This is a genomic window from Flexivirga sp. B27, from assembly GCF_052905685.1.
In genome coordinates this window covers 1-98,096 of sequence record NZ_JBPYUM010000006.1, presented here as the reverse complement: position 1 = coordinate 98,096, position 98,096 = coordinate 1, and the positions used below count along the sequence as shown (strand labels likewise).

Below are 98,096 nucleotides of genomic sequence, written 5' to 3'. Positions count from 1 at the left end.
TCGATACGGCTCGGCTAGCGCCTCGCCTACTCGACCAGCTTGCGCGCGCCTCGCCTACTCGACCAGCTTGCGCGCGCCCCGCCTACTCGACCAGCTTGTGCGCGCCTCGCCTATTCGACCAGGTTGGGTGCCTCGACCGGGGTGACGTCGGGGCGCTTGGCTGCCCGGTTGTCGCCGGAGCTCTCGTGCTTGAGACGCCGCTCAACCCACGGGGCGAGATGCGTGCGCGCCCACGCAGCGTGCCCTTGCGCAGCTTCCAGCCGGGTGAGGGATGGCGCCGGAGGTAGCGGAACCGCCCAATCCCGTTGTCCCTCACGCAGACCCAGCGTCCACGCTGCCTGCTCCGCAACGCGTTGGTGGCCGAGAGTCGACAGGTGCAACCGGTCCGGTCCCCACATGCGCACGTCGCGCAGCGAACGCAACGTCCACGTGTCGAGGACGAACGCACCCTGCCGTTGGGCGATGCCCCACACGTTCAGACTGTGTATGGCGACCCGCCGACCCACCACCTTCAGGAACGGCGCCCAAGTCGGGTCGCAGCTCGTGGCCATCAGGACGTCGGCACCGGTGGCCCGGATGCGGGCGACCGCCGACTCGAGCTCGTCGGCCAACGTGTCGAGGTCCGCATGCGGGCGCAGGCAGTCGTTGCCACCGGCGACGATGCTCACCAGGTCGGGCTCGAGCTCGAGCGCAGCGTCGGTCTGCCGATCCGTCACATCAGTGAGCAGCTTGCCGCGGATTGCCAGGTTCGCGTAGCCGAACGGTAAGTCGGCAGAAGCGTTTTCGGCGGCCAGCGCAGCTGCGAGTCGGTCGGCCCACCCGACATACGCATCGGGTTCGGTGGGCGACTCGTCGACCATGCCCTCGGTGAACGAGTCGCCGATGGCGACGTAGCGCTGCCAGCGGCGCGGCTGCGGACTCACGGGAGACTCCAATCGATCGGCTCGGCCCCTTGCTCGGTGAGCAGGGTGTTCGCCTGGCTGAACGGTCGCGAGCCGAAGAAGCCGCGATAGGCCGACAGCGGTGAGGGGTGCGCGCTGGTGACGTATGGCACGGAGCCGAGGTGCTTGCTGAGTGCGCGTGCCTTCCCGCCCCAGAGGATCGCGACCAGCGGTCCGCCGCGCTGCACCAGCCCGCTGATCGCTGCTGCCGTCACGTGCTCCCAGCCGATGTCGTGGTGACTGTCGCTGTCACCGGGCCGGACCGTGAGCACTCTGTTCAGGAGCAGCACACCTTGGCCGACCCACGGCGACAAGTCACCGTTGCTCGGCGGCGGGCAGCCGATGTCGTTCGTCAGCTCCTGGTAGATGTTGCGCAGGCTCGCAGGGACCGGTCGGTCGGGCGACACCGAGAACGACAAACCGACGGCGTCACCCGGCGTGGGATAGGGGTCCTGACCGACGATGAGCACTCGCACGTCGTCCAGCGGCAGCTCGAACGCGCGCAACACCTTGTCCCCGTCGGGGAGGTAGCCGCGCCCGGCGGCGAGCTCCGCACGAAGGAACTCACCGCACGCAGCCACCTTGTCGGCGACGGGTTCCAGCACCGGCAGCCACGACTCGTGGACGAGTTCATCGAGGGGTCGCACCGTCATACCGACAACCTAACGAGGCGGGTGGCAGCGGCGGCGGTGGGGGAGACGTAGCTCGTCGCCGCTCCCTACACTCGGCGGGTGCACCGTTTCACCGAAGACACCGCAGACCTGGGCCGCGCGATCCTGAGGTATGCCGCCGAGCGGCTCTCCCTCGACCCCGTGCCGCTGGACAACACCAGGACCGTCGAGGAGCTGGATGCCGTTGCGGGCGGGGCGATTTCGCCGGACGGCATCGGCGGACAGGCTGCATTGAAACTCTTCGAGGACGAGCTTGCGCTGGCCTGTCTGTCGATCGACCACCCGCGCTACTTGTCGTTCATCCCGTGCGCGCCCACCCGTGAGGCCGCGATGTTCGACCTCGTCGTCGGTGCGTCGTCGATCTACGCCGGCTCGTGGCTGGAGGGTGCGGGCGCGGTGTATGCCGAGAACCAGGCGCTGCGCTGGATCGCCGATCTCGCCGGGCTGCCGGAGGGTGCGGGCGGTGGCTTCGTGCAGGGCGGCACGATCGGCAACCTGTCTGCGCTGGTCGCGGCACGGGTGACCGCGCGGGCGAACGCAGCTCGCAGCCGGGACGACGCCCGGCCGTTCCGCGTGGCCGCGACCGCCGGGTCGCACTCCTCGATCGCCTCGGCCTGTGAGGTGATGGACGCCGAGCTCGTGCCGGTGCCCGCCGACGACACGCTGCGGCTGACCGGTGACGCGCTGCGGGAAGCCTTGCTGCGTGAGGGACCCGAGACGTTCTTCGCAGTGGTCGCCACGGCCGGCACGACCAACCTGGGTGTCATCGACGACCTGGAGTCGGTGGCTGCGGTGTGCCAGGAGTTCGGCATCTGGTTCCACGTCGACGGTGCGTATGGCGGGGCCGGTCTCGCTGCGCCCAGTGTCCGCAAGCGCTACAAGGGTGTTGAGCTGTGCGACTCCTTCATCGTCGACCCGCACAAGTGGCTCTTCGCGCCGTTCGACTGCTGCGCCCTGCTCTACCGTGACCCGGCGCTCGCGCGAGCGGCGCACACGCAGCACGCGTCATACCTCGACGTGCTCAACGAAGCGCCCGACTGGAATCCCACCGATTACTCGGTCGGGCTGACCCGCCGTGCCCGCGGCCTGCCGTTCTGGTTCTCGCTGGTCGCCAACGGCACCGACGCCTACACCGAGGCGATCGAGCGCACCCTGGACGTCGCGCGGTTCGCCGCTCGGCAGATCAACGAGCGCCCCGAGTTCGAGTTGGTGCGGGAGCCGGACCTGTCGGTCGTGGCGTTCCGCCGGGTCGGTTGGGACGCGCAGGACTATCAGGAGTGGTCGGACGGGTTGCTGCAGCGGCAGGAGGCGTTCGTGGTGCCGAGTGCTCATGACGGCGAGACGATCGCGCGATTCGCGATCGTCAACCCCAACACCACCGAGAACGACATCGTCGCGATCCTGGATTCGATGGTCTGACCGGGTCCGCAGCGCTCAGCCGTCACATGAGTCACATCTGTCACGACATGCCGACAGCGGTGCTTGCCGGAATGACATCGATGTGATTCTGCGCCTATCATCGGTGGCGGACACCCGCTCACGAGATGAAGGGACTATCGCATGAGCGCCGCGGAGCAGCAGATCATGCCGTCGGACAACTCCGAACTCAGTGAGCGTGATGCCGCGATCCTGTCGTTCGAGCGCAACTGGTGGAAGCTCCAGGGTGCCAAGGAGCAGGCGATCCGCGAGACCTTCAACATGAGCTCCACGCGTTATTACCAGGTGCTCAATGCCGTCATCGACACGCCTGCCGCGCTGAAGTACGACCCGATGCTGGTCAAGCGGCTGCAGCGGCTGCGCGCCGGCCGGATGCGGCAGCGCACCGCCCGTCGGCTGGGCTTCGAGCTCGACTAGTTTCTGGCTTCGGCCTGACGACGCAGCTCACGGCGGGCCAGCGAGTTCTTGTGCACCTCGTCCGGGCCGTCGGCGAAACGCAGCGTGCGGATGCCGGCGAACGCCTTCGCGAGCGGGAAATCCTGCGAGAGGCCGCCTGCGCCATACACCTGGATGGCCTTGTCCAGGATCCACTGCACGGTGTCCGGGGTCGCGATCTTGATCGCCTGGATCTCGGTGTGCGCGCCTTTGTTGCCGACGGTGTCCATCAGCCAGGCGGTCTTCAGCACCAGCAGTCGCAGCTGCTCCACGCGCACCCGTGACTCGGCGATCCAATCGCGTATGACGCCCTGCTCCGACAGCGGTCTGCCGAAGGGGGTCCGGGAGTCGGCGCGTGCGCACATCAGCTCGATCGCCTTCTCCGCCAGGCCGATCGACCGCATGCAGTGGTGGATGCGGCCCGGCCCGAGGCGGGCCTGCGCGATCGCGAACCCGAGGCCCTCACCGGCGATCAGGTTGCTGGCCGGCACCCGCACGTCGTGGAACGCCAGCTCCGCGTGGCCGCCGTGGTCGTGGTCGTCATACCCGAAGACCTCCATGCCGCGGACGATCTCCAGCCCGGGGGTGTCCCGCGGGACGAGGATCTGTGACTGCTGGCGGTGACGCTCGGCGGTCGGGTCGGTCTTGCCCATCACGATGAAGATCTTGGCGTCGGGGTTCATCGCGCCGGTGATCCACCACTTCCGCCCGTTGATGAAGTATTCGTCGCCGTCGCGGACGATCGAGGTGCCGATGTTGGTCGCGTCCGACGACGCGACGTCCGGCTCGGTCATTGCGAAGGATGAGCGAATCTCCCCGCGTAGCAACGGTTTCAGCCACCGCTCCTGCTGCTCCGGGCTGCCGAATTCGTTCAGCACCTCCATGTTGCCGGTGTCGGGCGCGGCGCAGTTGAAGACGGCCGGCGCGAGGAACGACCGACCGGTGATCTCGGCGACCGGGGCGTATTGCAGGTTGGTCAGCCCGGCGCCGTTGTCGCCGGGGAGGAAGAGGTTCCACAGCCCGGCCGACTTCGCCTTGTCCTGCAGCTCGGTCAGGATCGGCCGCGAGCTCCACGCCCACCGGTCGTCGGCGGCGGCGAGTTGCTCCTCGAAGACCGGCTCAGCGGGGGTGATCTCGGTGTCGAGGAATTCACGCACTCGCGCGCGCAGATCCTCGGTCTTCGCGTCGAACTCGAAATCCATTGCAGTTATTCGCCTTTCGAAGCGTTGTGATAGTCGCGTATGACGGCAAGGCCCGCCGCGAGCAGCGGCTCCGTCGACTTGCCGATGTCTTCGAAGCCGGCACCGACGGTCTGGCCGTGCTGGTGCCGGAAGTAGATGCCCTCCAGGATCGCGGCGAGCTTGTAGTAGGCGAGTGCTTCGTGGAAGGCCAGGTGGCTGACGTCCCGACCGGATCGCTCGCTGTAACGCTGCACGATCTCGTCACGCGTCGGGTGACCGTCCGCGTGCGAGACCGTCGAGACCGAGCCCGGCGCGACGTCGGCGAGTGCCTGATAGACGAGCATCAGCGCGACGTCGGCCAGCGGATCGCCCAATGTCGCCATTTCCCAGTCGAGTACGGCGCTCACCCGGTCGTGCTCGTCGATGAGCGTGTTGTCCATCCGGAAGTCGCCGTGCACGATCGTCGCTTCGCTCGACTCGGGTATGGCGGAGGCGAGTCGCTGGTGCAGCTCCTCCTCGCCGGCGAGGTCACGCGACCGGGAGCCCTCCATCTGGCGGCGCCAGCGATGCACCTGTCGCTCGAGGTAGCCCTCCGGCCTGCCGAAGTCCGCCAGGCCGACAGCATCCGGTTGCACAGCATGTAGGTCGACGAGCGTGTCGGTGACCGCATCAGCGATCCGTCGAACACGTTCCATGCCAAGGGGGTTCAGCTCTCTGGCGGTGCGGTAAGGCGTGCCGGCGACGCGCTCCATCACGTAGAAGGGCGCCCCCATCACGTCGACATCGGTGCATGCGGCATACATCTCCGGGACGGGCACCGGAGTGTCGGCGAGCGCATCCATCACCCGGTGCTCGCGAGTCATGTCGTGTGCCGTCGCCAGCACGTGCCCCAGCGGTGGCCGCCGCACGACGACCTCGCGGGCCCCGTCCGACACGATGTAGGTCAGGTTGGACTTGCCTCCGACGATCAGCTCCGCGGTGAGCGGACCGTCGAGCAACCCGGGCGAAGCATCGGCCAAAAAGTGTTGCAGCGCTTGCAGATCCAGCCCGGGCAGATCTGCCATCAGATGCCACCACCGAGCAGCACGCCGCCGTCGACGGTCAGCGTCTGACCGGTCATCCAGCCGGCGTCCTCGGACAACAGGAACGCCACGACGCTGCCGATGTCGTCGGGCACTCCGAGGCGTTTCAGGGCGTATGTCGAAGCGACCTTCTCCTCGCGCCCTTCATAGAGCGCCTTGGCGAAGTCGGTCTTCACGATCGCCGGAGCGACCGCGTTGACGCGGGTGTCCGGGCCGAGCTCCCATGCCAACTCCTCGGTCAGATGGATCAGTGCCGCCTTGCTGACGCCATACATCCCGATGCCGGGGGCGGGCCGCAAGCCGGCGATCGACGCGAGGTTGACGACGGCGCCACCGTGCTCGTGCTGCCATGCGGAGTGGATCGCCTTGACCCACGACAGACTGGCAATCACGTTGACTTCCATGATCTTTCGCGCGGCGCCGGTGTCAATGTCCATCAACGGCCCGTAGGCCGGGTTGATACCGGTGTTGTTGACCAGGAAGTCGGCACTGCCGAACGCATCGATGGCTTTGGCCACGGTCTCCTGCTGATGCTCGGTGTCGTCCGCGTGGCCGGCGACATACGTCGCGTGCTCGCCGAGCCGACCTGCGGCAGACGCGAGGGCTTCCTGCTTGCGTGCGGTGATCACGACGTTGGCGCCCTCGTCGACGAGGCGCTGTGCGATGGCCAGTCCGATGCCGCGGCTGGAGCCCGTGACGATCGCTGTCTTTCCGGTGAGGCCGTTCATCTGCTGGTGACTCCTCGGTGTCGGCGGTATGCGGCCCACACTAAGCGCTTGCTTAGTGATTCGTCACGTATTGGGTCCAACCGAGCAGCGGCTCGAAGCCGGCCATCACTCGGGGCGGGACTGGTGGTGCTCGAAGTAGGCACGCACGGCCGGCTCGAGCTCCGGCACATGCACTGGCCGGCTGCCCGACCGGATCGACTCGGCGCCGGCAATGCCCGCAGCGACGGCATCACGGGCCGACAGCGGTGACGTGTCGGTCGGGGTCCCGTTGCGCACGAATCCGACGAACTCGCCGACGGTCAGCACGTCCGCGTCGCCATGGCCGTTGGCGTCACCGACGATCGGATATTGCACGTGGCCCTTCTCGCAGAAGCCGGAGCGCTTGTTCCACACGCGCACCTCGCCGCCCTCGCCGTCACCGAAATTCTCCAGTCGTCCTTCGGTGCCGATAACGGTGTAGTTGCGCCAGTAGTCGGGCGTGAAATGGCACTGCTGGTAGCTGACGAATGCGCCGGAGTCGAGCCGCGCCAGCATCATCGAGATGTCCTCGACATCGACGACCGGGTTGAGCTCGGTCTGCGTCAGCGGCGGCCAGTTGTCGCGGGAGAACCAGTCGCGCATCCGCCGGTCACTGTTGTCCCGGCGGTCGGTGATCCCGCCATACACCATCAGATCGCCCATGCCGGTGACCTCGCGGCTGGCCGATCCAGCGAGCCACTGCATGACGTCGAGATCGTGAGCACCCTTCTGCAGCAACAGACTTCCGCTGCGGGATCGGTCGGCGTGCCAGTCCTTGAAATAGAAGTCGCCGCCGGTCCCGACGAAGTGCCGGCACCAGATCGCCTTGACCTCGCCGATCTCACCGCGATCGATGATCTCCTTCATCAGCCGCACGACGTGCATGTGTCGCATGTTGTGGCCGACATACAGCTTGGTGCCGGTGCGGTGCGCGCTCGCCAGGACTCGGTCGCAGTCCTCGGTCGTGATCGCCAGTGGCTTCTCCAGGTAGACGGGCACAGCCGCCTCGAGCAGCTGTATGGCGATCGCGGCGTGCGTGTCGTCCGGGCTCGTCACGATCGCGCAGTCCAGCTCGGGGAAGTCGCGCAACAACGTGGTGACGTCCGGGAGCAGCGGGATGCCGCCGAAGAGGTCAGCGGTGGCGCTCGCGGTCCGCGGGTCGGGGTCGACCGCGGCCACGACCTCGCCGCCGAACTCACGAACGTTGTTGGCCAGGTGTGCGCGGGCGCCGACGCCGATGACGGCGGTGGCAAAAGAAGTGGAAGTCATCGACACCATCCAACCCGACCGCATGCTGAGCGAGTGCCGGGGAGCNAACGTTGTTGGCCAGGTGTGCGCGGGCGCCGACGCCGATGACGGCGGTGGCAAAAGAAGTGGAAGTCATCGACACCATCCAACCCGACCGCATGCTGAGCGAGTGCCGGGGAGCGGGCGGGGTCCCCGCGAAGTATTCGGAGGAGCGGAGCGGAGGAGAAACTTTGTGGGGTGCCGGAGCGGAGGAGGTGTATCGAGATCGACGGACATGTCGGCGCTCCGCTATACACATCGCGCGGTGGAGCGCGCGATGTGTAGAGCCGGAAGCGACGCAATCCGGGCTGCTTCGGGAGGGACTGGCTTCGCCGAGTGACGGTTCTCTCGCCCGCCGACGGTGAGATTTCACCGTCGCTCGGCGAGGAAGCCGTCACTGGCGGAAATCGGGGAACGACGGGTTGCGCGGATCCGTTTGCACTCTCCTTGCGAGAGTGCCAATAATGGGCCTTAGCACTCTCCCAGTTAGAGTGATAGTTCGGATGTATGGCGAGGGCCGGACCTCGCGGGACTCAGACAGCCCCGGCAGGACCCGGCTCGTCCGTCGCGGGCGCCATACGACTGACTCCGCAACAACACGTGAGGATTGGACTGCACATGGCCAAGACCATTGCATTCGACGAGGAGGCCCGGCGCGGGCTCGAGCGGGGCATGAACACCCTCGCCGACGCCGTCAAGGTCACCCTCGGCCCCAAGGGCCGCAATGTCGTGCTGGAGAAGAAGTGGGGCGCGCCCACGATCACCAACGACGGTGTGAGCATCGCCAAGGAGATCGAGCTCGACGAGCCCTACGAGAAGATCGGCGCCGAGCTCGTCAAGGAAGTCGCCAAGAAGACCGACGACGTGGCCGGTGACGGCACCACCACGGCGACCGTGCTCGCACAGGCGATGGTGAAGGAAGGCCTGCGCAACGTTGCCGCGGGCGCCAACCCGATGGCCCTCAAGCGCGGCATCGAGGCCGCCGTGGCCGCCGTGTCCGAGGAGCTGACCAAGGCGTCCAAGGAGATCGACACCAAGGAGCAGATCGCCGCGGTTGCCGCGATCTCCGCCGGTGGCGACGCATCGGTCGGTGAGCTCATCGCCGAGTCGATGGACAAGGTCGGCAAGGAAGGCGTCATCACGGTCGAGGAGAGCAACACCTTCGGCCTGGAGCTCGAGCTCACCGAGGGCATGCGCTTCGACAAGGGTTACATCTCCGGCTACTTCGTGACCGACACCGAGCGGATGGAGACGGTCCTGGAGGACCCCTACGTCCTGATCGTCAACTCGAAGATCTCGAACATCAAGGACCTGCTCCCGCTGCTGGAGAAGGTCATGCAGTCGGGCAAGCCGCTCGCGATCATCGCGGAAGACGTTGAGGGAGAGGCACTTTCGACCCTCATCGTCAACAAGATCCGTGGCACCTTCAAGTCCGTTGCGCTGAAGGCTCCGGGCTTCGGTGACCGTCGCAAGGCCATGCTCGGCGACATCGCGATCCTGACCGGTGGTCAAGTCATCTCCGAGGAGGTGGGCCTCAAGCTCGAGACCGCGGAGCTGGACCTGCTCGGCACCGCGCGCAAGGTCGTCGTCACCAAGGACGAGACCACCATCGTCGAGGGTGCGGGCGACGCCGACCAGATCGCCGGTCGCGTCAGCCAGATCCGTGCCGAGATCGACAACTCGGACTCCGACTACGACCGCGAGAAGCTGCAGGAGCGCCTGGCCAAGCTGGCCGGCGGTGTTGCGGTCATCAAGGTCGGCGCGGCCACCGAGGTCGAGCTGAAGGAGCGCAAGCACCGCATCGAGGACGCCGTTCGCGCGGCCAAGGCCTCGGTCGAGGAGGGCATCGTCGCCGGTGGTGGCGTTGCGCTGCTGCAGGCCGGCAAGGGTGCCTTCGCCTCCCTCAAGCTCGAGGGTGACGAGGCAACCGGTGCGAGCATCGTCGAGGTTGCAGCCGGTGCACCGCTGAAGCAGATCGCTGCCAACGCGGGCCTGGAGCCGGGCGTCGTCGCCGCCAAGGTGGCCACGCTGCCCACCGGTGAAGGCCTCAACGCCGCGACCGGTGAGTATGTCGACATGCTCGAAGCCGGCATCCCGGACCCGACCAAGGTGACGCGGTCGGCGCTGCAGAACGCCGGCTCCATCGCCGCGCTGTTCCTCACCACCGAGGCCGTCATCGCCGACCTGCCGGAGAAGGCGCCGGCCGAGCCGGCCGACCCGACCGGTGGCATGGGCGGTATGGGATTCTGAGCCACTCGGCGAAGGAACCTCGGAGGTCCTAGCGACTTCCGACCGACACGGCCGCTCACCCTTTCCAGGGTGGGCGGTCGTTTCGTATGTCGCACAACCTCGTATGTCGCACGACGAACCGATGCTCCGGATCCCGGCTCAGGGTCGCCCCCATCTTCACTACTCGCTGGTAACATCGGCCGAAATCCACGCATGAAGGGCGGCACACCCGTGGCATTCGACCGACTGCTCGCACCCATCGAAATAGATGGGGTTCCCCTGGCCAACCGGGTTGTGATGGGCTCGATGCACACCGGATTCGAGGATCGCAGCAAGGACTTCGGCAGGCTCGCGGCATACCTCGCAGAGCGCGCGAAGGGTGGCACCGGGCTGATCGTCACGGGTGGTTTCGCGCCCAACATCGAAGGCTGGCTGCTGCCGGCCGGCTCGTTGATGATGTCGAAGCGTGCGGCCGGGAAGCATCGTCAGGTGACCGATGCCGTGCATGCCGAGGACGGCCGAATCCTGTTGCAGATCCTGCACTCCGGACGCTACGGCTACCACCCGCTGATCCGCTCCGCCAGCGGCAAGAAGTCACCCATCACGCCGTTCAAACCGCGCGCCTTGTCGACCAAGGGTGTCGAGCGCACCGCCGACTCCTTCGTCCGGGCGGCACGGCTCGCCAAGCTCGCGGGCTATGACGGCGTGGAGATCATGGGATCCGAGGGCTACCTGATCAATCAGTTCCTCGCTGCGCACACCAACGACCGCACCGACGCCTGGGGCGGCACTGCGGAGAAGCGGATGCGCTTCCCGGTCGAGATCGTCCGCCGCGTCCGTGAGGCCGTGGGCGCGAATTTCATTGTCAATTACCGCATTTCGCTGCTCGACCTGGTCGAGGACGGCCAGACCTGGGACGAGGTCGTCACTCTCGCCGGCAAGCTGCAGGACGCGGGTGCGTCGATGTTCGGCACCGGCATCGGCTGGCACGAGGCGCGAGTGCCCACGATCGTCACCTCGGTCCCGCGCGCTGCATTCGCCAGTTGGACGGCACGGCTGAAGAAGGCGGTCGACATACCCGTCATCGCCTCCAACCGGATCAACACACCCGAGGTCGCCGAAGACATCCTGGAGCACGAGCAGGCCGACCTGGTGCAGATGGCCCGTCCGCTGCTCGCGGACCCCGACTTCGTGCGCAAGGCCCGCGAGGACCGCGCCGACGAGATCAACACCTGCATCGCCTGCAACCAGGCGTGCCTGGACCACACCTTCGCCAACAAGAAGGCCAGCTGCCTGGTCAACCCGCGCGCCGGCCGCGAGAAGTCACTCGTGCTGCTGCCGGTGCCGACGCAGCGGCAGCGACGCATCGCCGTCGTCGGTGCCGGTCCCGCCGGGCTCGCTGCCGCGGTCTCGAGTGCCGAACGCGGGCACCAGGTCACGCTTTTCGAGCGTGACCAGCAGATCGGCGGGCAATTCCGGCTGGCGATGCGGATCCCCGGCAAGGAGGAGTTCGCCGAGACGCTGCGTTACTACCAGCGACGGCTCGAAGTGCTCGGCGTCGACGTGCGTCTGGGCACTGTCGTCTCCGAAGAGCAGTTGAGCGGATTCGACGACGTCGTCGTCGCCACCGGAGTGAGGCCACGAGTGCCGCAGATCAAGGGCATCGACCACCCCAGTGTCGTCATGTATGACGCGCTGCTGCGCGGCGAGGTCGAGGCCGGTCGTCGCGTTGCGGTCATCGGCGCCGGCGGCATCGGGTATGACGTCAGCGAGTTCCTGCTCGAGGACCAACACAAGAAGCTGCCGGACTGGCAGGCCCAGTGGGGCGTGACCGACGACCCGACGGTGCCGGGCGGACTGACCGACAAGCAACCGGCCGACCCCCGCCGGCAGGTCTATCTGCTGCAGCGCAAGCCGGCGCCACTCGGGAAGGGCCTGGGCAAGACCACCGGCTGGGTGCATCGTGCCGCGCTGAAGCAGGCAAAGGTGGAGCTGATCGGCAGTGCGTCATACGACCGGATCGACGACGCCGGGCTGCACATCACGGTGCGGCACAAGGACGCCGAGCCCGAGTCGCGCGTGCTCGAGGTCGACACGGTCGTGATCTGCGCCGGCCAGGAGTCGGTGCGCGACCTCGTCAAGGAAACTGACGCTGCCCGCCACGTCATTGGCGGCGCCGATCTGGCCGCCGAACTCGACGCCAAGCGGGCCATCGCGCAGGCGACCGAACTCGCGGCGAGCGTCTGATCGCGACCGAATAGCTGCATGGCCTGACCCACTGAACGACGTGACCGGCCGCGCAACCGCCCTCGGGGTGAGGCAGTTGCGCGGCCGGAAGTCGCGCGTCAGGCGCCGACGCTGAAGGCCTTGACCACGTCGGTCTCGACCTGGGCGTAGGCGGTGCTGGCGCTGCCGACGGTGTTGCCGATGTCGCCCAGCGCGGTGCGGACCTTGGACTGCGCCTTGCCCCACTCGTGGTGCAGCGAGGCGTATTGGTTGGCACCCTGTCCCTTCCAGGTCGCCTGCAGCGTCGCGAGCTTGGCGTTCATCAGCTGCATCAAGTGATCGATCTCTTCGCCGATCTGGCCGATGTCCAGGCTGTGCTTGCTGAGGTCAGCGGCGTTGACGGCGTAGCCATCGGTAGGTGTGTGCATGTCTGCCTCCCACGTAGAAGTCGTCCACCCGGTGCGGACGTGATGGGCATGACGCTAGGCAATCGGGCGCCGAGCCCGCAGAAGTTATCCACAGCCGCGCACTCTGTTCGCCGAGTGACGGTCCGCCCGTCGAGTGACGGTGAGATTGCGCCGTCACTCGCCGAGGGAGCCGTCACTCGCCAAAGGGGCCGGCCCCGGGGCAGGGGGAGGTTGGGGCAGCGCTCAGGCGGGGGCGCGCAGTTGGTCCGGCAGCGGCCGGGCGTGTATGACGCGCAGGGACGACACTGCCCGGGTCAGCACGACGTAGAGCCGGCGCAGACCGGTGCGCAGGTCGGGCTCGGCGTCGGCGATGTCGCTGGGCTCCAGGACGACGACGTGGTCGAACTCCAGCCCCTTGGCGACCGTGGCAGGGACCAGCTGGACGCGGTGGTCCTCCTCGTCGACCGTCTCATCTCCGAGGCGGCCATGCTCGATCCCGTTGTCCTGCAACGCTTTCGAGACGGCTGAGACGTCAGCGTCCGGCACGATCACACCCACCGACCCGAGGTCGGCCAGCGCGGCGCGCACCGCATCGACGGTCGTCGGCAGCCGGTCGGCCGAGCTGGTCGCCGTCAGCGACAGGTCTCCGGAGTTGTGCCGCACGCTGACCGGTGCCCCGAGACCGGGCGCCATGCTGGGCAGCAACCGCGCGGCGAAGTCGATCACCGCTGCGGGCACCCGGAATCCGCGGTCGAGCACCTCCAGGTGATGCGCCGGCTTGCCGAGATGACCCATCGCCGCGTCCCAGCTGTCGGTCGCCCACGGGGTGGTGCCCTGCGCGATGTCACCCAGGACGGTGACCGACCCGGTCGAACACCGCCGCCCGACCGCGCGCAGCTGCATGGGGGACAGGTCCTGCGCCTCATCCAGCACCACGTGCCCGAGGCTCGGAGTGCGGTGCAGCAAGTCGTGCAATTCGTCCAGCAGGGTGAGGTCGGCAACCGACCACTTCGCGCTGCCCTTGCTGCGAGCCGGCTTGTCCCACAACAGGATTCGTTGCTCATCGGAACTCAGGTCGTCCTCGGCCGCAGCCGCCAACTGTTCAGGGTCCGACCAGAGGTCGAAGAGCACCTGTGCCGGGTCGACGGCCGGCCAGAGCGTGGCGGCATACTTCTTCACCGGCCCGCTGCGTGCCACCGACTCCTGCACCCTGTCGTCGGGCGAGTCACCGGCGCGCTCCATGCGCAACAGCACGGCGTGCGCGAGCCGCCGGGGGAGCATGTCCCGGGCGGCGTCGAACCGCACGCCGCGCGTGCGGAGTTCGTCGACGATCTCCTGGACCTCGTATGCCGGGATCCGCCACTTGCGCGATCCGCGCGGCACGACCAACGCCTCGTCCGGCCGTCGGACGCGTGACCACAGTGCCCGACGAAGGACCTTCGCCATACGCGGATCGCCTTTGATCACAGCGACTTCGGTGCTGTCGACCGAGCGCAGCCGAGCGTGATTGACCAGGTCGGCTGCCGTCGAGTGCTCCACCCGGATCTCACCGAGCGCGGGCAGCACCGCGCTGATGTGGTCCAGGAACGCGCGGTTGGGCCCGACCACCAGCACGCCGGATCGCTCCAGCCGGTCGCGGTGGGTGTAGAGCAGCCAGGCGGCGCGGTGCAGCCCGACCGCGGTCTTGCCGGTGCCCGGCGCACCCTGCACACAGACCGACACATCGATGCCGGAGCGCACGATGACGTCCTGTTCCGGCTGGATGGTCGCCACGATGTCGCGCATCGGTCCCGTGCGCGGCCGTTCGATCTCCTGGGAGAGAATCTCGCTCGACCCGGTGGATTCAGTTGTGTCCAGGAGGTTTTCGTCCTCGATGGCGGAGATCTGACCGTGGTCGATGCCGAACCTGCGGCGTCGCTGCACGCCCATCGGCTCGGTCCGCGACGCCTGGTAGAAGGCTGTCGAGACCGGCGCCCGCCAGTCCAGCACCATCGGGTCGCCGTCGGCATTGCTCACGTGACGGCGCCCGATATACCTCACGCCAGTCCCGGACTGCGGCTTGTCAGCAAGATCGAGACGCCCGAAGAAGAGCGTGGTGTGCGGGTCGTCCTGCAACGAGGCGACCCGACGGGCGAGCGTCACGGCGAGTTCGTATGCCGAGTCGCCGTCGCTGGCGCGAGTGGGGTCGAGGGATTCGGCGCGTTCGCGCATCCGAGCCAGATCGGCGCGTGCTGCCGCCAGGTAGGCACGTTCGAGTTCGAGTTCGACGTCGGGGGTGGCTGAGGACCGGGTGTTTTCGGGCATGCCAGGCTGTTGCCTCTTTCGGCCGGTGGAGGAGTAGGGGGAAGAGGCAGTCTAGCCGTGCTGGCGGAGACGCCGCCCGCCATTTTTCGTGCGCCCCGGAGCTCCGCCTGTCGCCGAGCGATGCCGGGCCGACGCCGGAACGCCGTCGGAGCGGTGCCGAGTGACGGTGAGATCGTCGAGTGACGGTGAGATTTCGGGGTCACTCGGCGAGGGAGCCGTCACTGGCGACATGAGAGAGGGGCGCCTCCCAGATGGGAGGCGCCCCTCGCGTGATCCGGCCCCGTCACAAGCCGGATCCACCCCGTCAGGACCTACCGGGCAGCGGAGGAAGGGAGAGTCGCCCGGGGTCCTTGGTCACGGTCTTCCTATGACGATGCCTCGCCCAGGGTCACCGTGACGTCTTGCTGCTTCCCACCGCGCACGATGGTCAGCGTGATCTTGTCCCCGACGTTGTGCGCACGCACGTAGCCGATGAGCGAGTCGGACGGGGGCGACCCGATCTGCTTGCCGTTGACCTTGGTCACCATGTCGCCTTCCTTCAGGCCGGCCTTGTCGCCCGGGGAACCGGAGTTGACCTTGACGATCTTGGCCGCCTGCACCGTCGCGTCGCCGAGCTTGACCGTCCCGGCGACCCGGGCGACCTGCACGCCGATCTGCGGGTGACGGACCTTGCCGTCCTTCATCAACTGCGAGGTGATGTTCTTGACGACGGACACAGGGATAGCAAACCCGATCCCGATGTTCCCCGACTGGGAGGAACCTGAGGATTGCCCGAGAGTCGCGATGGAGGAGTTGACTCCGATGAGCTTGCCGGAGCCGCTCACCAGTGCTCCACCGGAGTTGCCCGGGTTGATCGCGGCGCTGGTCTGGATCGCGTTGGTCGTCGAGCTGTTGTCCTCGCTCTGATCCGACCCGCCGAACGGGTTGTCGTCGCCGCCCTGGCTCTGCTGCCGGGTGGTGATCGGCCGGTTGAGGGCGCTCACGATGCCGGTGGTGGCGGTGCCGGCCAGCCCGAGTGGGTTGCCGACCGCCATGACCGGTTGCCCGACGACCAGCTTGCTGTCATCGCCCATCTCGATCGGGGTCAGGTCGTCCGGCGGGTTCTCCAGCTTGATGACCGCCAGGTCCGTGCTGGAGTCCTTGCCGACCACCTTCGCCTTGTAGGTCTGGTTGTTGCTCAGCGTCACCGTGACCGTGGCATCGGATCCGGCACCGCTCACGACGTGGTTGTTGGTGACGATGTTGCCGTCCTTGTCGAGGACGACCCCGGACCCCTGGTCGCCCGAGTTACCGGAGCGGACCGTGATCGCAACGACGCTCGGCGAGACCTTGCTGGCCGTCGCGGACCAGTCCACCGTGCCCGCGTTGGCGAAGTCGGCCGGGTCGGCCTTCACGACCGTCTTGTTCGTCGTGCCGCCGCCCGACGCGTCGTCCTTGGTCAGCGCCCACGTGCCGCCGCTGGCCAGTGCTGCGGCCAGGATCGCCACGACCGGGATCGCCAGCCAGCGCTTGCTGCGCTTCGGGCCGCCGTTCGTGTTTCCATTGCCGTTGCCGGGGTTGTAGGGGCCGCCGGGGAAGGAACCCTGCTGGCCGCCGGCGTATGACGGTGCCGCGTAGGGCCCCTGCGCCGCAGGCGCAGCGGCATACGCGGGCTGCTGGTGACCCTGCTGTTGTGCATGTGGTCCGGGCTGCTGCGTCGGCTGCGGAGCTTGCTGACCGCCGTAAGGCGCGCCGAAGGGTGACTGCTGACCCGGCTGCGGTGCCTGCTGTCCGGGGTGGGGCTGCGGCGCTTCTGGCCGGTGCGCCGGCAGGTGCGCGGTCTGGTCGCCGGTGGTGTAGATGCGGCCGGTGGCGTCTGCGCTGCTGGAGCTGCTCCCGGGCCTGCTTCCGGCGCCGTCGCCGGAGGTGCTCGCGGTGTTGCCCCGATCGTCATCAGCAGGATGCTGCTCGAACGACATCTTTGATAACCCCTTGTGGTCGATGCTCCGCCGGTCGGTGGCTTTCACTGATTGCTAGTCAACGTCGCGCTGCTGTTCCGGCGCTTCGTCGAACCTGTGTGCCTCCTGTGGCTCCCTCTCCGGTGGCGGTGCGGTGGTCTGACTGACGGTGTCCTCTGTGAGGTCCTCCGGGAGCGAGGGTATTTTCGCGACGAAGGTGGCCCCACCACCGGGGGTGTCCCGAACTTCGACCGTACCCTTGTGCGCCTCGACGAGCGCGGTGACGATCGCCAGCCCGAGACCACTGCCGCCGCGCTCGCTGTTGCGCGAGGCATCGGTGCGGTAGAAGCGCTCGAAGATGCGGTCCCGCAGTGCGGCCGGGACTCCGGCGCCGTGGTCGATCACCTGCAGCTGTGCGAAGCCGTCGATCGTGCCGACCGCGACCTCGATGGGTGAACCGGCGGGGGTGTAGCGGATCGCGTTGGCCATCAGATTGGCCAGCACCTGGCGCAGCGCGGCGTCACCGCCGAGCACCATCGTGGGTCGCACCGGGCCGTCCAGGCCGTGCAGCCGCACGATCCGGTCGTGATCGATCGCTGTCGCGTCCTGCACCGCGTCGGCGGCCAGCACGGTCAGGTCGACGGGGGAGAGCGGCCGCTCCGGCTCGGTGTCGTCCTTGTGGCGCCGCTCGAGGCGGGTCAGCAGCAGCAGGTCGTCGACCATCACCGCCATCCGGGTCGCCTCGTCCTCGATGCGGCGCATCGCCGAGCGCACGTCCTCGGTCTCCGAGACAGCCCCTTGGCGATAGAGCTCGGCATACCCGCGGACGGTGGCCAGCGGAGTCCGCAACTCGTGTGACGCGTCGGCGACGAACTGCCGCATGCGGTCCTCGGACGCACGGCGCACCGCGAAGGAGTCCTCGATGCGGGCCAGCATGACGTTCAGCGACTTGCTCAGGCTGCCGACCTCGTCCTGCGCTTCGGGGGTGGGCACGCGCTGCGTCAGGTCGCCGCGGGCGATGCTGCGGGCGGTGTCTTCGATCTCGCGCAGAGGTCGCAGCGCGCGGCGTACGGCGAACCAGCCCAGCCCCGCACACGCCAGCAACGCGAGCAGGCCGACCAGCACGATGACCAGCTCGAGGTGGACGATGACCTCGTCGGTGTGGTCCATCGACACGGCGACGGCGTAGACATAGGTCTCCCCGTCGCTGCGGACCGTGCCCGCCACGACGTGCCACCTGGTGTCGCCGTCCTTGGAGCCGACACTGAAGACGTGCCCGCTTCGCACCCGCGGGTCGGAGCTGGTCAGCTTCGGGATCGCCGGCAGCGGACCGCCGGTCGAGGAGTTGCCCGGGTCCGTCGTCAGGCTGGTGAGCCGACCGTCCGCCGTGCGCAACTCGATCGCGTAGGTGTTGGTCGGCACGTAGGCGAAGGCTTGCTTCTCGCTGCTGCTGTTCTTGACCGCTCCGTCGACCAGATGCGCACTCGCAGCACGCAATTCGGCATCCTGGCGGCCCGTCATGAAGCTGCGGACCTGGGTCGTCACGGTCAGTCCGGTGGCCAGCAACGCGACCGCGAGCAGGGCCATCAGCAGCACGCTCAGGCGCAACCGGAGTGGCATGGCCGACAACTCGCGTCGGACACGGTGGCGCACGGTCCTGCGGGGTGCGGTCACTCGCGCGGGGGACGGAGCACGTAGCCGACGCCACGCTTGGTGTGGATCAGTGCCGGCACGTCGCCGACGTCGATCTTGCGGCGCAGATAGGAGATGTAGCTCTCGACGATGCCGGCCTCGCCGCGGAAGTCGTAGTCCCAGACGTGGTCCAGGATCTGCGCCTTCGACAGCACCCGGCCCTGATTGAGCATCAGGTAGCGCAGCAACTTGAACTCGGTCGGGGAGACCTCGATCACCTGCCCGGCACGGCGGACCTCGTGGGAGTCCTCGTCCAGCTCGAGGTCGGCGACCTGCACCATCGACCGGGCGTCGTTCTCGGCGCGGGTGCGGCGCAGCACCGCGCGGATCCGGGCGACAACCTCCTCCAGGCTGAACGGCTTGGTGACGTAGTCGTCCCCGCCGACCGTCAGACCCTTGACCTTGTCCTCGACCGCGTCGCGGGCGGTCAGGAAGACGATGGGGAGCTCGACGCCGTTGGCGCGCAGCTTGCGAGTGACCGTGAAACCGTCCATGTCCGGCAACATGACGTCCAGCACCGTGAGGTCGAGGGCGTGCTGACCGGCGAGCGTGATCGCCTCGTTGCCGGTCGCCGCGGTGTGCACCTCGAATCCGGCGTATTTGAGGCTGGTTGCAAGCAATTCGCGGATGTTCGTTTCGTCCTCGACCACCAGGAGGCGGGCTTCGGGAGAGCTCATGGCAGACACTGTGAACCCCTTTGCTGGGAATCGTCTGACCGTCCCATGATATCGCCCGGCGCCCCAGCTGGGCGGCCGACGGCGTTGTGACGGGGCGGTGGCACGCCGACGAGATTTTGTTAGCTCGACTAATGAGCTAAACTAACTAAGCGTGACTCCAGCCGAACGCAGACGACTTGCCGTCGACCTCCGGTCGGTCTGCATGCGCATCAGTCGCCGAGTCCGCTTCTCTGGCGCTGACCGAAGTGTCCTGCCGCCGCACCAGGTCTCGGTGCTCGGCAAGCTCGAGAAGCAGATCCGCACTCCACGCGAACTCGCCGAGATCGAGTGCGTCAGTGCGCCATCGATGACCCGCACGGTCAACGCACTGGTGGAGCACGGCTACGTACGACGCGACGCCGACCCCGACGACGGTCGCCAGGTGCACCTGCAACTCACCCCGGAAGGGCGCAAGACGCTCACCGCTATACGCCGCTCGCGCGATGAATGGGTCTACTCCCGCATGAACGACCTCACCGAGGAGGAGTGCGCTGTGCTGCGCGAGGCAGCCGACATCCTCGATCGTGTGGTGACTGCTCGATGAGCGGGGAGCCCGCATGAAGAGTCGGACCTTCGCGTCCCTGTCCGTCTACAACTACCGCGTCTACTTCGCCGGGGCGCTGGTCTCCAACATCGGCACCTGGATGGGCCGGACCGCCCAGGACTGGCTCGTCCTGACCCAGCTGACCGACAACGACTCCACCGCCCTCGGCATCGTCACGGCCCTGCAGTTCGCGCCGGTCGTGCTCCTCGCCCCGTGGGCGGGCGCGCTCACCGACCGCTTCCCGAAGCGACGCGTGCTCTTCGGCACCCAGAGCACCCTGGCCATCACAGCGGCACTGCTCGCCGGCCTGGTGTTGCTCGACGTCGTCCAGCTGTGGCAGGTCTACCTGCTGGCTGCGCTGCAAGGTGTGGCCACAGCCCTGGACAACCCGAGCAGGCAGGCGTTCGTCTCCGAGATGGTCGGGCCCGACCTGCTGTCCAATGCCGTCGGCCTCAACTCCACGTCGTTCAACTCCGCCCGGCTGATCGGCCCTGGCATCGCCGGCCTGTGCATCGGCCTGATCGGCACCGGCCAGACACTGGTCTTCAACACGTTCTCGTTCATCGCGGTGCTGATCGCGCTCAAGGCGATGCATCCGGCCGACCTGATGCCGTCTCCGCAGGTGCGCGGCAAGGGCAAGGTCCGCGAGGGTCTGGCCTACGTCAGGCACCGCCCGGACATCATGCTGATCATGTTCATGGTCTTCATGATCGGCACCTTCGGGATGAACTTCCAGATCACCATCGCGCTGATGGCGACGGCGGTCTTTCACCAGGGCGCGGCCGAATACGGGCTGCTGGGCTCGATCATGGCGATCGGCTCGCTGGTCGGGGCGTTGATGGCCGCGCGGCGGCAGCGGCCACGACTGCGCATCGTGCTCGGCGCGATGATCGGCTTCACCGTGACCTCGGCGCTCGCGGCGCTGGCGCCGACCTATCTGCTCTTCGCCGTATTTCTGGTCCCGACCGGGCTGTTCGCGATCACCACCCTCAACACGGCCAACGCGACCGTGCAGCTGAGCGTGACGCCGGTGATGAGGGGGCGGGTCATGGCGCTCTACATGGCGATCTTCATGGGCGGCACCCCAGTCGGCGCACCGGTCATCGGCTGGATCGGCTCGGCGTGGGGGCCGCGGTGGACCATCCTGGTCGGCAGCATCGCGACGGCCGTTACGGTGGGTGTCGTCATGACCTATCTGATGCGCGGTAAGGACCTGCGGGTCCGCCTCGAAGGACGCCCGATCCCGCACCTGGAGGTGCGCCAACGCGACGGCGTCGACCTCCCGGGAGAGCGGGTCGCATGATGTCGCCCCGGTCCCAGCGCCTCGTGGTGGTCATCGCGCTGGTCGCACTGGTCGGAGTCGCCGTGCTGGGCGCCGTCCTCTAGTCCGTCGTTCGGTCGGTCAGCCGACCTGCTGAGCTCGCAGCTGTCGTCGTAGGCCGTCCAACTGCTCGATGATGATGCGCCGCAACGCCGTCGGAGCCTGCGGGTGCGACTCGAGCCACTGATCCGCAGCCGTCACGACCGGATTGGCGTCGCCCTCGCCGGTGCCCTCGGTGACGGACGTCCGCGGGAAGAGTGCGGTCACCAGGCGCGCCGCCATCGTCATCGTCTTGCGGTCCCACCACTGCTCGAGCTGCTCGAAGTAGGCCGTCCGGAACTCCCGGATGAGCTCGACGTCGCTGCCGGCGAATCCGGCCAGCAGCGCCCGCTGCCCATCGTTGGTGAGACTGTCGTCGGTGGTCAGCTCGCGCCATACGCGCCGCTTGTGATCGGCTGACGGGAGCGAAGCGAGTGCGCGATCGCGAGCGATCGCGCCGCTCATCGTCGGGTCGGCCGCGTAGGCCTGCTGCAACTCCGCCTCGTCGACCGCTGCCTGCTCGGCGAGTGCCACCAGCAGGTCCCAGCGCAACGACGGAGTGAGCTCGAGCCCGTCGACGCCGCCCCTGAGCGTATGACGCACCGGGTCGACACCGTCCGGGGACAGACCGCCGCACGCGGCCAGGGAGTTGGCCCAGGCACGTTGCAGGTCCGAGCCTGGCTCCGCAGCGCGCAGGCCGTCGGCGATCACCGCGACGAGATTGCTTGCGGCAGTGGGGCGTTCGGCCGGCGCGAGGAAGTCGGTGATGGCGGCGTGCGACTGGGCGCAGACCATGGCCAGCAGGCCGGCGTCGGTCTCGGCCGGGGCATTGGCCGCCACCGCCCGCAGGTAGGTCGCTGCAGGCAGTCGCGCATCGCGGACGGCGTTCCACAGGGCCGACCACGCGACGGCACGGGTGAGCGTCGGTTGCAGCGCGGACAGCTTGCGGGTCAGCACCTCGGTGGTGGTGTCGTCCAGGTGCAGCACCGCGTAGGTCAGGTCGTCGTCGTTGGCGATGACCGCGTCGGCGCGGGTGCCCTCGGGCAGCGGGACGTCGACCGACGGACCGTCGACCAGGACGGGCACGGATGCCGTCCGCTCCAGGCCGTCGGCAGTCTCGGCGAAGACCGACACATGGACCTGGTGGCTGCGAGCAACCTGCTCGCCCGTCAGTCGATCCACCGAATCGTTTGTGATCGTGAGCTTTTCGCCATCACGCGCGACGCCGAGGGTGGACGGTCCGGTGGTGTGCAGCCAGGACGGCACCCAGTCGGACAGGTCGGCGGGGCTGCTCTCCCGGAGCGCGTCGATGAGGTCCAGCAACCCGGTCGCGGCAAACGCGTGTCGCTGGAAGTAGAGCTGCGCCGCGGCGAAGAACGAGTCGCGCCCGGCATACGCCATGAGCTGCTTGAGGACCGAGGCGCCTTTGGCGTAGGTGATGCCGTCGAAATTCAGTCGGGCCGCTTCGAGGTCGGGGATGTCGGCAACGATCGGGTGCGTCGTGGGCAGTTGGTCCTGCGTGTAGGCCCACTGCTTGCGCTTGAGCGCGAAAGTCACCCAGGAGCCGTCGAAGCCGGCCGCCTCGGTCGCCGCGAGATAACCCATCAGGTCGGCGAACGACTCCTTCAGCCAGGTGTCGTCCCACCAGCGTGGCGTCGCCAGGTCGCCGAACCACATGTGCGCCATCTCGTGCATGATCACCTCGGCGCGTGACTCCCGCTGCGCTCGGCTGGGGGTGCCCCGGAAGATGTAGCTGTTCTCGCTGAACGTCACCAGCCCCGGGTGCTCCATCGCACCGATGTTGTATTCGGGCAGGAAGATCTCGTCGTATTTGCCCCAGGGGTAAGGGAACTGGAAGACCTCGTCGAAGAACGTCAGGCCCTGCTTGGTGATTGTGAAGATCTCCTCGGCGTCGAGGTGCTCGGCCATCGACTTGCGGCAGATGACACCGAGCGGCACTTCCAGGGAGCTGCCGTCGGGGCGGTCGGCGCGCCATACGTCCGTGACCGCGTGGAACGGGCCGGCCGCGATCTCGGTCAGGTAGGTCGACACGGGCAACGTCGGTGCGAACGTCACGGTGTGCAGGCCGCCGTCGGCCTCGTCACTGACCGGTGACTGGTTGCTGAACACCGCGGAGGTGGTCGGCGCGGTGACCGAGAGGGTGAACCGGATCTTCAGGTCGGGCTGCTCGAAGCAGGCGAACGCACGACGGGCGTCCGTCGGCTCGAAATGCGTGTAGACGTAGGTGTTTCCGTCGGCCGGGTCGGTGAAGCGATGCAGCCCCTCGCCGGTGCGGCTGTAGCGGCACAGTGCTTCGACTACGACCTCGTTGGGTCCGTCCGTGCGCAGGCCGTCGAGCTGGAGACGTGCGCCGTCATACGAGTCGAAAGCCTGGGGTGCGCCGTTGACGGTCAGGGACCTGATCTCGTCCGCCACCACGTCCAGCCAGGTCGTGCTGCCGGTGCTGGAGAAGCGGACGGTCGAGCGTGACGCGAACGTCGTCGCGTCACTGTTGTTCACGTCGCTCAGGTCCAGGTCCACCCGGTGCGTGTCGACGGTGAGCTGACGGCCGCGTGCAGCGCAGTCGTCACGGGTGAGGTTCAGGTCCGCATTCGTCACGCCCGCCATGGTCGCTGATCGGGGGCGGCGCACCCGGACCGGGGGGTGTCCAATGTCTCACTCGCCGAGAGGGGTCGGGCTAGGAGTTTTCCACTATGTAGTCGATGCAGGCGGTCAACGCGGCGACGTCGTCGGGGTCGACCGCGGGATACATCCCGATGCGCAACTGGTTGCGGCCGAGCTTGCGGTAGGGCTCGGTGTCGACGATCCCGTTGGCGCGCAACGTCTTTGCGACCGCAGCCGCGTCGACGCCGTCGAAATCGATCGTGCCGACGACGGGGGAGCGGTCGGCCGGGTCCACCACGAAAGGCGTTGTGTATGACGTGCGCTCGGCCCAGTCGTAGAGAGTGCGGCTCGAAGCGGCGCTGCGCTCTGCCGCCCAGGCGAGGCCGCCCTCGGCGAGCAGCCACTCGACCTGCGATGCCATCAGGGAGAGCGTCGCGACGGACGGTGTGTTGTAGGTCTGCTCGAGACGCGAATTGTCAACGCACACCTGCAGATCCAGTGTTGCCGGAGTCCAGCGTTGCTCGCTGAGCTTCGCGATCCGCTCCAGAGCGGACGGCGACATGGCGGCGAACCACAGGCCGCCGTCGGACGCGAAGACCTTCTGCGGTGCGAAGTAGTAGGCGTCGGTCTCGGCCAGGTCGACCTCGATCGCGCCCGCGATCGACGTCGCGTCGACCAGCATCAGCTCGTCCCCTTGCCCGGGGACGCGGCGCACCGGGGTCACGACACCGGTCGAGGTCTCGTTGTGCGCCCACGCATAGGTGTCGACACCGCGGCTCGTCATCAGCTGCACTGACCGACCCGGCTCGACCTCCGCCACGATCGGGTCGGCGAGGAACGGTGCCTTGCGTGCGACGGTCGCGAACTTCGAGCTGAACTCGCCGCACACCGCGAAGGCGCCGCGGTCGTGGATCAGGCCGAAGGCGGCGGCGTCCCAGAACGCGTTGGTGCCACCCATGCCCAGGACGATCTCGTAACCGTCCGGTGCAGCGAAGAGCTCGGCGAGCCCGGTTCGGATCCGACGGACCAGGTCCTTGACCGGGGCCTGCCGGTGAGAGGTGCCGAGGACATTGCGGCCCTGCGCGAGGAGCGCGTTGAGTTGCTCGGGTCGCACCTTGCTGGGTCCGGAGCCGAACCGGCCGTCGGCGGGTTTCAGGGAATCAGGGAGGGTCAGCTGGTCGGTCACGCTTTCCAGTCTGCCAGCGGTAGCGTCGTAGCCATGCAGCCGATCGAACGATGGGACTACGCGGGCGAGGGCCTGGACGAGCACGATCTGCCGGCGGCGCCGCTGCCGTTGATCGAGCAATGGGTGCAGGATGCCGTCGATCGCCAGGCCGCCAAGGGCGATGTGCCGGAGCCCGATGCCATCTCGGTGGCGACGGTCGACGCGGCCGGTCGTCCGCACGTGCGGACGGTGCTGATGCGCCATCTGGGAGCCGACGGCCCGGGTTTCTACACCAACTACGCCAGCCGCAAGGGCCGCGACCTGGAGATCAACCCCGAGATCGCGGCCGCGCTCACCTGGCCGCCGATGTTCCGCGCCATCCGGTTCGTCGGCGTCGCGCACAAGATGTCGGCCGAGCGGTCCGCGGCATACTTCCGCAGCCGGCCCTACGGGTCGCGCATCGGAGCGTGGGCGTCGCGTCAGTCCGAGCCGGTCGGCGGACGGGCCGAGCTGGAGGAGGCCGTGGCGTCATACGAGCGCAAGTGGCCGGACACCGGCAGCCCTGACGATGTGCCGCTGCCGGATTTCTGGGGCGGGTATGTCGTGAGTTGTGACGAGGTGGAGTTCTGGGCCGGCCGCAGCAGCCGACTGCACGACCGGCTGGTCTTCGTGCGCACGAGTGACGGAGATCTCACCGATGCTGCGAGTTGGCGGGTCGAGCGCCGCCAGCCCTGAGGCGCTTGGTCTCGATAAGCCCTCCGCGAGCGCTCCGGGCTACTCGACCAGCTTGAGTGGGCCACTGCCCGCGAGTTGGCGGGTCGAGCGCCGCCAGCCCTGAGGCGCTTGGTCTCGATACGCCCTCCGCTAGCGCTCCGGGCTACTCGACCAGCTTGATTGGGCCACTGCCCGCGAGTTGGCGGGTCGAGCGCCGCCAGCCCTGAGGCGCTTGGTCTCGATAAGCCCTCCGCGAGCGCTCCGGGCTACTCGACCAGCTGGATTGGGCCCCTGCCCGCGAGTTGGCGGGTCGAGCGCCGCCAGCCCTGAGGCGCTTGGTCTCGATACGCCCTCCGCTAGCGCTCCGGGGTACTCGACCAGCTTGTGCGGGGCAGCGGACAGCCCGTGGGCTTCCGGTCGGAACCGGTCGGCGCGATGGACGAGATCGCGCCACCCACGGGCTGCGGTGGCTGCGTTGGAGTAGCTACCGAACGTCCGTTTCGTCGGCACACCGGAGGTGGCCGGCGACGAATACGAAGGTTGCGCTAGCGCGCAACCACCTCACGCGTCCTTTGAGAATTCACTCTTGGACCACCTCCTTTCTCGTGTGGCACCACGCTAGGCCGAGGCGCTCGCGGGTGGCAACGGGTTTAACCGGCGAGTTGCCGGAGAGGTCCGCAAAACGGCCCCGAACGCAAGAACGGCTGGCGCCCAGGGGAGGTGCGCCAGCCGTCCGAGCGCCACCGTGAGGTGGGCTCACCCCGTCCGTGAACCGGACGGTTCGGGAGGCTGTGGGTCAGGGGGGAGGAGCCCCACAGCTTCCAAGAACAAGAACGTAGCGTGACCGCGAAGGATTCCCGAACTTATTGACCGAAAATCTTCTGGATGTCTTCGGGATGTTCTGCCGGCCAGCCGGTAGAAGTTGGACGGCAGATGGACGGCATGGCAACTGTCGTCGCTTAGTGGCAGGCTGGCCCTGTGAGTGAGTTGATCGACACCACCGAGATGTATTTGCGCACGATCTTCGACCTGGAGGAAGAAGGCATCGTGCCTCTGCGAGCGCGCATCGCGGAGCGACTGGGACACTCGGGTCCCACTGTGTCCCAGACAGTCGCCCGGATGGAGCGCGACGGTCTGCTGACCCTTGCCGGCGACCGGCACCTGGAGTTCACCGACCACGGCCGGACGCTGGCCACGCGAGTGATGCGCAAGCATCGGCTCGCCGAGCGACTGCTGGTCGATGTCATCGGTGTCGAGCTCGAATACGCGCACGACGAGGCGTGCCGGTGGGAGCACGTGATGAGTGAGCGGGTCGAGCGCAAGATCCTGGCCATGCTGGAGGAGCGGCACATCTCGCCATACGGCAACCCGATCCCCGGTCTGGTCGAGCTCGGCGAGGAGGAGACCCGCCTGCGGTTCCGTGACGGTGTGCGGCCGATGACCGAGGTCGTGACCGAGGAGCCGACCAACTTCGTGGTCCGCCGGGTCGGCGAGCCTGCACAGGCCGACCAGGACGCGCTCAGCGTGCTGACCGCAGGTGGCATCACCCCGGACGCGAAGGTGCAGATCCAGCTCGAGAATGACCGGGTGGTGGTCCGTGCCGAGGGCCAGGACGCGGTGTCCTTGCCGCGTGACGTGGCGATGCACGTCTTCGTGGACGCAGACTGACAACCGTGTAATAGCAACGGATTTCAGATTCTTTCGACGAATTCGTGACCTCCTTGTGACATGCGGCCCCGGGTTGTGTACCGTTTTCCCCGGCCCGCCACTCGGTGGGCTTCCGTGAGGCAACGCCGAGTCCTGCCAGCCGAACGGACGTAACGATCCGCCTGGCAGGAGCGGGGGAACCATTCCGGGCGACCCAGGTCGTCCTTGGGGCGAAGTTCGGTCCGGCACCGCAGGGTGTCGATCCGGACCGGGTATCTCCAGCCCGAGCCCGACAGCTCACCTCGTAGGCGACGGAGAGGTGCTTCGTGTCCATTCTTGGTCCGCGCGGTCGTCACCGCGCCCCGAGCAAGTTGTCGACGACTTTCAACTCGACCGCACGCGTTTCGGCCACAGTCGCCGTCGCGGGTGGTCTGGTGGCATCGATCGCCGCACCGCAGGCGGCTTCGGCCACCACCGGTGTCGCATCGATCACCGGTGCGAGCTCGGTCGACTTCGCCGCCCAGGCAGCCCGCGCACAGGCAGCTGCACACCCGCTGACCGCGACGAAGGCACAGCAGCAGCTGGGCGCCGTCGAGGCCAAGGGCCAGCTGGCGACCGCGGTCTCCGCGAAGAGCTACGAGGCTCCGAAGAAGCAGGTGCGTCCGCGCACCTCCTCGGTCTCGCGTAGCCAGACGCGGCCCGCCGCAACCACCACGGCAAACACCGCCGCTGACACCACCCCGGTGCGTCAGGCGCCGCAGTCGAACCCCACTCCGGCACCGGCCCCCAAGCCCAAGCCGAAGCCGGCTCCTGCGCCTGCCTCTGACGGCAGCATCGTGTCGATCGCCAAGCAGTACGTCGGCACGCCCTACGTCTACGGCGGCTCGAGCCCGGCAGGCTTCGACTGCTCCGGCTTCACGTCCTACGTCTACGCGCAGGTTGGCAAGTCCATCCCGCACACCGCCACCGGTCAGCTGCAGGCAGCGACCCCGGTGAGCAACCCGCAGCCGGGTGACCTGATCTTCTTCGGCGACGGCAGCTCGGCCTACCACGTCGCCATCTACGCAGGCAACGGCATGATGGTGGACTCCAACCACCCCGGTGGTTCGGTCGGCGTCCGTGCGATCTACAGTGGGGTCTCCGGCTACGGCCGCATCTGAGCCAAATCTGAGCAATACCAGCCTGATTCGAACCCGCCGCGCTTCATGGGCGCGGCGGGTTCGTGCATCTCCGGATGCGCTGCTTGAACTGTCTTGAGATGCCCGTCAGCTGTGCTTGAGTTGTTCCCCTATCTCCCGAAAGGCTTTGACCCGTATGTCGTCGCTGAGCGAAACCCTGCTTGCCACCGAACGCCGCCCGAAGGTCGTCGAGGATCTGGTCGACGTCATCAATGCCGAGGTCAAGGACAAGAAGGGCGTCAGCGGCGTCGCGATCAAGGGCGGGTATGCCGCAGTGCGCAAGTTCAACCCGACCGTTGCCTCCGATGCGACCAACCGCATGCTGCCGCAGGTCGCCGACGCGCTGCAGCCCTTCTGGGACGACTTCGCGGGGTCCGGTGACTTCGGTCAGTACCTCGCCGGCCGTGGCGACGAGGCCGCCGACGCGTTGCTGGCGGTGACCGACGCCCGTGCGGAGAAGACCGAGCGCGAGCCGCTGAAGCGTGCTTACAAGAGCTTGCGCGGCAAGGCGAAGGAGAACGTCAAGCAGGCCCTGCCGCGACTGGGCACCGCCATCCAGACCAACGCTGGCTGAGTCGTTGAGCTGATCGAGGTCGTTGAGCCGACTGAGGTCGTTGAGCCGACTGAGGTCGTTGAGCTTGTCGAAACGTGACCTCGACAGGCTCGGCCATCTCCGGGGCGGGCTCGGCCATCTCCGGGGCGGGCTCGGCCATCTCCGGGACAGGCTCGGCCGTCTGCGGGATGGGCGCGGCTGCCACGGGGTGATCACCCAGCGCCGATGCTCCGCTTCGGCGGCTTGGGCGGGCCGACCGTCTTGGTCTCGGTGACCGTGGTGGTCTCCGTCTTCGGCGGCTCGGACTTGGTCGTGGTCTTGGTCGTCGTCGCTGTCGTGGTTGCCGACTTCGTCTGCGTCTTGGTCGCCGTCTTCGTCACGGTCTTGCCCTTGCCCGGTTGCACGACCCGCACCGTGCGGGTCTCGCGGGGGAGCGTGACGGTCGAGGTCGAAACGCTGGCGCGGTCCTGGGAGCTGTCACGCGCGGCGGTCACCGTGCGGGTGGGGCCGTCCTGGGTGTAGGTGACCGTCCGCGGGCTCGGAGCAGCCTTGCTGTCACCGCCGCCGGCAAGCAGATAGACACCGATCGCGCAGAGCGCCGCCAGACCCGCACCGATCAACGCGCCGGGCAACAGACCCGGCGCCGTCCGGGGCGGCGGATCGTATTCGTAGTCGTCGTCCGGATCGGCGAATTGGTCCATGAACTCGTCGTTCGCGGATCGTTCCTCGCCGTCACCGCTCGCCTGCGTGCTGTTCGGCATGTCGCCCATGCTACGAGCAGGTCAAGCACGTATCGAGCCTCCGACGATCGGCCCGCGCGTCGATGCGGCATGCTGCAGGCATGCATTTCGTCGGTGTCGACCTCGCCTGGGGCGTCAAGAATCCCACTGGCATCGCGGTTCTGGACGACTCGGGCACGTTGTGTCACGCGAGCGCCGCACGCACCGACGACGACATAGTGGCGACGCTGCGGTCGGTGGCGCCGGGCGATTGCGTGGTCGGCATCGACGCGCCGCTGATCGTCACCAACGCGAAGGGCAGCCGCCCTGCCGAGCAGGCGCTGGGGCGGGACTTTGCGGCATACGAAGCGGGCGCGCACCCGGCAAACACCGGCAACCCGGTGTTTGCCGAGGGCACCCGCGGCGGCCGCATCGCCGAGCTGCTCGGCCTCGACATGCACCCTGCCTCGCGTGCGTCGCGACGCGCGCTGGAGGTTTACCCGCATCCGGCGACGATCGCACTGTTCCGGCTCGGGCAGAGCCTGAAATACAAGAACAAGCCGGGCCGGCCGCTCGCCCAGCTGCAAGGTGAGCTGCTGACCCTGATCCGGCTGCTGGAGTCGTTGGAACACGCCAAGCCCGCGCTGCGACTGAAGCAGAGCGAGCACTGGCAGCAGCTCGCAGACACCGTGCAGCACGCGACCCGGAAGTCCGAGTTGCGGCAGGCCGAGGATCCCATCGATGCGGTCCTGTGCGCGTATGTCGCCCTGCTGGCGCACCAGGCGCCCGAGCGGTTGACGACATACGGCGACTTCGACACCGGTTACATCGTGACGCCGACATTGCCGACCGATCTGCGCCCGTCCCGCTACACCCCCGGTGAGCAGAGTCGCGCGGACGTGGTCGGCATCGCGCGGCGTGAATACGCCGTGCAGTTCCCGCTGATCGAGGAGGCGGCCGAGGCCGCGGTTGATCTCATCGCCGGGGTGCTCGACGACGCGGGCCTGAACTACCTGACGGTGAGCGGCCGGGCGAAGTCGGTGGCGTCGTTCGCGGAGAAGGCGACTCGTGAGGTCGACGGCGTGCCCTTGTATGCCGACCCCATCCGAGACATCGGGGACACCATCGGCGTGCGCGTCATCACCTATGTCCGAGGTGACGTCGACGCGGTCGTGCAGTTGCTCGCGGCCGAGACCGAGGTCCTCGACGACCGCGACCTCGGGCTGGAGACCGCGAGCCAGGGACGTTTCGGCTATGCCAGTCGGCATCTGCAGGTGCGCATCCATCCCGAGGACTGGGCCGAGATCCCGGCGCTCGGCGACCGCCGTGTCCAGGTGCAGATCCGCACGGTGCTGCAGCACGCGTGGGCGGAGTTCGAGCACGACATCCGTTACAAGGGCACCATTCCCGACGAGCAGCGGGCCGACTTCGATCGACGGTTCACGCTCGCTGCGGGGCTGCTGGAGGTCGCGGACGCGGAGTTCACGACGATCCGCGACAAGCTGCGTCCGGGGACGGGCGGTCAGGTCTCCAGCGGCGTCGACGGCGATCACATCGCCGCGCGCGAACTGGCGGCATACCTCGCCGGTCAGTATGACGACGCGGCGTGGTCGCGTGCCGATCATTACGCGTGGATGGCGGGGCTGGTGCACGAGCTCGGGATCGAGTCGCTGGAGCAGTTGGCCGACACGTTGCGGACGGTCGATGCCGAACTCATCGACGAGCGGATGGCCTATCGCACGCCGCCGGGTGCGGTGCGCCGGCTGGACGATGCGTTGCTGCATCTCTTCGGGGAGGACTACGTCGGTCTCGACGGCAACGCGCACCGCGTTGAGCGGCTGCAATCACGCCTGGCGAAGCTGCGCGGCCAATCCGCCTGACGGCTGCATTATTCCTCGGCTCCGCCATGCCGGGTCCTAACCTTGGAACGCTCCAGGGACATGGATGTGCGGAGGTAGGTCATGCACGCGTTCCTGGGAAATCTCGGCCGCTCTTGTGCCAGACACGGCTGGGCAGTCGTCATCGCCTGGCTGATCGTCGTGGCCGGCCTTGCCGGGCTACGAGCCGGCTTCGGCGGTGACTTCTACAACAACTACACCGTGCCGGGCAGTCAGTCCTCGCAGGGCCTGAACGTCCTGCAGAAGGAGTTCCCCTCGCACGGAGGGTATGCCGGACAGATCGTCTTCCATGCGAAGAAGGGGACGATCGATGACCAGTCGAGCGCGGTCAACGAGGCGATGAAGAACGTCGCGGCATTGCCCGACATCGTCGCCGCGACCAGCCCGCTGTCGACCTCTCCGCCACAGGTGTCCAAGGATGGGACGATCGCGAACGGCAGTGTGTCCTTCAGCGTGGTGCCGGCATCCCTGGGCAGCGACTATCTCGCCAAGCTGGACAGCGCGGTCGAGCCTGCGCGATCGGCCGGGCTCCAGGTGGAGTACGGCGGGGGAGCGGGGCAGATCGGCCAGCAGACGGATGACAAGTCGTCCGAGATCATCGGGCTGAGCTGCGCGTTGTTGCTGCTGCTCTTCATGTTCATGTCGATCTGGGCTGCTGTGATCCCGCTCGTGTCGGCTCTCTTCAGCGTGCTGACCGGCCTGTCGCTCGTCGGATTGCTAGCTGCGGCAACGAATTTCCCGACGACGGCGCCCACCGTGGCGACGTTGCTCGGCCTCGGCGTGGCCATCGACTACGGGCTGTTCCTGGTGGCGCGCCACCGTGAGCACGTCGACCAGGGCATGGACCCCATCGACTCGGCCGCCGACGCGACATCCACCTCCGGCGGGGCGGTGGTCGTCGCGGGCGGCACCGTGGTCGTGGCCATCCTCGGTCTCTACGTGTCGGGCGTGCCCTTCGTCGGCGCCATGGGAGCCGCTTCGGCGATCGTCGTCGCCGTCGCCATACTTGCCGCACTCACCCTCACCCCGGCGTTCATGGGCGTTGCCGGGCAGAACGTGCGCGCGTTCAAGCGGTATCGCGCAACGCACCCGATGGACGAAGCAGCCCACGAACACAGCGCTTTCGCGCGCTGGGGAAAGATGGTCAGCAACCGGCCGTGGCCGTGGGCGGTCGGGTCGTTCCTGGTGCTCTGCGTGCTGATCGTGCCGGTGTTCTCGCTGCGTCTCGGGCAGCTCGATGCCGGCACCAACCCGACGGATCAGACGAGCCGGCGCGCATACGACCTGGTGTCCAAGGGCTTCGGCCCCGGTGCGAATGGTCCTCTGGCAGTGGTGGTTTCGTTGCCGAAGGGCTCGTCCTCGGACAGCAACAAGACGCTGCTCAGCAACCTGCAGTCGACGCTGAGCAAGACGCCGGGTGTCGCTTCGGCGAGTGCGCCCGACTTGAACAGCAGTGGCACGACGGCATCGATAACCGTCGTGCCGAAGACCTCGCCGCAGGACGCGGCGACGACCGACCTGGTCGATCACCTGCGCGACGACGTCCTTCCCTCGGTGGACGCCACGACGTATGTCGCCGGGACCACCGCCGGATATGTCGACTTCACCGAGCGGACCGCGCAACGCATGCCGTGGCTGATCCTCGCGGTGGTGGCGTTGTCGTTCGTCCTGCTCACCGTGGCATTCCGGTCGGTGGTGATCGCCACCAAGGCCGGTGTGCTCAACCTGATCTCGGTCGGAGCGGCATACGGCGTGATGGTCGCGGTCTTCCAGTGGCAGTGGGGTTCGGAGCTGATCGGGATCCACGAGAGCCTGCCGATCCCCGCATTCGTGCCGATGCTGATGTTCGCGATCGTCTTCGGGCTGTCGATGGACTACGAGGTGTTCCTGATCTCGCGCGTGCACGAGGCGTGGGTGAGGACGGGTGACTCGCACCGCAGTGTCGCGATCGGCATCGGTGGCACCGCACGTGTCATCACCACTGCTGCCGCGATCATGGTCGTTGTCTTCACCAGCTTCGTGCTCGACGACGACCCGACGGTCAAGATGCTCGCGATCGGTATGGCGGTCGCCGTGCTCATCGATGCAAGTGTCATCCGGATGATCTTCGTGCCGGCGGTGATGTCGTTGCTGGACGAACGAGCCTGGTGGATGCCGCGTTGGCTGGATCGCATCACGCCGCACATCGACATCGAAGGGACCGGCGGCACGCCCGCTGCTCTCGAGGTGATCGATGCGGATCCCGCGCCCCCGTCCGTCACCGACGAGGGAAAGATGCCGCTCTGACTCGTGTGGGTTCGGACTCAGTCGGATTCGACTGTGGCAGCTAGCCTTTCGAGCGATGCGGCCAGGTTGTCCGGCGTTGTTGCTCGGGCTCGCACCTCGCGCTTCGCGTCGTGCAACTGGGTCCAGTCGTAGGTGTGCGTGACCGTGGTGCGCGAGTCGTCGACCGGCTCCAGCTCCCAGCGCCACAGGTGGCCCGGTGGCGGTGAGTCCACCTCGGACGGCCGCCACGCGATGCGGCGACACTCCTCGAACTCCACGACATGGTTGTCCCGGATGTTGCCGTTGGCATTGGTCATCCGGAAGACGTCGCCGACCCCACGAACTCGCTGATCGGCAGCGGCCTCGCCGAGGTTGTCGTTGCCGTCCCATGCCGGCTGCCGGCTGGGATCGGCGATCAGCTCGAAGATCGTCGCGGCCGGTGCCGCGATCTCCCGGGACGCGCTGACGACCTTGGACTCTTCGGTTGCTGTCATGAGGTCATCCTGGCAGTAACCGGTCGGTCGCCGCTCGCGCAACAAGGGTGGTCCTGGTGTGCCCCCGGCATGATTCGAACATGCGACACCCGCTTTAGGAGAGCGGTGCTCTATCCCCTGAGCTACGGGGGCAAGCCGGTCACCCGGCGTCGCCAAGTGTAGGCGGACCGCTGGTGCGGTCACGTCGGCGGGCGGTCGGCTACGGGCGCGGCGTCAGTCGGAACGCGCGGGCGCCGGCGCGGAACGCCGCCTCCAGATCGTCCGGGTCCGGGCGACCCTGCTTGTCGATGCTGACCTTGTTGAAATTCGCGAACGCCCTGTTGTCGCGGCACATGGCGTCATACGCGTCGATGACGCCGTTGTGGTCGGCGTAGGTGACGACGTCGGCTCGACGGTGACTGCCCATCAGCACGATGTCGATCACGTCGCCGGTGCGCAGGTTGCGGCCCCAGCCGAACGGCGTGCCGATCAGCAGGTCGTTGCCCTGGCGCGTGTACGCGACCGGCACCTCGAACTCTCGGCCGGAGCGCCGCCCGACGATCTCCAGCAGCACCAGTCGGCGGCCGGGTAGCTTGCCCAGGACCGGCGTCCGCAGCATGGCCCGCATGACGCGGTTGACCGCGCCCTGGAAACGTAGGGTCTGGGCGCGTGGTTGCTCGGACATCGGGATCCCCTATCGAATGAAACGAATCCGTTTCGTTCCCCAACCGAGAGTAGGTCGTTTGTGGGCCGAACGATAGGGATTCGTGCCGGCGAGAATGCCGTGGGCGGCCGGCGCGCGGCGCCCGCGTCATACGCTGTATGGCGAATCGCGTTCCACCGGAAGGAAACCCGTGTCAGACCAAACCTCCGCGCGCACTGCCGCGGTCGAGCAGGCACTCGCCGACGCGGGCTACGTGGCCAAGGCTCGTACTCTGCCGGAGTCGAGCCACACTGCCGCGCAGGCGGCTGCCGCACTCGACTGTGAGGTCGGCGCGATCGCGAGCAGCCTGGTCTTCCTGGCCGGCGACGAACCTGTGCTGGTGATGACAAGCGGTGCCCACCGCGTCGACACCGAGCTGCTGTCGCAGGAGCTCGGAGTGCCGGTCGCGATGGCGCGCGCGAAGCTGGTCAAGGAAGTCACCGGCCAACCGATCGGGGGAGTGTCGCCAGTCGGTCATCCGGCGCCGTTGCGCACCGTCGTCGACGAGAGTCTCCGCGCGTATGACGTCCTCTGGGCGGCTGCGGGAACTCCGAGCAGTGTCTTCCCGATCAGCTTCGAGGAGTTGGTGCGTGTCACGGGCGGCATACCGATGCGGGTCGCCGGCTGAAGAACGCCAGCGACCCGCACCTCGAAATCAGTTGTGTCAGTTGGAAGTTCGGCGCATCCCGACGGTCTCCTCGGCACCGATCGCCTTGATGAACTCCGGTGCAGACAGCTTCTCGATCTTGCCGCCGACGAGCGGAATCTTGGCCTTGAGGTCCCCCTCCACCGCGACGGAAGTGCCGTCGCCGTCCGGGGCGAGGCTCGCCGTGCCGGTCATGCTCATCGGCTGTCCCTTGAACGAGACCTCGAGCGTGCCCTCGCGGCTGCCATCAGCCTGTCGCGCTCCCCAGGCGATAACCTGGGTGACGTCGACCTTGTCGCCGACGACTTTCTTGACCAGATCAGGGACGTCACCGGACGGCATCACGCGCTGCACCCGCACCTCGTGACCCGAGTCCGTCTCGGTCACCGTGCTCTGGTGGCTCAGCGCGCCGGCCTCCTCACAGATCTCCTCCTGATAAGCCGGGTCGACCGAGAGCGCATACACATCGTCCGGTGTTGCCGGCAGGGTCCACTTCTTCGAGATCTTCATGCGCCGAACCTACTGGCTGGTAAGGCACTTGTGAACCGGCCGTGGCGCGCGGTGGGAGAGTCAGGAACCCGCGACCCCGGTGCGCCAGTAGCCCATGAAGTTGACTGCGCTGCGTGGCACGTCGAAGTCGTTGACCAGCAGGCGTCGCAGCGACCGCACCTGCGCGGACTCGCCGGCGATCCAGGCCGACAATGCCGGCGCTTCGGCCGGTGCAGCCTCCGGGTCGGTGACCTCCCAGTAGGCGTTGACCGCGCCGTCGGCGAGCACACTCGTCGTGGCGTCGTCGGAGGCGAGCGGGCCGATCGACTCGAGCCAGTCACGCACGGTCGCCACCTGATCGTGCCCCTCGTCGGTGACGCACCACGAAACGTGGACGCCGGGCGGCGCGTCGATGCCGCCGGCGTCCTGCGCATGGGGCACCTCGATGCAGATGAACCCGGTCGCGTCGAGCGGGAGGCGCGTGGCAATGCCGTTGATCGCAGGCAGTGCGCTCATGTCACCGACCATGAGTTGTGTTGCGGCGCCGGCGTATTCGCGGCGGAACTCCAAGCCACCCGCGTCGCCGTGGAAGTCGGCATTGGGTCCGAAGATGATCGCCTCGTCGCCGGGAACCGCCTCTACGGCGAAGCGCGAACCCGGGCCGGTCACTCCGTGATCGACGAAGTCGACGTCGATCTCGCCGGCGTCGGGCCGGACCGCGACGATCGTGTAGGTGCGGATGAAGGCCCGCTCGTCGACAGGCTGGTCGCGCCATACCGTCCACCAGTCGTCGCCGGTGGGGAAGGCGCTCAGCGGCAGCCCGCCCGGCTTGGGCAGCACCAGCTTGATGCGCTGGTCGTAGCCGCGGTCGGCGAATCCGGCGAGGCTCGGGTCGCTGAAGGTCAAGCGCACCAAGGACGGTGACCTGCGTTCGCGGCGGCTCAGCCGGACCGGGAACATCCGAAACGGCGGCGCCTCGACGGTCACACTCACGCTGACTCTCCTTCGTTCGGCACAATGGTGAGCCTAACCTAACTTAGATGTGCTTGGCGAACAGGGGCCGGCCCGATTGCGGCCCCGCCTACGATCGGCAGGTGGCATTCACCGGCATCCCAGAAGCGGCATTCGATTTCTACGACGACCTCGAGATCGACAACTCCAAGACCTTCTGGACCGCACACAAGCAGACGTATGACGAGGCCGTGCGCGCCCCGATGGAGGCACTCGCGGAAGCCCTCGAGGACGACTTCGGGCCGGCGAAGCTCTTCCGGCCCAACCGCGACCTGCGCTTCGCGGCGGACAAGTCGCCATACAAGACCCACCAGGGCCTGTTCATCGCGGTCGGGACCGCCACCGGGTGGTATCTGGAAGTGTCGGCGGCCGGTGTGCGTGCCGCGGCCGGTTGCTATCACGCGGATTCGGCGGCATTGAAGGCGATCCGGACGGGCATCGACTCGCCCGCGGGTGCGCAGCTGCAGAAGGAGATCGACCAGCTGGTCGCCCGAGGGTGGGAGCTCGGCGGCGACGAGCTGAAGACCGTGCCGCGCGGCTACAGCAAGGATCATCCGCGGATCGGGTTGCTGCGCAAGCGATCGCTGGTGGTGACGCAGCCCTACAACTTCGCGGAGTTCGTGCGCACCCCACAGTTGCTGGACCGGGTCCGGTCGGACTGGGAGCGCGCCCGGCCGCTCATCGACTGGATCGTCCAGCGCTTGCCGGACTGACCGGCCCGTCGGGGCGGCAGGCCGAACAACTCACGACTGTCGCGAGTTATTCGTCGGGAACTGCGGTTCGGGGCGAGTATGTCGCGACTGTCGCGAGTTATTCGTGGGCCTCGCGGGCGTCGCGGGTGCCGCGAGCGTCGTCGGACTCCCCGGTATGCCGCAACCGCGCCAGCAGGTGCCCGTGGCGTTCGCCCCGCTCCGCGGCATACGCACCCTCGGCGGTGGCGTGAGTCAGCTCCGCCGGTGTGGCGTCACCGGTGCGCAGGTCGATCTGCTCGGACAGATAACGCCACAGCACCGCGATGGACGCCGCAACGGGGACCGCGAAGAACGCGCCGGGTATGCCGAACTCGCTGCCGCCGAACGCCACCGACAGCAGCACGATCGCCGGGTGCAGGGACATCGACCGGCTCTGCAGCAGCGGCTGCAGGACATGACCCTCGATCTGCTGCACCGCGATGATGATGATCAGCACGATGATCGCCTTGCTGATGCCGCCCGCGACCAGGGCGACCAACACGGCCACCGTGCCGGCGGCGAAGGCACCCACGATCGGGATGAATCCGCCGAAGAACGTCAGCACCACCAGCGCCAGGGCGAGCGGCACGTCGAGGATCACCAGCCCGATCCCGATGCAGATCGAGTCGACGGCGCTGACGATCGCCTGGGTGCGGATGAAACCCGACAACGTGTCCCAGGTCCGGGTCAGCGCCTCGGTCAGGTGCGCTCCGGCGCCGTGGCCCACCGACACCCTCAGCCAGGGCAGGAAGCGCGGGCCGTCCTTGAGGAAGAAGAACGTCAGGATCAGAGCGACGAGGCTGTCGATCAGGACCTGACCGGCCAGGGTGATGCCGCCCCACACCTCCGTTGCGATCCGGTCACCGCTGGACTTCAGCTTGTCGGTGACGCTCGCGGTCGCCTGGTCGATCTGGTCGGGGTGGATGTGCAGGGGGCCGTCCTGCAACTGGTCACGCAACTGGTTGACACCGGCGACCGACTGATCGACCAAGTCACCCCATTGCGAGGAAACGGTGGGCGCGACGATCGCGATGACGCCGCCGACCACGACGAATGCCAGCAGCATCCCGCCCAGCGCGGCGAGCGCCGGCGGCACGTGGTGGGCACGCATCCAGCGCACCGGCGGCCAGAGCACCGTGGTGATCAGCAGGGCAGCCGCTATCGGCAGCAGCGCGGGCCAGAACATCCCGAGGATCTTCAGCACCACCCAGGTCGCGGCGACCACGATGATGAAGCGCAGCGACCAACTCGCGGTCCACTTCAGCGCATGGCTGATCACCGCAGCACGATCGATGCCCTTGTTCGGGTTCTGCGCCTCGGCATACCGCGCATCGACCGGTCGCTCGTCGATCCCGCCGATCCGGTCGTCGCGCTCCTCCTGAGCATCGACGGCGGCGATCGGGTCGCTGGGACGGCGTTTTTTCACAGGTGGCGACTCCTCCCAGATGATGTGGTGCCGGACGGTCGACGACGAGGCCGCCCGCTGGTCGGCCCGAGGGCAACGGTATGTCACCGCAAGGCCGTAGGCGTGCAACGGCGCGACGGCAGCGGTCCTCGGGCGTGCCTGGCCGGTCGGAGAGCGTCGGCCGGTTAGCCTTGCGCGGTGAGTTCGCCCAGCCCGCAAGATGATTCAGCCAACCCCTGGCTGGCGACCGGCCGCGACGCCACGGTGCGCGATGCTGTCGGCGAATGGCAGCGGCATCTGGTCGATCTCGGCGGCCGCAACACACTGCTGTGGTTCCGGGACCTGCCGAGCGCGACTCTGGACCTGACCCGCGCTCATCCGGCCGGTATGGCGCAGCTGTTCACCAACGGATCGGCACCGCTGCAGCTGCTGCTGCGCGAGCCGGCGGCGCTGGCCGAAGGGGACCGGCGGGCCCGGGTCATCCGCTCCCGCACCCAGGCGCTCGCGCAGGAGCGCGGGATCTTCTCCTGCTACCTGGCGATCGGTATGGCGACCTGGGACCACCCGGGTGCTCCCCGCAGTCCCGCCGCGCCGGTGCTGTTGCGCCGCCTGGAGATCATCGCGACCCCCAGGGAGCCGCAGTCGCTGACGCTGCGGCTGCACCGGCAGGTCGAGTTCAACTCGGTGCTGGCCAAATATCTCGAGGTGCAGCACGGGCTCGATCTGGATCCGGTGGCGATCGCGGACTACCTGCGCGACACCGAGCGCCTCGACCCCACCGTCGTGCTGCAGCGGGTCCAGCAGGCGTGCGCGAACGTGCCCGGCTTCGAGGTCGAGCGTCGTTACGTGGCGGGCACGTTCAGCTACACCAAGCTGCCGATGGTCCGTGACCTCGGTGACCAGCTGGAGTCTCTCTCGGCGCACCCGGTCATCGCTGCGCTCGCCGGCGACGCCGATGCTCAGCAGGAGGTCGGTGCCGACGCGCCCGCGGTCATCGACCGTGACCCGGAGAGCGAGCACCTCGTGCTGGACGCGGACGCCTCGCAGCAGGATGTCGTCGAGGCGGCGCGCGCGGGCGCTCACCTGGTCGTCGAAGGGCCGCCGGGCACCGGCAAGAGCCAGACGATCGCCAACCTGATCGCGGCGATCGTCGCCGACGGACGCCGGGTGCTGTTCGTGGCCGAGAAGCGGGCGGCCATCGACGCGGTGATGAAGCGGCTGGAGCGGGTCGGTCTCGGCGAGATGGCCCTCGATATACACGACGGCCAGGGCAGCAGTGGCGAGCTGATCGCCCGCCTGGTGGCCAAGATGGACGACATCGCCGGCTCCGACCCGGAGTCGCGCACGACCGCGGCGGATCTGACCGCGCTGCGTGATGAGCTCGCTGCGCACCGCCTGGCGATGCACGAGCCGCGCAACCCGTGGGGCGTGACGGTCGACGAGGCACAGAACCGTGTGGCCGCGTTCGACGCGATGAAGCCGGCTCCCCGGTCCCACGCCGGCATCGAGCCGGCCGACCTCGAGGCGATCCCGGCGGCTCGGCGGGACGAGCTGCGGGACGAGCTGGTCCGGGTGGCGGAGTTGGGTGCCTGGCGCACCGACGACCGCCCGGATCCGTGGTATGGCGCCCGCGTCGTCGGCGTGCAGCAGGCCGCTGAGACCCAGGAGCTGGTCAGCCGGCTGGCCGACGGCGGGTTGCAGCAGCATCGCGACCGGCTGGCCGCACTGGCGGAGAAGGTCGGACTGCCGACGGCCGACACGATGCTCAGCTCCGAGCAGCAGTTGGAGCTGATGACCGAGGTGCACCGGACCCTGGAGACGTTCCGCCCCGAGGTCTTCGCCGCGCCCCTGGACCAGTTGGTCGACGCGACGGGGTCGCGCGCCTATCGCCAGGAGCACCCGAGCAAGCTCGGCGCGCTGGACCGGCGGCGGTTGCGCAAGCAGGCCAAGACACTGCTGCGACCCGGGCAGCCGCCGTCCGATTTGCACGGCGTGCTGGTGTTGGCAAGCGCGCAACGAGACAAGTGGCGGGAGATGGCGGGCAAGGGTTCCCGTCCGTCGGCGCCGGTCGAGGTCGCCAAGCATGTCGCCGCTCACGAGCGCATGCGCGAAGACCTCGAGTGGCTCGCCAAGCGGCTGGCGGGCACGGCCGAGGGCGACGAACTGCTCGACGTGGACTACGACACGCTGCAGGACCGGTTGTCGCGTCTGGCCGAGGAGTCCGACCGCCTCGCGTTGGTGCCGACGGTGATCGGCCCGCTGGACCAGTTGCGCGCCAACGGCCTCGGTGACCTGATCGACGATCTCGGCGCTCGCAAGGTGCCCGCGGAGCGGGTCGGCGCCGAGTTCGAATACGTCTGGTGGCGTGCGGTGTTGGGCCGGATCTCGGACACCGACGCGGCATACGGCGAGGTCGACGGGCCACAACTGCGCGAGCACGTCGAGGCGTATGCCGCTGCCGACTCGGCGCACGTGCACTCCGGCGCGGCCGAGGTGCGCACTGCCTGGGCGGAGCAGGTGCGCCGCGCCATGCGTGACCTGCCGGAGCAGGAGGCGCTGCTGCGCGCACAGCAGCACGCGGATCGGCCGCTGCCGGTGCGTGAGTTGTTGCCGGAGGCCCCGGAGCTGCTGACGACGGTCGCACCGTGCTGGGTGATGAGCCCGCTGCTGGTGGCGGCGATGCTGCCGCCGGGCGTGTGGTTCGACGTGGTCGTCTTCGACGAGGCCTCCCAGATCCCACCGGCGGAGGCGATCTCGGCGATCTCCCGGGCCGCGCAGGTCGTGGTGTCGGGGGACCGGCGACAACTGCCGCCCACCAGCTTCTTCCGCGGTGTCGACGAGCCCGACGAGGGCGCCGACGACACGACTCCGGTGACTGCGGAGTCCGTCCTCGATGCCCTCGCGCCACTGCTGCCGCACCGCGAACTCACCTGGCACTACAGGGCATTGGACGAACGTCTGATCGCCTTCGCCAATGCCCAGCTGTATGGCGGCCGGCTGATCACCTTCCCGGGTGTCGGCGACGACACCGTGGTGCGCCTCGACGTCGTGACCGGCCGGCAGGCCGGCGACTCGTCCGACTCCGACGGCGCCGGCACGGCCGCGGAGGTCGATCGTGTCGTGCACGTCGTGCTGGAGCAGGCGCGGCAGCGTCCGGACGAGTCCATCGGTGTCATCACGCTCGGCCAGCGGCATGCCGACCGCATCGAGAAGGCCCTGCGTGCGGCCATCGGCGCCGACCGGGCGCTGTCCTGGTTGCTGGACGAGTCCGTCGCCGAGCCGTTCTTCGTCAAGAACCTTGAGCGGGTCCAGGGTGACGAGCGGGACGCGATCGTGCTGTCGGTCGGCTACGGCCGATCCGCGGACGGCCGGGCACCGCACCGCTTCGGGCCGATCAGCGCGGAGGGCGGCGAACGCCGGCTGAACGTCGCGATCACCCGCGCCCGGCGGCGGATGGTGATGGTCTCCTCGTTCTCCGGCGACGAGCTGCACCCGGGCCACCTCCGCTCGCGGGGCGGTCTGCTGCTGCGGGACTTCCTGCTGTATGCCGGGTCCGGCGGCGCCGCCCGTCGGGTCCATTCGGACGACCGGTCCGTCGCTGAGTCGCTCAGCGCGCCCGGCACGAAGCCCGACGACAAGACCGGGAAGAAGTCCCACACCGGAGTGGTGCGCGGACCGGACGGCAGGCGCCGTCGCGCGGCCTCGTCGGGCAGCGTGCTGGACCGTCCGATGCTGCCGCCGGTGCCGCAGGCGGAGGTGCCCGTGCTGGTGCACGACCTCGCCCGCCGATTGCGTGCCGAGGGACTGGTGGTGCACCCCGGGTGGGGCACCTCGCAGCACCGGCTCGACCTGGCAGTGGAGGATCCGCGACGGCCGGGGTCACTGCTGGTCGCGATCGACACCGACGGCGCGGTCTACGGCTCCATCCCCTCCACCCGCGACCGGGAGCGGCTGCGCGTGGAGCAGTTGCGCCGGCTCGGCTGGAGCTACGAACGTGTCTGGACCCGCGATCTCTTCCGCGACCCGGCACGGGAGGTCGCGCGCCTGGTCGGGGCCGTGTATGCCGCCTCCGCCGCTGCCGACAACGAGACCCGCAAGGAGACCGCACGCGATCGAGCCCAGAACCCGTGGCTGGCCGATGACTGACGGTCCGGTGCGAGACGACTCGTCCGGCAGGTCGCAGCGCCCGCGCCGGCATCGCCGGGCCAGCAGCCCTGCCACGACGGGCCATCCGGACGCCGGCCATTGGACCAAGGACGCTCCGCGGCGGGATGCGGGCGCGGACCGCGCGGGTCGGGCCGACCAGTCCGGTCAGACCGATCAGTCGAGTCAAGCCGATGAGTCCGGGCAGCAGCCGGTGCGCCGGGTCGCCGGCAGTGACGGCAACGGTGGGCCCGAGTCGGCGCAGGACCGCTGGTGGCGCGAGCAACGGCCGCCACACTACGAGTGACTCGGTGATGGGTCTCGGCAGGGAGATCGGCCGAGGTCACGACATGCGAAAGGGGCGGGACCGATAACGGTCCCGCCCCTCCGGCGATGCAGCCAATCGCTGCAGTCAGTCGATCCGCCGAGTCAGAGCTGACCCTGGCCCTGACCGCGGCCCTGGCGCAGCTCGCCGAGGATCTCGGTCAGCACGTCGACCTCGGTGGCCTCGGCCTCCTCTTCCTTCATGTAACGCGCGTGGAAGGCCTCGTAGGGCTTCACGACGCCGAAGTAGACGACGGCGGCGATGATGATGAAGCCGACCAGCGCGGTCAGGAACGCACCGACGTGGACACCGCCCGGGATGTAGTTGCTGAAGTTGGGCTGGCCACCGACCTTGCCGATGAGGTCCATGACGATCGTCGTGAACGCCGTCACGACGGTGGCGAAAGCGGTGCCGATGATGAAGGCAACGGCCAGCTGGACCAGATTGCCCTGCATGAGGAACTTCTTGAAGCCTTCCATAGGTACATCCCTTGTGTGTTGCGAGAGGACTTGTGTCGCCGGAACTGTACCTAAGATGTAGCAGCGCACGAAGTCCGAAACACCTGCAGAGACATCACGATTGTGTTAGTCGGCGCACATGGCGCCGGCCGAAGTCACCCTTGCGCCGACTCACCGGGCATCCGCAGCGCGAGTTGTATGCCGCCGTCGAGGCCTCCCCGCGTCGCGGCCGCCGCACCGACCGCGGCTGCCTCGGCCGGGGGCACCGCCACCAGCACCCCTGGGCCGTTGGATGACGACGCGGACGCCGACGGGAGGCTCGGCGTGCCTGTGTCCGACTGCTCGGTGGGGTGCTGCACCGACACAACCCGGACCGACGAGGCGATGGTGCGTGCCTTGCCGGTGTCGATCAGATCGACCCGGTCGCCGGGTTGCAGAACCCGGACCAGCGCCCGGTCGGAGCTGGTGACGCCGATGACCACCGCCTTCTTCGGCACGGACGGCCAGGAGCGGGCGCCACGCACTCGTGCACTGGTGATCGGCTCGCCGGCGACGATCGGGGTGGTGAGGATCTTGCCGCTCGCGGCGGCTGCGGCCAGTGCGCCGGGCACCCGATCCTCGGCGGCCCACCGGACCTGCCGGAGGTCGGACGGACTCAGCCGCGCTCCGGCAGCCATATCGTGCGCGGCCACGGTCACCGCGTGGGTCGGCGGGTCTGCGGGCCGGACGGCACCGGCCACGGCCAGCACTGCGACGGCGGCGAGCAGGCCGGTCAACACTCGACGCCCGCGGGACCGTCGCCAGCGTGCCTCCCGGCTGTCGCCCTGCCACGAGTCGGGCAGCAGGCGTTGCAGGCGTGGTGTCGTCACGGCGGGCCGCTTCACCGAACGTCGCATCAGGGCAAGGTGATCGGGAGGTCCTGGCCGTCGAGCACCCGCCGGCAGGGGCAGGTGGCGACGTCGTCCGGCTCGGTCGCCGGCAAGCGCGAGATCGCTTCTCGCAGAGCGACTTTGAGCTGCTCGATGTTGGCCGCGAAGACACGCATGACCTCACTGTGAGTGACGGTTTCACCCGCCTCGACACCTGCGTCGTTGTCGGTGATCAGGCAGGCGGTGCCGAAGCACATCGCCAGCTCTCGGGCGATCGCGGCCTCCGGCATGCCGGTCATGCCGACGACTGACCAGCCGGCGGCCTGATGCCACTGCGACTCGGCGCGGGAGGAGAACCTCGGGCCGCCGATCACGACCATGGTGCCGCCGTCGACGGTGCGCTCGAAGCGCGGTGCGGCCGCCTCCAGCATCGCTGACCGGACCTGCGGGCAATAGGGGTCGGCGAAGGGCACGTGGACCACCGGACCGACTTCGTCGTAGACCGTGCCGGCCCGTCCCGACGTGCGGTCGACGACCTGGTCGGGGATCAGCAGGGTGCCGGGGGAGTGCTCGGCGCGCAACGAACCGACGGCGCACGGCGCGAGGACCTGACGCACACCGACCGAGCGCAGCGCCCACAGGTTTGCCCGGTAGTTGACCAGGTGGGGCGGGTAGCGATGGCCCTGACCGTGCCGGGCCAGGAACGCGACCCGGCGGCCGTCGATCTCGTCGATCAGCAGGTCGTCGCTCGGCGGTCCGAACGGTGTGTCCACGTGCACCCGCTCGGGGCCGTCGGATCCTGAGCGAGAGTCCCCATCAGGGGAGTCGAAGAACGAGTAGAAGCCGGAACCGCCGATGACGCCGATCTCGGCGCGCTGCGTCGAAGTCATGCTGCGAGGTTAGTCAGCGGCCTCATGCCGCGGGGGCGGCGCGGACCGCACGGTGGACGAGTCGCCCGGCCGACGGGGGATGTGGACGAGCGCCGGTGTTGTCTCGGGACTCGGTCAGGCAGCGGAGCCGTCGGAGGAGCCGGTTGAGGACTTCGAGCCCGTTGAGGACTTGGCGGAGTCACCGGACGTCGCACTCGAGGAGCTCGCCGCAGCGTCCTTGCCGGAGCCGGAATCCTTTGCTGCCGTCGAGCCGGCGGATGAAGCAGACGAAGAGGTCGACTTCCGGCCGGCTTCGCGCGAGTCGGTCTTGTAGAAGCCCGATCCCTTGAAAACGACTCCTACAGCACCGAACTGCTTGCGCAGCGTCCCGCCGCACTCGGGGCAGGTGGTCAGCGAGTCATCGGAGAAGGACTGCTGCACATCGAACGCGTGCGCGCAGTCCTTGCATACATAGGCATAGGTCGGCACGCGGATATTCTACGGCGTCCCCGGAACTGCTCCGAACGTCACTCCCGCGCTCACTCCTGGCCGGTGCGCAGCGGGGTCGTCCAGCCCGCCATACGCCCGTCGCGGGAGACCGAGCGCACCCGGCGAATCGCCTGCTCGCGCGCCTTGGCCGTGGTCACCAGCAGCAGCTGGTCTTCGCGGCGGATGACGGTGCTCGGTCCCGGCACGAAGCCCTGGTCCTCCCGGACGATCATGGTCACATTGGCGCCGCGAGGCAGTCGCAACTCCTGGATCTCCACACCGTTGAGGCGAGAGGTCTCGCCGACGTGCAACTGCAGGACGTCGGCGTGCAGCTCCTCCAGGGGAGTCGCCTCGACGTCCAGGTCGAGCACGTGCGCGGACTCGGCGACGCCGAGCTTGCGGGCGATCCACGGCATCGGCAGCGCCTGCACGAGCGTGAAGATCAGCACCAGCACGAAGACCAGATCGAAGATCCAGTCGGTGTTGGGTGTGCCGACCGTCAACGGCACGGTCGCCAGCACGACCGGGACCGCACCGCGCAGGCCCGCCCAGGACAGGAAGAGCTGCTCCTGCCAGCGGTAGTGGAACCACGCCAGGCTGGCGAAGACCGACAGCGGTCGCGCGACCAGCAGCAACACCAGCCCGACGATGATCGCGGGCACGATCTGGGCGTCCAGGCGACCGGGTGCGGCCAGCATGCCGAGCAACACGAACAAACCGATCTGCGCCAGCCAGCCGACCGACTGGATGAAACCGTGCACCGCGCGGGCGTGCGGCAGGTTGCTGTTGCCGAGGACCAGCGACGCCAGGTAGACGGCGATGAATCCACTGGTGTGCGCCAGGCTCGCGGTGGCGTAGGCCAGCACGGAGACCGCGAGGATCCCGATCGAGAACAGACCCGAGGAGCCGGGTGCGTTGCGGTGGCTCACCTTGGCGAAGGCCCAGCCGACCGCGAGTCCGATGAGTGCGCCGCCGATGAGTTCACCCGCGGCCTGGAACAACACGAACCACCACTCGTGTGAGGTGCGTCCGGGCGTCGCCGCGTCGGCCAGCGCGACCACCAACAGCACCACCGGGGCGTCGTTGAAGCCGGACTCCGCCTCCAGCACTCCGGTGATCCGACGGGGCAGGCCGACGCGTTTGAGGACGGAGAAGACCGCTGCGGCGTCGGTCGAGGTGACGATCGCGCCCAGCAACAGTGCGATGGTCCAGGACTTGCCGAGGAAGAGGACGACCAGCGCGCCCACGGTGGCGACGGACACGAGGACGCCGACCGTCGACAGCAACGCCGCAGGTGCGATGGAGGACTTGATGCTTGCCCATCTGGTGGAGATGCCGCCTTCGGCCAGGATCAGCGCCAGCGCGGTATATCCGAGGACCTGGGTGAGCTCGGGGTTCTCGAACTCGATGCCGAGTCCGCCGTTGCCGAGCACCAGGCCGATGCCCAGATAGAGGACCAGCGTCGGCATACCCGAACGGTTGGCGAAGCGCACCGCGAGCACCGACACGAGCAGGACCACCGCGCAGACGAACAACACCAGCGCAAGGTCGTGGGTGGTGAAGCTCTGAGCTGCGGAGGCGGCCACAGGGGTCTCCTTCGCGAAGTGGGCAGACCGTGGGTTGGGGTCAGTATTTCAAATGCCTTCGCCGACAGCGGACGCCGCACCGGACGGAGTGAGCACGAAGTCGACCGGGCGATCGTGAGACTCGGCCGGGACGGCGTCGACGACCTCCTCGTCGAAAAGCATTGCGATCACCGCAGATCCACTGCGCTTGCGGGCGAGCGCGCGGTCGTAGCTGCCACCGCCCTGGCCCAGCCGGAGGCCGGTGGTGCGGGCGACGGCCAGCGCCGGCACGACGATTAGCCCCGCGTCGTGGATCGCCTCGACGCCGAGGTCCTCGCCCGTGATGAGGTCCAGCCAGGACAGGTCTTTGTCGGGCAGCATCGTCGGCACGATCAATCGGACCCCGCGGTCGACCAGCGCTGCGCAGATGCCGTCGGTCGGCGGCTCGGTCGGCAGCGCCCGATAGACCGCCGCACGCTGCGGCACGCCCCTGCCGAACTGCGCGTCGAGTCGCGTGTCGAGCCAGCGGGCGAGTCCCAGGCCGAGCTGCTCGTCATACGCCTGCCACTGCTCGTCCGACGCGTCGGCGCGGCGGGCTCGCCGCGCAGCACGGACCAGGCGTCGTGCGGCGGGCTTCTCGGGCGGCAGGACCAGCGGCATACGGCTGATTCTCCCCGGTGTCTCGCCGGTATGACGCGAAGGCGTCACCTCAGTGGCCTAGCCTGACCGCATGACAGCACGCGTGCGCAAAGCGGTGATCCCTGCTGCCGGCCTCGGCACCCGGTTCCTGCCGTCCACCAAGGCCATCCCCAAGGAGATGCTGCCGGTGGTGGACAAGCCGGCGATCCAATATGTCGTCGAGGAGGCCGAGCGGGCCGGGATCCACGACATCCTGATGGTGACCGGGCGCAACAAGGCGGCGCTGGAGGACCACTTCGACCGGCACTGGGAGCTGGAGCAGGCGCTGGAGCGCAAGGGCGACCACATGCGGCTGCGCCGGGTGCAGAAGTCGGCGAACCTCGGCAACGTCCACTTCATCCGGCAGGGCGAGCCGCGCGGCCTGGGGCACGCGGTGCTGTGCGCGAAGACCCACGTCGGCGACGCGCCCTTCGCGGTGCTGCTGGGTGACGACCTCATCGACCAGCGGGATCCGTTGCTGGACAGCATGATCGAGACCCAGGAGCGGTATGGCGGCTCGGTCGTGGCGCTGATGGAGGTGCCCGAGGACCAGATCCACCTCTACGGCTGTGCTGCCGTCTCCTCGATCGACGGTGCCGACGAGCAGATCGTGCGCGTCGACTCGCTGGTCGAGAAGCCGGCGATCGGCGAGGCACCGAGCAACCTGGCGATCATCGGCCGCTACGTGCTGGCGCCGGAGATCTTCGAGGTCCTGCAACACACCGGCCCCGGCCGCGGCGGCGAGATCCAGCTGACCGACGCCCTGCTGGAGATGGCTGCCGACCCGCAGCGGCCCGGCGGCGGCGTGACCGGGGTGATTTTCGGCGGTCGTCGTTACGACACCGGTGACCGGCTCGACTACCTCAAGGCGATGGTCCGCCTCGGGGTGCGGCACGGTGACTTCGGTGCGGACTTCCGGGCCTGGTTGACCTCCTGGATCGACTCCGACGAGGGCCGTGGCCGCCTGGTCGACGCCGACCGTGCGGGGGAGCCCGAACAACACGGCGGCTGAGCTCCGCGGGGCGAGATTAGGCTGCGGGGGTGCTCACTTTCGACGAATACCAGCAGCGCGTGGTCGCCGCGATGCGTCAGTTGCCGCCGCGGGCCGTCGACCTGTCCGGTGCGGCCGCCGGTGAGGCGGACCTGCTCGGGCTGATGACGGCGCAGCCGGTGCGCACCGCCGTCGCGCTTCCGGGCTTCACCAACTCCGCGATGGACGGGTATGCCGTGCTCGCCGCCGACGTCGCGTCAGCACGCGAGGACGCGCCGGTGTCGCTGCCCGTCGTCGGGGAGATCCCGGCCGGGGACACTCGCTCCCTGAAACTGGCGCCCGGCAGCTGCTGGCGGATCATGACCGGCGCTCCGCTGCCCGAGGGTGCGGACGCCGTGGTGCAGGTCGAGCTGACCGACGGCGGGCTGCAGCAGGTGCAGATCCGCGAAGCGGTCGAGACCGGTCGCGCCATACGACATCGGGGTGAGGACGTGCAGCCCGGCGACGAGGTCGTGCCCGCCGGGGTGCGGCTGCGGCCGCGACACCTGCCGGCGCTGATCTCGGCGGGTGTCGACGAGGTCACGGTCGTCCCGCGGCCCCGCGTTGCGGTCGTCAGCACCGGCGACGAGCTGGTCGAGCCCGGCCGGCGGCCAGGGCACGGTCAGGTGGTGGACTCCAACGCGCCCATGCTGGCGGCGCTCGCGACCGAGTGCGGCTTCGAGGTCACGGCAGTTCGTCGGGCCGGGGACACCGCGGACGCGGTGCGCTCGGTGCTGTCCGAGGTTGCCGCCGAGGCGGACCTGATCGTGACCAGCGGCGGGGTGAGCGCCGGCGCCTTCGAGCCGATGAAGCTGGCTTTCGAGGGCAGCGATCACTTCGACTTCGTGAAGGTGGCGATGCAGCCGGGCAAGCCCCAAGGTTTCGGAACACTCGACGGCACACCGGTTTTCGCACTGCCGGGCAACCCGGTCAGCTCCCTGGTGTCGTTCTTGGTCTTCGTCGCGCCGGCCGGTCGGGTGCTCGCCGGACGCGATCCGCAGCTGCCGACCGTCGAGGCGGCCGTCGCCGAGCGGTGGACGTCACCGCCCGGACGCCAGCAATTCGCCCGGGTCGTCTTCGACGAGGACGGCCGCGTGGTGCGTCCGATCGGCGGACAGGGGTCTCACGTGCTGGGCGGGTTGGCCGGCTCGCAGGCGCTCGCGATCGTCCCTGCCGACACGACCGAGGTCGCGGTCGGGGAGACGTTGCGCGTCATACCGCTGGAGGGGATCGCCTGATCATGGCCGAGAAACTCACGCACGTCCGCGAGGACGGCACCGCCCACATGGTCGATGTCAGCGCGAAGGCCGTCACCGCCCGCGTCGCCGAGGCCCGCGGCCGAGTCCTGTTGTCCGCCAAGGCGATCGACGCGCTGCGTGCAGGCAACGTCCCGAAGGGCGACGCCCTGGCAGTCGCGCGCATCGCCGGCATCCAGGCCGCCAAGCGCACGCCCGACCTGGTGCCACTGGCACACCCCATCGCCGTGCACGCGGTCGCAGTCGAGCTGACGGTCCAGGACGACGGCGTCGACATCACCGCCGAGGTGCGCACCGCCGACCGCACCGGCATCGAGATGGAGGCGCTGACCTGCGTCAGCGTCGCCGCCCTGGCGCTGATCGACATGGTCAAGGCCGTGGACAAGCACGCCCGGATCACTGATGTCCGCGTCACCGCGAAGTCCGGCGGTCGCTCCGGCGACTGGCGGGAGGACGCTCGGTGAGCGCCGCGGTCTGGGTCATCACCTGCTCCAACCGCGCGTCGGCCGGCACCTATGACGACCGCTCGGGGAAGATCCTCGAAACGGCGCTGCAGGACTGGGGATTCGATGTCACCCGCAAGGTCGTCCCGGACGGCCCGCCGGTCGGTGCGGCGCTGCGCGAGGGACTCGACGCGGGCGCTCGGGCGATCCTCACAACGGGCGGGACGGGGATCAACCCGACCGACCGCACCCCGCAGGAGACAGCTGCGGTCATCGACTTCGAGGTGCCGGGCATTGCCGAGGCGCTGCGTGCGCAGGGCGTGGCGGGCGGCATACCGACCGCGGTGCTGTCCCGCGGCCTGGCAGGTGTGGCGGGGCGCACGCTGATCGTCAACCTGCCCGGATCGTCCGGGGGCGTTCGCGACGCCCTCGAGCTGCTGAAAACCGTGCTGCCGCACGCCGTTTCGCAACTCGACGGTGGCGACCATTAGGTCTCAGTGGTGGCCGACCGCGATCGCCGGCGACTGGCGCGGCTCCCGGATCCTGCTGCGCCCGTTGCGGGCGCGTGCCGACAAGCGTGAGTTCCTGGATCTGCGGTTGGCGAACGCCGCGTGGACCCGGCCGTGGGACTCGACCTCGCCGGTGGCCGGCGGCGTGTCGATGAACTTCGCGCAACTGGTGCGTTTCCAGGACCGGGAAGCGCACGACGGCAGGCTGCTGCCCTTCGCGATCGACGTGGACGGCGCGCTGGCCGGGCAGATGCACCTGTTCGGAATCTCCCGCGGAGCGCTCCTGTCCGGGTCGGCCGGTTATTGGATCGGCGAACGGTATGCCGGAAGGTCGATCACGCCATACGCGCTGGCCATGCTGATCGATCACGCCTTCGGTGCTGTCCGCCTGCACCGCGTCGAGGTGAACATCCGGCCCGACAACGAGCCCAGCCTGCGCGTGGTGGAGAAGCTCGGGCTGCGTGAGGAGGGCCTGCGCAAGCGCTACCTGCACATCAACGGTGCCTGGCACGACCACCTCACGTTCGCGGTGACCAGCGAGGAGCTGCCGAGCGAGACGATGGTGGCCCGCTTCCGCCGGTTGATGGGCGAGTCCGAATAGCGGGCGGGCCGCGAGGAGTCGAGTCGGACAACTCACGAGACGACGACCGGTTCGCACTCGCCGCGATGCGAGCTTGCGAGCGTGCGTCGGGGGCGGGCCGCGAGGAGTCGAGTCGGACAACTCAGCTGTGCAAGTAGCGACACACCCTGTACCTCCGCCGATTGCAACGGTTCGGGCTCTAACGTCTTGTCTTGTGCAGCAGCCGAGCAGCCTGATCTTCCTGGCCATAGTCGTCATTTGGGCTGCCTACCTCCTGCAACACTGGATCCGGCGTCGCGAAGCCCTGGCCACGGCGCGCTCCGTCGATCAGTTCAGCGATGCGATGCGGGTGCTCGAACGACGCGAGCACCGTGTCGAAGGCGTCGTCGAGCAGGCATCCGATGCACCGCACGCCAGCCGAACCTCGGCACCGCAGGTCCGAGAGAGCGGACCGCGGCCGTCACTGCGAGCAGGGACCGTCATGACTGGAGAAACTCAGCAGCCCCTCACGGGATCCACCGCCGAGCAGCAGGATGAAACACCAGCCTCGGCCGTTCAGAAGCTCAGCTCGGCCGGCACCTCGTCGGCCGCCGCGATGCAGCGCTTCGGCACGTTCGCCGCACATGCCGGCTCGCCGAAGCTGCGCGCCGTCGCACTCATCGGCAGCCTCGCGCTGCTGATCATCACCGTCGTCTGCGCGCCGTTCGGTGCCCTGCCCTGGTGGTCGCCCATCCTGATGCTCGCCGTCACCGGCGGCGTCTTCTGGTGGTGCCGCGCGTCGGCGATGGCCGCCCGCGCCCAGCGACCGGCCCGTCAGCAGGTGCAGCACCGCCCCCAGGCAGCAGCGCCGCGCACAGCCCGCGCAGGCGGGGTCAAGCTGCCTGAGCGCAAGTCCGGCGACTCGCGCGCCGCACGCACTTCGGATGCCGCAGGCTCCAAGCCCGCCGCCACCCCGGCGCCGCTCACCAAGGCCACGATGCCTGACCCGGTGGTCGAGCACGCCCCGGCTCAGGCAGGCCCGCCGGCGGAGCAGGTCTTCGACGTCACCGCATCGGCTGCAGCACCGGCGCCGCAGCCGCAGGCCACCGAGCCTGCGGCACCGCCGGTCGAGCAGACCCCGGTTGCCGAGGCACCGCACGAGCAGGCACCCGAGGACGCTGACGACAGCTGGCAGCCGGTCGCGGTGCCGCGCCCGACATACACGATGAAGGAGCGGGCGCCCGAGCGTCCGCAGCAGGCGCCGGCCGCGACCACCGACCGGCGCTCGTATGACGATGTCGCCAACGAGGATCTGCCGTTCGACGGGCTCGCCCTCGACCAGGACCTGGACGACCTGCCCTCGGTGTTCCGGGCAGGCTGAGCGTCCACCGAGCGGGCAGCCGCACACCGGCACGGAAGCATCGGCCCCGATTTAGCCGATCGCGTTCTCGGTGTTAAAGTTGCACTCGCTCTTGGGGCATTGGCGCAGTTGGTAGCGCGTCTCGTTCGCAATGAGAAGGTCAGGGGTTCGAATCCCCTATGCTCCACCAAATTGTTAGAGGGGCCAGGCGTTTTGCCTGGCCCCTCTAACGTTTTGTAACCGGCGGGTTCGACTACTGCTTGGCGCGCGGGCGCACGACCCGCAGGCGCAACCCGGTGCGCAGGTCGATCCCGGCCACGTGGACCAGGCGGCGACTGACCAGCGCGGCGACCGCGCCGATCACCACGGCGCCGGTGACCAGCCCGAGCGGTGCGCCGCCGACCTGGTCGAGGAAGCCGACGACCGGTCCGCCGACGGCCGCCATACCGAGCGTGACCAGCATGTAGACGCCGAGCACCCGACCGCGCATCGAATCGCCGGACGCGAGCTGGATCAGGGTGTTGGTGGCGATGAGGAACGGCATACCGATGGCGCCGATGACGACGAAGGCGGCGCCGACGGTCAGCATGCCCGGCATCGCGGCAGCAACCAGCTGCCCGACGGCGAGGCCGCCGGCCAATGCCGCGATGTGCCGTAGCCGCGAACCCGGCCACCGCGCCGAGATCAACGCCCCGACCAGCGAGCCGAGAGCCAACGAGATCGTCAGGAATCCGTAGCCGCGGGCGTCGAGGTGGAAGTCCTTGGCGAACGCCGTCAACGTGACGGCGAAGTTGGTGGTGAAGAAGGCACATACGCCGGCCAGCACGATCGGCCACAGCAGGACGGGACGGCGGGCGATTTCGCGCAGCGCCATCCGCTGTTGCCCCTTGGCCCGGTGCAGCCGTGGCGCGACGCGCAGCTGAGACGTTCGGATGGCCAGGAATGCGCCGAACACCACGACATACCAGCCGCCGGTCGCGATGAAGGCCCAGCCGGTACCCACTGCGGTGATCAGCCCGCTGGACACGGCCGGACCGGCCAGCGCGCCCAGCTGGAAGATCGCCGAGTTGAGGCTGACGGCATTGCGCAGCTTCTCCGGTCCGACGATCTGGTGGATGAATGCCGACCGCGTCGGGTTGTCGAAGCAGGCCGCCGTGCCGGTGAGGAAGGCAATCACCAGCACGTGCCACAACTGCACGGTGTCCGTGACGCACAGGACGCCCAGCACAGCAGCACACAGGCCGAGCGTCGAGACCGTGCACATCAGGACGTGCCGCTTGTCGAAGCGATCGGCGACCAGGCCGGCCGACATACCGAAGAGCAACGTCGGCACGAACTGCGTGGCCGTGGCGACGCCGACGAGGAACGCGTTGTGGGTCAGCGTCAGGACCAGCCAGTCCTGGGCGACGCGCTGCGTCCACAGCCCGGAGGTTGAGGCCGCCTGCCCGAAGACGAACCAGCGGAAGTTGCGGTTGTGCAGTGATGCGAACAACCCGTCCCGGCGTGGTGGCTCCGGCGGTGCACCGTGGTGTGTTGCGGCGCGGGACCGGTCGCAGCCGGTCGGCTGGGATGCAGTGGTCGTCACGGTGCTTCCGGGTGGGAGTGGGGCGGACGTGCTCGATCGAGGTCCGCAACGCCCATTATCGACCGGCGCCCGCACCGGTCGTCCGCGGGGCCGTCGGCAGTAGTCCATTGTCGACAATGCAGTGGTCGACTACTGAGGCGCACCCGGTCGGTGCCTCCTACTGTTGCAGTTGTCGGACCGGCCTCGGCGCTGCGGATCGACTCGGCGGTGCTGGTGGAGATCCAGGGGCTGCACCGGCACCGCCGCCATACGTTGGGCAGTTAGATCAGGGGCAGTTAGATCAGGGGCAGTTAGATCAGGGGCAGTTAGATCAGGGGCAGTTAGATCAGGGGGAGTCAGGTCACGGGCTGCTGAGCAGCTCGCCAAGTTCGGTTCGCTCGGCCACACCGAGCTTGGCGAAGACACGATAGAGATGCGACTCCACCGTGCGGACCGACAACGACAACCGCTCGGCGATGTCGGCGTTGCTCAGCCCACGAGCAGCGAGTATGGCGACCTCGCGCTCGCGTCGGCTCAGCCCGGCAGCAGGTTGTGGGCGTGTCATCGCCGGGGTTCGCGCACCCTCGCACCGTGCCGCCAGCACCGCAGCACGCGCGTCGAGACGTCGCGCACTCGAGGGCAGCCCGGCCGCGCGATGCGCACGCGCGGCGTCCGCAGCTGCCTCCGCCGCGAGCAGCACGGCACCGGCCTGCGCGAAATCGGCACTGACGGCGGTCAGCGCCTCCCCGTCCTGGGCAGCAAGAGCCGCGACATGCTGGGCCTGTCGAGCGACCTGCGGGGCCTCGACCTGGTCCGCCAGTGGCCACAACTGGGCCGCGATGGGACCAGGTGGAGCCCCGAGCCGGGCAGCCAGGTGCAACAGATCGGCCCGCTGGACCGCCGATTCCCCTGCCCCGGGGCTGCCCGCGAGCGCGATGTCCGCTGCGCCGGTGACGTCACCCTCGACCATCCGGGTGAGTGCCTTCGCCGCGACGTGGTCGGCGATGATGCGCCCGACCGGCCGGTCCGGACGGAGGTCGGTCGCCTGCGCGAGATGCCGGCGGGCGGCCTCGGTGTCGCCCAGCAGCGCGTCGGCCTGGGCGAGCAGCGCGTAGATCCAGCTGATGTGCCCGCTGATGTCGGTCTGCCGGAAGCCGGTCGTGGCCTCGAGCAACGCGTCCCGTGCCGACGCGGGGCGGCCGGTGCGCAGCACACTGGCGCCGACGAGGAAGCAGGACAACGCCCAGACCAGCGGATCGGGATCGGAGACGGCCTGCTCGTGCAGCGTGCCGGCAAGCGCGGCGCCGGCCCCGGCGTGCCCGTCCAGCAGCAGGCACATCACCTCCTGCCCCACGGCGGTGGCACTGCCGCGACGCATCTCCGGCGCGCCCGTCTGCGCCAGCGTTGTCATGATCGCCTGCAGCCTGCGGGCATGGTCGGTCATGCCTTGATAGGCCAGCGCTTCGCCGGATGCCTCAGCGGACATCAGTCGGGCGACCGGGTTGATGTGATCCTCCAGCAACGGCGCGGCGGTGGCCACGGTGTCGGCCAGCCGTCCGTCCTCGAGGTAGATTGCAGCCCGTTGTGCCTGTGCCAATTGCCTTGCGGCACAATCGTGTTCGCTGGCGCGAGAGTGTGCCGCCTCAAATCTCTCGATCATGACGAGGGCATCCGCGACCCGGCCGAGGCCTTGTTGCAGGGCTCGGGTGCGCGTCGACAGATAGCGCAGGCACAGGTCGTGGTGGTCGGTGCTGATCGCCTGCTCCGCCTGTGCCAGCAGATGCTCGGCCGCGGCGAAGCTGCTGCCTCCCGTCGCGGCGATCGCCGCCGCGAGTTGTGCCGGCGGACCGCCTCCACGGTGTATGGCGGCGTCGGCCAGCCGGGCCGCAAGGTCGTGGTCGAAATTGCGGTTGGCGATGACGGCGGCTTCGGTGAGCAACTCCGGCTTGGCCTCCTGGCCCAGCTGCAGCCGTCCGGATGCGACCAGGACGACATCTGCGTCGGTGCGCAGACCCTCCGCCGCGACCGCGTCGATGAGTTGCTGCAGCAGCCTGCGCCGTGCGGTGCTGCTGAGTGAGTCGAGCGCGACCTCGCCATACAGCGGGTGGGCGACGCGGCATTCGGCCGGCCCGTCGCTCACGGTCACCAGGCCGCGAAGCTCGAGCGTGGCGAGCACCCCGTCCGGCAGGACGATCTCGGCGGCGGACAGCGGCAGCGGCTCTGCCATCGAAACGGTTGACAGTGCTTCGAGTTCGGTCGGGGTGAGGTCTGCCAGTCGTGCTCCCACGGCGTCGATCAGTCGGGGCGCGAGCACGACCGTGCCGTCCCATTGCCACAAGCCGTCGCCTTCGCGGAGCGCACCCGCCTCCATGGCACCGCGGACCAACTCACGGGCGAAGAGCGCGTTGCCGCCGCTGACCTCGGCAATGCGCCGCTTGGCACGCTCGGCGACGGCGCCCGGCACGAGAGTGTCGACCAGTTCGCCGATCTGGGAGCGCGACAGCGGCTCCAGATCCATCCGTCGGGCCAGCCCGTCCTTCCACATGGCGGTGATCGGGTCCGGGATCTGCTCACCCCGCCGGACGGTCAGCAGCAGGGTGGCCGACTTCGTCAACGCCAGGTGCAGCAGCAGCGCCGCACTGCCCGGGTCGAGCAGGTGCGCGTCGTCCACGCCGACCACCGGTGGGCCCCCGGGTGTCGCACGCAGGGTGCGAGCCACCTCGGCATACCAGGACGACGCGCTGGCGTGCTCGTCCGCAGGTGCCTCCGGAGCCAGTTGCGCGAGCGCTGCGTATGGCGTGCCCGCCGCCGCACGTGTGGCGATCGCGAACACCGACGGGCGACCGGCGGTCTCGGCGCGGCCGAGCACCTCACGCAACAGGCGGGTCTTGCCGACGCCGGCGGACGCGACGATGACCGCGCTGCCGTCGAGGCCGTCTCGTGCGGAGCCGTCCGGTGCGGGCTCGAGGAAGTCGACCAGGGCACGCAACTCTTCGACCCGACCGACGAATGGCGGGTCGGGACGCATCCGCTGGTCGGCGCGCACGGAGGCGATCGCAGCCCCCTTTCGGCCCTGGCGATCCTTGGCTGGCGATCAGGGTTTTCACTGTAGTGCTGCGGGTCCCGGCGTGTTGCGGGTTCCGGAGCGGCCGTGACCGCGTTGTGTCCTGTTGATGGTGCGGCCCGGCGCACTCTGCGCAGGGCGGAGCGTCAGTGACCGTGCTACCGGTGGATCAGCTCGGCGGGGCTGCCAGGTGGGTCCGCATCATGGCGATGAACTCCTCGATGGCCGCGTCGGAAGCGGCTCTGTCGCCGTCGACGAGCATGTCGAACATCAACCCCTGCCCGACGGCGAGCGTCAACCGGGCCAGGCGACGGGCGGTGGCGGCATCGGTGAGTTCTCGGTATGCCGCCTCGAACGCCTCCTGGGTGCGGGTGACGAACGCGTGCCCGAGGTCACGGGCGTAGGGCCGGCCGTACATCGCGTGCGACGACAGCTCGAAGTAGAGCGCGCCGAAGGTCTGCGCGTGCTGGGCGGTGACGCGCCAGTTCTCCCGGCCGGCCTCGAACGGGTCGGGAGAGTTCGCGAAGAGATCGGTCAGCATCGCCGCGTCGGCCTCGATCACGGACTCGATGACCGCGCTGAGGAGGTCTTCGCGGGAGCCGAAGTGGTAGTGCAGCATGCGCTGGCTGGTGCCGATCGCGGTCGCGAGCGTGCGCATGCTGGTGTCGCGCACGCCGTGCTCGCTGAAGTAGCCGATCGCCTTCTGCAGCAACGCTTCCCGAGGACCGGGCACGCCTCAGTCCTGCTCGGCCAGGCGTGCCAGGTGCTCACCTTCGGAGCGCATCATCCGGCGTGCCCGCGAGCTCATCACCGGCCGCAGCACTCGGGCGAGCGGACCGGACCAGGCGAGGCCGAGCTCGATCCGGTTGCCGTCACTCGCCGGCTCGATGTCGTGTCTGGCGGTGGTCGTCATCCCGGCAACTCGGCCGACCCAGGTGAAGCCGTGGCCGGGCTCCCAGCGGGTGATCTCGTAGACAGCTTTGGCCAGTCCCGGCTGGCGCACCTCGAAGCGACTGCCTACGCCGGTCGGTGCCGGCCCACCGACACGTCGCACCGAGGTGAAGGTCGGCAGGCGGTCGCCCCACTGCTCGACGTCGCCGACGTACTTCCACAGTCGGTCCGCGCTCGCCGGTGAGGATTCGTCGATCTTGATCTCGCTCATGTATCAAATGATACATCGGGACAGGGTTTTGCTCTTGACTGTGACGTCACGTCACAGTCGATGATCGAGACATGCGAGTCAAAGAGCTGGCAGATCTGACCGACACCACCGTGCGGACGATCCGCTACTACCACCAGATCGGCCTGTTGCCCGTGCCTGAACAGTGCGGCCGAGTGCGCAACTACGGCATGTCGCACCTGGCGCGACTGTTGCGCATCCGCTGGCTCGTCGACTCGGGTGTGCCGCTGGCATCGGTACGCGCCATGCTCGAGGAGCAGGCTGACCAGCCGGACGAGTTGGAGGTCATTCGCACCGACCTGGCGATCACTCTCGCCGGGGTCGACGAGCGGATCGAGCACCTCAAGCACCAGCGGGATCAACTGGTCCGACTGCTGCGCACGACTGCCGAGGGAGGCCCCGTCTCTCCGCTGCCCCGCGCCGTGCACCGGATGTATGAGCGGATGATCGCGCGGGCGCCCGACGAGGGTGTTGCGAGGATGATCGCTGCTGAGCGGCAAGTGGTTGAATTCGCCTGCTACAGCGGTGAATTGCCACCGTTGGTCCTGGATCTGGCCGAACGGCTGACCGAGGAGCAGCTCGAGCTGATCATGCCGCTCTTCGTCGAGTTCCGTGACCTCGACCAGGAGATGGATTCGCTGTCCGCGGCCGAGCTCGACCGGAGGGTGGACGAGATGGCCGCACACTCGGTCGAGTTCGTCGCGTCGCTCGGCCTGTCGGTCGAGGAGGCGATGTCGCTGCTGGAGCAGGCGTCGCTCGGCTCGAGTGAATACGTCGGTTATGCGACGACCGAGCTCTTCCCCAAGGCATTGCAAGAACGTTTCCAGCGAGCGATGGAGTCAGGCGTCCGCCGACAGGAGCCGGTGCCTGCGGACACGGACGGAGGTCTGTGATGAGCCGCTTGATGAGCGGGTTGACGACGAGCGCAGCGACCGGGCAGGCCGAAGGCACACAGCCCGACGACGTGATCGCCGTGCAGGGGCTGACCAAGACGTTCGAGCGGTTCCGGGCGGTGGATGACCTCGACCTGCGGGTGTCGCGAGGCGCGGTGCACGGCTTCCTCGGGCCGAACGGCGCCGGCAAAACCACGACGATCCGGGTGCTGCTGGGTCTCTACCGCCGCGACGCGGGCAGCGTGCACGTCCTGGGCGAGGACCCGGCCACGGCGAGTGCGCGGATCAACCGCGATATCTCGTATGTCGCCGGCGAGGTCGCGCTCTGGCCGACCCTGACCGGGAGGCAGGCGCTCGACGTCCTCGCGGGGCTGCGTCGATCGGCCGGCGGTGCGTATGACGACGAACGCGAACGAGAGTTGATCGACGCGTTCGCGCTCGACCCGACCAAGCGGATCCGCAAGTATTCCAAGGGAAATCGGCAGAAGGTCATGCTCGTCGCAGCATTCGCCGCCCAGAGCGACCTGCTGATCCTTGACGAGCCCACCTCCGGACTCGACCCGTTGATGGAACAGGTCTTCGGCGAGTGCGTGGAGCGCGCCGTGGCCGACGGCCGCACCGTGCTGTTGTCCAGCCACATCCTCGGTGAGGTCGAGCAGCTGTGTGACTCCGTCACGATCATCAAGGACGGACGCCTGGTCGAGACCGGACGGCTGTCCCAGATGCGGCACCTCGCTGCGTCGACGATCAGTGCAGTGGTGTCGGGGGACGCCGCCGATCGCGTCGCGAGTGAGCTGGCTGAGAAGCTCGGGCCCGACCAGCAGCTGGATCGAAAGCAGTTCGGGGACAACGAGATCCGACTGGAAGCGAGTGTGTCGCACGATCGCGTGGACGCGGTGCTGGCCACGTTGTTGACGGCCGGTCCGACCGACCTGCGCTGCACTCCGGCGAGTCTGGAGGACCTCTTCCTGCGCCACTATCGGGTCGGTGCCCGATGAGCCGGGAGCTCGGCCCGCTCCGGGTCACCCTGCGCACCCATCGGCGCAAGATCCTGGTGTGGGCGGTGCCGTTGCTGGGGTTGCTCGCCGTCGTGTCGCCGTCCTACTCGTCGACCTATCCACGGCTCGACCAACGGCAGCACCTGATCGACAGCCTCGGCAGCAACGCCGCCACCCGGATGCTCTACGGCCCGATCCCGCGACCGGGCACCATCGGGCAACTCGCCGCATGGGAGATGGGCACTTACCTGATCATCGTGGTCAGCATCCTCGGATTGCTGCTCGGCTCGAGTTTCGTTCGGGGCGCGGAGGATTCGGGCATAGCGGAGCTGGTGCAGGCAACCGGCCACGGGGACCGTGATCGGTTGCGTGGCGCAATGGGAGCGGCGCTCGTGCTGGCCGTCGGACTCGGCGCGGCCGTGTTCGCGATCCTCGGCGTGGAGACCTTCGCGGTCGAGGAGCTGACCTGGCAGGGCGCCGCCGGGCTCGGCCTGGTGACCTTCGGGTGCATGCTGTTCTTCACCCTCACCGGACTGCTCTTCGGTGAGCTCGCCGACAGCGCCGGTTTGGCGAAGTCGCTCGGATTTGCAGTGCTGGCAGTGGCATTCGCGCTACGAGCCGTCGCCAACGTACACGGCGTCGATGCGCTGCACTGGATCAGTCCGCTGGGCTGGCTGGACGCCGAGTCGCCATACACCGAAGACCGCTGGTGGGCGGGTGCAGTCTTCGTCGTGGTGTGTGCGGCGCTCGGTGCGCTGGTATGGCGTGTCGGGCGCGGCCGTGACTACCTCGCGGCCCCGCTGCACGAACGGGCCGCCAGCGACGACCGGCTCCAGGTCGGCACGGTGACGCAACTCGTGTGGCATCTCGAGCGCGGGCGCTGGGCGATCTGGACGACGATCGTGACGGGGGTCGCGGCGTTGTTCGGCGGGATGAGCGGCAGCCTGCTCGATGTCCTCGCCGGCGATGACTCGACCGCGAAGCTGATGCGTGACGTGACCGGTGAGGCCGACCTCGCGGCGGCCTTCTTCTCCTTCGCCGGCGTGCTGATCGGGATGCTCGTCTCCTGCTATGCGGTGTCGACGGTGCTGGCCGACGGGGCCGCCGAGGCGGACGGTTCTGTCGACGATTTGCTGGCCTGCGGCACGTCGCGACGCACCCCGTTACTCGCGCGACTCGTCGTGGCGTTGGGCGGGGCGCTGGCCATGGCGGCCGTCGCCGCCGTGGTGGGCGCGCTGATCACCTGGAGCCAGTCGTCCCAAGGCGCCGACCGCTACCTGGCCTATGTCGCCGGGCAGGTGCCGGCGGTGCTGGCCCTGGCCGGGATCGCCGCACTCGTCGTCGGCGTGCACCGCCGGTGGGGACCGGTGGTCTGGTTGCCGGTGGCCGGGTCCGCCGTGCTGGTCTTCCTGGGCTCGGTCCTGCATGCACCCGATTGGCTGCAGCAGGCCGGAGTCTTCGCGCACGTGCCGGATTACGTCGGTGGCGCGTCGCCGAGCGTCGGTGTCGGCGTGCTGGTGGCGTGCTTCGTCGTGAGCGCGGCCGCGGGAGTCGTATGGCGCTCGCGGCGCGACCTCGTGGTCGGTTGATTGCGCGCGCCCGGCACCACCGATTGACCGGCATACCCAATGATTGAGCGGCATACGGACCCGGGTCGGATCCGTACGCCGCTCAATGCGGAGGTATGCCGGTCAATCAGTGTCTGATCAGAAGGCAGTGGGCAATGGCTTTGCCATGCTTTGACCAGTTTCCTGGTTGCTCTCAGATCCGCGTCCGGGATGCCTCTCGTCGCTCACCGATGGCTGAGCGATGGACGAAGAGACTGGAGGTCTTCGGCCGGACCGGCTTGCGGGTCTGGGACCACAGCCGACCGAGTCTTGGCGGGTGGCTGACCGAAGCCGGGGAGGTCGCCGGAGCCGCCGGGTGCGTCACGAGCATGCGGTCGTCGATGTCAGAGTCGGCGTCGGTGTCGATGCGGGCGTCGATTGGCTCCGCAGGCTCGAGTTGCGGATGCGGCTCGTCCGGCGTGATCGGCTCGTCCGGCGGGTCCGGCAGCTCCGGCTCCGCATCGATCACACGTGGTGTGACCGGTGTCGTCTGCGGCATCGGGGGCGTCGGGTCAGGGTCGTGCGCGACCTGCCGGCGCGTGACGTGCTGGTGCGCGACCTGCCGGCGCGAGGCCGGGTGGGTGACGGGTGCCCACCCGTCGTCCACGATGACCACCGCGAGTCCGGCGAGCAGACCGACGAGTCGTACGGTGCCGGCGCCGACAACCTGACTGGAGGTCACCAGTGCCAGAGCGACCGCGGACCAACCGACCGCGAGTCCGGTGAGGATCGGGCGCCGGTCCCGGCGGGTGAGGTCGGCGATCGCGGCGGCGACTGCGAGCCCGGCCGCGTAGTAGAGGTAGGTCTGCGGATCGAGCAACAGGCGGACGGACAGCACCGCGAAGGGCACACACATCCACCGGCCGCGGCGGACCAGCCAGCCGGCCACCAGGGCGCCGAGCACGAACTGTGCCGGCCGATCCCAGACCGGCGTCGCGAACGACAGCGATCCGATCTGTCGCAGGACCGAGTCATCGGCGACAGTGATGCCGAAGCGGCCGAGCTGCACGGTGCGAGAATCGGCCAGTACGAAGGGAATCCACGGCCCGGCGACTCCGATGATGAGGATCGCGATGCTCTTGAAGCGCGCCGGTCGGGGAGCCGCCAGCAGCAGCACGGCCATCGGCAGCACCCACGGTTTGGCGCCGGTCGCGGCAGCGAGCAGGAGGCCGGCGACGAGCCAGCGATCCCGCTTGCCGGCGGCCACCGCTGCCGTCAGCAGGAAGATCGCGAGTGCGTCGTCGAGGTGCCCGTAGCGGACGGCGAGCACCAGCCACAGCGGCGCGAGCAGTGCGGCGTAGATCATGGCCGCGCGGCGGGTGACCCGCACGCCGTGGTGGCTGCGGTTCAGGTCGGCCAGGCCGGCGGCGGTCCCGATGCCCAGGCCCAGCATCAGCACGCATGCGACGACGGCGCTGTGGCCCGCGGGCACGAGCTCGAGCAGCGCACAGACCCCCATCGTCAGCGGGCCGAACTGCAGCTCGGGGTGTGCGCCATACACCTGCAGGCCGTCCGGGGTGAGGAGCGTCTGCCCAGCAGTGGCGAAGTAGTGCCAGGAAAACATCGGATGGCGCCCAACGACGAGCGCGCACAGCGCAATCCAGGCGATCAGGCCGACGACGGCCAGCCGCGGCGGCGGCACATCGACGGTGCGGGCCAGATGAGCCGGAGCGTCGACGTCGGGCGCTCGAGGCGCGCGACGCTGCAAGGTCGGCTGGTTGGTCATCAACATCAAAAGGTGCCACAAAGTCGGCACGAAGGACTGCGAAAGCGCGAAAACCCTTGTGCGACTGCACGTCCGGTGGCGACGACCCGGGTGCAGTGCAGGGTCAGGAGGAGCGCGCGCCGCCGATGAATCCGGCGAGCACCGTTGCCTGACTGATGTCGTCGCGTTTGGCCGCCGTGAGCAACGTCAAGGTGCCGGCCGCGGCGTCCGCACGCAGGCCGTCCAGTGCCTCGGACCGCTCCGGATCGTCCAGCTCCGCGCGGTAGCGCTTCTCGAACTCCTCGAACTTGTCGGGATCGTGGCCGTACCACTTGCGCAGCTCGGTCGACGGTGCCACCTGCTTGCACCAGTCGTCGAGTTTCGCCTTCTCCTTGCTGAGCCCCCGTGGCCAGACCCGGTCAACGAGTACGCGCTTGCCGTCGGAGGACTCGGGTGCGTCATACACCCTGCGGACCTGGACCTTGTGGGAGCTCATGTTTCTCATGATGGGACGGAAGCGGTTGCGGCGCAATGGGGTTGGGGTCCCGATACGCGGCTCGTGCCTCACCGCTACTCGACCCGCTTGCGTGGGTATGGCGAACCCCTCCGGCCACAGGGAGGGGGACTGGCCGGAGGGGTTCGCCTTCCGCTCACGCGGCCCCGAGGCGCGCGGCGGGTAGAGCAGGTCAGCTGCTGACGCTGACCGCCGTCCAAGCCGCTGCCACGGCCTTGGACTCGGTGCTGTCCGCGCCGTAGAGCGCGTCAGCCGACTTGATCATCCCGGCCCGCAGATCGGCGTAGGACATGTCGGCGGTGCCGTAGTCCTTGATCGCGTTGTACCAGATGGCAGCGGCCTTGTCCTTGCCGATGCCGGTGACCGTGGAGTTGTCACAGGTCGGGCTGTTGCCCCACTCGGACTCACCGCTGCCGTTGGCCAGCAGGAAGAAGGCGTGGTTGCCGACACCCGAGGTGTAGTGCGGGTCCTCGTTCTGGGTGTCCGAGCTCCAGCAGTCCAGCGACATGCCGTCCTTGCTCGGCTCGTCCATGTAGCGCAGCGGCGTGCCGTCGCCGTTGATGTCGATCGTCTCGCCGATCAGGAAGTCGGGCTTGTCGACCGAGCTGTTGGCCTCGAACTCGACCATCGTGCCGAAGACGTCGCTGTTGGCCTCGTTGATGCCGCCGACGTCACCGGAGTAGCCGAGGTCGGCCAGTGCCTCCGAGACACCGTGCGACATCTCGTGGCCGGCCACATCGATCGCGACGAGGGGCGCGTTGTCGCCCGAGCCGTCGCCATACGTCATCTGCTGGCCGTCCCAGAAGGCATTGACGTAACCGGTGCCATAGTGCACGCGGGAGGGCACACCCTGCCCGTCGTCGAAGATGCCGTTCCGCTCGAATGCCTTGTTGTAGTAGTCCCAGGTCATCGCGGCGCCGAAGTAGACGTCCGTGGCGGCGGTCGCACGGTCGCTGTTGGTGCCGTCACCCCAGGCGTTGTCGTCGTCGGTGAACAACTCACAGTTGCCCGCCTCGGAGTTGTTCATGTCGCACGCCGAGTTGCCGCCGTGGTTGGGGTCGGTCATCTCGAAACCGTTGCTGCCCTCGGTGGTCGCGAACGTCACGTCGCCGAGCGTCAGGGACTTGCCGGTGCCGTCAGCGGCGGCACCCTTGTTCTGGCCCTTGTGCTTGCCGTTGTTGTCGCCCGGGCCGTGACCGTTGCCCAGTGCCTGCTGGCCCACCGCGGACCAGGTGACGGTCGGCACCTTCGCCGGCATGTGCGTGGTCAGCGTCGCCTTGTGCTGTATGCCGCGCTTCGCCATCGCATCCTTGGAGGTCTTCGCGGACATCAGCGACTTGACCATCTCCGAGGACCGGATCGTCTTGCCGGTCTGTGCGTTGACGAGCACCGCCTTGTGGCTGGGGGTGATGCCGTCGGCCTGGACACCGGTGACGACGGTCATCCAGGCGAGCACCGGCTTGGCGCCGGAGGCGTCGACGACGAGCTTGGAGCTGGTCGCACCCGTGGCGTTGTAGACCTTGGCGCCGGCGACGGCGGTGCTGCGGGATGCCGTGGCGGCAACCTTCGGGGTGGTCGAGACCGAGATCGCGTTGCGCTGGTCGCCGGACTGCCCGACGACCTTGCCGCTCTTGGCGTGCACCACGAAGTCGCCGCCGACGACCGGCAGGCCCTTGTAGGTGCGCTGGTAGCGGAAGTGTGAGGTGCCGTCAGCGCTCGTGGTCGTCCCCACCAGCTGGTAGTCGTCGCTCGCGGCGGAGGCGATCGACTGTGGGTTCGATCCGAGGAAGGCATCCACTGCCTGGTGGTTGCTCACGCCGGTGGCGCCGTGGCTGGTCGACGGTCCCGAAGCCGCGTGCGCTGCGGTGCCGCCGACGGCGATTCCCGTTGACATCGCGGCGATTCCGAAGAGCATTGCTGTCTTTTTGACTCGCATACACATCCATTTCGATTGCGTTGTCACGTCGCGGACGTGACGACGCGAGCCCGGGGTTGGACTCGCGTTCAGAACTATGCGGTGCTCGACGGCCAAGCGGTGGGCCACTGACGAAGATTTTGGAAACATTGAACGTTCGCTTACGGGCTTCTAGGCAGACACATACCCGTCGATTGAGGACGCCTTGCCAACGCGAGAAGTCACTGGCGCCAGTGACATGAGAAGGTCTGGAGATGGACCTGCGCCCGCCCAACGAGCTCGTGTCTCCCCGCGCACGCACGATGTGGGCGGTGCAAGGGATCGTGTTGACCGTGGTGCTGCTTGTGGCGGGCGGGGTCACGTGGTTCCTGGCCGAACCGGCGACGATCTGGAAGTTCCTCGGAATCGCTGTGATCGCAGTGCTTTTCGTCGTGACGGTGCTTGTCGGTCCGGCCCTGCGCTACCGCATTCACCGGTGGGAGGTCACCGAAGACGCGGTCTACACCCAGCGCGGATTGCTGACGATCGAGCAGCGCATCGCGCCGATCTCCCGCGTGCAGACCGTCGACACCGAGCGTGGTGTGCTCGAGCGGCTCTTCGGGCTCAGCTCGGTCACCGTCACGACAGCCTCGGCGAAGGGGGAGTTGCGAGTCGAAGGGCTCGACGCGGACGTCGCCGACCGGATCGTGCGCGACCTGACCGTCGTCACCGCCGCCAGCGAGGGCGACGCGACATGAGTCACCCCGGTGACCCGGAGGTGAGTCTCCCCAGCGCGGACGGGCAATGGCGCCGGCTCAGCCCGCGGATGTTGTTGATCCACCCGATCAAGGAGATCGGTCGCTACCTGCCGGCACTGATCGCCGTCGTGGTGGCCGGGTCGGCCGGTGGGCAGAACTGGTGGGGTCTGGCGGCAGCAGGCGTTGCCATCGTGCTGGGCGTGCTGCGCTGGTTCAGCACGCGCTATCGCTTCACCTCCGAGCAGGTGCAACTGCGACGCGGGCTGCTCAGCACCACCACCGTGTCCGCGCCGATCGACCGGGTGCGGTCGGTGGACGTGACGGCGTCGGTGATGCACCGCGCGCTCGGTCTCGCCGAGGTCCGGATCGGCACCGGAGCCGGTGAGAAGGCGCTCAAACTGGACGGATTGACCGGCTCGGAGGCGGCTGCGCTGCGCGGTGATCTGCTGCACCGGGCGGAGCGGGTGGCTCCGGAGAGGACGCCCGCGGAGACCGCTGCTCCTTCCGGCGACGCTGCTGATGACGCGCGCGCTGCGGCGGCATACAAGCCGGAAGTGGTTGTCTACCAACTGAATCCGGCGTGGATCCGCTATGCCCCGTTCGGCCCGGCGGGGTTGATCGCGGCGCTGGCGATCCTCGGTGTCGGCTCACAGGTCCTCAACGAGTCCGGCATCGGCTGGGGCGAGGACGGCCTGGTGCGCGGCACCGTCGACCGGCTGGCCGCACTCGGGGTGATGACTGCGGTGCTGGCCGTGCTCGTAGCGGTGCTGCTGCTGATCACCGTGCTGTCGCTGCTGGGCTATCTGCTGTCGTTCCACGGCTTCCGGCTCAGCCGCGACGACCGTGGCGGCACCTACCACGTGTCGCGTGGGTTGCTCACGACACGTGCGACCTCGCTGGAGATCCGCCGACTGCGGGGAGCGGAGATCCATCGCCCCGTGCCGCTGCGCTGGGTCGGCGGCGCGACTCTGTCGGCGATCACGACCGGGGTCAAGGACGACGGCCGTGGGATGAGCACCACCCTCACTCCGCCGTCACCGGAGCCGGTCGTGGCTCGGACGGCGGGCACCGTGCTGGGGGAGGACGTGTCCGGCGTCGAGCTCCGACCGCACGGGGCGGCAGCGACCCGGCGTCGCTACACGCGGGCGATCCTCGGCGGGTGTGTGCCCGCTGGTGCGCTGGTGATCGCAGCGATCGTGTGGGACGCGCCGGTGCTCGGCGTGTGTGCGGTGCTGCCCGTGCTGGTCGGTGTGTTGCTCGGCTGGAGTCGTGCGCACTGGCTCGGGCACGCGGTGACCGACCGTTTCCTGGTCACGCGTTCCGGCTCGATCGGCTTGTCCACCAACGTCATCGAGCGTCGTGGAGCGGTGGGTGTCACCGTGCGGCGGTCGTTCTTCCAGCGCCGTGCGGGCGTGGCGACGGTGAGCCTGGCGACGGCGGCGGGCAACAAGGACTACCCGGTGCTCGACCTGCCCGAGGACCAGGTGGGAAAGCTCGCGACGCAGATAGTGCCCGGGCACGTGGAGCAGTTCCTGCGCTGACGTAGAGCGATAGGAAAGAGTGAAGCGAGACGCCAGAGTGGCCGGCCCTTGCCCGACCGTGTGACCCATGGCCATCCGCATGTGGAACGTCCACCGGCACGGCCTGACGGGTGGGCTTGGCCCGCTCGCGCAGAAGCTGTGCGCCACGGGGGGTGTGCCACCACGGGTCAGTTGGTCCAGTGTTTCCAGGTGACGTCCATGAGGGTTCGTTCGACGTATGACGTGGTGGGCGGTGGCATCCCTGGTGGTGCGGGCGGCCGACTGGTAGCGGTGAGGCTGCCGACGCTGGTGGTGGTTGCGCTGGCGTCGCCGGTGATGTGGTGGTCGGGGTGTTCCTTGACGTAGTTGCACCGTTCGCAGAGGCCGTCGCCGTTGCGTTCACTCGTGGTCCCGCCGTCAGCGTGGGACACGATGTGGTCGGTCTGCCGGATCGGCGCCGAGCAGAACGGCGTGCGGCAGGTCTGATCGCGCAACTTGATGAAGGACGCCAACAGCTCTGGATAGGCGCGAGCTCGGGAGTCCATCCCGATCAGGTCGCCGCTGTCGGGGAAGGCGAAGATGCGCCGTACCTGAACCTTCAGGTCGGGGTCGGTCAGCCATTCGCGGGCCAGGTCGGCCGGGATCGGGCCGTACCCGGGAAGGTAGGCCGGCACGTCGCCGGTCAGGGTGTCGACCGGCATCAGCAGGTTGACCCGCACCTGAGGTTTCGGCGAGCCCTTGGGGCTCCGCGCGGGCTGTGGGCTGTCAGCCGCGGTTGCCGCAGTGGGCTCGGCAGCAGCGGACGAACCTTCTTTACCCACAGTTGTTTTCGCGACCATCGGGCCGCATCCTGTGACGCGATCGACCAGGGTGTCGGCCATTACCTGCCCGCGTGGATGCTTCGGGGTCGCGGCGGCATCGGCGGCGCTCGACAGCGCTGCGAAGCACGCGACGCCGTCCTTGACGGGTAGCAGCGCGCTCAACCGGGTCATGCAGTCCGGCGCCGGGCGCAGACTGACCCTGCGTTCGGACTCGGCCCGCGCTCGGCGTGCGGCGACCGCTGCGGGGTCGGCCTGGTAGGCGTACTTCCTCGCCTCGGCCTCAAGGCGCTGGTGACTGACCTTGCCGAGTTGATCGGCGACGGCCTTATCCACGGTGGCCCGACCCTCACGCTCCATACACGCGGTCTCCCGGCACAACACGGTCGCGTCCCATTCGGTGATCACACCGGCGGCCAGTGCCTGCTGCGTGTGCGGCATCTCCTCGACCACGGCGTGAGCGAGCCCGAGCAAGCGGGATCCGAGGTGCGGGGCGCATCGCCGGGCGAGCGCCACCTGCGAGCCGACCTGTCGGGCGGTGTCGGCCTTGGCGATGCCGCGCGGCACATCGCGTGCTGACTGATCATCGTGCACGGCCACGGCCAGACGGGCCTGCCGCGCGGCCAGCGCGTTCTTCAGTTCCTCGCACGCCCGCAACTCCGCCAGCAGGTCACCATCGGTGACCGGTCCGTCGAGTCTGTCGTGGAAAGCACGCACCGCAGGAGCGTCGAGGGCGTCGACGGTGCCCTCTTTCGCGTCTCGCGGTATCTCGTTCATACATTCGAGTATGCCACGAATCGTACTGACAATCAACGGTTTTCGAGCGCAACTGTTGTCCACATCCCCTCGTATTGTCCCCGTCGTCCACAGGGCCGTCAGGTGCACTGGACCGCTAGGTTGGGCAGCTCTGCGCTGCAGCGGTCACACGAGTGGCAGGACATCGCCTGGAGTCCGTTCCGACACGTTGAACCCGAAACGACCACGTGAACCGACAGGTCTCATTGACGATCGGCCATCGGCACCATTTGCGGTGCTGAGCGCCGTCCGCCAGTACGGTGAGGCGATGGAGGTCATAGGGGTCGATCCGCGGGATCAGACATGGGAAGTTGATCCGCCGAAGTATCGCGTGTACTTCCATAGCGACAGCGGTGTGTCGGACGAGTATGAACTTGCAGGCGTCGACATCGACGCTGTGATGGCGTGGGCGCACATCAATCGAGCAGACCGTACTTTCGTGGTTTATGCGTGTGTCCCGGACGGCGAGAGCAACGTAGGGCTCGTCCGCTTGGCCGGCTACGACCCCAATGATCCCGACGCCAAAGACCGCACACCCGATCCCTTCCCGCTACCGACGGTGCTAGCGGTTGATGAGGAGCGGTTTACCGCTGTCGCTGATCCCGACCAGCCCGGGGCATGGCACCTGACCTGGGACACCGGTCCGAACCCTGGCTACGGATACACCACACGCCGGTCGGATCATCAATGGGCCAACACCACGGACCTGATCAGTGGCGCACGCAGCTTCCTCGCCGAAATCGACCCTCAAACCGGGTACCTCGCGGACTGACCTCGGGCAGGATCATCGTCCGATAAGCGATCCCTCGGTGGGATACGCGCGGATCGCGGAGTGAGCGGTCAGACTTGGCCAGTTGTCATCAGGTGATCGAGGAACTCCTTGACCGACCGCTTCGACGTGAGCACATGGACAGCGAGCTGCTCACCATGCTCGGCAATGATCTGTCTTTCGGACTCGGGTGCTGAATGGCGGTTGCGCCAAATGAGCACGGCGAGCCTGGATTCATCTCGTAGCCGCTGCCACCGCGTGTACGTGCTGCCTTCTGGCAACTCGTCTGGCATTCGGAAGCCTCGGAGGAGAGACCGTCCAGCGCAAAGCCACCACGGCATGTCAAGAACTACGAGCGTGTCGGCGCCCTTCAGACGAAGCGCGAGCGTTTCGCTGTAGTTACCGTCGGCAATCCAGGCGTCCCCGGCGAGCACATGCTGCTGAACAGCGCGCCATTCGTCCTCTGAAGGCTCAACCCATCCTGGCTTCCAGAAGTGAAGATCCAGGTGGATGACGGGCAAGCCGGTCTTTCGGGCGAGGGCGACAGCAAACGTGCTCTTGCCCGACCCAGCAATACCAGTGACGACGACCCGGCGCCCTACTGGCATCGCCAGTCCTTGTGCATGAGGGGCTGTCATGCCACAACCTTTTCAGCACGACCACTCGTCGGTGTGCCCGGACGTTCCCGAAGCCGTTCCACAAACGGTGAACCCGCACGTCACGATGCGGGCTTGCCACAGGAAGTCGACGCCCGTCCCGTAAGATCCGTCCCGACGCGGTCACCGGGACGGGGGCGTCGTGCGGTGCAGCGCTGTGCGCCGCGGTCGGGCACCGGGCGATTTGTCAGAGGTCCACGAAGATCGTTCCGACCTCGATGTGATGACCGTCGATGCCCCGCAACGGCCGACGGCGCTGATCAGCCGTTCCGGTGGGTGCGGTAGCTGAGCAGCCCCTCGACGCCGCGCAGGAACGTGTCGCAGACCGGCTCCGGATCGGTGAGACATCCGGCCGCCATCGCGCCGTCGCGCAGCATGACGAAGTGCCGTGCCGCGGGCTCCGGATCGATCTCCTCGGCGTCCGCGAAGAGCTCGGCGACGGTCGCCAGGAACCAGTCCCGGTGCGTGCGCACCGCGCGGTGAACCGGATGGTCCGGATCGGGATACTCGGCCGCCGCGTTGAGGAACGCGCAGCCCCGGAAGCCGTCGCTGCGGATGGCGTCGGTGATGGTTCGGGCGACGTCCCGCACGATGTCGTCCGGCGTCGGTCCGGCGGTGCGTACGGCGTCCACCTGCGCGCGGATCGCTTCGTCGGCCCGGGTCAGATAGGCGACCACCAGGTCGTCCTTGCTCGGGAAGTGCCGGTAGAACGTGGCGCGGGTGACCGGTGCGGCGCTGATGATCCGATCCACTCCCACCGAATGTAGTCCCTCGGCGTAGAAGAGCTCGCTGGCCGTGCCGAGCAGTCGTGTGCGCGCTTCCGACATACCTTCTGCCTCCATTCTTCCGGCGCTCAGGTTAGCAGACAGAACGATCGGTCTTGACAGTGGCGGGCTGAGTCCTCCACACTCTGGGAGACCGATCGTTCTATTTAGGAGCGCTCGCCGCCCCGGCTCGGTCGATACGCATCCAGTGAAAGAAGAGAATCCGATGTCCAGCTTTGTCAGCAGTCGGCCGAACCACACCGGGATCGATGTTCCCGGGCCCGGCACCATCGCATTGCGCAACCTCTACTTCGTCCGCTTCGGCTTCGCGGTCCTCTGGGCCGGGCTGTTCGCAGCGACGGCCACGACTCTCAACTCGGCCGGCGTCGCCCTGCTGCTGGTCTACCCGTTGTTCGACGTGGGCGCCGCCATCGTCGACCACCGGTCCTCGGGTGCCGCGCAGCGTAGTGGTCCCCTGCGGCTCAACATGGCGCTGAGTGCCGCCGCCACGGCCGGGCTGGCGATCGCGGCCGGCTCGGGGGTCTCTGCGGTCCTGCGCGTCTGGGGTGCATGGGCGATCACGGCCGGCGCGGTGCAACTGGTGGTCGCCGTCAGCCGGCGCCGGATGGGTGGTCAGCTGGCGATGATGCTCAGTGGTGGCATCTCGGTGCTCGCAGGCGCGAGCTTCGCCATACAGGCGGGTGCGTCCGATCCTTCGATGTCGAGCCTCGCGGGATACGCGGCACTCGGCGGGATCTTCTTCCTGCTATCGGCGATCCGGTTGCGCCGCAGCGGGCAGAGCGGGCAGTGATCAGACCCAGCGATCAGACCCAGCTCGGCAGCCACATGCGCCACTGCCAGTGGCTGTAGGGGATGACCTGCCCGGTCCAGATCGGCCAGAAGAAGATGAAGAGGCCGACGGTCAGGATGGTGAACCCGCCGACCACCGCCTTGCCGATCATCACCCGTTGCTCGCCGGCGCCGGGTCTGGCGAGCACGAGGCCGAGGACGAAGACGCACGCCAGCACGATGTATGGCGCGAAGGCGACCGAGTAGAACGTGAAGATCGTGCGGTCCTGGTATTGGAACCACGGCAGCCAACCGGCCGCGACACCGACCAGGATCGCGCCGGCGCGCCAGTCACGACGCAGCAGCCAGTAGAAGATCAGCACCGCGAGAGCGATCGTGCCCAGCCACCAGATGCTGACGGTGCCCAGCGAGCTGATCGCCTTGCTGCACTGCTCCACATGACAGCCGGGGTCGCCGTTCTTCGGGCTCTCGTAGAAGAACGACGTCGGCCGGGTCTGCAGCGACCACGACCACGGGTTCGACATGTAGGGGTGCGGTGAGGTGATGTCCAGCGCCGAGTTGAACATCTGGGTGTTGTATTCCCAGAGCGACCGCAACCAGTCCGGCATCCACGAGAAGAGCGAGCTGTCGGGGGAGAAGCCGGAGTCCTGGTCTGCGGCGTTGGTGGTCGCCCACTGGCGGTCGTAGGCGTCGTCGCTGGCGTACCAGCCGAACCAACTTGCCAGGTAGACCCCGAGCGAGAGCAGCAGCACGCTGACGCAGGCCGGCAGGGCGTCCTTGACGAACGTCGCCGACCAGTAGCGGCGGACGCCGACCGCGCGCCGGGCGCCGAGGTCCCAGAAGCAGGTCATCAGGCCGAACGCGGCCAGGAAGTAGAGGCCGGACCACTTGGTGCCGATGTCGATGCCGATGCACAGGCCGGCCACCCAGCGCCACGGTCGCCAGCCCAGCCAGGGGCCGGACAGCGATCTCTTGTCCCAGGTGCCGGCCACCTGCATCGCGGCGACCTTGTCGGCCAGGATGCGCCGGGTCCGGGTGCGGTCGGCCAGCAGCGCGGTGAACGCCGCCAGCGCCCAGAACATCACCATGATGTCGAGGATCGACGTCCGGGACATCACGAACTCGGTGCCTTCGAAACACAGCAGGATCGAGGCGAGCGTCGCCAGCACGGGCGACCGGAAGAGGTGCCAGGCCGCGCGGCCCACCAGGTAGATGCCCAGCGTCCCGAACAGCGCCACCGCCACGCGCCACCCGAAGGAGGACTCGATCCCGAAGATCTTCTCGCCGATGCCGATGAACCATTTGCCCAGCGGTGGGTGGACGACGAAGTCGGCCTGCGTGCCGAACACATGGGGGTTGCCCATGGTGAACAGGCCGTCGGGGTTGTTGGTGATGCCGGTCGACTTGTCCTGCTTGCGCTCGAAGCCGTAGAGGAACATCGACCAGCCTTCTTTGACGTAATACGTCTCGTCGAAGACCAGTTGGTGCGGGCGGCCGACATTCCAGAAGCGCAGGATGCCGCCGATGACCGTGACGCTCGCGGGCCCGAGGAACGCCCACAGCTTCGCCTGGGCGCTGCGCGGGGCACCGAGCAGTCGTCGGCGCAGCACGGCGCGGCGGTCGGCCAGGGGATCGCCGGCAGTGCTGTCGTCGGTCGGCCGTGCCAACGTGACCGTCACGCGGTGTCCCCCTTTCCGTCGATCGAAGTCTTGAGCCCAGGTGAGGTTAACCGAGGAAGCTACGCGCGGGGGTGTGCAGGCCGCGTTTCGACAGGCTCAACGATCTTTGGTGGCGGCGTGCAAGACTGCCCAGCATGTCTGACGGTGTGCTGGTGCTGGCTGCGACGCCCATCGGGGACCCGCAGGATGCCGCGCCACGGCTGGCGAGCGAGCTGGCCGGGGCGGACGTCGTGGCCGCGGAGGACACCCGCCGATTGCGGCGGCTGCTGGATGAGCTCGAGGTGACACCGTGCGGCAGCGTGCTCAGCTACCACGAGCACAACGAACGCTCCCGCACGCCGGAGCTGCTCGACCGTCTGCGCTCCGGTGCACGAGTCGTCCTGGTCACCGACGCCGGTATGCCGTCCGTCTCAGACCCGGGTTACCGGCTGACCAACGCGTGTGTCGAGGCCGGAGTGCGGGTCACCTGTGTGCCGGGACCGTCCGCGGTGCTGATGGCGCTCGCGGTGTCCGGACTGCCGACCGACCGCTTCTGTTTCGAGGGCTTCCTGCCGCGAAAGGCCGGCGAGCGGGCCCGACGGCTGGCCGGACTGGCCACCGAGCAGCGCACGATGGTCTTCTTCGAGGCGCCGCACCGGCTGGCCGAGATGCTGGACGCGATGGCGGAGGCTTTCGGCGGAGACCGGATCGCCGCCGTGTGCCGGGAGCTGACCAAGACCTACGAGGAGGTCCGCCGTGAGGACCTCACGTCGCTGGCGCAGTGGGCCCTCGACGGCGCACGCGGCGAGATCACCGTCGTGGTCGGCGGTGCACCGGCCGTCATCGCCTCGGTCGAGGACGTGCTGCCCGACATACAGGCACGGGTGGCGGCGGGGGAGCGGCTGAAGACCGTGTGCGCCGAGGTCGCCGAGCAGACCGGCCTGTCCAAGAAGGCCTTGTATGACGCCGCCGTCGCCGACCGCTGATCTGCTGATGCCCGAAACCCGGCGCCCTGCATGGCTGTTCGGCGGTGTGTCGGCAGTCGTGGCCGCCGTCTTCTTCGCCGTGCTCGCGCTCGGCCGCTGGAACGCCGGCAACGGCGCGGACTACGACCTCGGGATCTTCGCGCAGGGTGCCGACGCCTGGTCCAAGGGGCACTGGCCGGTCTCGCACATCCGCGACCTGTCGTTGCTCGGTGACCACTTCAGCCCGCTGCTGGCAACCTGGGGCGTCGTCTGGCGCATCTGGCCGACGCCACCGGCACTGCTGATCACCCAGTCGGTCCTGCTCGGTGCAGCGCTCGGGGTGATCGTCGGTTACGCGCGGCGTCGGGCCGGCTGGAAGGTCGCGGTGCTGGTTGCCGTTGTCGGCATCTTCTCCCGGGCCGTGCTGACCACCGCGATGTTCGACGTGCACGAGGTCGCGTATGCCGCAATCGGCCTGGCAGTGCTCGGTATTGCGCTGCTGCAGCACCGCTTCGGGTGGGCAGTGGCGGCATCGGTCTGGCTGCTGCTGACCAAGGAGGACATGGGTCTGACGGTCTTCGCCGCGGGCGCGTGCTGGTGGTGGATGTATCGCGCCGACGGCTGGCGTCGTCCGTTGACCCTCGCCGGCCTCGGAGTGGTTGGCGTCATCGTCGCGATGGTGGTGCTCGCGGCCTTCGAGCCCGGCAGCGGCAGCGGCTACCTGGCCTACTTCGGCATCGGCAGCAGTAACAAGCTGCCCGTCCCCGAGGACCACAGCCTCAGCCCACAGCGCCTGCTGCCGGTGCTGATGTATGTCGTGCTCGCCCTCGTGATCGGCGTGCGGTCCAAGCTGACCGTGCTCGTCATACCGACGCTGCTGTGGCGCGCGGTGTCGTCCAACATCCACTACTGGGCGCTCGACTTCCACTACGACATCATTCTCTGGCCGATCGGCCTGCTCGCCTTCATCGATCAAGTTGGTCGAGTGCCGGAGGAGCGCAGCGGCGGAGGTGTATCGAGACCGGGTGGTCTCGATACACCCTCGCCTAGCGGCTCGGCCTACTCGACCACCTTGACCGGCTCGGGCTACTCGACCACCTTGACCGGCTCGACGAGATCGCTGCGCACCTGGGAGAAGGCCGCCGTCGGCGTCGCGATCGTAGCCGGATTCGCGCTCGCGGTCTCCGAGATGGCCGACCGGGCAGTGGCGCCTTCGTCGATGTTCCGCACCGCACCGGTCGTGCACGACATCCGCTCGCTGGCCGCGGACCATTTGCCGAAGGACGCGCGGGTCGCCACGCAGGCCGATGTCGGTGCCTATCTGGTGCCGACGTACGACGCCTATTCGCTGCGCCCGGACCAACATCCGTCGGTCGACTACGTGATGTTCACCAGCAAGCCGAAGTGGCTCTATCAGGTGCCGCAGTGCGCGCGCGACAAGCTGGTCGAGGACGCCGATCAGGTATGGCGCCGCGGCACCGTCACCCTGGTGCGGCTGCCGCACCGGCAACAGGTGACACCAAGCTGTTGACCGGAAGCTGCTGACCGGGAACTGCTGACGATCACGATTGCGCCGTAACGGTTGCCGGGGGCCACGGCGTCCATCACTGTGAACGACAGGCAGAACGATCGGACGACTGCAGGGGGACCTCGTGCGCACCACACCCACCGTCACGGCTGCCGTGGTGGCGTCGCTGTGCCTGCTGACCGGTTGCACGGGTGGCGGCAGCCCCGCACCGGCATCCCCATCGGCATCCTCTTCTGCATCGACTTCGAGGCAGCCTGCGCCTACCGGATCGACGGCAACGCCGACGCCGGTTGCGGCGAAATACAAAGCCGCTGTCTCGCACCCGGTGAAGGACAGCTACTACCCGCAGCACGGTGTCCCCTACCTCGACACCCTGCACTACGGCCTGCAGCTCGACTGGCAGCCGAAGAGCAAGCAGCTGACCGGCATCGCGACGATCACCCTGCGGGTCACCACGGCACGCGACACCATCCGCTTCGACCTCGGTGCACCGTTGCAGGTCAGCGCAGCGACCGTCGACGGCGCGAAAGCCGCCAGCAATCAGTCGGGCAATCACCTGACGCTCAAAACTGCTGGCCTGCAACCGAATTCACAACACACCGTGGTGATCCACTACTCCGGCACGCCGGCGCCCGTGCCGGCACCCTCGATGCGCGGGGATCTGCAACGGCTCGGCTTCCAGACGACGTCGAAGGGGGCGGCGTACACCTTCCAGGAGCCGTTCGGGGCGTTCACCTGGTATCCCGTGAACGACCAGCCGGCCGACAAGGCGTTCTACGACGCGACGCTGACCGCACATGACGGTCAGCAAGGTGTGTTCAACGGTCAAGTCGTCTCGTCGAAAACGAAGGGGACGAACACCACGACGCGGTTCCACCTGGCCAGGCCGGCAGCGTCATACCTCACGACGATGGCGTTCGGGGACTACAAGCACGAGACCGCGAAGGGCCCGCACGGCCTGCCGCTGAACTACTGGTATCAACCGTCCGCGGCAACGCCGATGCCGATCGTCCGGCAGACCCCGAAGATGATCGCGTGGGCCGAGAAGCAGCTCGGGCGCTACCCGTTCGCGAGTGCGGGTGTTGTGCTGGTGTCGGGCCATTCCGGGATGGAGACGCAGTCGCTGGTGACGATGACCGACAACGTGCTGGCTTTCCGAAGCGGTGGGATCTACCAGTCGGAGTATGCACACGAGCTCTTCCACTCCTGGTTCGGTGATGCGGTGACACCGACCGATTGGAAGGACCTGTGGCTCAGCGAGAGCCTGACCTTCTTCATGCAATACCGCTACATCGCGCACATCCACCAGCCGCAGTCCTGGGGCACGTATGCCGACATCCAGAAGTACCAGGACCAGCTGATGCGGGACTCCGACGGCCCGCCCGGCGCCTATGACAAGAAGAACTTCGGCGGCAACACCGTCTACCTGTCCGGTGCGCTGATGCTGCACAACCTCGAAAAGGCGTATGGCGCAAAGCGATTCAACGCCGCGTTGAAAGGCTGGCCCGCGGCGCACAAATACGGCAACGCCGACCGGGCCGACTTCATCAGCTACCTGGACAAGGCGCTCGGACCGAAGGCGGGACCTTACGTCAAGCACTGGCTGACGGCGAAGAAGACACCGGCACCACTGGCGAAGCAGCCCTGACCGGGTTCCGGTGGATCACTGCTGTCCGCAGAGCGGGTCCCACGGCAATCGGATGGCGGCATCGGTCGCGTCGCCCGGCTTGTAGCAGACCCACGCGACCTTGCCCTGGGCTCGAAACGCCTGGGCGTCAACGGGTTCGGTGAGTTTGTGGGTCTTGCCGTCGATGCGGTAGCGCACCGTCAGGTCGGCCTCGCCGTCCTGCACCGGACCTTCCGTGACGACGGCCGCGGGCGCCATACGGGGGCGTTCGGGGCCGGTTTGCTGGTCGCCCTGCCACCACTGCAGCAGGAGCAGCCCGGCAGCGATGAGCACGATCACCGCGATGACCTTCTCCCACCACGAGGCGAGGAACGTCGAACGGTCAGGCGGGGTGCTCGGCATCTCGCCTCCTTCGCGCGAAGGAGCGCATCCGCCGCGACCACTTCCACAGCGCCCAGCCGAGCACGATCAGCGCGACGATCACGAGGAGCGGCACGAAGACCGCGATCAGGGACAACCCCAACGAGGAGACGTCCTCGGCGGTCGACACGATCGGGGCGCCGAAGCCGGCGGTGCCCAGGTTGACCGCGGGTCGCGCGCTCGCCTTGCCGGCGTGCACGACTCCGGCGACGACCAGCCCGCCGACGAATGCGATCCACTCGTGGTCCTGCAGGAACGAGGAGTGGTCCAGTGCGCTCGCGGACTGTGTCGCCGCCGCCACTAGTCCGCCGGTCGCGGGGCGGACGATCGAGCCCATCATGTCGTTGATGCTGTCCACGGCGGGGATCTTGTCGAGCACCAGCTCGCTGATCAGCAGCAGCGCGGCCAGGCCGATGGCCCACCAGGACTCGATCCACTGCCAGCCGCCGGGCAGGTTGATCACGTCGGTGAAGCGGGCGAGCAGTCCGACGATGAGGAACGGGATGTAGGCGTTCAGCCCTGCGGCCGCCGACAACCCGGCGCCGGTGAGCACAGCGAACATCCCACACCTCCACATCGTCGTGACCGGGCAGACGGCTGCTGTTCGATCTGCGCAGGATCGTGTCAGCGCCGGGGCCGGTGCGCAAACGGCCTGCGCGTGGACTGCACGGGGACTGCGGAGGAACTCAGTCGAGACCGGCAGCGCCCGCCACATAGGATGGCGCATCATGAAGGTTTTGTCCGCGCTCGCCTGGCCCTACACCAACGGGCCCCGTCACATTGGTCACGTCGCCGGATTCGGCGTCCCCGCAGATGTTTTCAGTCGCTACATGCGTATGGCGGGCCACGACGTGCTGATGGTCAGCGGCACCGACGAGCACGGCACCCCGATCCTGGTCCTGGCCGAGCAGGAAGGCGTGACGGTCGAGGAGATCGTCGACAAGTACAACGCGGTCATCACCCAGGACCTGCTCGACCTGGGGTTGTCCTACGACCTGTTCACCCGCACGACCACGCGCAACCACTACCAGGTCGTGCAGAACCTCTTCACCCAGATCCGCGCCAACGGCTACATGATCGAGCAGACCACGACGACGGCGATCAGCCCGTCGACCGGCCGCACGCTGCCCGACCGCTACCTCGAAGGCACCTGTCCCATCTGCGGATTCAAGGAGGCGCGTGGCGACCAGTGCGACAACTGCGGCAACCAGCTGGACCCGGCCGACCTGATCGACCCGCGGTCCAAGGTCAACGGCGAGGTGCCGGAGTTCGTCGAGACCCAGCACTTCTTCCTGGACCTGCCGGCGCTCGCCGATGCGCTGCAGCGCTGGCTGGACGAGGTCGACACGGCCGGCACCTGGCGCCCGGGCGTCATCAACTTCGCCAAGGGCCTGGCCAAGGACATGCACCCGCGCGCGATGACCCGCGACATCGACTGGGGCATCCCGATCCCGGTCGAGGGCTGGGACAGCAAGCGCTTCTACGTGTGGTTCGACGCGGTGATCGGCTACCTGTCGGCGTCGATCGAGTGGGCGCGACGGCTCGGTGAGCCGGAGCGCTGGCGTGACTGGTGGAACGACCCGGCCGCGAAAACCTATTACTTCCAGGGCAAGGACAACATCACCTTCCACGCCCAGATCTGGCCGGCCGAGTTGCTCGGCTACGCAGGACGTGGAGACAAGGGCGGTGAGCCGGGGCAGTACGGCGAGCTCAACCTGCCGACCGAGGTCGTGGCGTCCGGCTTCCTCAACTACGCGGGCGGGCAGTTCTCCACCTCACGCGGCAACGTCATCTACGTGCAGGACATGATCGCGCGGTATGGCGCGGACGCGCTGCGCTACTTCATCTGTGCCTCCGGGCCGGAGACGCAGGACAGCGACTTCACCTGGCCGGAGTTCGTCACCCGCAACAACAACGAGTTGGTCGCCGGCTGGGGCAACCTGGTCAACCGTACGGCGTCGATGATCGCCAAGAACTTCGGCGAGGTGCCGGCCCCGGCCGCGCTCGAGCCGGTCGACGAGGAGCTGCTCGCGGCGGTGCGTGGCGGCTTCGACACCGTCGGTGGGCTGCTGGAGGCGCAGCGGCAGAAGGCCGCGATCGCCGAGGTGATGCGCCTGGTGCGGATGGCGAACAAATACGTCACCGACACCGAGCCGTTCCGGCTCAAGGGCGAGGACCAGCGCGAGCGGCTCGAGACCGTGCTGCACACGCTGGCCCAGTCGATCACCGACCTCAACACGATGATGTCGCCGTTCCTGCCGCACAGCTCCAACACGATCGCCCGAACCTTCGGTGCGACAGGCGAATTCATGCCGATGCCGCGTCTGGAGCAGGTGCGCGACCTCGACGACGACAGCCGTAGTTACCCGATCATCACCGGTGACTACTCTCAGACCCCGCGCTGGGAGTCGCGCCCGGTGCAGGTCGGTGCGCCGGTGGCCAAGCCGACGCCGATCTTCGCCAAGCTGGACGAGATCGACCCGGACGACCCCTTCGGCGGGACACACTGACCGACTACACGTCGTCGAGTGCCGTGATGCACGCTGGTCGAGTGCCGGAGGAGCGCAGCGGGGGAGGTGTATCGAGACCGAGTGGCTCGCGTGGTCTCGATACGGGCTCGCCTAGCGGCTCGCCCTACTCGACCGACGTGGGGATGCCCTACTCGACCGACGCGAAAGACGAAGGACTGTGATGAGCAAGGGCCATCAGAGCGGCCGCAGCGACGGCCCGCCGTCGGCGCCGCAGCCGTTGCCGATCCCGGTGGTGGACAACCACACCCACCTGGACATCAGCCGCGGTGACGAGCCGCCGCCCGACGTGACCGAGGCGCTGTCGAAGGCGACCGCGGTGGGTGTCGACCGGTTCGTGCAGATCGGGTGCGACCTCGAGGGCGCGCGGTTCACCGTGCGGCAGGTCGAGCAGCATTCCCAGATGCTGGGCGGGGTCGCCATACACCCCAACGAGGCGGCGGTGCTCGCTGACGCCGGCGGGCTGCGCGCGGCGTGGGACGAGATCGAGCAGCTGGCCGATCACCCCCGCATCCGGGTGATCGGGGAGACGGGCCTCGACTACTTCCGCACCGGGCCGGAAGGCGTTGCAGCGCAACAGGATTCGTTCCGCTGGCACATCGACCTGGCCAAGCGTACCGGCAAGGCGCTGCAGATCCACGACCGTGATGCGCACGACGATGTCATGCGCATCCTCGAGCAGGAAGGCGCGCCCGAACGCACCGTCATGCACTGCTTCTCGGGCGACATCAACCTTGCCCGCGCATGCGTGGACAAGGGCTACTTCCTGTCGTTCTCCGGCACGGTCACCTTCAAGAACGCCCGCGGCCTGCGCGACGCACTCGCGGTGGTGCCGTTGGAGCGGCTGTTGGTCGAGACCGACGCGCCGTTCCTGACGCCGTCGCCGCACCGGGGAGCGACCAATTCGCCATACCTCGTCCCGCTCACGGTGCGGGCCATGGCGGACGTTCTCGCGGTCGACGTGCCGACGCTGTGTCAGGCCCTGTCGGACAACAGTGAGCGGGTCTACGGCGCCTGGTCGGTATGACGAAACGCGATCCGCGTCACACGCAAGTGTGATCGGGCTATCGTTATCAAAATTTGACCTTTGCGGGTTCTGTGCGTCACGGTATTGGACGTTCACCCCGAGAGCAGGCACTCCCGAACGGCTGCGCACGACGTAGCCGGCGAGCCAGAACACATGGCTCGTCCGCATGGATCCCAGCCCATTCCGCTGCCGGATGTCGTGCGCCTTCGCCGCTCGCCGGGACACCCCCGACATCGGAGACACGTTGAATTACCGCCTGACCAAGACCGCTGCCATCGCCGCGACCACCGTGGTTGCCGCGCTCGGACTGAGCGCCTGCAACGACGGTGCGTCCACCGGCGCGCAGAGCGCCGCGCTGACCTCGCAGAGTAGCTCCGCATCGAGCTCGGCGAGCGCCTCGCACAGCACGAAGGCCACACCCTCCTCGAGCAGCTCGAGCGCGACCCACAGCAGCAAGGCAACCCACCGCGCGACTGCCAAGAAGGTCTCGCGTGACGAGGCCCGCCCGACGCTGACCACCCGGATGGTGACGAGCTCGGAGAACGTCGGCTTCGAGACCGTGCGCAAGTACGACTCGAACCTCGCCGAGGGCAAGGTCCGCGTCGACCGCACCGGTGCCGCGGGCAAGGCCACCGTCACGTGGCGCCAGCAGCTGGCCGGAGAGAACGTGCAGCGCACGACCTTCGTCAAGCGCGTGGTCACCAAGCAGCCGGTGGACAAGGTGCTCGTGATCGGCACCAAGAAGGCGACCCCCAAGCCGACGCCGAAGAGCACCCCGAAGCAGACGCCGAAGCAGGCCCCGAAGCAGGCACCCAGCAAGTCCACCGCCGGGCTGGACCTGTCTCGCGCCGGCATGTGGGACCGCATCGCCCAGTGCGAGTCCGGTGGCAACTGGTCCATCAACACCGGCAACGGTTACTACGGCGGACTGCAGTTCGACATCGGCACCTGGCTGGGCGCCGGCGGCGGCAGCTTCGCGCCGCGTGCCGACCTGGCCAGCCGCGCCGAGCAGATCACCGTCGCCAACCACGTCTACGCGTCCCGCGGGCTCGGCCCGTGGGGTTGCGCCGGTGCCGCCTGACGCACCGTCACACCTGAGCAACACCTGAACAACGGCCGGGCCGCAGTCCTTCGGGACGGGCGGCCCGGCCGTTGTCGTGTATGGCGCCGCCGCGCCGCTCGGTCGAAACCGGCGATTCCACCCTGTGACGGCTGTGGCGCCATACAGTTGAAGCGCGTGGTGATGTCGTGCCGGTCGATGAGTTGCGTGAACCGATGGACGAGTTACTACGTGCAGTAGTAGTTTGTCGGTGAGGGTTCACGAAACGGTTCGACACGGGCTGAACGAGGATTCGGATGACTGCCACGCCACACCAGCAACGACCGGTGCCGGGTGGCCCCTGGCTGCAACTGGTCACCGTCACGATCGGTTTCGCGATCAACTTCTGGGCGTGGGCACTGGTCAGTCCGCTCGGCCCGCTCTTCAGCCCGGACAAGGAGCAACTCCCGGCAGCGGCATACGACAAGCAGTTGAGCTATCTGCCGTTCTCCGACGGGCAGCCGCTGTCCGCCAGCCAGGCCAGCCTGATGGTCGCCGTGCCGGTCGTCGTCGGCTCGATCGGCCGGATCCCGGTCGGCGCGCTGACCGACAAGTACGGCGGCCGCGCGATGTTCCCGCTGGTCTCCGCGATCACCATCATCCCGGTGCTGGCAATCGGCTTCTTCGCGCTCAACTCCTTCGTCGCGCTGCTGATCTTCGGGGTGCTGCTGGGCATCGGCGGCACGACGTTCGCCATCGGGGTGCCGTTCGTCAACGCCTGGTTCCCGCCGGAGCAACGCGGTATGGCGGTCGGCGTCTTCGGCGCCGGCATGGGTGGCACGGCGATCAGTGCGCTGACCACCGTCGCGATCTTCAAGAGCGCCGGCCAGTCGGTGCCGTTCGTCATCGTGGCGATCGCCCTGGCCGTCTATGCCGTCGTCGCGTGGTTCGTCCTGCGGGACGCACCCGGACGTGTTGCACCCTCCGCTCCGCTCGTCCAGCGGCTGGTCGCGACCGCGAAGCTGCCCATAACCTGGCAGGCCGGCGTCCTCTACACCGTCGGATTCGGCGGCTACGTCGCGTTCTCGGTGTTCCTGCCGCTCTACCTCAAGAACGCCTACGCACTCTCCGCAGCCGATGCCGCGAACAAGATGGCGGGTTTCGTCGTCATCGCCGTCATCATGCGCCCGGTCGGCGGCACGCTGGCCGACAAGATCGGCTCGGTGCGGGTGCTGGCGGCTTGCTTCGCGCTGGTGGCGGTGTGCGCGGCCATCGCGGCGGGCGAGCCGCCACTGCGCGGCTTCGGCACTCCCGTCTTCCTGGTGATGGCCGCCGCCCTCGGTGCTGCATCCGGTGCGACGTTCGCACTCATCGCCGAGGCGACCGACCCGGCACGAGTCGGCGGCGTCACCGGATTGGTCGGCGCCGCAGGCGGTCTCGGCGGTTTCGTGCCACCGCTGGTGATGGCCTACATCTACAGCGAGACCAGCTCGTATGCCGTCGGCATGTGGCTGCTGGCCATCTGCTCAGCACTCACGCTGCTGCTCACGCTCACCGTGGTGCGCCGCACCGCGCTTACCCGCTCGACCGCACAGGAGGTTTCGGCATGACCACCACTGGTCTGGACAGTCCACTCGCCAGCGCACTGGTGGGCACCCGGCGATTCTTCACCCGGGCGAAGGTTTCCGAGGACAGACGGTCGATGTATGCCGAGGGCGGCCGCCAGGGCGACTCCTTCTACCGCGACCGGTGGAGTCACGACAAGGTCGTGCGATCGACCCACGGCGTCAACTGCACCGGCTCGTGCTCGTGGAAGGTCTACGTCAAGGACGGGATCATCACCTGGGAGGCGCAGCAGACCGACTACCCGACGACGGGCGCGGACAAGCCGGAGTACGAGCCGCGCGGCTGTCCCCGCGGTGCGGCATTCAGTTGGTACACCTACTCGCCGACCCGCGTCCGTTATCCCTATGTGCGGGCGACGCTGTTGACGATGTTCCAGGAGGCGAAGGCGCAGTTCGGCGACCCCGTGGTCGCGTGGGCGTCGATCGTGCAGGATCCCGAAAGGGCTTCTCGTTACAAGAAAGCCCGCGGTAAGGGTGGGCTGGTGCGTGCGTCCTGGGCGGACGCGGTCGAGATGATCGCGGCAGCGCACGTCTACACCATCAAGCGCTTCGGGCCGGATCGCATTGCGGGCTTCTCGCCGATCCCGGCCATGTCCCAGGTGAGTTATGCCTCGGGTGCGCGCTTCAACGAGCTGATCGGCGCGCCGATGCTCAGCTTCTACGACTGGTATGCCGACCTGCCGGTCGCCAGCCCGCAGATCTTCGGCGACCAGACCGACGTGCCCGAGTCCGGTGACTGGTGGGACGCCGGCTACCTGATCATGTGGGGCACCAACGTGCCGCTGACCCGCACACCGGACGCGCACTGGATGACCGAGGCGCGCTACCGCGGGCAGAAGGTCGTGGTGATGAGCCCCGACTACGCGGAGAACGTGAAATTCGCCGACGAGTGGCTGGCACCGGCACCGGGCACCGACGCGGCGCTCGCGATGGCGATGGGGCACGTCGTGCTCAAGGAGTTCTTCGTCGACAACCAGGTCGACTACTTCGACGATTACGTCAAGCATTTCACCGACCTGCCCTTCTTGATCACTGTCGAACAGCAAGAGGACGGCAGTTGGCTGCCGGGCAAGAACCTCGTCGCAGCAGACTTCGAAAACCCTGCGCAGGCAAGCGAGAACGCGCTCTTCAAGCCGGTGGTCTTCGACGAGGCAGCCGGTGCGCCGGTGGTGCCGAACGGCACCCTCGGCGACCGTTTCGGCGACGAGGGCTTCGGCAAGTGGAACCTCGACCTGGGAGATCTGCAACCGCGGCTGAGCCTCTGGTCCGAGGGCGGTGAGTCCGTCGCGGTGCGCCTTCCGCGGTTCGACGCGCCCGACGGGCAAGCCGTCCGGGAGGAGCGCGGTGTCCCGGTCCTGCGGGTCGGAAAACACGTTGTCACAACGGTTTTCGATCTGATGTTGGCGCAGTACGGCGTCGGCCGACCTGGCCTGCCGGGCGTGTGGCCGCAAGGGTATGACGACCCGGCAGCGCCATACACACCGGCCTGGCAGGAGACGATCACCTCCGTCCCGGCAGAGGCGTGCGCCCGGATTGCCCGCGAGTTCGCGCGCAATTCCCGTGACACACAAGGGCGTTCGATGATCCTTATGGGTGCGGGGACCAACCACTGGTATCACTCGGACCTGATCTACCGGGCGATGCTGATGCTCACGACGATCACCGGATGCCAGGGTCGTAACGGGGGTGGCTGGGCGCACTACGTCGGGCAGGAGAAGGTCCGGCCGTTGATGGGCTTCCAGAACGCCGCGTTCGCGCTGGACTGGTCGCGGCCGCCGCGGCACATGAACCAGACGGCTTACTGGTATGTCCACACCGGGCAATACCGCTACGACACGTTCCTGGCCGATACGGTCGGCGCAGGGATGGGTGCGTTTCCGGAGCAGACCATCATGGACCTGCTGCTCAAATCCGCCCGAATGGGTTGGGCGCCAACCTATCCCACGTTCGACAGGAGCTCGATCGAGATCCCGGAGCTGGCCGCCGCCGACGGCGTGGACGTCAAGGACTGGGTCGTCGACAAGCTGCAGTCCGGCGAGCTGAAGTTCGCGCTGGAGGAGCCGGAGAACCCGGAGAACTTCCCGCGGGTGCTGACGCTGTGGCGCTCCAACCTGCTCGGCTCCAGCGCGAAGGGCGACGAATACTTCCTCAAGCACCTGCTGGGTGCCGAGGGCGCGGTGACCGCGTCCCAGGCACCGCCGGAGCAGCGCCCGCGCGACATCGAGTGGGCCGACGAGATCGTCGACGGCAAGCTCGACCTGCTGATGACGATCGACTTCCGGATGACCAGCTCCACACTCTTCTCCGACATCGTGCTCCCGGCTGCGACGTGGTACGAGAAGCACGACATCAACACCACCGACATGCACCCCTTCATCCACTCGTTCAACCCGGCGATCGCGCCGCCGTGGCAGAGCAGGACCGACTGGGACGCGTGGAAGGAGATCGCAAAACGCTTCTCCGAGTTGGCAGTCGACCATCTGGGCACGCGCACCGACCTCGTGGCGAAGCCCCTCTGGCACGACACCCCCGACGCGATGGCGACACCGCACGGGGTGGTCCGCGACTGGAAGCTCGGCGAGTGCGAGCCGGTGCCGGGCAGGACGATGCCGGCGCTGATCCCGGTCGAGCGCGACTACACCGCGGTCTACGACAAGCTGACGTCGATCGGTCCGCTGCTGGACACCCTCGGCACCAGCTGCAAGGGCGTCACCTATGACGTGGCCGAGGAGCTGGAGATCCTGCGGCACGAGCACGGTGTGGTCTCGACCGGCCCGGCCGCCGGGCGACCGCGGCTGGACACCGACGTGCACGTGGCACAGATGATCCTGACGCTGTCCGGCGCGACCAACGGGCGCCTGGCAACGCAGGGCTTCCGCACCCAGGAGCAGCGGACCGGTCACCAGATGCACGACCTCGCGGCCGAGAGTGAAGGCAGGCGCATCACATTCGCCGACACCCAGCAAGCCCCGCAACCGGTGATCACCACCCCCGAGTGGTCGGGGTCGGAGACCGGCGGGCGTCGCTACAGTCCGTTCACGCAGAACATCGAGCGGCTCAAGCCCTTTCACACCCTCACCGGGCGGCAGCACTTCTACCTCGACCACGACTGGATGCTGCGGATGGGGGAGGCCATGCCGACCTACCGTCCGCCGCTGGACATGACCCGGCTCTTCGGTGAGGCGCAGGTCGGCGAGACCGGCGAATTGGGTGTGTCCGTGCGGTATTTGACCCCGCACAACAAGTGGTCGATCCACTCCGAATATCAGGACAACCTCTTCATGCTCTCGCTGTCCCGCGGCGGTCAGACGGTCTGGATCTCCGACAAGGACGCCGCCAAGGTCGGCATCGGCGACAACGACTGGGTGGAGATGGTCAACCGCAACGGCGTCGTCGCCTGCCGGGCGATCGTGTCGCACCGGATGCCGGAGGGCACGGTCTATATGCATCACGCGCAGGACCGGCTGATCGACGTGCCGCTGACCCAGCGGGACAAGAAGCGCGGCGGCATACACAACTCGATGACCCGCATCATGATGAAGCCGAGTCACATGATCGGCGGTTATGCGCAGCTGTCGTACTTCTTCAACTACATCGGCCCCACGGGCAGCAACCGCGACGAGGTCACGATGATCCGTAAGCGGACGACTCCGGTCGAATACTGAGCAGGGAAAGGGGTTTTCGGACATGAAGGTCATGGCGCAGATGTCGATGGTGATGAACCTCGACAAGTGCATCGGCTGCCACACCTGCTCGGTCACCTGCAAGCAGGCGTGGACCAACCGGGCCGGGATGGAATACGTCTGGTTCAACAACGTCGAGACCCGGCCCGGCCTCGGCTACCCGCGCACCTGGCAGGACCAGGAGAAGTGGAAGGGCGGCTGGAAGCGGCTGGAGAACGGCCGGCTCACGCTGAAGTCGGGCAACCGGCTGAAGAAGCTGGCCAGTATCTTCAGCAACCCGAAGCTGCCGAGCATCGGCGACTACTACGAGCCGTGGAGCTACGACTACGAGACGCTGCTGGAGTCACCGGTCACCAAGAATTACCCTGTCGCGCGGCCGTATTCGCTGCTGTCCGGCAAGCCGATGAACGTCGAGTGGTCGGGCAACTGGGACGACGACCTCGGCGGCTCCGGTGAACACGCCGTCAAGGACCCGATGCTCAAGGGCATCGAGGACAAGGTGAAGTTCGAGTTCGACCAGACCTTCATGTTCTACCTGCCGCGGATCTGCGAGCACTGCCTCAACCCGGCGTGCGCGGCGTCCTGCCCGAGCGGGGCGATCTACAAGCGCGAGGAGGACGGCATCGTCCTGGTCGATCAGGACAAGTGCCGCGGCTGGCGCATGTGCATCAGCGGATGTCCTTACAAGAAGGTCTATTTCAACCACAAGACCGGCAAGGCCGAGAAGTGCACGTTCTGCTATCCGCGCATCGAGGTCGGCATCCCGACCGTGTGCGCGGAGACCTGTGTCGGGCGGCTGCGTTACATCGGCATCATGCTGTATGACGCCGACCGCGTCCTCGAGGCCGCGTCGGTGGAGGACGACCAGGACCTCTACGAGTCGCAGGTGAGCTGCTTCCTGGACCCCTTCGACCCCGAGGTGCAACGCGCCGCGGAGCGGGACGGCATCCCCGGTGACTGGATCGAGGCGGCCAAGAAGTCACCGGTGCGGCGGCTGATCATGGACTACCGGGTGGCACTGCCGTTGCACCCGGAATACCGCACCATGCCGATGGTTTGGTACATCCCGCCGCTGTCCCCGGTCGTCGATGTGATCAAGGAGACCGGCTACGACGCCGAGGACCAGCACAACCTTTTCGCGGCGATCGACACCCTGCGGATCCCGGTCGAATACCTGGCCAACCTGTTCACCGCCGGCCACGTGCCGACGGTCGACCGGGTGCTGAAGAAGATGGCCGCGATGCGCTCTTTCATGCGCGACATCAACCTCGGCGGTGATCCCAACGAGGAGATCGCCGCATCGGTCGGCATGTCGGCCGAGGACATGTACGAGATGTTCCGGCTGATGGCGATCGCGAAGTACGACGAGCGCTACGTCATACCGACCGCGCATGCCGAGCAGGCGCACGGTTTGGAGGAATTGGCGACCGAGTGCGCGGTCAGCGCCTACGACAACGACTCGCCGTTCGGTGAAGGCTCGGGGCAGGGCGCACTCACCCCGGTGGCCATCGAGAACTTCAACATGCTCAAGGAGCGGCAGACCTCCGACCACGACACCCTGGTCGGCGGCGGATCGAAACACGGCCGGGTCAACCTGCTCAACTGGGACGGCCGCGGTATGCCGGAAGGCCTCTTCCCCGACAGAGGTGGCCGAGGAGCGGAGGAGCGCAGCGGGGGAGCGTCTCGAGGTCCCGACGACGGGTCGCTGTCATGAAAACCCTGCGCTGGGGCCGCCACCGCCGAAGCACCGCCGAGCTCCCGGACGACGTGCTCGCCGCGACCTGGCAGGCCGTGTCGTTGCTGCTGGCCTACCCGGACGAGGTTGCGGCACAACAGTTTCCCGCCGTCCGCGAGGTGGCCACCCAGTTGCCACCGCAGCTCGGTGGTCGGCTGACTGCCTACCTGGACGACGCCGAAGGATTGCCGCTGCCGGACCTGCAGGCCGACTACGTCGACACCTTCGACGTCACCCGCAAGTGCAGTCTGCACCTGACCTACTTCAGCAGCGGTGACACCCGGCGCCGTGGCGTCGAGCTGGTGGAGTTCAAGCAGGCCTACCGTCATGCTGGGGTCGAGCTGGCCGAGGAGAGCAGCGAGTTGCCCGACTTCCTGCCGGTGCTGCTGGAGTTCGGCGCATTCACCGACCGGGCGGCCGCCTGGAAGCTGCTCAACGCACACCGGGTCGGGATCGAGTTGCTGCACGCGGCGCTCGGCAAGCGCGAATCCCGTTGGTTGCCAGTGGTCGACGCACTACGGGAGACGCTCCCGTCGCTCGGTGCGGATGACGAAGTGGCGCTGCAGCAGTTGATCGCGGCGGGCCCGCCGAGCGAGGACGTGGGCATCGACAGCTCGCCATACAGCATCGACCCGCGACTCAACCCCCGTCCCGAATCCCCTGCTGGGCCACGTCCGGTTCCAGTCGAATTCGGCCCACCGTCACAAGGAGTGCGCTGATGGCTCTCTTCCTCTGGGTGATCGTGCCTTACGTGGTGTTCGCGGTGTTCATCGTCGGGCACTTCTGGCGCTACCGCTACGACAAGTTCGGCTGGACCACCCGCAGCTCGCAGCTCTACGAGAACAACCTGCTGCGCTGGGGCAGCCCGATGTTCCACTTCGGCATGCTGGGAGTTCTCGGTGGGCACATCATCGGATTGGTGATCCCGAAGGTCTGGACCGACGCGCTGGGCATCTCCGAGCACGGCTACCACATCATCGCGCTGGCCGGCGGCATCCCGGCCGGCCTGATCGCGCTCGCCGGGCTGGTCATCCTGGTCTACCGGCGTCGCGTCACCGGCCCGGTCTTCTCGGCGACCACCAACATGGACAAGGTGATGTATGTCTTCCTCGGCGCCGCGATCGTGCTGGGGGTCTGGAACACCTTGGCATCCGGGCTTTTCCACGTCGGTGGGGACTACAACTACCGCACCGGCGTCAGTCCCTGGTTCCGCGGCATCTGGACCTTCAACCCCGACGCCGACCTGATGGCGGACGCGCCGCTGAGCTTCCAGCTGCACGCGCTGGTCGCGATGGCGCTCTTCGCACTGTGGCCGTTCACCCGACTGGTGCACGTCTTCAGCGCGCCGGTCGGCTATCTCACCCGGCCCTACATCGTCTACCGCTCGCGCGACGAGCGTCCGGGTGCGGGCACGGGTTCGCGTGCGCCGCAACGCGGTTGGGACAAGCCGACGCTGGAGAAGAAGTGAGTGCTCCGCTCAGCTTTGACGCGATCGTGCTCGTCGGCGGTGCCGGGTCACGGCTGGGCGGAGTGGACAAGGCCGCGGTGGAGCTCGCCGGCCGGTCGCTGGTGTCTCGGCCGCTGGAGGCGGTCGCGGACGCGCGGACACTGGTCGTGGTCGGCGACACCGCCGCAGGCGAGATCCCGGCGCGTGCGGTCCGCGTCGTCGAGGACCCGCCGGGCAGCGGTCCGGCTGCCGCGACGGTCGCCGGCCTGCGCGCCGTCGAGGAGCAGGCCGAGTGGACCTACGTCCTGGCGTGCGACCTGCCGGGCGCGGGGTGCGCCATACAACTGCTCGCGGATGCGGACCCGGGCGAGAGTGATGGTGTGGTCCTGACCGAGCCGGACGGCCGCCTGCAGTGGCTGCTCGGCCGCTACCGCTCCATCGCGCTGTATGACGCCGCCGAGCGCCTCGGCGACCCGACCGACCGGTCGATGCGCGCCCTGCTGGCGGAGCTGGACCTGACCCCGGTCACTGCACCCGAGGAGGTATGGCGCGACGTCGACACCTGGGCTGACCACGAGCAGTGGACGCGCACCCTCGGTGCCGGCTGACACCGGCGGTCGCGACGCAACGGCTAGTGTCGGGCGCGTGACCGACCCTGCCGACCCTGCCGACCCCGCCGATGCCGCGACGTTGCTGACTGCGCCGCGGGTGCGCGCACTGGCGGAGCAGCTGGAGCTGCGGCCCGCCAAGCAGTGGGGCCAGAATTTCGTCATCGACCCCAATACCGTCCGCAAGATCGTCCGGCTCGCGGGCGTGGGGCCCGGCGAGAGCGTTGTCGAGGTGGGTCCGGGGCTCGGGTCGCTGACGTTGCCGCTGCTGGAAGCCGCGAGTCGGGTCACGGCCGTGGAGATCGACGCCCGGCTCGCCGAGCGGCTGCCGCTCACCGTTGCCGAGCTCGCGCCACATCTGGCGGATCGGCTGCGCGTGATCGAGCAGGACGCGATGACGTTGACCGAGCTGCCCGACCCGCAGCCGGTGGCTCTCGTCGCCAACCTGCCCTACAACGTCGCGGTGCCGGTCGTGCTGTCCTTTCTCGAGCGCTTCCCGTCGCTGCGGCGGGTGCTGGTGATGGTGCAGCTGGAGGTTGCCGAGCGCCTTGCCGCGACACCGGGCAGCAAGATCTACGGGGTTCCCAGCGTCAAGGCCGCCTGGTATGCCGACGTGCGGCTCGCCGATCGGGTCGGCCGCAACGTCTTCTGGCCCGCGCCGAAGGTCGACTCCGGGCTGGTGTCGATGACCCTGCGCGAGCCGCCGGCGACGACCGCCACTCGCGAGGACGTCTTCGCGTGTATCGATGCAGCCTTCGCGGCCCGCCGCAAGACGCTGCGCGCCGCGCTCGCCGGATGGGCCGGATCGGCCGCCGAGGCCGAGCGAATGCTGCGCGCGGCGGGGATCGACCCGTCGTTGCGCGGAGAACGGCTGACGGTCGACCAGTTCGCGGCAATTTCGGCCCAGCGCATAAGGTGACGGACATGGAAGTGACGTCCGCGACCCCGGTCACCGCGCGTGTGCCGGCCAAGGTCAACCTCGAGCTGCGCATCGGGCCGCTCGAGGACGACGGATATCACTCTCTCTCAACGGTTTTCCATGCTGTGGACCTGGTCGACCACGTCACCGTCCGGCCTGCCGACAAGTGGTCGGTCACGACGACCGGCATGGGTGCCGGCACCGTCCCGGATGACGAGACCAACCTTGCGTTGCGCGCCGCGCAGTTCATCGCGCGGCGGGTCGGCACCGACGAGGCACTGGCCGTCGAGGTCGCCAAGAACATCCCCGTCGCAGGCGGTATGGCGGGTGGCTCCGCCGACGCAGCAGCCGCCCTCGTCGCCGTCGACGCGCTGTGGGAGACCGGCTTCAGCCCGCTGGAGCTGCAGGACATGGCTGCCGAGTTGGGCAGCGACGTGCCCTTCGCACTGGAGGGCGGCACCGCCATCGGCTCCGGCCGGGGTGAGCATCTGGTCCCCGTGCTCAGCCGCGGATCCTTCGAATGGGTCTTTGCGCTGCATCACGAGGGGCTGTCCACGCCGGCGGTCTATGCCGAGTGCGACCGACTGCGGGGCACGGACCCCGTCCCCGAGCCCGAGCCCAACGCGGCACTGATGGCCGCGCTGCGCGCCGGTGACGTCGACGCCCTGGCCGGCAACCTGCACAACGACCTGCAGGACGCAGCCTGCTCGCTGATGCCTCGCCTGACCGACACCATGAACCTGGGTCTGAACAACGGCGCCCTCGGAGCGATCGTGTCGGGCTCGGGGCCGACGGTGGCGTTCCTGTGCGCCGACCACAACGCTGCACTCGACCTGATGGTCGGTCTCACCGCGAGCACCATCTGCGACGAGGTCGTCACTGCCACCGGCCCCGTGCACGGAGCCCACGTCGTGCACGACGTGCGCCCCCGCTGAGCCGTTCCGCCATACTCGATCGATAGTTGACTGATGCCCAATCTCCTTGCCACCGAGAGCATTTCGCTTGCCCTGGGGACCAACCAGGTGCTCGACGGAGTCTCGCTCGGCGTCGGCACCGGCGACCGCATCGGTGTCGTCGGACGCAACGGTGGCGGCAAGTCGACCCTGTTGCGCGTGCTCGCCGGGACGCAACCCGTCGACGGCGGCCGGGTGACGCGCGTCGGTGGGCTGACGATCGGGATGCTCAGCCAGGAAGACCGGCTGGATCCCGATGCGACCGTGGCGGATTCGGTGCTGGGTGATCGCGCCGAGCACGAGTGGGCGGGCGATCCGCGGATCCGTGACGTGCTCGGCGGCCTGCTCGGTGGTGTCGACTTCAGCTCCGTCGGCGGGCCGGACGCGGTGGTCGGTGCGAAGTCCGGTGGCGAGCGACGGCGGATCGCGTTGGCGCAGTTGCTGATCGACGACCCCGACCTGCTGCTGCTCGACGAGCCGACCAACCATCTCGACGTCGAAGGCGTGCAGTGGCTGGCGGAGCACCTCGTGCGACGCCGGGCACGATCGGACAACGCGTTCGTGACGATCACCCACGACCGGTGGTTCCTCGACGCAGTCGCCGATCACACCTGGGAGGTCATCGACGGCCGGGTCGAGCAGTACGACGGCGGGTATGCCGCCTTCGTGCTCGCCAAGAACGAACGGGCCCGCATCGCCGCCGCGACCGAGGACCGTCGGCAGAACCTGCTGCGCAAGGAGCTCGCCTGGTTGCGGCGCGGACCGCCCGCGCGCACCTCCAAGCCACGCTTCCGCATCGACGCGGCGAACGAGCTGATCAAGGGCGAGCCCGAGCCGCGCGACGAGGTCGAGCTGGTCCGCTTCGCGACCACCCGGCTCGGCAAGGACGTCATCGACCTGATCGACGCGACCGTCGAGGTCGGCGACCGCAAGCTGCTGGACAAGCAGACCTGGCGCCTCGCGCCGGGGGAGCGCACCGGCATCGTCGGCGTCAACGGCGCCGGCAAGTCGACCGTGCTGCGGGCGATCGACGGCAGCCGGCCGCTGGATGCCGGCAAGCGCAAGCAGGGCCGCACCGTGGAGCTGGCGTTCCTGACCCAGGAGGTCCGCGAACTCGACGCGTATGACGGGATGCGGGTCATCGACGCGGTCACCGAGGTCAAGAGCTACATCATGCTCGACGGCAAGGAGGTCTCCGCGTCGTCGCTGGCCAAGCGGCTCGGCTTCTCCGGGCCGCGCCAGCAGACGCGCGTCGGAGACCTGTCCGGTGGTGAGCGTCGCAGGTTGCAGATCCTTCGGCTGCTGATGACCGAGCCCAACGTGTTGCTGCTCGACGAGCCCACCAACGACCTCGACATTGAGACGCTGACTTCGCTGGAGGACGTGCTCGACGGCTGGGCCGGCACTCTCGTGGTGGTGTCGCACGACCGCTACCTGTTGGAGCGCATGTGCGACCGCCAGATCGCACTGCTGGGTGACGGCAAGCTGCGTGACCTGCCCGGTGGTGTCGAGCAATACCTCGAACTCCACTCTGCGGCAAAGGAATCGGCTGCACGGTCGTCGTCCGGCAGTCGGTCTGCGGCAACGCCTCTGTCGGACGATCCGGTGTCGACGGGCGGTGCGTCATACAGCGCGGCGGAGCAGCGCGAGGCACGCAAGGAGATGGGCCGCATCGAGCGCACGCTGGGCAAGCTGGCCGATCAGGAGGAGAAGCTGCACGCCGCCCTGGTCGAAGCTGCGACCGATCCCGCTCGCGCCACCGAGCTGGACGGGCGGTTGCGCGCCATACACACCCAGCGCGAGGAGCTGGAGGAGCGTTGGCTGGAGGTCGGCGAGATCGCCGAGTGAGGGCGTCGGTGAGATCGCCGGGAGAACGCACGGAGCCGGTGGCGCCCTTCGACGGCGGACCGTGAGGGGGAGAAATAGGCCTCACGATGCGGTCGAATGCGCCACCGGCTCCTGGGGGACCTCTTTGGAGAGGTGCTCCTGGCCGAGGCCGGACTTCCCGACAGCCTCAGCTCACTGCTTGACCCAGAGCTGGGACAGGGTCGGCAT

At 68.2% G+C, this 98,096-nt stretch carries 83 protein-coding genes, 2 tRNA genes and 1 riboswitch; of the genes, 45 read left to right on the top strand and 40 right to left on the bottom strand.

Features of this window, described 5'->3' with window-relative positions:
• Window positions 1-110: 110 nt before the first annotated feature.
• Together ACSZL9_RS18530 and ACSZL9_RS18525 are read right to left on the bottom strand one after the other, a co-directional pair.
• The gene (locus tag ACSZL9_RS18530; protein ID WP_446667011.1) at window positions 111-923 is read right to left on the bottom strand and encodes an SGNH/GDSL hydrolase family protein; all 813 of its coding nucleotides are present in this window, start codon (window positions 921-923) and stop codon (window positions 111-113) included.
• Window positions 920-1,594, bottom strand: coding sequence for a uracil-DNA glycosylase (locus tag ACSZL9_RS18525; protein WP_446667010.1), 675 nt, complete (start codon window positions 1,592-1,594; stop codon window positions 920-922). The genes ACSZL9_RS18530 and ACSZL9_RS18525 overlap by 4 nt, the downstream gene beginning before the upstream one ends.
• Window positions 1,595-1,672: 78 nt before the next feature.
• On the opposite strand from ACSZL9_RS18525, the gene ACSZL9_RS18520 reads away from it, so the two are divergent.
• Together ACSZL9_RS18520 and ACSZL9_RS18515 are read left to right on the top strand one after the other, a co-directional pair.
• A complete protein-coding gene (locus ACSZL9_RS18520) occupies window positions 1,673-3,031 on the top strand; it encodes a pyridoxal phosphate-dependent decarboxylase family protein (protein WP_446667009.1) in 1,359 nt (452 codons plus the stop codon).
• Window positions 3,032-3,172: 141 nt separating this feature from the next.
• Window positions 3,173-3,466 (top strand): DUF3263 domain-containing protein, encoded by a 294-nt coding sequence (locus tag ACSZL9_RS18515; RefSeq protein WP_446667008.1) that lies wholly within the window; start codon window positions 3,173-3,175, stop codon window positions 3,464-3,466.
• On the opposite strand, the gene ACSZL9_RS18510 is transcribed toward ACSZL9_RS18515, so the two are convergent.
• From ACSZL9_RS18510 to ACSZL9_RS18495, 4 genes are all read right to left on the bottom strand, one after another.
• Window positions 3,463-4,686 carry an acyl-CoA dehydrogenase family protein gene (locus ACSZL9_RS18510; RefSeq protein WP_446667007.1) on the bottom strand — a complete coding sequence of 408 codons (1,224 nt, stop codon included), beginning with the start codon at window positions 4,684-4,686 and terminating at the stop codon, window positions 3,463-3,465. The genes ACSZL9_RS18515 and ACSZL9_RS18510 overlap by 4 nt on opposite strands.
• Window positions 4,687-4,691: 5 nt before the next feature.
• Window positions 4,692-5,729, bottom strand: coding sequence for a phosphotransferase family protein (locus tag ACSZL9_RS18505; protein ID WP_446667006.1), 1,038 nt, complete (start codon window positions 5,727-5,729; stop codon window positions 4,692-4,694).
• Window positions 5,729-6,475 (bottom strand): SDR family oxidoreductase, encoded by a 747-nt coding sequence (locus ACSZL9_RS18500; RefSeq protein ID WP_446667005.1) that lies wholly within the window; start codon window positions 6,473-6,475, stop codon window positions 5,729-5,731. Before ACSZL9_RS18500 ends, ACSZL9_RS18505 begins: the two co-directional genes overlap by 1 nt.
• Before the next feature lie 105 nt (window positions 6,476-6,580).
• Window positions 6,581-7,762, bottom strand: coding sequence for a Gfo/Idh/MocA family protein (locus tag ACSZL9_RS18495; RefSeq protein WP_446667004.1), 1,182 nt, complete (start codon window positions 7,760-7,762; stop codon window positions 6,581-6,583).
• Window positions 7,763-8,398: 636 nt separating this feature from the next.
• Here ACSZL9_RS18495 and groL point away from each other — a divergent pair.
• Window positions 8,399-10,030, top strand: a complete 1,632-nt coding sequence (groL, locus tag ACSZL9_RS18490; protein ID WP_446667003.1) for a chaperonin GroEL — start codon at window positions 8,399-8,401, stop codon at window positions 10,028-10,030.
• A 192-nt stretch (window positions 10,031-10,222) separates the two neighbouring features.
• Window positions 10,223-12,256 carry an NADPH-dependent 2,4-dienoyl-CoA reductase gene (locus ACSZL9_RS18485; RefSeq protein ID WP_446667002.1) on the top strand — a complete coding sequence of 678 codons (2,034 nt, stop codon included), beginning with the start codon at window positions 10,223-10,225 and terminating at the stop codon, window positions 12,254-12,256.
• Window positions 12,257-12,354: 98 nt separating this feature from the next.
• On the opposite strand, the gene ACSZL9_RS18480 is transcribed toward ACSZL9_RS18485, so the two are convergent.
• From ACSZL9_RS18480 to ACSZL9_RS18460, 5 genes are all read right to left on the bottom strand, one after another.
• Window positions 12,355-12,663, bottom strand: a complete 309-nt coding sequence (locus tag ACSZL9_RS18480; protein ID WP_446667001.1) for a WXG100 family type VII secretion target — start codon at window positions 12,661-12,663, stop codon at window positions 12,355-12,357.
• A 222-nt stretch (window positions 12,664-12,885) separates the two neighbouring features.
• Window positions 12,886-14,946, bottom strand: coding sequence for a HelD family protein (locus tag ACSZL9_RS18475; protein ID WP_446667000.1), 2,061 nt, complete (start codon window positions 14,944-14,946; stop codon window positions 12,886-12,888).
• A 365-nt stretch (window positions 14,947-15,311) separates the two neighbouring features.
• A complete protein-coding gene (locus ACSZL9_RS18470; RefSeq protein ID WP_446666999.1) occupies window positions 15,312-16,904 on the bottom strand; it encodes a S1C family serine protease in 1,593 nt (530 codons plus the stop codon).
• Window positions 16,905-16,958: 54 nt separating this feature from the next.
• Window positions 16,959-18,503 carry a sensor histidine kinase gene (locus ACSZL9_RS18465; protein ID WP_446666998.1) on the bottom strand — a complete coding sequence of 515 codons (1,545 nt, stop codon included), beginning with the start codon at window positions 18,501-18,503 and terminating at the stop codon, window positions 16,959-16,961.
• A 50-nt stretch (window positions 18,504-18,553) separates the two neighbouring features.
• Window positions 18,554-19,252 carry a response regulator transcription factor gene (locus ACSZL9_RS18460; protein WP_446666997.1) on the bottom strand — a complete coding sequence of 233 codons (699 nt, stop codon included), beginning with the start codon at window positions 19,250-19,252 and terminating at the stop codon, window positions 18,554-18,556.
• Between the two features lie 151 nt (window positions 19,253-19,403).
• Here ACSZL9_RS18460 and ACSZL9_RS18455 point away from each other — a divergent pair, with 151 nt between their 5' ends.
• Window positions 19,404-19,835 carry a MarR family winged helix-turn-helix transcriptional regulator gene (locus tag ACSZL9_RS18455; protein WP_446666996.1) on the top strand — a complete coding sequence of 144 codons (432 nt, stop codon included), beginning with the start codon at window positions 19,404-19,406 and terminating at the stop codon, window positions 19,833-19,835.
• 13 nt (window positions 19,836-19,848) lie between these two features.
• The gene (locus ACSZL9_RS18450) at window positions 19,849-21,138 is read left to right on the top strand and encodes an MFS transporter (protein ID WP_446666995.1); all 1,290 of its coding nucleotides are present in this window, start codon (window positions 19,849-19,851) and stop codon (window positions 21,136-21,138) included.
• A gap of 99 nt (window positions 21,139-21,237) precedes the next feature.
• On the opposite strand, the gene pepN is transcribed toward ACSZL9_RS18450, so the two are convergent.
• Window positions 21,238-23,814, bottom strand: coding sequence for an aminopeptidase N (pepN, locus tag ACSZL9_RS18445; protein ID WP_446666994.1), 2,577 nt, complete (start codon window positions 23,812-23,814; stop codon window positions 21,238-21,240).
• A gap of 79 nt (window positions 23,815-23,893) precedes the next feature.
• Window positions 23,894-25,006, bottom strand: coding sequence for a phosphoserine transaminase (serC, locus tag ACSZL9_RS18440; protein ID WP_446666993.1), 1,113 nt, complete (start codon window positions 25,004-25,006; stop codon window positions 23,894-23,896).
• A gap of 33 nt (window positions 25,007-25,039) precedes the next feature.
• Here serC and pdxH point away from each other — a divergent pair, with 33 nt between their 5' ends.
• The 4 genes from pdxH to ACSZL9_RS18420 all read left to right on the top strand — a co-directional run bounded on the left by pdxH (window position 25,040) and on the right by ACSZL9_RS18420 (window position 29,098).
• Window positions 25,040-25,720, top strand: coding sequence for a pyridoxamine 5'-phosphate oxidase (gene pdxH, locus ACSZL9_RS18435; protein WP_446666992.1), 681 nt, complete (start codon window positions 25,040-25,042; stop codon window positions 25,718-25,720).
• Between the two features lie 957 nt (window positions 25,721-26,677).
• Entirely contained in the window at window positions 26,678-27,367 is a 690-nt protein-coding gene (locus ACSZL9_RS18430; RefSeq protein WP_446666991.1) for a metal-dependent transcriptional regulator, read from the top strand.
• A 113-nt stretch (window positions 27,368-27,480) separates the two neighbouring features.
• Window positions 27,481-27,672: riboswitch (cyclic di-AMP (ydaO/yuaA leader) on the top strand.
• A 108-nt stretch (window positions 27,673-27,780) separates the two neighbouring features.
• Window positions 27,781-28,506: a C40 family peptidase gene (locus ACSZL9_RS18425; protein ID WP_446666990.1), complete on the top strand. Its 726-nt coding sequence runs from the start codon at window positions 27,781-27,783 to the stop codon at window positions 28,504-28,506.
• 154 nt (window positions 28,507-28,660) lie between these two features.
• Window positions 28,661-29,098, top strand: coding sequence for a DUF6918 family protein (locus tag ACSZL9_RS18420; protein ID WP_446666989.1), 438 nt, complete (start codon window positions 28,661-28,663; stop codon window positions 29,096-29,098).
• A 191-nt stretch (window positions 29,099-29,289) separates the two neighbouring features.
• On the opposite strand, the gene ACSZL9_RS18415 is transcribed toward ACSZL9_RS18420, so the two are convergent.
• Window positions 29,290-29,838, bottom strand: coding sequence for a hypothetical protein (locus tag ACSZL9_RS18415; RefSeq protein ID WP_446666988.1), 549 nt, complete (start codon window positions 29,836-29,838; stop codon window positions 29,290-29,292).
• 80 nt (window positions 29,839-29,918) lie between these two features.
• Between ACSZL9_RS18415 and ACSZL9_RS18410 the strand changes: the two genes are divergently transcribed.
• Together ACSZL9_RS18410 and ACSZL9_RS18405 are read left to right on the top strand one after the other, a co-directional pair.
• Window positions 29,919-31,676, top strand: coding sequence for a DUF429 domain-containing protein (locus ACSZL9_RS18410; protein WP_446666987.1), 1,758 nt, complete (start codon window positions 29,919-29,921; stop codon window positions 31,674-31,676).
• 81 nt (window positions 31,677-31,757) lie between these two features.
• On the top strand, window positions 31,758-33,980 hold the full coding sequence (locus tag ACSZL9_RS18405) for an MMPL family transporter (RefSeq protein ID WP_446666986.1): 2,223 nt from the start codon (window positions 31,758-31,760) through the stop codon (window positions 33,978-33,980).
• A 17-nt stretch (window positions 33,981-33,997) separates the two neighbouring features.
• Here ACSZL9_RS18405 and ACSZL9_RS18400 read toward each other — a convergent pair whose 3' ends face one another.
• The 3 genes from ACSZL9_RS18400 to ACSZL9_RS18390 form a co-directional block, all read right to left on the bottom strand.
• A complete protein-coding gene (locus ACSZL9_RS18400; RefSeq protein WP_446666985.1) occupies window positions 33,998-34,453 on the bottom strand; it encodes an SRPBCC family protein in 456 nt (151 codons plus the stop codon).
• A 59-nt stretch (window positions 34,454-34,512) separates the two neighbouring features.
• A tRNA-Arg gene (locus ACSZL9_RS18395) sits at window positions 34,513-34,585 on the bottom strand.
• Between the two features lie 67 nt (window positions 34,586-34,652).
• Complete coding sequence (locus tag ACSZL9_RS18390; RefSeq protein WP_446666984.1) at window positions 34,653-35,117, bottom strand: nitroreductase/quinone reductase family protein; 465 nt, start codon at window positions 35,115-35,117, stop codon at window positions 34,653-34,655.
• A gap of 169 nt (window positions 35,118-35,286) precedes the next feature.
• On the opposite strand from ACSZL9_RS18390, the gene ACSZL9_RS18385 reads away from it, so the two are divergent.
• A complete protein-coding gene (locus tag ACSZL9_RS18385) occupies window positions 35,287-35,763 on the top strand; it encodes a YbaK/EbsC family protein (protein ID WP_446666983.1) in 477 nt (158 codons plus the stop codon).
• A gap of 36 nt (window positions 35,764-35,799) precedes the next feature.
• Here the strand turns inward: ACSZL9_RS18385 and ACSZL9_RS18380 are convergent, their stop codons facing one another.
• A complete protein-coding gene (locus tag ACSZL9_RS18380; protein ID WP_446666982.1) occupies window positions 35,800-36,291 on the bottom strand; it encodes a DUF2505 domain-containing protein in 492 nt (163 codons plus the stop codon).
• A gap of 60 nt (window positions 36,292-36,351) precedes the next feature.
• On the bottom strand, window positions 36,352-37,263 hold the full coding sequence (locus tag ACSZL9_RS18375) for a siderophore-interacting protein (RefSeq protein ID WP_446666981.1): 912 nt from the start codon (window positions 37,261-37,263) through the stop codon (window positions 36,352-36,354).
• A 101-nt stretch (window positions 37,264-37,364) separates the two neighbouring features.
• Between ACSZL9_RS18375 and ACSZL9_RS18370 the strand changes: the two genes are divergently transcribed.
• Window positions 37,365-37,994 (top strand): DUF2461 domain-containing protein, encoded by a 630-nt coding sequence (locus tag ACSZL9_RS18370; RefSeq protein ID WP_446666980.1) that lies wholly within the window; start codon window positions 37,365-37,367, stop codon window positions 37,992-37,994.
• A gap of 97 nt (window positions 37,995-38,091) precedes the next feature.
• Here the strand turns inward: ACSZL9_RS18370 and ACSZL9_RS18365 are convergent, their stop codons facing one another.
• A complete protein-coding gene (locus ACSZL9_RS18365) occupies window positions 38,092-39,438 on the bottom strand; it encodes an AI-2E family transporter (protein WP_446666979.1) in 1,347 nt (448 codons plus the stop codon).
• Between the two features lie 177 nt (window positions 39,439-39,615).
• Here ACSZL9_RS18365 and ACSZL9_RS18360 point away from each other — a divergent pair, with 177 nt between their 5' ends.
• Together ACSZL9_RS18360 and ACSZL9_RS18355 are read left to right on the top strand one after the other, a co-directional pair.
• On the top strand, window positions 39,616-43,563 hold the full coding sequence (locus ACSZL9_RS18360) for an AAA domain-containing protein (RefSeq protein ID WP_446666978.1): 3,948 nt from the start codon (window positions 39,616-39,618) through the stop codon (window positions 43,561-43,563).
• A complete protein-coding gene (locus ACSZL9_RS18355; protein ID WP_446666977.1) occupies window positions 43,556-43,867 on the top strand; it encodes a hypothetical protein in 312 nt (103 codons plus the stop codon). Before ACSZL9_RS18360 ends, ACSZL9_RS18355 begins: the two co-directional genes overlap by 8 nt.
• A 122-nt stretch (window positions 43,868-43,989) precedes the next feature.
• Here the strand turns inward: ACSZL9_RS18355 and ACSZL9_RS18350 are convergent, their stop codons facing one another.
• The 6 genes from ACSZL9_RS18350 to ACSZL9_RS18325 form a co-directional block, all read right to left on the bottom strand.
• Complete coding sequence (locus ACSZL9_RS18350) at window positions 43,990-44,364, bottom strand: MscL family protein (protein WP_446666976.1); 375 nt, start codon at window positions 44,362-44,364, stop codon at window positions 43,990-43,992.
• Between the two features lie 134 nt (window positions 44,365-44,498).
• Window positions 44,499-45,239, bottom strand: coding sequence for an SAF domain-containing protein (locus ACSZL9_RS18345; RefSeq protein WP_446666975.1), 741 nt, complete (start codon window positions 45,237-45,239; stop codon window positions 44,499-44,501).
• On the bottom strand, window positions 45,239-46,102 hold the full coding sequence (locus ACSZL9_RS18340) for an S-methyl-5'-thioadenosine phosphorylase (protein ID WP_446666974.1): 864 nt from the start codon (window positions 46,100-46,102) through the stop codon (window positions 45,239-45,241). Before ACSZL9_RS18340 ends, ACSZL9_RS18345 begins: the two co-directional genes overlap by 1 nt.
• 114 nt (window positions 46,103-46,216) lie before the next feature.
• Complete coding sequence (locus ACSZL9_RS18335; protein WP_446666973.1) at window positions 46,217-46,570, bottom strand: FmdB family zinc ribbon protein; 354 nt, start codon at window positions 46,568-46,570, stop codon at window positions 46,217-46,219.
• Between the two features lie 50 nt (window positions 46,571-46,620).
• On the bottom strand, window positions 46,621-48,156 hold the full coding sequence (locus ACSZL9_RS18330; protein ID WP_446666972.1) for a potassium/proton antiporter: 1,536 nt from the start codon (window positions 48,154-48,156) through the stop codon (window positions 46,621-46,623).
• A gap of 48 nt (window positions 48,157-48,204) precedes the next feature.
• Entirely contained in the window at window positions 48,205-48,795 is a 591-nt protein-coding gene (locus ACSZL9_RS18325) for a 5-formyltetrahydrofolate cyclo-ligase (RefSeq protein WP_446666971.1), read from the bottom strand.
• Between the two features lie 70 nt (window positions 48,796-48,865).
• On the opposite strand from ACSZL9_RS18325, the gene galU reads away from it, so the two are divergent.
• From galU to ACSZL9_RS18300, 5 genes are read left to right on the top strand one after another with little or no spacing between them, the layout of a single operon-like run.
• Window positions 48,866-49,825, top strand: coding sequence for a UTP--glucose-1-phosphate uridylyltransferase GalU (gene galU, locus ACSZL9_RS18320; RefSeq protein ID WP_446666970.1), 960 nt, complete (start codon window positions 48,866-48,868; stop codon window positions 49,823-49,825).
• Between the two features lie 29 nt (window positions 49,826-49,854).
• A complete protein-coding gene (locus tag ACSZL9_RS18315) occupies window positions 49,855-51,081 on the top strand; it encodes a molybdopterin molybdotransferase MoeA (RefSeq protein WP_446666969.1) in 1,227 nt (408 codons plus the stop codon).
• A gap of 2 nt (window positions 51,082-51,083) precedes the next feature.
• A complete protein-coding gene (gene moaC / locus ACSZL9_RS18310) occupies window positions 51,084-51,563 on the top strand; it encodes a cyclic pyranopterin monophosphate synthase MoaC (RefSeq protein WP_446666968.1) in 480 nt (159 codons plus the stop codon).
• Complete coding sequence (locus tag ACSZL9_RS18305; protein ID WP_446666967.1) at window positions 51,560-52,033, top strand: MogA/MoaB family molybdenum cofactor biosynthesis protein; 474 nt, start codon at window positions 51,560-51,562, stop codon at window positions 52,031-52,033. The genes moaC and ACSZL9_RS18305 overlap by 4 nt, the downstream gene beginning before the upstream one ends.
• Window positions 52,020-52,652: a GNAT family N-acetyltransferase gene (locus tag ACSZL9_RS18300; protein ID WP_446666966.1), complete on the top strand. Its 633-nt coding sequence runs from the start codon at window positions 52,020-52,022 to the stop codon at window positions 52,650-52,652. Before ACSZL9_RS18305 ends, ACSZL9_RS18300 begins: the two co-directional genes overlap by 14 nt.
• Window positions 52,653-52,830: 178 nt before the next feature.
• Here the strand turns inward: ACSZL9_RS18300 and ACSZL9_RS18295 are convergent, their stop codons facing one another.
• Window positions 52,831-53,043, bottom strand: coding sequence for a hypothetical protein (locus ACSZL9_RS18295; RefSeq protein ID WP_446666965.1), 213 nt, complete (start codon window positions 53,041-53,043; stop codon window positions 52,831-52,833).
• A gap of 69 nt (window positions 53,044-53,112) precedes the next feature.
• Between ACSZL9_RS18295 and ACSZL9_RS18290 the strand changes: the two genes are divergently transcribed.
• Window positions 53,113-53,991 (top strand): hypothetical protein, encoded by an 879-nt coding sequence (locus ACSZL9_RS18290; protein WP_446666964.1) that lies wholly within the window; start codon window positions 53,113-53,115, stop codon window positions 53,989-53,991.
• Between the two features lie 93 nt (window positions 53,992-54,084).
• Window positions 54,085-54,160: transfer RNA gene (locus tag ACSZL9_RS18285), tRNA-Ala, on the top strand.
• 63 nt (window positions 54,161-54,223) lie between these two features.
• On the opposite strand, the gene ACSZL9_RS18280 is transcribed toward ACSZL9_RS18285, so the two are convergent.
• The 4 genes from ACSZL9_RS18280 to ACSZL9_RS18265 form a co-directional block, all read right to left on the bottom strand.
• Window positions 54,224-55,555 (bottom strand): MFS transporter, encoded by a 1,332-nt coding sequence (locus tag ACSZL9_RS18280; RefSeq protein WP_446666963.1) that lies wholly within the window; start codon window positions 55,553-55,555, stop codon window positions 54,224-54,226.
• 340 nt (window positions 55,556-55,895) lie between these two features.
• Window positions 55,896-58,580 (bottom strand): LuxR C-terminal-related transcriptional regulator, encoded by a 2,685-nt coding sequence (locus ACSZL9_RS18275; RefSeq protein ID WP_446666962.1) that lies wholly within the window; start codon window positions 58,578-58,580, stop codon window positions 55,896-55,898.
• Between the two features lie 187 nt (window positions 58,581-58,767).
• Complete coding sequence (locus ACSZL9_RS18270; RefSeq protein ID WP_446666961.1) at window positions 58,768-59,331, bottom strand: TetR/AcrR family transcriptional regulator; 564 nt, start codon at window positions 59,329-59,331, stop codon at window positions 58,768-58,770.
• A 3-nt stretch (window positions 59,332-59,334) separates the two neighbouring features.
• The gene (locus tag ACSZL9_RS18265) at window positions 59,335-59,760 is read right to left on the bottom strand and encodes an SRPBCC family protein (RefSeq protein WP_446666960.1); all 426 of its coding nucleotides are present in this window, start codon (window positions 59,758-59,760) and stop codon (window positions 59,335-59,337) included.
• 71 nt (window positions 59,761-59,831) lie between these two features.
• Here ACSZL9_RS18265 and ACSZL9_RS18260 point away from each other — a divergent pair, with 71 nt between their 5' ends.
• From ACSZL9_RS18260 to ACSZL9_RS18250, 3 genes are read left to right on the top strand one after another with little or no spacing between them, the layout of a single operon-like run.
• Window positions 59,832-60,671 (top strand): MerR family transcriptional regulator, encoded by an 840-nt coding sequence (locus ACSZL9_RS18260; RefSeq protein ID WP_446666959.1) that lies wholly within the window; start codon window positions 59,832-59,834, stop codon window positions 60,669-60,671.
• Window positions 60,671-61,669, top strand: a complete 999-nt coding sequence (locus ACSZL9_RS18255) for an ABC transporter ATP-binding protein (RefSeq protein ID WP_446666958.1) — start codon at window positions 60,671-60,673, stop codon at window positions 61,667-61,669. Before ACSZL9_RS18260 ends, ACSZL9_RS18255 begins: the two co-directional genes overlap by 1 nt.
• On the top strand, window positions 61,666-63,258 hold the full coding sequence (locus tag ACSZL9_RS18250) for a hypothetical protein (protein ID WP_446666957.1): 1,593 nt from the start codon (window positions 61,666-61,668) through the stop codon (window positions 63,256-63,258). The genes ACSZL9_RS18255 and ACSZL9_RS18250 overlap by 4 nt, the downstream gene beginning before the upstream one ends.
• A gap of 172 nt (window positions 63,259-63,430) precedes the next feature.
• On the opposite strand, the gene ACSZL9_RS18245 is transcribed toward ACSZL9_RS18250, so the two are convergent.
• The 3 genes from ACSZL9_RS18245 to ACSZL9_RS18235 all read right to left on the bottom strand — a co-directional run bounded on the left by ACSZL9_RS18245 (window position 63,431) and on the right by ACSZL9_RS18235 (window position 67,410).
• Window positions 63,431-65,002 carry a hypothetical protein gene (locus ACSZL9_RS18245; RefSeq protein WP_446666956.1) on the bottom strand — a complete coding sequence of 524 codons (1,572 nt, stop codon included), beginning with the start codon at window positions 65,000-65,002 and terminating at the stop codon, window positions 63,431-63,433.
• A 103-nt stretch (window positions 65,003-65,105) separates the two neighbouring features.
• Window positions 65,106-65,477, bottom strand: a complete 372-nt coding sequence (locus tag ACSZL9_RS18240) for a DUF488 domain-containing protein (RefSeq protein ID WP_446666955.1) — start codon at window positions 65,475-65,477, stop codon at window positions 65,106-65,108.
• Between the two features lie 190 nt (window positions 65,478-65,667).
• Window positions 65,668-67,410, bottom strand: a complete 1,743-nt coding sequence (locus ACSZL9_RS18235; protein WP_446666954.1) for a M4 family metallopeptidase — start codon at window positions 67,408-67,410, stop codon at window positions 65,668-65,670.
• A gap of 254 nt (window positions 67,411-67,664) precedes the next feature.
• Between ACSZL9_RS18235 and ACSZL9_RS18230 the strand changes: the two genes are divergently transcribed.
• Window positions 67,665-68,147, top strand: a complete 483-nt coding sequence (locus ACSZL9_RS18230; protein ID WP_446666953.1) for a PH domain-containing protein — start codon at window positions 67,665-67,667, stop codon at window positions 68,145-68,147.
• Window positions 68,144-69,688 carry a PH domain-containing protein gene (locus ACSZL9_RS18225; RefSeq protein WP_446666952.1) on the top strand — a complete coding sequence of 515 codons (1,545 nt, stop codon included), beginning with the start codon at window positions 68,144-68,146 and terminating at the stop codon, window positions 69,686-69,688. The genes ACSZL9_RS18230 and ACSZL9_RS18225 overlap by 4 nt, the downstream gene beginning before the upstream one ends.
• A 167-nt stretch (window positions 69,689-69,855) precedes the next feature.
• Here ACSZL9_RS18225 and ACSZL9_RS18220 read toward each other — a convergent pair whose 3' ends face one another.
• Window positions 69,856-71,262, bottom strand: a complete 1,407-nt coding sequence (locus ACSZL9_RS18220; RefSeq protein ID WP_446666951.1) for a DUF222 domain-containing protein — start codon at window positions 71,260-71,262, stop codon at window positions 69,856-69,858.
• A 286-nt stretch (window positions 71,263-71,548) separates the two neighbouring features.
• Between ACSZL9_RS18220 and ACSZL9_RS18215 the strand changes: the two genes are divergently transcribed.
• Complete coding sequence (locus ACSZL9_RS18215; RefSeq protein WP_446666950.1) at window positions 71,549-72,052, top strand: hypothetical protein; 504 nt, start codon at window positions 71,549-71,551, stop codon at window positions 72,050-72,052.
• Window positions 72,053-72,120: 68 nt separating this feature from the next.
• Here ACSZL9_RS18215 and ACSZL9_RS18210 read toward each other — a convergent pair whose 3' ends face one another.
• Together ACSZL9_RS18210 and ACSZL9_RS18205 are read right to left on the bottom strand one after the other, a co-directional pair.
• On the bottom strand, window positions 72,121-72,687 hold the full coding sequence (locus ACSZL9_RS18210; RefSeq protein WP_446666949.1) for a hypothetical protein: 567 nt from the start codon (window positions 72,685-72,687) through the stop codon (window positions 72,121-72,123).
• A 278-nt stretch (window positions 72,688-72,965) separates the two neighbouring features.
• Window positions 72,966-73,532, bottom strand: a complete 567-nt coding sequence (locus ACSZL9_RS18205; protein WP_446666948.1) for a TetR/AcrR family transcriptional regulator — start codon at window positions 73,530-73,532, stop codon at window positions 72,966-72,968.
• Window positions 73,533-73,695: 163 nt separating this feature from the next.
• On the opposite strand from ACSZL9_RS18205, the gene ACSZL9_RS18200 reads away from it, so the two are divergent.
• Entirely contained in the window at window positions 73,696-74,280 is a 585-nt protein-coding gene (locus tag ACSZL9_RS18200; protein WP_446666947.1) for a hypothetical protein, read from the top strand.
• A gap of 13 nt (window positions 74,281-74,293) precedes the next feature.
• Here ACSZL9_RS18200 and ACSZL9_RS18195 read toward each other — a convergent pair whose 3' ends face one another.
• Window positions 74,294-75,958 carry a dolichyl-phosphate-mannose--protein mannosyltransferase gene (locus ACSZL9_RS18195; protein WP_446666946.1) on the bottom strand — a complete coding sequence of 555 codons (1,665 nt, stop codon included), beginning with the start codon at window positions 75,956-75,958 and terminating at the stop codon, window positions 74,294-74,296.
• Between the two features lie 134 nt (window positions 75,959-76,092).
• Between ACSZL9_RS18195 and rsmI the strand changes: the two genes are divergently transcribed.
• The 3 genes from rsmI (at window position 76,093) to ACSZL9_RS18180 (ending at window position 80,078) form a co-directional block, all read left to right on the top strand.
• Complete coding sequence (gene rsmI / locus ACSZL9_RS18190) at window positions 76,093-76,923, top strand: 16S rRNA (cytidine(1402)-2'-O)-methyltransferase (RefSeq protein ID WP_446666945.1); 831 nt, start codon at window positions 76,093-76,095, stop codon at window positions 76,921-76,923.
• Window positions 76,898-78,433: a DUF2079 domain-containing protein gene (locus tag ACSZL9_RS18185; RefSeq protein WP_446666944.1), complete on the top strand. Its 1,536-nt coding sequence runs from the start codon at window positions 76,898-76,900 to the stop codon at window positions 78,431-78,433. The genes rsmI and ACSZL9_RS18185 overlap by 26 nt, the downstream gene beginning before the upstream one ends.
• A gap of 121 nt (window positions 78,434-78,554) precedes the next feature.
• Entirely contained in the window at window positions 78,555-80,078 is a 1,524-nt protein-coding gene (locus ACSZL9_RS18180; RefSeq protein ID WP_446666943.1) for a M1 family metallopeptidase, read from the top strand.
• A 15-nt stretch (window positions 80,079-80,093) separates the two neighbouring features.
• Here ACSZL9_RS18180 and ACSZL9_RS18175 read toward each other — a convergent pair whose 3' ends face one another.
• Window positions 80,094-80,459 carry a hypothetical protein gene (locus ACSZL9_RS18175; protein ID WP_446666942.1) on the bottom strand — a complete coding sequence of 122 codons (366 nt, stop codon included), beginning with the start codon at window positions 80,457-80,459 and terminating at the stop codon, window positions 80,094-80,096.
• Entirely contained in the window at window positions 80,440-81,039 is a 600-nt protein-coding gene (locus ACSZL9_RS18170; RefSeq protein WP_446666941.1) for a DUF4126 domain-containing protein, read from the bottom strand. The genes ACSZL9_RS18175 and ACSZL9_RS18170 overlap by 20 nt, the downstream gene beginning before the upstream one ends.
• A gap of 166 nt (window positions 81,040-81,205) precedes the next feature.
• On the opposite strand from ACSZL9_RS18170, the gene metG reads away from it, so the two are divergent.
• The 12 genes from metG (at window position 81,206) to ACSZL9_RS18110 (ending at window position 97,889) form a co-directional block, all read left to right on the top strand.
• Window positions 81,206-82,987, top strand: a complete 1,782-nt coding sequence (metG, locus tag ACSZL9_RS18165; protein ID WP_446666940.1) for a methionine--tRNA ligase — start codon at window positions 81,206-81,208, stop codon at window positions 82,985-82,987.
• Between the two features lie 181 nt (window positions 82,988-83,168).
• Window positions 83,169-84,032, top strand: a complete 864-nt coding sequence (locus ACSZL9_RS18160; RefSeq protein WP_446666939.1) for a TatD family hydrolase — start codon at window positions 83,169-83,171, stop codon at window positions 84,030-84,032.
• 166 nt (window positions 84,033-84,198) lie between these two features.
• Complete coding sequence (locus ACSZL9_RS18155; protein WP_446666938.1) at window positions 84,199-85,113, top strand: transglycosylase family protein; 915 nt, start codon at window positions 84,199-84,201, stop codon at window positions 85,111-85,113.
• Between the two features lie 275 nt (window positions 85,114-85,388).
• Complete coding sequence (locus tag ACSZL9_RS18150) at window positions 85,389-86,681, top strand: MFS transporter (protein ID WP_446666937.1); 1,293 nt, start codon at window positions 85,389-85,391, stop codon at window positions 86,679-86,681.
• Window positions 86,678-90,361: a nitrate reductase subunit alpha gene (locus tag ACSZL9_RS18145; protein ID WP_446666936.1), complete on the top strand. Its 3,684-nt coding sequence runs from the start codon at window positions 86,678-86,680 to the stop codon at window positions 90,359-90,361. The genes ACSZL9_RS18150 and ACSZL9_RS18145 overlap by 4 nt, the downstream gene beginning before the upstream one ends.
• Before the next feature lie 22 nt (window positions 90,362-90,383).
• On the top strand, window positions 90,384-92,093 hold the full coding sequence (gene narH, locus ACSZL9_RS18140; RefSeq protein ID WP_446666935.1) for a nitrate reductase subunit beta: 1,710 nt from the start codon (window positions 90,384-90,386) through the stop codon (window positions 92,091-92,093).
• Complete coding sequence (gene narJ, locus ACSZL9_RS18135) at window positions 92,090-92,833, top strand: nitrate reductase molybdenum cofactor assembly chaperone (RefSeq protein WP_446666934.1); 744 nt, start codon at window positions 92,090-92,092, stop codon at window positions 92,831-92,833. Before narH ends, narJ begins: the two co-directional genes overlap by 4 nt.
• Entirely contained in the window at window positions 92,833-93,582 is a 750-nt protein-coding gene (narI, locus tag ACSZL9_RS18130; protein ID WP_446666933.1) for a respiratory nitrate reductase subunit gamma, read from the top strand. The genes narJ and narI overlap by 1 nt, the downstream gene beginning before the upstream one ends.
• Window positions 93,579-94,169 carry a molybdenum cofactor guanylyltransferase gene (mobA, locus tag ACSZL9_RS18125; protein WP_446666932.1) on the top strand — a complete coding sequence of 197 codons (591 nt, stop codon included), beginning with the start codon at window positions 93,579-93,581 and terminating at the stop codon, window positions 94,167-94,169. Before narI ends, mobA begins: the two co-directional genes overlap by 4 nt.
• A 37-nt stretch (window positions 94,170-94,206) precedes the next feature.
• A complete protein-coding gene (rsmA, locus tag ACSZL9_RS18120) occupies window positions 94,207-95,088 on the top strand; it encodes a 16S rRNA (adenine(1518)-N(6)/adenine(1519)-N(6))-dimethyltransferase RsmA (RefSeq protein WP_446666931.1) in 882 nt (293 codons plus the stop codon).
• 5 nt (window positions 95,089-95,093) lie between these two features.
• Complete coding sequence (locus tag ACSZL9_RS18115) at window positions 95,094-96,023, top strand: 4-(cytidine 5'-diphospho)-2-C-methyl-D-erythritol kinase (protein WP_446666930.1); 930 nt, start codon at window positions 95,094-95,096, stop codon at window positions 96,021-96,023.
• Window positions 96,024-96,056: 33 nt separating this feature from the next.
• Window positions 96,057-97,889, top strand: coding sequence for an ABC-F family ATP-binding cassette domain-containing protein (locus tag ACSZL9_RS18110; protein WP_446666929.1), 1,833 nt, complete (start codon window positions 96,057-96,059; stop codon window positions 97,887-97,889).
• Window positions 97,890-98,096: the final 207 nt, after the last annotated feature.

Excerpts from the sequence above, each read along its gene's own strand:
- ACSZL9_RS18525 (WP_446667010.1), bottom strand. The coding sequence starts at position 1,594 with ATGACGGTGCGACCCCTCGATGAACTCGTCCACGAGTCGTGGCTGCCG.
- ACSZL9_RS18515 (WP_446667008.1), top strand. The coding sequence starts at position 3,173 with ATGAGCGCCGCGGAGCAGCAGATCATGCCGTCGGACAACTCCGAACTC.
- ACSZL9_RS18510 (WP_446667007.1), bottom strand. The coding sequence starts at position 4,686 with ATGGATTTCGAGTTCGACGCGAAGACCGAGGATCTGCGCGCGCGAGTG.
- ACSZL9_RS18505 (WP_446667006.1), bottom strand. The coding sequence starts at position 5,729 with ATGGCAGATCTGCCCGGGCTGGATCTGCAAGCGCTGCAACACTTTTTG.
- ACSZL9_RS18500 (WP_446667005.1), bottom strand. The coding sequence starts at position 6,475 with ATGAACGGCCTCACCGGAAAGACAGCGATCGTCACGGGCTCCAGCCGC.
- ACSZL9_RS18495 (WP_446667004.1), bottom strand. The coding sequence starts at position 7,762 with ATGACTTCCACTTCTTTTGCCACCGCCGTCATCGGCGTCGGCGCCCGC.
- groL (WP_446667003.1), top strand. The coding sequence starts at position 8,399 with ATGGCCAAGACCATTGCATTCGACGAGGAGGCCCGGCGCGGGCTCGAG.
- ACSZL9_RS18485 (WP_446667002.1), top strand. The coding sequence starts at position 10,223 with ATGAAGGGCGGCACACCCGTGGCATTCGACCGACTGCTCGCACCCATC.
- ACSZL9_RS18480 (WP_446667001.1), bottom strand. The coding sequence starts at position 12,663 with ATGCACACACCTACCGATGGCTACGCCGTCAACGCCGCTGACCTCAGC.
- ACSZL9_RS18475 (WP_446667000.1), bottom strand. The coding sequence starts at position 14,946 with ATGCCCGAAAACACCCGGTCCTCAGCCACCCCCGACGTCGAACTCGAA.
- ACSZL9_RS18470 (WP_446666999.1), bottom strand. The coding sequence starts at position 16,904 with ATGTCGTTCGAGCAGCATCCTGCTGATGACGATCGGGGCAACACCGCG.
- ACSZL9_RS18465 (WP_446666998.1), bottom strand. The coding sequence starts at position 18,503 with ATGCCACTCCGGTTGCGCCTGAGCGTGCTGCTGATGGCCCTGCTCGCG.
- ACSZL9_RS18460 (WP_446666997.1), bottom strand. The coding sequence starts at position 19,252 with ATGAGCTCTCCCGAAGCCCGCCTCCTGGTGGTCGAGGACGAAACGAAC.
- ACSZL9_RS18450 (WP_446666995.1), top strand. The coding sequence starts at position 19,849 with ATGAAGAGTCGGACCTTCGCGTCCCTGTCCGTCTACAACTACCGCGTC.
- pdxH (WP_446666992.1), top strand. The coding sequence starts at position 25,040 with ATGCAGCCGATCGAACGATGGGACTACGCGGGCGAGGGCCTGGACGAG.
- ACSZL9_RS18420 (WP_446666989.1), top strand. The coding sequence starts at position 28,661 with ATGTCGTCGCTGAGCGAAACCCTGCTTGCCACCGAACGCCGCCCGAAG.
- ACSZL9_RS18415 (WP_446666988.1), bottom strand. The coding sequence starts at position 29,838 with ATGCCGAACAGCACGCAGGCGAGCGGTGACGGCGAGGAACGATCCGCG.
- ACSZL9_RS18410 (WP_446666987.1), top strand. The coding sequence starts at position 29,919 with ATGCATTTCGTCGGTGTCGACCTCGCCTGGGGCGTCAAGAATCCCACT.
- ACSZL9_RS18405 (WP_446666986.1), top strand. The coding sequence starts at position 31,758 with ATGCACGCGTTCCTGGGAAATCTCGGCCGCTCTTGTGCCAGACACGGC.
- ACSZL9_RS18400 (WP_446666985.1), bottom strand. The coding sequence starts at position 34,453 with ATGACAGCAACCGAAGAGTCCAAGGTCGTCAGCGCGTCCCGGGAGATC.
- ACSZL9_RS18390 (WP_446666984.1), bottom strand. The coding sequence starts at position 35,117 with ATGTCCGAGCAACCACGCGCCCAGACCCTACGTTTCCAGGGCGCGGTC.
- ACSZL9_RS18380 (WP_446666982.1), bottom strand. The coding sequence starts at position 36,291 with ATGAAGATCTCGAAGAAGTGGACCCTGCCGGCAACACCGGACGATGTG.
- ACSZL9_RS18355 (WP_446666977.1), top strand. The coding sequence starts at position 43,556 with ATGACTGACGGTCCGGTGCGAGACGACTCGTCCGGCAGGTCGCAGCGC.
- ACSZL9_RS18350 (WP_446666976.1), bottom strand. The coding sequence starts at position 44,364 with ATGGAAGGCTTCAAGAAGTTCCTCATGCAGGGCAATCTGGTCCAGCTG.
- ACSZL9_RS18345 (WP_446666975.1), bottom strand. The coding sequence starts at position 45,239 with ATGCGACGTTCGGTGAAGCGGCCCGCCGTGACGACACCACGCCTGCAA.
- ACSZL9_RS18340 (WP_446666974.1), bottom strand. The coding sequence starts at position 46,102 with ATGACTTCGACGCAGCGCGCCGAGATCGGCGTCATCGGCGGTTCCGGC.
- ACSZL9_RS18325 (WP_446666971.1), bottom strand. The coding sequence starts at position 48,795 with ATGCCGCTGGTCCTGCCGCCCGAGAAGCCCGCCGCACGACGCCTGGTC.
- galU (WP_446666970.1), top strand. The coding sequence starts at position 48,866 with ATGACAGCACGCGTGCGCAAAGCGGTGATCCCTGCTGCCGGCCTCGGC.
- moaC (WP_446666968.1), top strand. The coding sequence starts at position 51,084 with ATGGCCGAGAAACTCACGCACGTCCGCGAGGACGGCACCGCCCACATG.
- ACSZL9_RS18290 (WP_446666964.1), top strand. The coding sequence starts at position 53,113 with ATGACTGGAGAAACTCAGCAGCCCCTCACGGGATCCACCGCCGAGCAG.
- ACSZL9_RS18265 (WP_446666960.1), bottom strand. The coding sequence starts at position 59,760 with ATGAGCGAGATCAAGATCGACGAATCCTCACCGGCGAGCGCGGACCGA.
- ACSZL9_RS18260 (WP_446666959.1), top strand. The coding sequence starts at position 59,832 with ATGCGAGTCAAAGAGCTGGCAGATCTGACCGACACCACCGTGCGGACG.
- ACSZL9_RS18255 (WP_446666958.1), top strand. The coding sequence starts at position 60,671 with ATGAGCCGCTTGATGAGCGGGTTGACGACGAGCGCAGCGACCGGGCAG.
- ACSZL9_RS18250 (WP_446666957.1), top strand. The coding sequence starts at position 61,666 with ATGAGCCGGGAGCTCGGCCCGCTCCGGGTCACCCTGCGCACCCATCGG.
- ACSZL9_RS18245 (WP_446666956.1), bottom strand. The coding sequence starts at position 65,002 with ATGACCAACCAGCCGACCTTGCAGCGTCGCGCGCCTCGAGCGCCCGAC.
- ACSZL9_RS18240 (WP_446666955.1), bottom strand. The coding sequence starts at position 65,477 with ATGAGCTCCCACAAGGTCCAGGTCCGCAGGGTGTATGACGCACCCGAG.
- ACSZL9_RS18235 (WP_446666954.1), bottom strand. The coding sequence starts at position 67,410 with ATGCTCTTCGGAATCGCCGCGATGTCAACGGGAATCGCCGTCGGCGGC.
- ACSZL9_RS18230 (WP_446666953.1), top strand. The coding sequence starts at position 67,665 with ATGGACCTGCGCCCGCCCAACGAGCTCGTGTCTCCCCGCGCACGCACG.
- ACSZL9_RS18225 (WP_446666952.1), top strand. The coding sequence starts at position 68,144 with ATGAGTCACCCCGGTGACCCGGAGGTGAGTCTCCCCAGCGCGGACGGG.
- ACSZL9_RS18220 (WP_446666951.1), bottom strand. The coding sequence starts at position 71,262 with ATGAACGAGATACCGCGAGACGCGAAAGAGGGCACCGTCGACGCCCTC.
- ACSZL9_RS18215 (WP_446666950.1), top strand. The coding sequence starts at position 71,549 with ATGGAGGTCATAGGGGTCGATCCGCGGGATCAGACATGGGAAGTTGAT.
- ACSZL9_RS18210 (WP_446666949.1), bottom strand. The coding sequence starts at position 72,687 with ATGACAGCCCCTCATGCACAAGGACTGGCGATGCCAGTAGGGCGCCGG.
- ACSZL9_RS18205 (WP_446666948.1), bottom strand. The coding sequence starts at position 73,532 with ATGTCGGAAGCGCGCACACGACTGCTCGGCACGGCCAGCGAGCTCTTC.
- ACSZL9_RS18200 (WP_446666947.1), top strand. The coding sequence starts at position 73,696 with ATGTCCAGCTTTGTCAGCAGTCGGCCGAACCACACCGGGATCGATGTT.
- rsmI (WP_446666945.1), top strand. The coding sequence starts at position 76,093 with ATGTCTGACGGTGTGCTGGTGCTGGCTGCGACGCCCATCGGGGACCCG.
- ACSZL9_RS18185 (WP_446666944.1), top strand. The coding sequence starts at position 76,898 with ATGACGCCGCCGTCGCCGACCGCTGATCTGCTGATGCCCGAAACCCGG.
- ACSZL9_RS18175 (WP_446666942.1), bottom strand. The coding sequence starts at position 80,459 with ATGCCGAGCACCCCGCCTGACCGTTCGACGTTCCTCGCCTCGTGGTGG.
- ACSZL9_RS18170 (WP_446666941.1), bottom strand. The coding sequence starts at position 81,039 with ATGTTCGCTGTGCTCACCGGCGCCGGGTTGTCGGCGGCCGCAGGGCTG.
- metG (WP_446666940.1), top strand. The coding sequence starts at position 81,206 with ATGAAGGTTTTGTCCGCGCTCGCCTGGCCCTACACCAACGGGCCCCGT.
- ACSZL9_RS18160 (WP_446666939.1), top strand. The coding sequence starts at position 83,169 with ATGAGCAAGGGCCATCAGAGCGGCCGCAGCGACGGCCCGCCGTCGGCG.
- ACSZL9_RS18155 (WP_446666938.1), top strand. The coding sequence starts at position 84,199 with ATGGATCCCAGCCCATTCCGCTGCCGGATGTCGTGCGCCTTCGCCGCT.
- ACSZL9_RS18150 (WP_446666937.1), top strand. The coding sequence starts at position 85,389 with ATGACTGCCACGCCACACCAGCAACGACCGGTGCCGGGTGGCCCCTGG.
- ACSZL9_RS18145 (WP_446666936.1), top strand. The coding sequence starts at position 86,678 with ATGACCACCACTGGTCTGGACAGTCCACTCGCCAGCGCACTGGTGGGC.
- narH (WP_446666935.1), top strand. The coding sequence starts at position 90,384 with ATGAAGGTCATGGCGCAGATGTCGATGGTGATGAACCTCGACAAGTGC.
- narJ (WP_446666934.1), top strand. The coding sequence starts at position 92,090 with ATGAAAACCCTGCGCTGGGGCCGCCACCGCCGAAGCACCGCCGAGCTC.
- narI (WP_446666933.1), top strand. The coding sequence starts at position 92,833 with ATGGCTCTCTTCCTCTGGGTGATCGTGCCTTACGTGGTGTTCGCGGTG.
- ACSZL9_RS18115 (WP_446666930.1), top strand. The coding sequence starts at position 95,094 with ATGGAAGTGACGTCCGCGACCCCGGTCACCGCGCGTGTGCCGGCCAAG.
- ACSZL9_RS18110 (WP_446666929.1), top strand. The coding sequence starts at position 96,057 with ATGCCCAATCTCCTTGCCACCGAGAGCATTTCGCTTGCCCTGGGGACC.